Below are 103,202 nucleotides of genomic sequence, written 5' to 3'. Positions count from 1 at the left end.
TTGGCCGGTAGCAGCGGTGCGACACGTTCCCACGCAGCATCCGTTAACTCATGGCGACGAACCATGTACCCATCGAGCCACGCCCGAGCTCACCGCGCTGCCCGAATCGGCGAATCAGGCGGCTAAACACTCCTTCTGATCCACAAAACACTGCCTAGGGCCTGGACGGACTGTGGTCCCGCTCGGGCTCAGGAGCGGCCGCCTCCGCTCAGTTGGACGAGGTCGTTGCCGCCGACGACGAATCGCACCTTGACGTCCGGGGAGTGGGTCGTGCCCTCGATCGCACCGGCGACTCCGCGCACCTCCAGCGGCCCGGTGCCGCCGTCGATGACGATGTCGGCGCCGAACACCCTGATGAGGACGCCTGTGTCCTCCGGCACGTCGAGGACCAGGTCGATGCGGCTCCTCTGCAGGAAATAGCGCAGGGCGGACGACGAGGTGACGCGCAGGACATCGCCCTCGACAGTGGCCCGGGCGCCCAGCGTGGCGACATCACCGAGTGCCGTGACTTTCACCGTGTCGGTGTCGATGGCGTTGATCCTGATGTTGCCGCCCACGATACGAATCTCGACCCGCTTGATCTGCCCGGGCCGGGTCGAGCGGAATACCTCCACCGTGCCATCGGACGACATCGTGGTCTCCTCGTGGGTCCCGGGATGCGCGCTCTGGATGGTCCCATGATGAACCACATCAGCGCACATGTCCCGGTCCGAACCCCGAACAGGCTCCAGGGCGTTCTCAGCCCAGGAAGCGGCGGACGTCGGCGATCTCCTCCGCCAGGGCCTCCGGCGGCAGGGAGCCGAAGGGTCTCACGGTCGCCTGCGCGCCCCTGCGCTCCCAGACGCCCACGGCCACGCCGCCGGCCAGCACCACGGGCCGCAGGATCCCGCCGCCGGGGAACACCTCGCGGGCGTGCGCGGCCGGCACGACGGGGTCCCGGCTCCTCCAGCCGAGCAGGAACTCGTCGAAGGCGGGCACCAGCCGTACCGGGGCCGCCTCCGTCGCTGCCGGTCCCGCCTCCGGGGCCGCGCTCAGACGCCACGCCGTACGGGCCTCTCCCAGGGCGAGCCCGGACCAGGCGGCCAGGTCCTCCGGCTCGGACGGCCGGTGCGCGCGGCGGTAGCGGCGCGCCAGCTCGGCCAGCGCCCGCTCCCGGTCCGGCTCGGGCCTGACCGGAGCGCCGAGCCAGTCCCCGGCGTGGACGTACGTGGGCTTGCCGCCCCGGGGCGGCGCGAGGACGGCCAGCCCGTGGAAGGCGGCCAGCGCGACCAGATGGACGACGCCCTGCCCCCGTGCCCGGCCCGCCAGCCGCTCCTCCAGCTCCGCCTTGGTGAGCGGGCCCTGGCCGGCCAGGGCCCGCACGATCAGGGGCAGCAGGTCGTCGCCGGTGACGCCCTCCTGGCGCAGGCGGCGCAGGGTGCCGGTGTCGCGCCGGGTGAGGGCGTGCAGCCACGGCAGGTCCTCGGCGTGGACGAAGTGCAGGGTGCCGCGCGGCCCCCAGGTCCGCACGATCTCGCCCGCCTGCCACGCCGCCTCGACGTCCGCGACGCGGAGGGTGGCCGACCGGGCGCGGAAGGCCAGGTACGCGGAGGTGACGTCCTGGGCCTGCACGGCCGGCAGCCGCCGCACCACGTCACCGGCCCCCAGGCCCGGCGGCCGGTGCAGCAGCTGCGCCTCGGCGCTCCTCACGCCCGCGCACATGACGTCACGGCCCGCTCCTTTCGCGCACGGCCGAGGCCCGCCCGCCCCGTGGCGGTCCGAGAATGTCGGCCGGAAGCCTTACCTTAGAGCGCGTGCCCGATCAGCCCCTGACCCTCGACGCCGCCCTCTCCGACGAGGCGGTCCTGTCGACCTACCGCCGCATGTTCGCGGCCCTGGCCCGTGACAGCGGGGCCGTGGTGGACGACCCGGCCCTGGTCGACATCGCGGAGACGTTGTTCGCCGCGTTCGCCGAGGCGGGCGAGGAGTGGCTGACGCACGAGCAGATGCGCTTCGCCTGCCGGGCCTATCCGGGTGACCAGTTCGACAACCGGCTGCGGGTGCTCAAGGGGCTCGGGGCCATCCGCGAGGTGTTCCCCAAGCCCAACCAGCTTCGCTACCGGGCGTCGTTCACCAGCGTGGTGGGGCTGATGTTCATCAGGCGGATGATGGACGACGGCGGCCAGTCCGAGATGCACCGGCTGCTCGCCCTCGAGGACCTCAACGTCGCCGACCCGCGCACCACCATGGACGAGGCGCGGCAGAGCGCGGCCAACCTCGCCCGCGCGTTCCGGCTGTGGGCGCTGGAGCTGATCACCCTCACCACCGGCACGATCGAGGAGCTGCGCGAGCAGGCACCCAAGCTGTGGGGCACCGAGGAGATCGCCCGCCGCGCCCAGAGCCTGCACGGCACGATCCTGACCCGCTGGCCGGAGCTCGACCGGGTCTGCACCGACCTGCGGGCCGCGATCTACGCCTACAGCGACGCCTCACGCCGGGCGGCCGGCCGCCTGGCCGACTCGGCGGGCACGACCCGCAACCTGACGCTGCTGCCGACGGAGGCGTGGCGGACGTTCACGCAGACGGCCTCGAAGGAGCGGCTGGCGGCGGTGCTCGACGGGTTCGTGTTCGACGCGCCGGCGCCGTGGCACGACCCGGCGGCGATCGCGCGGGCCGTGGACGAGGCCCCGCGCCCCGCCCCGGCGCAGCCCACTCCCCCGCGCTCGGCCCTGCCGGACCCGGGGCCGCAGGACTCGCTCGACTCCTCGCCCGGGGCCGCCGTGGAGCGCCTGACGGCGCTGGCGGAGTCGCTGCTCGGCCCGTCGTCCCAGGTGGCGCTGGCCGACGTGCTCGGCGCCGACTGGCCGTCCGCCCGCCGCCTGCTCGCCGACCTGACCACGATCGACCTGCGGCCGGAGCTGCCATACCGGCTGACCTGGTCGGACGAGCTCACGATCGACCCGGACCACGAACCGGCCTGGCTCTCGCACGGCTGCCTGGAGCGCACCTCATGACGCGATTTCCGAGGCGCGCGCCGGCCGACGGCGCCGCCGCCCATCTGCTGGCCCGCGCCGGCGGCCCCCTTCCGCTCGGCCCGGGGGCGGCCGCGCCGCCGGGCATGCTCCGGCTGACCCGGCCGGACTCCACCGGCCAGGCGCTGCCAGTGTGGCCGGACGGCGTCACCCCGGCGCTGCTGGAGGAGCACCAGGTGGCGCCGGTGGCGGTGGAGCGCTCCGGCGAGACCCGCCGTGTCCTGGCGGCCTGCCTCAAGTGCTGCTGGACCGACCAGTCCGTCGACCCGTGGCCCGGCGATCCCGCGCCGGTGGAGCTGGTGCTGGCCACCTACCGGGCGCTGATCGGGCGCACGGACGACCTCATGCGCAACTGGGCGGTGGGCGCGCTGCGCCGGCTGCACGACTCGGCGTGGGTGGTCATGGCCGACGGGCTGGTCACCCTGGGCCCGAGGTGCGCGCTGTGGCCGGTGTCGTCGCTGGCGCAGCTCAAGGAGCTCGTACGACGGATCCCGGAGCCGGAGCGGCAGGAGCTGACGGTGGTCGCGGACGCCGACATCGTCGCCGCGGCCCGCGCGACACCGGCCGCCGCGACACCGGCCGCCGCGCCGCCGGACCTCGCGGCACCGGTCACCACGACGGGCCCGGGTCCGAGCGCGCACGCCGAGACCGGCGGCGGCGTGGCGGCGGGTGACGCGGCCGAGGGCGGGCGGGCCGGAGCACAGGCCGCATCCCCTACGGCGGAGACGGCGGCGTCCTCGGCGGTGGAGGCGACCGCATCCCCTGCGGCGGAGGCGGCGGTGTCCTCGGCCGCAGGGGCGCCGATCGTGTCGCCGGGCGTCGGGGGGCGGGTCGAGGGCGGGGAGGCGGAGTTCGACGACCTCCTCGGCGCCTACGACGAGCGGCGGCGCGCCGAGTTGGTGGCCGCGTTCATGGTGGTGGAGTACGCGGCCGAACCCGTGCAGGAGGCGCGGTTCGCCGCCCTGCGCGACCCTGCGCTGCGGCACACGCTCGGCGAGATGCTCGCCCGGCGCGGCCGCACTCTCATCCAGCACCGCGAGCGCTGGATCTCCGGTTACGCCGACGAGACCGCCGCCCGGGCCTTCCGGGATCTCCGCGACCCTGGCGCGACCCCCTCTCTCGACGGCTCCGCCGCGGCGCGAAGCGTCGTCCTCCCCGGCGACCCGGCCGAGGAGACCCCCGACGCGCGGCCGGACACCGCCGCGCATCCCGAGGCCGCCGCACAACCCGAGGCCGCCGCGGGCGGCGAGGGCTCGACCGGGTCGTCACCCGTCGGTGGCGGCCCGGGCGGGAGCGCGTCGGGCGGCGGCGCAGCCGGGGGCGGCCCGGTCACTCCGTCGGGCAGGAGCCGGGGCCCGCGGGACCCGGTGCGGCTGGGTGAGGCGGAGCGGGCGGTGCTGACGTTGGTGCTCGTGCACTCCGTGGCGATCCCCCGGGCGGAGGGGGTGCTGCCGGAGGACACGTGGCTCTCTCCCCATGCCACACCCGTCGAGGAGCTGCGGCGTCACACCCAGGTGCCGATCGGTGAGCTGGAGGGGGCGCTGCGGGTGCTGCGGCACGCCGGGCTGGTCGCCCAGGTGAAGGCGGGCGAGGAGGCGGGCGGGTACGTGCCCGGGTCGCAGTTCCACCGGCTCACCCCGGCGGCGCGACGGCGGTTGCAGGAGGAGCTGATCCTGGCGGCCGGGCCGCACACACCGCTGGCGACGGCCGTACGTGCTCGAAGATCCGCCGGGTAGGGCCGCCCGGCCGTGAATGGGCCGGTGGAAGGCGGGACCGCCCGGTCCTGAAGGGACGGGTGGAGAGGTGTGGAGCTGTCCGGCGGCGGGCCGAGGCAGTGCATGGCGTGACGGCGTAGGAAGGGTGGCGGGAGTTCGAGTGTCGCAGATGGAGAACGTGGTCGGGGACCGGGTGCTGATCGCCGTGCAGGCGGTCAACATCTCACGGCTCTCGACCCATCCGGTGCCGACCGTCCCGGGCACGCTCATCGTCGTCGCCGGCGCGGGGCCGAAGGACTCCAACGGAGCGGGCAAGTCGTCGTTCATCGCGTCGATCACGGCGTTGCTGGGCGACGAGCAGTGGCGGTTCGCCTCGGGCGCCAAGGCGGTGTCGGAGCTGCTGTTCAACGCGGAGCTGGCCAGCGGGGCGGGCGGACGGCAGTGGGCGAGCGCCGACCACGGCTACATCGTGGGAGTGTTCGGCCCGCCGGAGGTGCGTGCGGGTGACTTCTCCCGTGTCCTGCCGCCTGGGGCCGGTGGGGGCGACGGTGGCGAGGACACCGGCGGCGGGGGTGGCGGGAGCACCGGCCTCAGCGGCGGGGGCGACGGTGGCGGCCTCAGCGGCGGTGGCGAAGGTGGCGGCCTCAGCGGCGGTGGCGAAGGTGGCGGGGGCGGAGGTGGCGGCCGCTCCAGCGGCGAGGGCGCCGGCGAGGACGGTGGCGGGGCGCTGGAGAGCGGGGAGTTGTTCGCCGTGCCCGACACCTCCGGCGGGGCCATGACCGTGTGGCTCCGCGTGAACCAGGAGGCGCCGCACCTGGAGATCCGCTGGCGTGACGGCGTCCACCTGGCGTCCGCGGCGTCCGAGGCCGAGCGGGTGGCCAGGGCCGACGAGATCTGGGCGTCCCTGCCCCGGTCCGCGGGGCGGCGTGACGTGGTGGCGCGTGACCTGACCAAGGTCCTGTACGGGGACCGGGTCCGCTGCGTGTCGTTCCTGTCGACGTCCGTGCGCAGCAAGGTGGCCACCAACCTGCTCTCCCAGCCGCTCAACGAGATCTCCCCGGAGCGGGTGTTCGAGGCGATCGCGGCGCTGACCGGGCTGGACGCCGAGCTGGAGCAGGAGCGCGAGGCACGCCGTGACGAGCACGCCAAGCGGGTGCGGGCCGCGCAGGCCGCCGAGCGGCTGGCGGAGTTCGAGGCGGAGTCGAAGGCGCTGCTGACCACGTTCGACCGCCGCGACCAGGCCCGGGTACGCCTGGCGGAGGCGCTGCGGTGCTGGCGCGGCAGGCAGGCGCGCAAGCTGGCCGACGCGGCGACCAAGGACGAGGCGCTGGCCGCGGAGCTCGAACGCCATCGCGCGGCCGGTGCGGCGGCGGCCGAGGCGATCGCCCTGGTCAAGGCCGAGATCGCCACCCTGAAGGACGACACGCTGGACCGGGGTGCCACCGAGGCGCGCAGGGAGCTGGCGGCGCTCCAGGCACGGGCCGCGAAGCTGGAGGCCGACCGGGCCGTGGCGGAGAACTCCGCCGACGAGCTGCGCGGCCGGATCCCGGAGCTGGAGGAGGCACGCCGGTTCGCCGACGGCCGTGACGTGCCGGCGGCGGAGCGGGAGCTGCGGGATGCGCGGCTGCGCCTGAACGAGGCGCTGAAGGCGCTCGGCGTCGCCGACCGGGAGGTGGCCTCCGCGCAGGCGGCCCTGGACGACGCCGAGGGCGGCCCCGCCGCCGTGCAGCTCAACGCGCTGGCCGCGGCCGGCCTGCACGCCACCGGCCTGCTGGACGCCCTGGACGTGGCCGAGCAGGCCCGCGACGAGTCCCGCGGCCCGGGGCTGGACCTGGGGGGGCTGCGCGGGTGGCCGCACGAGCACGCGGTGATCGTCGACGCCGGGCGGCTGGAGGAGGCGGCTCAGGCGCTGCGCGACCTGCCCGGCTCGGTGCTGGTGAGCGCCGCCGGGGTCAGCGTCGTCGGGGCGTTCGACGGGGTGGCGACCGGGCGCGAGGCGCGCATCAAGGCCGCCGAGCAGCGCCTGAACCGGGCCCGCGACACGCAGGAGACCGCGGCTCAGGTCGTGCACGACGAGGAGGAGGCCGTCGCCGAGGCGCAGCGGCGGCTCGACGGCGCGAAGGCCGGGCTGCGGCTCGCCGAGGTGGAGACGCGGTTGGCCGAGCGGCGGGCCCGGCTGGCCGAGCTGGCCGGCGCGCTGGAGGAGGTCGTCCCGGCGGTGGCCGAGGCGGAGCGGCAGGCGGCCGGGCTCGACTTCCGGGCCCGTACGCGGGACATGGAGATCGAGCGCCTGGAGGGCCGGCGGCAGCGGCACGAGGCCGAGCGCGCCCAGGCGCGGGAGCAGGAGACCCGCGTCGGCGGCGAGCGGGAGGCGCTGAAGCTGGCCGCGATGGCCGCCGACTGGGGCGGCACGGTGGAGACGGCACGCGAGTGGCTGCGGGCGCTGCCGGAGGAGGAGCGGCCGCGCGCCGCCGAGGAGTGGTGGCGGATCGCCGAGCGGCACTTCGACCAGGCGTTGCGCGACACGTTCCCGGAGGAGGACGCGGAGATCCCCGAGGAGCTGCGGTTCCTGCTGTCGGAGCGCGGCGGCAGCACGGCGCGCGAGCAGGCGACGTTCGCGGCGGTGTGCGGGGCGCTGGCGTCGTACCTGCGCGGTCAGGAGGAGTACGAGAAGCACCAGCGGCGGCAGATCGAGGCCCAGGTCGTGTCGAGGCAGCGCGACCTGGCGGCCGCCGACAAGGGCGCGGAGGAGGCCGCCCAGTCCACGGCGGTCCACCGGGCGGCGCTCAGCGCGGCGATCAAGGCGCGGCTCACCCGGGTGGCGGAGGAGTTCGAGAAGCTCGACACCTCGTACGGCGGCTACGGCGCGACGCTGGAGTTCCCGGTGCCGCCGGCGCCCGCCGACCCGGAGCAGCGCTGGCAGTGGCGGGTGACGCCGAAGTGGCGGCGGGGCGAGGGCCAGGGGTTCGTGCCGTACAACAGGCGGGCCAACACGGCGCTCATGGACGAGAAGGCGGTCAAGCTGGTGTGCGCGGCGGCGATCGCGTCGTCCGGCGGCGGCCACCTGTGCCTGGTGCTGGACGAGCTGGGCCGCAACCTGGGCAAGGAGCACCGGCGGGAGGCGGTGGCGCTGTTCCGGCGGATCGGCGAGACGTACGGGATCACGGTGATCGGGGCGCTGCAGGACGACATGGAGCCCTACGCGATCGACGCCTGCGGCCAGTACGTCAAGCTGCGGCGCTCGTCGGACGCCATGCCGTACAACGAGCCGCCGGTGATCGTGGGGCACGACCAGCACGCCGAGCGGGTGCGGGCGCTGGCGGCGTACGTGGCCAGAACGCCCGCCCCGGTGTGACCCTCCGCTGCTCGCCGCGGGTGGGTCCTGGCGCGTGCCCGGGTCAGGCGGCGCGGGCCGCCGCCAGGACCGCCGTGGTGATGCGGGCCAGATCGTCGTCGGAGGTGACGTACGGGGGCATCGTGTAGACGAGGTCGCGGAACGGCCGCAGCCACACGCCGTGCCGCACGGCCTCGCGGGTGGCCGCCGCCACGTCCACCGGGTGGTCGAGCTGCACCACGCCGATGGCGCCGAGCACGCGCACGTCGGCCACTCCGGGCAGCCCGGCGGCCGGGGCCAGGCCTTCGCGCAGGCCGCGCTCCACGCGCCGCACCTGGGCCCGCCAGTCGCCGCCGAGCAGCAGCGACAGCGACGCGTTCGCCGCCGCGGCGGCCAGCGGATTGCCCATGAACGTGGGCCCGTGCGCCAGCACCGGCACCTCCCCCCGCGAGATGCCGTCCGCCACCCGCTCGGTGCACAGGGTCGCCGCCATGCTCAGGTACCCGCCGGTCAGCGCCTTGCCGAGGCACATGACGTCCGGCGACACCCCGGCGTGATCGGCGGCGAACAGCTCGCCGGTGCGTCCGAACCCGGTCGCGATCTCGTCGAAGACGAGCAGGACGTCGTGCGCGCGCGTCAGCTCCCGCAGGTCCCGCAGGTAGGCGGGCGGGTGGAAGCGCATGCCGCCCGCGTTCTGCGCGACGGGCTCGACGATCACGGCCGCGATCTCGTCCGCGTGCCGGCCGAGCACCTGCGCGAGATGGTCGGTGTACGCGGGGTCGTAGGAGGAGGGCGGCGCGTCGGCGAACACCTGGCTCGGCAGGCTGCCGCCCCACAGCCCGTGCATCCCGCCCTCCGGGTCACACACCGACATGGGGTGCCAGGTGTCGCCGTGGTAGCCGCCCCGCCACGTCATCAGCCGCCGCTTGCCGGGCCTGCCCGCGGAGCGCCAGTACTGCAGGCACATCTTGATGGCCACCTCCACCGACACCGACCCCGAGTCCGACAGGAACACGTGGCGCAGCGGCTCCGGCGTGATCTCCACCAGGGTGGCGGCGAGGCGGACGGCCGGCTCGTGGGTGAGGCCGCCGAACATGACGTGCGCCATCCGGCCGAGCTGGTCGCGGATCGCGGCGTCGATCACCGGATGGGCGTAGCCGTGGATGGCCGCCCACCACGACGACATGCCGTCGACCAGCTCGCGCACCCCGCCGACCGGCTCGGCCAGGCGCAGCCGTACGCCCGACGCCGACTCGACGAGCAGCGGGGGGACCGTGCCGGGCATGGCGGCGTACGGGTGCCAGACGTGCTGACGGTCGAGCTCCAGCAGCTCGCTCGGGCCGGGCATGGGCGCTCCTGTCAGGTGGTGGCCGGGTGGTCGGGGGCGCGTTCGGGGGGCGGGCCGGTGTACGAGGCGCGCAGGCGCAGCAGGGAGCCCCTCTCGTACTCCTCCATGGCGTGCGCCAGCCAGCCGGCCGTCCTGGCCACCGCGAAGATCGCCTCTCCGGCGCCCGGCACCATCCCGGCGACGGCGGTGAGGGCGGCCAGGGCGAAGTCGACGTTCCGCTCGGGGAGGCGGCGCCTGCGGACCTCGTCGAGCACGGCCTGCGTGGCGGCGAGCCGCTCGTGGCCGGGCGCGGCCTCCCGGACGAGGGTGAGCAGGAGGTCGCCGCGGGCGTCGCCGTTCTTGTAGACGCTGTGGCCGAAGCCCGGTATGCGCTCGCCGCGCCGTACCCGGTCGGCGATCACGCGCGCCGCCCGCTCCGGCTCGGTCACCTCGCCCAGCAGGCGTTCGGCGCCGTACGAGGCGCCGCCGTGCAGCGGGCCGCCGAGCACGCCGAGGCCGGTGAGCACCACGGCGTACGGGTCGGCGCGGGCGGAGGCGGCGACCCGGGCGGCGAGCGTGGAGGCGGCCAGCTCGTGGTCGGCGAGGAGGACGAGCGCGGCGTCCAGGGCGGCCAGCAGGGCGGGCGTGGCGGGGCGCGGGCACAGCCGCGCCCACAACCGCTCGGCCAGCCGCCCCTCCCCCGGCCCGCCGCCCGTGCCGCCGGTCGACGGATCGGCGGCCGACGGGTCCGCAGCCGGCGAGTCCGCAGCCGGCGAGTCCGCGGCCGGTGGGCCCAGGGCCGGTGGGTCCGCGGCCGGTGGGCCCAGGGCCGGTGGGTCCGCGGCCGGTGGGTCCGCGGCCGGTGGGTCCGCGGCCGGTGGCAGGGCGTCGACGAGGCCCGCGATGAGGCGGCGGCCGGTGGCGGCCACCGAGACGGGGTCGAGCTGGTGGCGCAGCGAGTCGGACGCCCCCAGCACGGTGGTGATCACCTGGAGCCGGTCGAGCGGCGACAGGTCGGCGGGCAGGCCCCGCTGCGCCTGCACGGTGGCGCGCAACGCCTCGGGCTCGCTCTCCCAGGCGGCCTCGGGCCGGCCGGACGGGTCGCCGCTCCAGAGCCACTCGGCGACCGCCTCGAAGCCTGCCGTCCGGGCCAGCACGAGCGCGTCGCGCCCCCGGTAGTAGGGCCGGTCGAGGCCGAGGGCCGTGACGCCCGACTCGACGACCAGCTCCGGCGGCTGCCCGCGCGGCCGCCCGCGCCGCGCCAGCCGCTCGATCTCGCCGGCCTCGAACAGGCTCCTGCGGTCGTCGCCGTGCCGCCGCGTCAGCAGGCCGCGGCTGACGTACGCGTAGAGCGTCGCCGGCTTCACGCCGAGCCGCTCGGCCGCCGTGGCGGCGTCGATCCACTCCACGTCCGGCCTCCGCCCTTCACCTCTATGTTGACGAAAATCAATATTGATACACATTGAACGTCCATGTCAACGTGAGGACATGCCCCAGATTCACTTCCTCGACGTGACGAACCGGGACGGCGTGCAGACCGCGCGCACCGGCCTGTCCAAGTTCGGCAAGACCATGGTCAACTTCTATCTGGCCAAGCTCGGCGTGGCGCAGTCCGAGATCGGGTTCCCGTTCCTTTTCCACGAGGTCCCCTACGTCAGAGCGCAGGTGGCCCTGGCCGAGGCCGGCGCGTTCGGCGACCTGCGGCTGTCCGGCTGGTGCCGGGGCGTGGCGGCGGACGTGGAGCGCGCGGCACCCCTGGGCCTGCGCCACTACAACCTGTCGATCTCGACCTCCGACTACATGATCCAGAACAAGTTCCGGGGCCGGCTCGACCGTGACGCGATCGTCCGGGAGATGACCGCCGCCGTCCGGGCCGCCAAGGACGCGGGCGCCGAGACGGTCGGCGTGAACGCGGAGGACGGGTCGCGCACGGACGCCGGGTTCCTGACGGAGTTCGCGCTGGCGGCCAAGGAGGCGGGCGCCGACCGGGTCCGGTACTGCGACACGATCGGCGGCGACACGCCCGGCCGCATCCGGGAGCGGTTCGCCGGGCTGGCCTCGGCCACCGGCATGCCGGTCGAGACGCACTGCCACAACGACCTCGGGATGGCCGTGGCGAACTCCGTCTCCGGAGCTCTGGGCGACCTGGAGGCCGGGCAGGACGCGTGGGTCAACACCTGCGTCAACGGCGTCGGGGAGCGCTCGGGCAACGCCGACCTGCTGTCCACGATCCTGGCCTTCCGGCACGGGTTCGGGCTGGAGGCGAAGGACGCGGAGATCGGCGACCCGATCGACCTGTCGTGGGCACGCCGGTTCGGGCTGTGGGCGGCGTACGCGCTGGGCCAGCCGCTGCCGTACAACCAGGTGGGGGTGGGCCGGAACGCGTTCGCGCACGAGAGCGGCATCCACGCGGACGGCGCGCTGAAGGACCACGGCAACTACGAGCTGTACGACGAGGCGACGCTCGGGCCGTTCCCGGAGGACTGGCACGCCCGGGCCGGGCGGGTGGTGCTGACCGGCGAGTACGGCGGCAAGGCGGGGTTCCGGCACGTCATGGAGGGGCTGGGCGCCGAGGTGGGCGACGAGGACCTGACGTTCCGGCTGGTGCAGCTCTGCAACGCGATGACCGGCCGCCCGCTCACCGACGACGAGCTGCGGCTGATCGCCGCCCACCCGCGAGAGCTGTCGCTGCTGTTCCCCGGCTACGAGGCCGCCTGACCCGGGCCCCCGTTCCCCGTTCGCCGTAACCCGGCCGCCTGAGCCGGGCCCCCGTTCCCCGTGACGCGGCCACCCGAGACGGCCGTCCGGCGTGCGCCGGCGGCCGAACCGGCCGGATGGTGCCGCCGACGCCGCCGCACCCCCCGCCCTCCACGGCCGCCCGGTGGACCGGCGCCTCGCCGACATCAACGCCCCCTCTCCCCTTCCGGCTCTTGACGGGCTCTCCCTTCCAGTGAGAACGTTACCAACGCATTGTTGAGAACGTTCTCAAATTCTTGAGAAGCGAACGGAGAGACCGTGACCGACCAGCTGCCGCTCAAGCCCATCGAGTCCGACCTGACGGAGAAGGCGCGCCAGACCATCAGCCAGCGTCCCCAGCTGGAGGAGCTCGTCGCGGAGGCCATCGGCAAGGGCCTGCGCAACGTGTTCTTCGTGGGCGCGGGCGGGTCGCTCATCGCCGCCTACCCCGGCCACTACCTGCTGGAGCGCGAGGACACCGTCCCCGTCTACAAGCTCCAGAGCGACGAGCTGAACACCGGGCGCACCAAGCGGCTCGGCGAGGGCTCGCTGGTCTTCCTCGCCTCCTACACGGGCAAGACCAAGGAGACCGTGGCCGCCGCCCAGTACGCCCGCAGCACAGGCGCCACCGTGGCCGTGATCAGCAAGGAGGGCGGTCCGCTGGCCGAGGCGGCCAACGTCGCCTTCACCGGTCAGAGCGACCTGTTCCTGCAGCTCGCCGCGTACGCCGTCATGCGGCAGAGCGGCGTCGAGCGTGACTGGGCGCTGCTCGACCAGGCTCTGGAGGCGTTGCCCGAGGCGCTGCTGTCGGCCGCCCAGGAGCACGAGGACCGGGCCCGTACCGTCGCCGAGACGCTCAAGGACGAGCCCATCACCTACGTCCTCGGCTCCGGCCCCAGCTACAACTGGGCGTACGGGCTGGCCATGTGCTTCCTGCAGGAGATGCAGTGGAAGCACGCGGCGGCCTTCAACTCGGGCGAGTTCTTCCAGGGCGCGTTCGAGGTCGTCAACGACGACGTGGCGGTCATCAACCTGCTCGGCGAGGACGCGTCGCGGCCCATGGCCGAGCGGGCCAAGCGCTTCCTCGACACGTACGCGAGCAAGAAGACCTTCCACATCGACACGAAGAGCCTGACGCTGCCGGGCATCCCGGCGGAGCTGCGCGGCGAGGTGTCGCCGCTGGCGCTCGCCGTGCTGATGGACCGGGTGGCCCGTCACTACGAGGCCGTGCGCGGCCACGACCTGGACAAGCGCAACTACATGTTCAAGGTCGACTACTGATCCCGTACACGGAGACGACGACCCCCCGCCGGCGCTCCGGCGGGGGGCCCGTCATGGAAGGAGACCGTTTGCCCGTCGAGCTGGTGATCTTCGACTGTGACGGCGTGCTGGTCGACAGCGAGCGCATCTCGGTCCGTGTCGGCACGGCGGCGCTGCGCCGGCTGGGGTGGGACATCGACGAGCGCGAGTACGCCGCCAGGTTCGTGGGGTGCAGCGACGAGCACTGGTGGCGAGAGGTGGGCGCGAACGTCCCGCCGGGCTGGCGGGAGCGGCTGGCGGAGGAGCACGACACGGCCATGGAGGCCGGGCTGACGCCGGTGCCGGGCATGCCCGAGGCGCTGGAGGGCCTGACCGTGCCCGCGTGCGTCGCCTCCAACGGCGGGCACGCCAAGATCGCGCGTAGCCTGCGGCTGACCGGCCTGGCCGCGCGCTTCGCCGGCCGCGTCTTCAGCGCCGAGGACGTCGCCCGGGGCAAGCCGGCCCCCGACCTGTTCCTGCACGCCGCCGCCACCATGGGGACGCCGCCGGAGCGGTGCGTGGTGGTGGAGGACAGCCCCTTCGGGGTGCGGGCCGCGCGGGCGGCGGGCATGCGCTGCCTGGCGTTCACGGGAGGGCTCACGCCTCCGGAGCGCCTGTCCGGGCTGGGCGCCACGGGCCTGTTCGACGACCCCGCCGCCCTGCCGGGCCTCGTCGCCGCCCTCGACCGACAGCCGCCGCCACGCTTCTGACCTGCGCCGATCCCCCCATCAGGGGTGCGCCTGTGACGGTCGCCATGGGTCAGGTCACGACCGGGGACACTTATCGACTCCGGCGCCGACCTGGAGGACGCCCTCATCAGGCTCACCTCGCAGCGGAGCTGACACCGCAGTCCCGCCCATCTCCCCCAAGATCCCCTTACGTCCGGAAGGCAGAGTGCGTGATGTTCAGCTGCTTCCAGGGACACGAACGGCCTTTTTCGAGGAACTGCGACAGCGGGCATGAAAAGGCCGATCCGTCTCCCTGCTTTCGGGCCGCTAAATACCTGTCTCCGCCCGGGCGAGGATTTCGGTCACGCCATTGACCTGGGAAGTAGCCGTAATTCGGTAGTTATCCCACCAGGGCGATGCCGGTCTCCGTGTGTGCCGATGCGGTATTCAGAGCGTCGCCGGATTCCCGCGTGACGATTCGCGGAAGTGCCGGTGACACAATGGCGAGCTTACGGCGACATGATCACACCCATGAAGCGCATCCCCCTCCTCCTCCTCGCGATCGCGCTGTCGACGCTGATCGCCACGCCCGCTCAGGCCGCCGGGCTCCACCCGGTCGTCGTCCGGCCCTACGCCGACCTCACCGAGGGTGTCACCGTCGCGCCGGACGGGACCGTCTACGTCGGACTGCTGTCCAAGGGCGAAATCCGGAAGGTCGACGCCACGGGCGCCGACAGCCTGCTGGCCGCCCTGCCCATCGGCGAAGGCCGGCTGAACGGCCTGGCCACCGACCGGCGCGGCACCGTCTACGCCCTGCTCAACTCCGGCCAGGCGGCCACCAACGGCGTCTGGCGGATCACCCCGGACGGCGACGCCAAGCTCCACGCCGCGCTGCCGGTCGGCTTCGCCAACGCCCTCGCCTTCGGGCCCGACGGCGCTCTCTACGTCACCGACTCCGCACACGGCGTGATCTACCGCGTGGCCGGCGGCAATGCCGCGGTCTGGGTGAAGTCGCCGCTGCTCGCCCCCGGCGCCGACGGCGTGGGAGCGAACGGCGTCGCCTGGCGCTCCGGCGCCTTCTACGTCGCCGTCTCCGACCAGGCGCAGATCGTCCGCGTCCCGTACGGCAGAAGCGGTGCGGCCGGCGTGCCGACCGTCCACGTCAAGGACGCCAAGCTGGCCGGCGCCGACGGCGTGGCCTTCGACGTGCGAGGGCAGCTCTACGTCCCGAGCTTCACGGGCAACACCCTCAACATCGTCCGCGCCGACGGCGACGTGGAGGTCCTTGCCGACAAGCTGGACAGCCCGGCCAGCCTGGCCTTCGACGGCAGGACGCTCTACTTCGCCGACATCGGCGGCAACGGCGCGCCCAGCCTGATGAAGACCCGGACCAAGCTCCCCGGCCGGCCGCTGTTGCGCGGCTGATCCCGGCCTCGTCCCGCCTCGACCGAGAAGCCCCGGCCGTCGCGCCAGGGTCAGCTCCGCCGTGCCCAGGCTCGCGCGAGCGCCGCAACGGCCTGGTCGGCCACCGGCGGCGGCGGGGCGAAGCTGAGGCGCAGGTGATCGCGATGGCGGCCGTCCACCGAGAACAGGGAGCCGGGCGCGACCGCCACCCCCTCCTCGCGGGCCAGCGCCGCGAACCTGTCGCCGTCGGCGCCCGGCAGCCGCACCCACACCGACAGCCCCCCGGCGGGCCGGGTCCACGACCAGTCGGGCAGCCGGTCGGCCAGGGCGGCGGTGAAGCGGTCGCGGCGGCGTGCCAGCTCGGCCAGCCACGGGCCGACGGGGTTGTGCTCCAGCAGTTCGGCGGCCAGCCGCTGCGCCACGGCGCTGGTGGCCAGGTCGGAGTCCAGCTTGACTTCGGTGATCCGGGCCAGCAGCGCCTCGGGCGCCGTCAGCCAGCCGATCCGCAGTCCGCCCCACAGCACCTTGGAGAGCGAGCCCACCGTCACCGTGCCGTGCGGGTGCACCAGGGACAGCGGCTCGGGCGGCGCGGCGCCGTCGTGGACGAGACGGGCCAGGGCGCGATCCTCGACCAGCGGCACTGCGGCGGCCCTGGCCAGCTCGGCGACATGCCGCAGGTCGGGCACGGCTCCGGTCGGGTTGCCGACGCATGCCACGTAGACGGCGGCCGGGCGATGGCGGGCGAAGGCGGCCTCGGTGGCTCCGGGGTCGGTGAGGTCCACCGCGACGGCGTGCGCCCCGGTCCTGCGGAACGCCGCGAGCGCCCCGACGTACGTGGGGTCGCCGACGAGTACGCGCTCCCCCGCCCGCAGCAGCGTGCGCGCGGCCAGGTCGATGCCCTGCTGCGCCCCTCCGGTGATCAGCACGGACCCGTCCGCCGCCGCGGCGTCGCCGGAGCCGAGCAGGGCGCGCAGGCGTGGGTCGCCCATGGCGTCGTAGCCGTGGCCGCTCGGGCTGCGCAGCAGCGTGGCCGGATCGAGCGGCGGCATCGCCAGGTGGGAGGCGTCGGGCACGACGGAGGTCGACAGGTCCGCGGGCAGGACGGCATCGGTGAGCAGCCCCGCCATGGACCGCGTCCGGGTGACGTAGGTGCCACTGCCGTGGCGGCGCTCGCACAGCCCCTCCTCGCACAGGGCGTTGTAGGCGGTCGCCACCGTGCCCCGGCTCATGCCGACGGCCTGCGCCAGCTCCCGCTCCGACGGCAGCCGGTCGCCGGGTGCGAGGGCGCCGGTCTGGGCGAGGTCGGCCAGCGCACCCGCCAGCCGGCGGCTCGGCGGCCCCTGGTGCAGCCGGATCCGGTCGAGGACCAGCGTGACGAGTGCTTCCATGTGGCACATACTAGCTTGCCACTTCGCCAAGCAGTGGCGTACCGTGCTGATCCACTTGAGGAGGTGGCGTCCATGGAGACCGGCCGCATCTGGATGGACGGGACGCTCGTCCCGTGGGGCGAGGCCCGGGTCCACGTGCTCTCGCACGCGCTGCACTACGGCACGGGCGTGCTGGAGGGGACGCGGGCGTTCGACACCGGTGCGGGGCCGGCCGTCTTCCGGCTGCGCGAGCACCTCGAACGGCTCCACCGCAGCGCCCGGATCGTGGGGATGCGGGTGCCGTACGAGGTGGAGGAGCTGGAGGCGGCCACGCTGGAGACCGTCGCCGCCAACGGCCACCGCGCCTGCTACATCCGCCACCTCGTGCACCGCGGCTACGGCGAGCTGGGCCTGGCCGCGCGCGCCAACCCGGTCGTGGTGTCGATCGCGACGTGGGAGTGGGAGGCGCCGGCCGCCGGCCTACGGTTGATGACCAGTTCGTGGCGGCGCAACGACCAGGCGGCCGTGCCGACGGCCGCCAAGGCGACGGGCCCCTACCTCAACTCGGTGCTGGCCAAGGCCGAGGCGGTCGAGGCCGGCTACGACGAGGCGGTGCTGCTGAACGCCGCAGGCCAGGTCAGTGAGTGCACCGCCGCCAACCTGTTCGTGGTCCGCGACGGGCGGGTCAGCACCCCGCAGTCGAGCGCGGGGGCACTGGAGGGCATCACGCAGGACACCGTCGAACGCCTGGCCGCCGACCTCGGGATGCCGGTGACAAGGCACGACGTGATGCGTTCCGACCTCTACGGCGCCGATGAGGTCTTCCTGTGCGGCACCGCCGCCGGGGTGGTGCCGGTGCGCTCGGTCGACGGGCGCGAGCTGGCCGCGCCCGGACCGGTGACGAGCGCGCTGGCTGCCGCCTACGCGGAGGCCGTGCATGGCCGCGCCCCCCGCTACCGGCACTGGCTGACCCCGGTCCGACCGCGCCTGGCGGCCGACCTGCTCCCCTGAGCCGGGGCGGCCGCGGCGATGCCCAGGCGACGGTCAAGAGGGCGTGCGTAACGGCGGCCGACCCCGTGCGGGTTCAGCGGCCGTCTTCCTGGAGGCCCTCGGTCCCACTTGTCGCCCGCGATCCAGGAACTCAGCGCCTGCAGTGGGGCGGAAGCCGTCGAGATCGCCGAGGAGAAAGGACGGGCCGGGCCGAGTCGTCAGGCGGGCGTGGAGGCGAGCCAGGCGACGGTGTCGCGGAGCCCGGCCCACGCCTGCTCGCTGTCGGGCCCGCCGTCGTGCGGCGCGCGGAACCAGCCGGCGAAGGCGGCCACGTCGTCGAGCGCCCACCGCAGCCGGTAGCCGTCCAGGAGGGACCGGTCGGGACGGTGACCGGTCGCCTCGGCGTAGCGGTCGAGGTCCGCCGGGGCCTCGGCGACGTGCCACAGGTCGCGCTCGGGCGGCGCGAGCCCCACGGTGTCCCAGTCGATGAGCATGCTCCGGTCACGCAGGGTGAGCACGTTGCCGGGATGGGGCTCGCCATGGGTCACGACGTGCCGGTGCCCGTCCAGCTCCCCGGTCAGCCGGTCCAGCTCGGCGAGCCGGGCGCGCAGCACGCCCGCGTGGGCGGACAGCAGCGCACGCGCGCGTTCCCCGAACGGGCCGCCACGCCGGCGGGCCGCCCGGTCGTCCGGCGCGTCGCTCAGGGCGTCGTCCAGGGCCTGTTCCAGGCCGGCGCGCTGGGGCAGGGCCGCCGGTGCGACGGGGAGCGAGGCCGGGGGCTCCGCCTGGTGGAGGCGGGCGAGCAGGTCGATGACGCGGTGCCGCGCGCCGGGCGTGAGGGACTGGCCGAAGTGACCCGGCGCGCCGGGGACGAACGGGAGGACGCCGACGGCGTGACGGGCCCCGAGCCGCCGCACGGTCCCGCCGCCCTCGGCGGCTCGCACGGGCGCCACGACGAAGTCGAGCCCGCCGTGTTCGCGCAGGTGAACGGCAGTGTCCATGGCTCTCGTCAGCCCACGGTACGCGGCGTCAGGCCCGGTACCGAGATACTCCTTGGCCGCCAGATCCGCCACGGTGACGAACCATTTCCGCCCGGCGGGAGGGCCCTGGGCCGGGGGGACGGTGGCGATCCAGTGGTAGTCGCCGAAGCCCACAGGCGCATACTCCAGGGACACGGACGACCCAATCCCCCACGCCGCCAGGGCATGCCGCACGTCCTCGTCGCCGACGCCCTCCGGCCGCTCCCTCACGCCCCCAAGGCTAACCAGCCGCCCGAGCCACCGTCATCCCGTTAACTCCGCGCAACCAGGATGCCCCGGCGACGGCCAAGAAGGCGCGCGTAACGGCGGCCGGCCCCGTGCGGGTTCAGCGGGCGTCTCCCTGGAGGCCCCCAGCCACGTACGGCGACCGGCGCCGACCAGGCGGAGCCGTACCGGAAAGTCCCAAAAACTACCGGGAAGACGCGGACTCCCGCTCGATGAAACGGGTCGGCAGCCTCCGGTGGGTGAAGCGTTTGTCGCTGCCCTGGACGCGGTCGAGCAGCAGCCGCCCCGCCTCCGCCCCCAGCTCGTAGATCGGCTGCGCCACCACGCTCAGCGGCGGCGAGATCGCCTCGGCCCAGTCCGCGTCGTCGAAGGCCACCAGCGACACGTCCACCGGGCAGCGCAGCCCGAGCCCTCGCAGCGCCTGGAGCACCCCCAGCGCCAGGAGGCTGTCCAGGGCGAGGATCGCCGTCGGCGGGTCCGGCAGCGCAAGCAGGCGCCGGGTGGCGGCGGCCGCGTCCTCCCGCCGGAAGCCCTCGGCGCTCACCAGCTCCGGCCGGGGCTCGACCCCCGCCTCCACCAGCGCGTCGCGGTAGCCGGCGGCGCGCGCGCCGACCGTGGTGGCCGCCAGCCGCTCCACCCCCCGCAGGCCGGGACGGGACAGCTTGGCACGGAGCTTCTCATCGCCGCCGGTCAGTAATGCGACCGACCGGTGCCCGAGCTTGAGCAGCCGCTCGGTGGCGTCCTTGGCGGCGGCCCGGTTGTCGATGCCGACCGTGTCGGCATCGAGACCGGGCACCCGCCGGTCGAGCAGCACGATCGGGATGCCGGCGTCCACGACGGCCTGCAGGGCGTCGCGGTCGGCGACGTCCGTCGGGGCCACGACGAGGCCGTCCACGCGGCGCTCGGCGAGCACGCTCAGCGCCTTGCGTTCGAGCACGAGGTCCTCGTCGGTGTTGACGAGCAGCACCTCCCAGCCGCGCTCGTGGGCGGCGTCGGCGATGCCGCGCAGGGCACGCGAGAAGAACGGGTTCTCGATGTCGGGCACGAGCACGCCGAGCGTGTGGGTCAGCCCCGTGATCATGCTGCGGGCCAGGCTGTTGGGCCGGTAGCCGAGGCGTTCGGCGGCGGCCAGGACGGCCTCGCGGCTCTTCCGGCTCACCGAGCCGTAGCCGCCCAGAGCCCGGCCGGCCGTCGCGGTGGAGACGCCCGCCTCCTTGGCGACGATCTCGATCGACGGCATGGCCCGCCGGACGCTGCCGCTCATGCGCACCCCCGGTGCTGCTTGGTCGTGTCCTGGACATCATCCCTCCGCGAGGAGCGCGAAAGAGGTGATCAACGGGCCACGGTAGCGGATTCGGCGGCAACCCTTGACATGGGTCCCACAGATTGAGAACGTTCTCACCCAAGTGAGTGAGAACCTTCCCAGTCACAGGAGCCCGTGTGAACCCACGCCTGGTTGCCGTCGGCGACAACGTCGTCGACTGCTACCCCGACCTCGGCGTCATGTATCCCGGCGGGAACGCCGTCAACGTCGCCGTCCACGCCCGGAGGCTCGGCGCCGACTCAGGCTACCTGGGCGTCGTGGGCACCGACGCGGCGGGCCGGGTGGTCAGCGCCGCGCTCGCCGGCGAGGGTGTGGACCTGTCCCTGCTGCGCACCGCCGAGGGGCCGAACGCCTCCGCGACCGTCCGCCTGGTCGCCGGGGAGCGCAAGTTCACCGGCGGGCAGGACGGGGTCTCCCGGTTCCGCCTCTCCCCCGCCGACCTCGAACGGCTGGCCGAGGCCGACCTCGTCCACACCGGCGAGTGCTCCTTACTGGAGGACCAGCTTCCGGAGCTGGCCACGGCCGCGCGGCGGCTGTCGTTCGACTTCTCCGAGCGCCCCCGGGAGTACATCGAGACCCACGCCCGCCACGCCGGCATCGCGATCCTGTCGTCCCCGTCCGGCTCGCGCGACGAGGCGCTCGCGCTGGCCCGCCGGGTACGGGACCTCGGCCCCTCACTCGTCGCGGTGACGCTCGGCTCCCACGGAGCCGTGCTCGTCAGCGGCGACGAGACGGCCTGGGCCCCCGCCGAGCCGGTGGACGTGGTCGACACCCTGGGAGCCGGCGACGCGTTCATCGCCCGCCTGCTCGTCGGCGCCGTCCGCGGCGAGAACCTGCCGGACCTCGCCGCGGCCGCCACCGCCTACGCCTCCCACGCCTGCGCCTCGTACGGGGCATTCGGGCACGAGGCCCCCCTCGACGCCACCCTCGCCACCCCCCAGGCCCCGGAGCCGGAGACGCTCCCCAACCCCTCCGGGGCCGAGCCGCCCCGGAACGCCTCCGGGGCCGAGGCAACGATGCCCAAGAGCAAGGAGTCAGCATGAACAAGCACCGCTGGAGCGCGCTCTCGCTGGTCACCGTCCTCGTCGCCGCGGCCGGCTGCGGCGGCGGCGGGTCCGACGCGGCGCCCGGCAAGGCCGACCTGGCCGCGCCCAAGGAGAAGTCGGGCACGCTGACGATGGTGACCAAGTTCGCCTCCCCGGAGTACGCCCCGTACTTCGAGAAGGTGGTGGCCGCCTACGAGCAGGCCAACCCGAAAGTGGACATCAAGCTGGAGCAGGTCGGCGACCAGGCCTACAAGGACAAGATCCGCGTGCTGAGCGCGTCGCGCGACCTGCCCGACATCTACTTCTCGTGGGCGGGCGACTTCACCAACAAGTTCGTCCGTGCCGGTCTGGCGGCCGACCTGACGAGCGTCCTCGGCCCCGGCACCCCGTGGGGCTCGACGTTCGCCCCGGCGGCGCTCAAGGCGTTCGAGTACAGCGGCAAGAACTACGGCATGCCGATCGACCTCGACGGCAAGTACCTCGCCTACAACAAGACGGTCTTCGACAAGGCGGGCGTCGCCGTTCCGAAATCGTTCGAGGAGCTGCTGACCACCTGCGACAAGCTGAAGGCGGCCGGCGTGCAGCCGATCGCGTTCGGCAACCAGTACGGCTGGGCGGCCATCCACTACATCACCCAGCTCAACGCCTACGACGTGCCGGCCCGGACGCTGACCGCCGACTACAACCCCGCCGGCGGCGCGTTCACCGACCCCGGCTACGTCACGGCGCTCAAGCAGTTCGCCGACCTGGTGGGCCGGTGCGGCACCAAGGACGCCAACGGGCTGTCGCACGAGACCGCGCAGGCGCAGTTCCTGTCCGGCAAGGCGGGCATGCACTACCTGGAGTCGGTCGAGTTCGAGGCGGTCGAGAAGGTCAAGCCGCCGCTCGAGTGGAGCTTCTTCCGGCTGCCCGCGCCGTCCGGCGCCACCGGCGACGCCTCGGCGCTCACGGGCGCGCCCGACGGGTTCCTGGTCAACGCCAGGAGCAAGAACGCGGGGCTGGCGGTGGACTTCCTGACGTTCATGTCAAGCCAGGAGAACGCGGCGGCGATGACCAAGGAGATCGGCTGGCTCAGCCCGGTGAAGGGCTCGGCGGCCGCGGCCAACGCCAACAAGCAGCTCACCGACGCCCTGGCCGACATGGACAAGGCCGGAAATTTCGCGATCTGGCTGGACACGATCACCCACGCTGAGGTCGCCAGCGCGTACCTGTCCGGCGTCGAGGGCATGCTGTCCGGCTCCCGGACCCCCGAGCAGGTCATGACCGGCGTCCGCGAGGCGGCCGCGAAGGCGAAGAAGGAAGTCGGTTGATGCCATGGGCGCCTTGCTGACCCGCTGGCGCGCCTGGGTATGGGTGCTGCCCGCCGTCGCCCTGCTGCTGGTGTTCGTCTACTACCCGATCGTGGACAACCTGCGGCTGAGCTTCTTCTCCTGGAACGCCTTCTCCCCCGAGCCCCGGTTCGTGGGTCTGGACAACTACCGCGAGACGTTCACCGACCCGGTGTTCTGGCGGGCGTTGCTCAACAACATCGCCTACGCCGTCGTCTCCCTGGTCTTCCAGGCCGGCCTGTCGCTGGTGCTCGCGGCGCTGCTGGAGGAGCTCGTCGGCAAGCGGCTGCGCGGGCTGCTGCGCACGCTGTACTTCATCCCGGCCGCCATGTCGATCACCGTCGCGGGCGTCCTGTTCTCCTTCCTCTACAACCCCAGGTACGGGCTGGTGAACGAGGCGCTGCGGGCCGTGGGCCTCGGCCACCTGGCCCGGGCCTGGCTCGGCGAGGAGTCGTCGGCCATCTGGAGCGTCATCGGGATGAGCCAGTGGCAGGGGGTCGGCTACACCGCCGTGCTGTTCGTGGTGGCCATGCAGCGCATCCCGCGCGAGTACTACGAGGCCGCCAAGGTCGACGGCAGCGGGGCGGTCCGCACGTTCTTCTCGATCACGCTGCCGATGGTCCGGGAGATGACGACGCTGATCGTCATCCTCACGGTCTCCGGGGCGTTCCTCGTCTTCAACGAGGTCATGGTGATGACGGCCGGCGGCCCGGACAACTCCAGCCAGGTGCTCGGCACGTGGCTGTACCGCAAGGCCTTCTTCGAGGACGACATGGGCTACGCCGCGTCCGTGGCCACGGTGATCTTCGTCATCACGTTCGCCATCGCGGCCGCGCAGCTGGCCGTGTCCCGACGCCGGAGGTATGACACGTGATCGCGCTGAACTCCGCGCTCGACGGCCGGGCCGCCGCCCGGCACCGGCCCCGCGCCAGCGTGGGCTTCCGGACCGTGGTGGGGCGGGTGCTGGGATGGACCCTGCTCGGGGCGTTCGCCGTGGCTGTGCTGTACCCGGTGCTGTGGATGGTGCTCAGCGGGTTCAAGGACAACCAGGAGATCTTCAACCAGCCGTGGGGGCTGCCCGGCGAGCTGCGCTGGAGCAACTACGCCCGTGCCTGGGACACGGGTGTGGTCCGCTACTTCACCAACAGCGTCATCGTCACCTCGGCGTCGATCGTGGCCACCACGCTGATCAGCGCCTGGGCGGCGTACGGGCTGTGCCGGCTCAAGCTGCCGTTCGGCAACGCCGTGGCGCTGCTCGTGCTGGGCGGGCTGCTGCTGTCGCCGACGGTGGCGCTCATCCCGCTGTTCCGGCTGCTGACCGCGATCGGGCTGTTCGACACGTACTGGGCGCTGATCGTGCTCTACACGGCCTTCCGCATCCCGTTCACGATCTTCCTGATCCGGGCGTACATGATCGAGCTGCCGCGCTCCGTGGACGAGGCGGCCACGATCGACGGGGCGTCGAAGGCGCAGATCTTCTGGCGGGTCGTCCTGCCGATGTCGCGGCCGATCCTGGTGTCGGCGGCGCTGCTGCAGGCGCTGTTCGCGTGGAACGAGTTCGCGTTCGCGCTGGTGTTCGTCAGTGACGAGTCGCTGAAGACGCTGCCGGTGGGCCTGGTGTCGATGCAGAGCCGGCTCCTGACGGACTGGCCGGTGGTGCTGGCCGGTCTCACCATGGCGGCGCTGCCCACGATCGTGCTGTTCCTGGTGGGGCAGCGCCAGTTCCTGCGCGGGCTGACGGAGGGCGTCGGCAAGTAGGCGCGGCTCCGGCGCCGGGGCCGCGCCCGTCTCCTCGGACCGACCCGCACGGGCCGACCAGCGATCTTCACGGGCGGATCGCTCGGGCGTACCACAGGAGCGGCTTCAGACGCCCCGTCGACTCGACGCGGAACCCGGCGTCCGGGATCAGGGCGGCGAGCAGCTCCGGCATCGGCTGCCGCATGGCGGGTCCGGCCAGGACGTCCGCCACCCGGGCGCCCAGCGGGTTGGCCGGGGGACGGAACTCCGCGACGAGCAGGCGCCCGCCGGGCCGCACGACCCGGAACATCTCCCGCATCGCGTCGGCGCGCGCGGCGACGGGCATGTGGTGGACCGCCAGGCTGCAGACGACGAGGTCGAAGGACCCGTCGGAGAACGGCAGGGCCTGCCCCTCTCCGGTCTGGTAGACGCAGTTGGCCGGGGCGCGCCGCCGGGCGTGGTCGATCATCGCCGGGGCCGGGTCCAGCCCGGTCACCCGCCCCTCCGGCCCGGCCAGCGGCGACAGCACCCGCGTGAGGTAGCCGGTGCCGCAGCCGACGTCGAGGACCCGCTCCCCCGGCCGGACCCCGGCCAGCGCGGCGATCTGGGTGAAGACGAGCAGGCGCCGCCCGGCGAAGCCGATCTCGGCCATGACCTCGTAGGCGCGTGGGTGGTCGATGGTGCCGCCGCCGTCCTCGTGGTCGTGGCGATGCCGCACGAGATCCTGCAGTTTCATGGCTCTCCCCTGTTCCCGAACGATGTGTTCGTTTATAAATGCTCTGTTCACTAGGAGGGCCGGGTCAACGAGCAGATGGGGCTCGGTGTCCCGTACGGAACAGGAGCGGTGAGGTGTCCGGAAACCACGGCGAGGCCCGACGGAACAGCGGCCCCCGCCGGGACGGGGTCGATCGGCGCGTGCGGCGTTCCCGGCGGGCCGTGCGCGAGGCGCTGATCGAGCTGATCCTGGAGAAGGGGTACGAGGCGGTGACGGTGACCGACATCATCGACCGCGCCGACGTCGGCCGCACGACGTTCTACGCGCACTTCACCGACAAGCAGGCGGTGCTGTTCAGCGACCTGGATGATCTGCGGGACCTGCTGCGGCCGGCCCCGGGGTCGAGGCCGGAAACGCCCTTCGCCTTCAGCCTGCCGCTGTTCGAGCACGTGTACGAGCAGCGGCGGCTGGTCAGAGCGCTGCTGGGGCGGCGTGGCGGGTCTGCCGTGAGTGCGCGCGGCGAGCGGATCCTGGGCGACGTGGTGCGGGCGGAGCTGGCCGCGGCGCTGCCGCCGGGGCACGTGCCCCCGGTCTCGCTGGAGCTGGCGGTGACCTGTGTGGTGGGCGCGTTCATGGCGCTGATCCGGGGCTGGGCGGACGGCGAGCTCACCGCGACGCCGGCCGACATGGACGCCGCCTTCCGCGCCGTGGTGATGCCGGGAGTCTCGGCGATGCTGGCGAGCGCCGCCGGCGACGCCTGACCCGCCTGTCGATGGCGGATGCGGTAGCCTATGTTTACGTAAACATCGGTCTGCAGGAGTAGCAGTGACAGCTCATCAGGCACCCCGCTGGCTTCGCTGGCCCTCGGACACCTCCCGCGGACGCCTCGCCTTCGGCGCGGACTACAACCCGGAGCAGTGGCCCCCGGACGTGTGGCAGGACGACGTCCGGGCGATGCGCCGGGCCGGGGTGAACATCGTGTCGCTGGCGATCTTCTCCTGGGCCCGCCTCCAGCCACGCGCGGACCGGTGGGCCTTCGACTGGCTGGACCAGGTGATGGACCTGCTCCACGCGAACGGCATCGCCGTGGACCTGGCGACCGCGACCGCGTCCCCGCCGCCGTGGCTGACCACCGCGCACCCCGAGATCCTCCCCGTCGACCACGACGGCCGCACCCTGTGGCCCGGAGCGCGCCAGCACTGGCGCCCGACGTCACCGGTCTTCCGCGAGCACGCCCTGCGCCTGGTCCGGGCCATGGCCGAGCGGTACGGCGGCCACCCGGCCCTGGCCGCGTGGCACGTGAACAACGAGCTGGGCTGCCACAACGTCTACGACTTCTCCGACGACGCCGCCGCGGCCTTCCGTACCTGGCTGCGCAAGAGGTACGGCACGATCGAGAGGCTCAACCGGGCCTGGGCGACGACGTTCTGGTCGCAGGAGTACGGCGCGTGGGAGGAGATTCTGCCGCCGCGCCTGGCCGCGTCCTACCCCAACCCGACCCAGCAGCTCGACTTCAAGCGGTTCTCCTCGGACGCGCTGAAGGACTACCTGCGGGCGGAGCGGAGCGTGCTGACCGAGCTCACCCCCGAGATCCCGGTCACCACCAACTTCATGGTCATGGGCGAGACCAAGGGGATGGACTTCGCCGACTGGGCGCGCGAGATCGACTTCGTCTCCAACGACCACTACCTGCTGACCGGCCCGCAGGCCCAGGACGAGCTGTCGTTCTCGGCCAACCTGACCGGCATGCTGGCCGGGGGCGAGCCCTGGTTCCTGATGGAGCACTCCACCAGCGCGGTGAACTGGCAGCCGGTCAACCTGGCCAAGAGGCCCGGCGGCATGGCCCGGGACTCGCTGACCCACGTCGCGTACGGGGCGGACGCCGTGTGCTTCTTCCAGTGGCGGCAGTCGGCGGGCGGAGCCGAGAAGTACCACTCGGCGATGATCCCGCACGCCGGCACCGACAGCGAGGTGTTCCGGTCGGTCGTGGACCTCGGCGCGACCCTGGAGGCGCTCGCCCCCGTCGCGGGGACGCGGCGTCGCCGGGCCGCGGCGGCGATCGTGTTCGACTGGGACTCGTGGTGGGCGAGCGAGCTGGACTCCCATCCCACCTCCCGCCTGCGGTACCGGCAGGAGGCGCTGGACTGGTTCTCGGCGTTCGCGGCGGCGGGCGTGCGGGTGGACGTGATCGGCTCCGCCGACGACTTCTCGCACTACGACCTGCTCGTCGCCCCGGTCCTGTACGTGGTGCCGCGGGCGCTCGCCGACCGCCTCGCCGCGTACGTGACCGACGGCGGCCATCTCGTCACCACGTACTTCTCCGGCATCGTCGACGAGAACGACCACGTGTGGCTCGGCGGTCATCCCGGCGCGCTGCGCGATCTGCTCGGCATCCGGATCGAGGAGTTCGGCCCGCTGCTCGACGGTGACCGGGCCGACCTCGACCTCGGCGTGTCCGGCACCCTGTGGAGCGACCGGATCGACGTCACCGGGAGCGACGTCAAGGTCGTCGCCTCCTACACGTCCGGCGACCAGGCGGGCCGGCCCGCGATCACCACGCGCCCCGTCGGCACCGGCTCGGCGTCCTACGTCTCGACCAGGCTCGGACCCGAGGGGCTTCGGCCGGTGCTGTCCCTGCTCCTGGCCACGAGCGGGGTGCGTTCCGAGCTTCCCGCCGCCGTCGCCGGAGCGGTGGAGCTGGCCGTGCGGACCGGTGACGACGCCGACCACTGGTTCCTCATCAACCGCACCGACGAGAGCGTCGTCGTGGACGGCGTGGCGGGCGAGGTGCTCCGGGGGCCGTGCCTGGCCGCCGGCCTGACCCTGGGCCCCCGCCAGGTGTGCGTCCTACGCCGCCCGCACGGGTCCTGACGGGGACATGACCGGGCGGGTGGGGGTGTCCCGCGACCGGCCTCGACGGTTCTCGTGCGGTTACCGGACCGTGAAGCCCTGCTCCTGGCCGTACTTCACGGAGGCGTCCTGCCACGCCTTCAGGCCGTCCTGCAGCGTGGTGCCGCTGATGTACGCCTTGCCGACGGTGTCGTTGAAGACGCTGTTGGCGTAGACCTGGTAGGGCAGGTAGGACCAGCCGGGGACGACCTGGCTCGCCGACTCGGCGAGAACCTGGTTGATCTGCTGGTCGCCGAAGTACGCGAACTTCTTGTCGCGGAAGGCCGGGGACTCCAGCTGCGCCTTGGTGGCCGGGAACGCGCCGCCGTCCACGCGGGCCTGCGCACCCTCGTCGACACTGGCGTACTTGGCGAAGGCGTAGGCCAGCTTCTTGCCGGCGGCGGCCTCCGGGACGGCCAGCGAGCTGCCGCCGTTCTCCGAGGTGGCCTTGCCGCCGCTCTCCCACTGCGGCATGGGCGCGACCCGCCACTTGCCGGCCCCGGCCTTGACACCGGTCTCGAGGTTGGCGGGCATCCAGGCGCCGATCACGAGCGTGGCGATGCTGCCGTCACCGAGGCCCTTGTACCAGGCGTCGCTCCACGAGCTGACCGGCGCGACGAGCTTGCCGCTGACGAGCTGCTGCCAGGCCGAGGTGAACTTCTGCGTACCGGTGTCGGCGAAGTTGACGCTCACCTTGGTCCCGTCGACCTGGTAGGGCTTGCCGCCGGCCTGCCAGATCATGCTGGTGGTGAAGCCGGCGTCGCCGGTGTCGTTGGTGATGTACGCCTTCGGGTCGGCGTCGTGCAGCTTCTTGGCCGCCGCGATGTACTCGTCCCAGGTCGCCGGCACTTCGATCTTGTGCTTGTCGAAGACGTCCTTGTTGTAGAACAGGGCCATCGGGCCGGAGTCCATGGGCAGGCCGTAGATCCCGCTGCCGGAGTGGACGGCGCCCCACGGGCCGGGGGTGAAGGTGCCGTCGAGCTTGTCCGCGCCGAAGGCCGTCAGATCGGCGACCGCCTTGCCGAGCGCGAACTGCGGCAGGGCGTAGTACTCGATCTGGGCGACGTCGGGGACGCCGGAGCCGGCCTTGACCGCGTTCTGCAGGGCGGTGTACTGGTCGTTGCCGGTGCCGGCGTTGACCAGGTTGACCTTGACCTTCGGGTACTTGGTCTGGAAGTCGGCGACCACCTTCTTCAGGGTGGGCTCCCACGCCCAGACCGTGATGCTGCCGCCGGCGTCCAGCGCCGCCTGGAGGTCGTCGGTGGACGCGCCCTGGGTGGCGGCGGCCCCGGAGCCGCCGTCACCGGAGGAGCCACAGGCGGTGGCGAGCAGCGACACCGACAGCGCGGCGCCCAGCAGGAGGGCATGGCGGCGGGTTATCGTCATGGATGGCCCTTTCATGGGGTGTGCCTGGAGACGGTCGGGCGTGGCGTCGGTCATCCCTTGACGCTTCCGGCCGACAGCCCCGACTGCCAGTACCGCTGGAGCAGCAGGAACGCCGCGATCAGCGGGACGATGGTGAGCAGTGATCCGGTGATCACGAGGTTGAAGATGGCCTCACCGCCCGCGGTGGACGCCTGGCGGTTCCAGCTGTTGAGGCCGAGCGTCAGCGGATACCAGTCCGGGTCCTTGAGCATGATCAGCGGCAGGAAGTAGTTGTTCCAGGTCGCGACGACGGTGAACAGCAGGACCGTGACGATCCCGGGCGCCAGCAGCGGCAGGCTGATGCGGAAGAACGTCTGGAACTCCCGGGCCCCGTCCACGCGCGCCGATTCGAGGATCTCGTCGGGGACGGCGTCGGAGGCGAACGTCCACATGAGGTAGAGGCCGAACGGCGAGACGAGCGACGGGATGATGATCGCCCAGGGGGTGTCGGTCAGGCCGAGGCCGGAGAACATGAGGAAGGTGGGGACGGCCAGCGCGGTCCCGGGGACCGCGACCGCCCCGATGACGATCGCGAAGACGGCCTTCTTGCCGGGGAAGTCGAACTTCGCCAGCCCGTACCCGGCGATCGTCGCCAGCAGCGTCGCGCCGCCCGCGCCGACGACGACGTAGAGCAGGGTGTTGAGCAGCCAGCGGGTGAAGATGCCGCCGCCGTAGGTGAAGGTGTCGCCGATGTTGGCGAACAGGGCGAAGTCGCCGTCGAACCACAGGCCGAACGTGCCGAGCAGCCCTTCCTGCGTCTTGGTCGCGTTGATCACGAGCCAGGCCAGCGGGAGCAGCGTGTAGAGGAGCATGATCGCGGTCAGCGCGGTCAGCGTGGCGCTGCGCCGCCTCCGCGGTGACCTGCGCCGGATCACCAGAGGACCGGAGGAGGTCCGCGCGCGGCGGGGAGCGTGGGTGGTGGCTGTCATGGTCAGGCCCCCTTCCGCATGCCGCGGAGCTGGACGACGTAGGCGACGACCATGGTGATCACGCCCATGACGATGGCGACGGTCGCCGAGTAGTTGAACTGCTGGCCCCTGAAGGACAGCGAGTAGGCGTAGTAGTTCGGTGTGAAGTAGGTCGTGATGGCGTTCGGGGCCAGGTCCTTGAGGACGCTGGGCTCGGTGAAGAGCTGGAAGCTGCCGATGATCGAGAAGATGGTCGAGATCAGCAGCGCTCCGCGCAGGGCGGGGAGCTTGATCGACCAGACGATGCGGAGCTGGCCGGCGCCGTCCATCTCCGCCGCCTCGTACAGGGACGGATTGACCACGCGGAGGGCGGAGTACAGGATCAGCATGTTGTAGCCGACGAACTCCCAGGTCACGATGTTGCCGATCGAGGCGAGGATCAGGTCGGCCGACAGGGGGTCCGGCAGCGACAGCCCGAGCGTCTCGTTCAGGTTGCCGATGAGGCCGAACTGGGTGCCGTACATGAAGCCCCACATCAGCGCCGCGACCACCGAGGGCACCGCGTAGGGCAGGAACACCGAGATGCGGAAGAAGCTCGTCCCGTACAACCGGCCGCTGTCGATCGCCAGAGCCACCAGCAGCGCCAGGAACAACATGATCGGGACCTGGACGACCAGGAAGATCGCCACCCTGCCGAAGGCGGACCAGAACTGCGGGTCACCCAGCGCCTTGAGGTAGTTGCCGGCGCCGACGAAGGTGGTCCCGCCGATCAACTGGGTGCGGAACAGGCTCAGGTAGACGGAGTAGGCGATCGGCGCCAGGAAGACGAGCGCGAACACCACCATGAACGGCCCGACGAACCGCCATCCCGTCCACGCTCGCCGCCCCCGGGGCGCCGCCCTCCAGCCGGCCGGCGCGCCCGCCTGCGGTGTTGCGACCACCGGTCCACTCCTCCCTGCCGGGACACCCGACTCTCAGCGTGACGTTCACGTGAACATACGGCCGGCGAGGGAGCCCCCGACCTGCTGACCCAGGGTGAGGAGGGGTGATCGACAAGTGATGTTTACGTAAACGTCCGTGCGGTATCGTGGCACCCGCCACACGGGTCGTCAAGGTTTCCCCCACGTTGACGGCCGTCCCGGCCCTGCAGAGGTCGGACGGCGGCGGAAGGGCGGCAGGGAGGAAGCAATGGACCGGGGCGGTCGGGAACAGAGGGACGCGATGCCGGGCGCGGCGTCCGGTGCGGCGTCCGGTGCGGTGCCCAGCGGCGGCGCGCGACGCGGCGGGTCGAACATCCCCGGCGGGCGCCGCAAGCAGCGCGTCTCCATGGCCGACGTCGCCAAGCTCGCGGGTGTCTCGTCGCAGACCGTGTCGCGGGTCTCGAACGGCCATCCCGGCGTGATCGACTCGACCCGCGAGCAGGTGCTCGCGGCCATGCGCGAGCTGGGCTACCGGCCCAACAGCGCCGCCCGCGCGCTGCGGTACGGCCAGTTCAACACCATCGGCGTCATCCTCTTCAGCCTGGCCTCGACCGGCAACAGCCGCACGGTGGAGGCGATCGCCACCCACGCCGCGGCCGAGGGCTACGCCATCACGCTCATCCCCATCGACGTGCCCACCCAGGACAACGTGCTGGGAGCCTTCACCCGGATGGGCGAGCTGGCCGTGGACGCGGTCGTCGTCATCATCGAGATCCACCTGCTCGACTCCGGCACCGTGACCCTGCCGCCCGGAGTGCACATCGTGGTCGTGGACTCCGACGCCGGCGACCGCTACAGCGTCGTCGACACCGACCAGGCCGAAGGGGCGCGACGGGCCGTCCACCACCTGCTCGACCTGGGACATCACACCGTCTGGCACGTGACCGGGCCGCAGACCTCCTACGCCGCCCAGAGCCGCGCCCGCGCCTGGCGCACCACGCTGGAGAAGGCCGGCCGGCCGGTGCCGCCGCCCCTGCACGGCGACTGGTCGGCCGAGTCCGGCTTCGCCGCCGGTCTCGCGCTCGCCGACGAGCCCGGCTGCACGGCGGTGTTCGCCGCCAACGACCAGATGGCCCTCGGGCTGCTGCGCGCCTTCCACGAGCACGGCCGGGCGGTCCCCGGCGACATCAGCGTGGTCGGCTTCGACGACATCCCGGACGCCGAGTTCTTCGTCCCGCCCCTGACCACCGTTCACCAGGACTTCGCCGAGGTGGGCCGGAGGTGCGTGCAGCGGGCCCTGGTCCAGATCCGCGAAGGCCGCCCCTCGCCCCCCGGCACCGACCTCGTCCCGACCAGCCTGGTGGTCCGGCGCAGCACGGCCGCACCACGCTCGTCGGCCCCTTGATCGCCCGCCCGGCGCCGGGCGACGGTCAGCCGGGGATCGCGTTCACGAGGCGCCGGCGATCAGTGCGGCATCCCCGGTGAAACAGGTGATGTGAGTGCTCCGGAGAGCCAGTCGGCGGCGGTCGCCAGCCAGTCGGGGCGGACGTTGCCGAGCAGGTGGTCGCCGAGCGGGAGGTGCAGATACTGCCCGCGTGGTGCCAGGCGGGCCAGCGGCTCGCCGTTGGTCACGCCGGGGATGACGTCCTGGCCGCCGTCCACCACCAGCATGGGGCAGGCGATCTGCGGCGCGAGGGCCGACAGGTCCACCTGCCCGGCGAAGCGGCGGCCCTCTGGCCCGCCGTCGGCCCTCTGAACGAGGAGCTCCCGTACGGGGGGCGGCAAGGCGTCCCAGTGCAGCCGGAAGGGACCGCTGACGGTGACGGCGGCCGCGACGCGGGGCTCCCGTGCGGCGCTCTCGGCGACGTAGTAGCCGCCGAGGCTGAGCCCGACGAGTCCCACCCTGTCCGTGCCGAGCGCGTCGACGACCCGGCCGATCACGTGGTGGTAGTCGGCGCGGACCGTGGTGGTGGCGGTGAGCACGCCCTGTCCCGGCCCGTCCATGGCGAACACGGCCATGCCCCGGCGCAGCAGGGCGTCGACCACGTCGTGGAACTCCTCCTTGCCGGAGTCCAGTCCCGGAACCACCACCGCGGTGGCCGGGGCGCCGGCCGGGCCGCGCAGCCAGCCGGCGAAGCCCGGGCCCTCGATCCGGCGCGCGCCCGGCTCCAGCAGGTCGAGGGCGCGGCCCATGGCGGTGTCCGCCTCGGCGGCCGCGACCGCCCGCTCACGGTTCGGCCCCAGGGTGGCGAAGTGGAACCAGCGCGCCGCCACCCGCAGGTGCTCGCCCGCCGAGATCGCCGTGGCCGCCTGCCCGGCGCGCGCCAGATGCCCACGCGCGGCGCGCATGAAGGCCGCACCCCAGTCCTCCAGGTCCGCGAGCTCGCCGGTGACGCGCAGGTACTCGTGCGGGTCGAGCCCCGCTCCGGTGGCGCGCGACAGGTTGGCGGCGGCGAATTCCGCGACGCTCATCGTGACGCCCCGATCGTCGGCACGGCCTTCGCCGGATACGGCGTTCCGGCAGGTCGATCACGACCTGGGCGGTCCGGCTCCAGCCGGCGGTACGGCGACAACGCCTCAGCCTTGATCAGCACTTCGGACGAGGAGGGCGCGGGCCGGGCGTCCCGGACGAGCTCCACCGGCCGCGCCGCGTCCCCCGTAGGGATCCATCTACGCATGCGGCCATGAAACCGGCAGCCGGGTCGCGTGATCCAACAACGGAAGCGGCAGACCGACAACCACGGGTTGTCACCCGTGGTGAGGGGTGCGGCTCACCGGGGCCGGACAGCGTTTCCGGCCCCCGCCCGGCAGGCGTCGGGCCCGTGCGGGGTGATCAACCGGTGCCGACCGTCGAGAGGGTCGAGCCGGTGCGGGTCTTGGCCACCTTGAGCTGGGCCGGGATGCGGCTGCGCAGCTCCGGGACATGGCTGATGATGCCGACCGCGCGGCCGCCGTCGCGCAGCCCGTCGAGGATGTCGAGCACCCCGTCCAGCGTGTCCTCGTCCAGCGTGCCGAACCCCTCGTCCACGAACAGCGTGCCGATCTCCGCCCCGCCCGCCTCGGCCGTGACCACGTCGGCCAGGCCGAGCGCCAGCGCGAGCGAGGTGATGAAGCTCTCGCCGCCGGACAGCGTCGCCGGGTCGCGGTCCACGCCGGTCCACCCGTCGCACACCCGCAGCCCCAGCCCGCCGCCGGAGCGCCCCCGGGCGCCGGCCGTCTTGCGCAGGTCGTGCTGGAGCAGGTAGCGACCGGCCGACATGTGGTCGAGGCGCTCGTTGGCGGCGTCGACCACCTGCCGGAGCCGCTCCCCCAGCACGAACGACGACAGGCTCATGCTCCACTGGTTGTCGCTCGACGTGCCGCTGGCCAGGGCGGCCAGGCGCTCGGCGAGGCGGTGCCGCTCGGCGGCGGGCCGCCACCGGTCAAGGCCCTCCTCCAGCTCGGCGAGCAGCTCCCGCAGCCGCCGCTCCCTGGCCTCGGCCCGGTCGCGCGCCGAGGCGAGGACGGTGTGGGCGCGCTCGGCCTCGTCGCGCTCCGCCTCCAGCGCCTCCAGGTCGGGAACGGGCTCGGCCGCCGCCGCCACCAGCTCCGGGTCCTCCAGGGTGGCCGTGACCGCCGCGTACTCGTCGTCCAGCCGCCGCAGCGCCTCGGCCCTGCTCTCCTGCTCCGCGGGGGACCGCACGGCCCCGGCCGCCTCGGCGGCGTCGCCGAACCCGGCCTCCACCGCCGCCCGCTCCGCCGCCCGCACCGCCTCGGCCCGCTCGCGCTCGGCGGTGACGGCCCGCTGGGTCGCCTCCAGCGCCTCGTGGAGCAGCTCGGCCTCGTCGTTCAGCCGGGACAGGCGGGCGGTGAGTGTCTCGTCGGCGCCGCGCGCGCTGTCGAGCCGCGCGGTCAGCCGCGTCGCGTCCCCGCTGAGCTCCTCCTGCCGGGTACGGCCCGCGGCCAGCCGCGCGGTGACGCGGCGGACCCGCTCCTCCAGCTCCACCCGCTCCCGCGCGAGCCTTGCCGCCTCGGCCGCGAGTGCGCTCTCCCGCGCCCCCGACCCCCGCAGCCGCCGCACCACCTGCTCGGCCTCGGCCAGCGCGTCGGGCCCCATCTCGGGCGGGAACCCGTCGAGCGGCTCTCCACCGACGCTGTCCGTCTGTCGGTCGTCGGCGGCCGTCTGTCGGCCGGTGGGGTCGCGTGTTTCGTCCGCCGCCGGTCGCTTCTCGGCTTCGCGCTGAAGGGAGGCGAGGAGGGGCAGGTCGCTCTGGAGGAGGCGGCCGGCGAGGCGGGCGCGTTCGGCGCGGAGGCGGGTGCGGTGGGCGCGGCGGGCCGCGAGGGACTCGCCGACCTCCCGGGACCGCTCCCTGACCTGGTCGCGCTCCACCTCGATCCGCTCGTACGCGGCAAGCAGGGCCGGCTCCTGGGCGGCGATCTCCTCCAGGCGGGCCAGCTCCCGCTCCGCCTCCCGCACCGCGGATTCGGCGGCGTCGAGGTCCAGCCCGAGGGTGGCCTCCACCGCGTCGGCGTGGCGGGACCGGAGGGTGGCCAGCGCGCGTTCGGCCGCCTCACGCTCGGCGAGGGCCCTCTCGTGGGCGCTCTCGGCGGCACGCTCGTCGTCCGGTGACGGAGCGCTCGGGGCGGGTGAGGCGGGGGCGGGATGGTGGTCGGAACCGCACACGGCGCACGGGCGGCCCTCGGTCAGGTCGCGGGCCAGCTCGGCCGCCATGCCGTCGATGCGGGCCTGGCGGATGTCGAGCCAGCGTTCGCGCAGGCTCTGGGCCTCGTCCACCAGGGCCTCGCACGTGGCGGAGGCCGTCACCAGCTCGGCCGCCAGCCCGTCGCGGCGCCGGACCGTGTCAAGGGACGTCCTCGCCGCGTCGAGCGCCGCGCCGACCGCCGGGATCACCGCCGCCTCCGCGCGCATCGCGGCCAGCTGGTCGTGGGCCTGCGCGAGCCGTTCGGGCAGCTCCGCCTCGGCGGCGGCCACCTCGGCCCCCTGCCGCTCCAGCCGGGCGATCTCGTCGCGGAGCCGGGTGAGCTCGCGGTCGACGCCGATGAGCTCGGTGGCGCAGGCGTGCACGGCCTCGGCGGCCGGGATGCGGGCCGCGTCCAGGCGCGCGTCGGCGAGCCTCCGCTCGGCCTCCTCGACCAGGGCGGGCAGCGTGGCGAGACGGGCGGTGGCGGCCTCCTCCTCGGCGACGAGCCGGGTCAGCTCGGACTCGACGCGGACCAGGTCGCGGCGCACCACGAGCAGCCTGGCCTCCTCGGTGAGGAGCTCCGACAGGCGCGCGATCTCCGCCTGCCGCTCCCGCTCCAGCCCGGCCAGCCGCTCCGGCTCCACCATGCCGGGCGCGTTCGACCGTCCGGGGTGCGGGTCCTGGGGCGGCTCGGTGGTGTACGGGCTCGCGCCGCCTGCCCGCCCGTCCCGGCCGCCGGGGATCACGCCGGAGGGGCGCGGGTCGGAGGCCCGGAGGAGGGGGTGGGCGCGGGTCAGGGCATCGGCGGCGAGGGTGCGGGCTTTCGTCGCCGCCTCGGCGCGCTGGCCGGCGGCCGCGATGAGCGGCAGCACGCGGTCCGCGCGCAGAGCGTCGTCCAGGAGCGCCTGGAGCTCGGCCCGCTGGTCGGCGCGCTCGTCGAGGGTGCGGCGCATCGTCAGCGCCTCGGCGTGGCGGCGCTGGCGGGCGGCCAGGGCGGTGGCCTGCTCGTGGCGGACACGGGCCCGTCTGAGCGCCCGCTCCGCCTCGGTGTGGTCGGCGTTCGTACGGGACACGACGGCGCGGGCGGCGTCGAGCAGGGCGCCCGCCCAGCGCAGCGGGTCGGTCTCCGGGGTGGGGGCGTCCTCGGCGGGCCGCGCCGCCTCCCCGGCCGTCGCGGAAGCGGCGGCACTCACGGAGGCGCCGGTGCTCGCGGACCCGGCGGCGCTCGCGGACCCGGCGGCGCTCGCGGAGCCGGCGGTGCTCGCGGAGCCGGCGGCGCTCGCGGAAGCGTCGGTGCTCTCCGGTGGCGTGGTGGGCTCGAAGAGCGGGAGCGGCGTCTGGACGGAGCCGGCCTCCTCCGGGACCGGGCCCGCCTCCTCCCCGGGAACGGCCGCCGTGAGGGTCGCCGGCAGGTCCGGGCCGGCGGCCTCCTGGAGGCGCTGGATGGCGTAGTCCACCTGCTGCCGCAGCTCGCCCTGCTCCCGCCACGTCCGCTTGCGGTGCTCCGCCAGCCACGACTCCGTCTGCGTGAACACCTTGACCGTGAACAGCCGCTCCAGCAGCCGGCGCCGGTCGTCGCCGTCGGCGCGCAGGAAGCGGGCGAAGTCGCCCTGCGGGAGCATGGCGACCTGGCAGAACTGGTCGGCGTTCATGCCGAGCAGCCCGCCGATGAGGTCGCCCGCCTCGTCGGAGCGGGTGGTGAGCCCCTGCCAGCCGGCGGGCGTGCGCTCCTCCACCACCACCTTGGCCTTCTCCTCGGTGAAGCCCGTGCCGCGCAGCTTGGGGCGCTGCCAGACGGGTGAGCGGCGCACGCGCAGCAGGCGGCCCCGGATGGTCACCTCCAGCGTGACCGACGGGCCCGTGCCGGGCGGGGCGTGGTCGCAGCGCAGCGCGCGGGCGCTGTTGCGCTGGCCGGGCACCTGGCCGTACAGGGCGAAGCAGAGCGCGTCGAGGATCGTCGTCTTGCCCGCGCCCGTGGGGCCGTGCACGAGGAACAGGCCCGCCTCGGTGAGCGCGTCGAAGTCGACCGTCTCCGAGCCGGGGAACGAGCCGAAGGCGGTGAGGGAGAGCAGGTGCGGTCGCATCTACGCCATCGTCTCCTTCACCCGTGACGCCTCGATCGCCTGTCTCAGCAGCTCCTCCTCGTCGGTGCCGGCGGGCTCGCCGCGTACCTCGCGGACGAAGTCGAGCGCCACCTCGGCCTCGGGCCGGCCGCTGAGCCGCGCGGGCGCGGCGGCCGGCACGGCGCCGACCGGGTCGAAGGAGAGGGCGAGGGTGTGCGGGAAGCGGGCCCGCAGCCGGTCCATGGCGGACTTGGGGCGCACCGGGTCGGTGAGCGTGATCTGCAGCCAGTGGTCCTCGTGGCCGGAGTACGCGGGGGAGGTGAGCAGGTCGTCGATGAGGCCGCGCAGGCGGGCGACCGGCCGGGGCACCGGCGCGGGCGCGAACTCGACGGACTCCGCCGCCCCGGAGGCCCCGATCGTCACCAGCCAGGATCCCTTCACGTGGGCGGCCTCGCTGAAGGAGTAGGCCAGCGGCGAGCCGGAGTAGCGGACGGTCTCGGACATGCGCTGGCGGCCGTGCAGGTGGCCGAGCGCGACGTAGCTCATCCCGTCGAACGCCGTGAGCGGCACGTGCGCGATCCCGCCGACGCTGATGTCGCGCTCGCTGTCGCTCGCCTCCCCGCCGGTGACGAACGCGTGGGCGAGGACGACCGAGGCGCGGCGGCGGGCCGCGTCGGCGCGGACGCGGGTCATCGCGTACGACAGCGCCGCCGTGTGGCTGCGCTCGTCGAGCTCCCACGGGGCACGCACCAGCTCGGGCTCCAGGTAGGGGATGCCGTAGAAGGCCACGTCGTCCACGAGCACCGGCTCCCAGGCGCGGGACGGGTCGGTGCGGACGTGGACGCCGGAGGCGTCGAACAGCGAGGCGCCGAACCCGAGGCGGCGCGCCGAGTCGTGGTTGCCGCTGATGAGGATCACCCGCGCCCCGGCCGCCACCAGGCGGCCCAGCGCCTCGTTGCACAGGGAGACCGCGTCGACGGGCGGCAGCGCCCGGTCGTAGACGTCGCCCGACACCGCCACCACGTCGACCCGCTCGGCGCGCACGGTCTCGACCAGGTGGTCGACGAACGCCGCCTGGCCGGCCAGCAGGCTCTCCCGGTGGAAGGAGCGTCCGAGGTGCCAGTCGGAGGTGTGCAGGATCCGCATGTCGCAGGAAGCTAACAGCTCTCACCGACAAATGCGGCCTCATGCGCCACAGGACTCGGGAGTAGGCTGGAAGATCAGCGGGCAAACCAACGCACATGGGGAGGCCGATGGGCGCGGGCCGTGGCACGTTGAGCGTGGCCGCCGGTCTGGTGCTGGTGGCTCTGGCCTGCGTCGGTTATGTGCTCCCGCCCGCCTTCGACTTCCCGCCGCTCGAGGCCGACCAGGCGTTCCGGTCGATCCCGGCGCAGCCGCGCGAGGAGCTGCGGCCGGTGGCGCAGAGCACCCGGTTCGCCGTGGAGGACGTGTCGGTGCCGGCGGAGGGCCAGCGGCTGGAGGGCACCGTGCGGGCGCCGCTGACGCCGGGCCGTCATCCGGCGATGGTGTTCGTGTCGGGGTCGGGCAACGGGTCGCGGACGGAGTTCGCGCCGCAGGCGGATTTCCTGGCCCGGACGGGCGTGGTGACGCTCGCCTACGACAAGCGGACGGTCGGCTACAACTTCCGGGACCGCGACTTCGGGCTGCTCGCCGACGACACGCTGCGGATGGTGGAGCTGCTGGCCAAGCGGCCGGACGTGGACCCGTCGCGGATCGGGCTGTGGGGCGTCAGCGAGGGCGGCTGGGTGGTGCCGATCGCGGCGGCGAAGAGCCCGTCGGTGGGGTTCGTGGTGCTGGTGTCCTCGCCGAACGTCTCCCCGCTGCGCCAGGTGGCCTGGGCGCTGAACGAGCAGCTCCTGCGGCTGCGGGCGCCGATCGGGGTGCGCGACCTGCTGACGCGGGCCATGGGCGGCGTGGGTTTCGACTTCCTGCGCTACGACGCGATGCCGGCGCTGCGCCAGGTCAGGCAGCCGGTGCTGGCCTTCTACGGCACGGAGGACCCGTCCATCCCGTTCGTGGAGTCGACGCGGGCGCTGACCACGGCGCTGACGGGCTCGGGCAACGACCGCTACACGATCCGGTTCATGGCCCACGGCGACCATGCCATGCGGATCAACGGCGGCCCGTTCACGCCCGGTTACCTGGACACCCTCGCCAACTGGATCAGCGGCCTGCCCGGCACGGCGGTGCCGCCGGTGCACCTGGCGGGCGCGACGCCGGTCCAGCTGTTCGAGGCGGCCGACGTGCCGGCCGCGCCGTGGTACGCGGGCGGCGCGATGCTGGGGCTGACGCTGTGCCTGACCGCCGTCGGCTACGTGGCCGGCCCGGTCGCCGTCATGCTCGTACGGCTGCGCGGCGGCCCGGTGGCGCTGGGCGAGACGGACGCCAGGCTGTGGCCGCCGATCAGGCGCCGGCTGACCCGGATGGCGTGGACGGGGCTGGGGCTGCTGGCGTCGGTGCTGCTGTTCATCACGGTGCTGGTGCTGTTCGCCGTGAACCAGGCGGGGGCGTGGCCTGCGGTGCTGGCCGGCTGGCTGATCGTGCGGGTGCTGGCGGCGCTGATGCTCGCGCAGGAGGTGACCGCCGTCGCGGCGGTCGTGTCGGCGCTGCGCGAGGGGATGCGGCCGAACCGCTGGCAGCACGTCGCGATGGCGGGCGTGCTGGGCGGCACGGGCCTGCTGCTGGTGGCCGCGGCCTACTACGGCTTGTTCGCCTTTCCCTGGTGACCTTCTGACGCGGCCGGGACGAACGCGTCCATCCAGCGGTCGATCTCGGCGAACACCCGCCTGCGCACCGGCTCGGCCGACAGCACGAGGTCGTGCACCCCGTCGGGCACGCGCACGCACGTGACGTGCGGGCCCACGCAGGTGGCCCAGCGGGCGATGTGCCGGGGATCGAGCACGATGTCGGCCGACCTGGCCTCGGGGACGAAGTCGCGTACCCGCAGCCCCCGGGTCGAGGCCAGCACGAGCACGGGGACGTCCACCGAGAGGCCGGCGTGCAGGCGGCGCTGCGCGCGCCGGATCGCGGCGAGCCACATGGCGTGCACGGAGAACCCGCCGTGCGGTTTCAGCTCCAGGTCGTAGTCCCACTCGCCGCCCTCGGAGCGGTGCAGGGTGCGGCCGTACACGGTGCTGGGCGGCAGCGGCAGCGCCCTCCTGCTGTACGACAGCGGCGTCTTGAGCAGGTCGGCGGCCACGCGGAGCGGGGTGGGCACGTTGAGGTCGAAGAAGGGGCTGTTGAGCACGAGCCCCTGGACGAGGCCCCGGCCGCGGACCCGGTCGGCCCACAGGGACGCGACGAGCCCGCCGGTGGAGTGGGCGTTGAGGGTCACCTCGTCGTGGTCGCGGCGGATGAGGCGGACGGCCTCGTCGATCTCGGGGAAGTACTCGGTGATGCTCCTGACCAGGCCCCTGGTCTGGTGGGGCAGCAGGGACCTGCCGTACTTGCGCAGGTCGAGAGCGTAGAAGTCGATGCCGCGCTCGACGTAGTGCTCGGCCAGGTGGTCCTGGAAGAAGTAGTCGGTGAACCCGTGCAGGTACAGCACCGCCCGGCGGGAGCCCGTGCTCCGTGACACCAGGGTGGCGACGACCTCGCCCTCGAAGTCCGGCTTCATCGGCAGAACGGTGATCTCGTACATGGAAGACACGATATGGTTTCGCCCCCTTCGTAGGCATCCTGGACGGACCCTCCGCTCATGGCAAAGATGGCGGCGCACGGCCCGGCGGAGCGCTTCAATGGCCCGCGGGGCGCTTTCATGAGACGGCCGCGCGCGACGGGCCCGGCCGGCGTGAGGTCGTGCCTGACGGCGAATCGGTTAGTGATGTTCACTCCGGCATAACGAGATATTTCGCATACGACGCGTAGGCTGCCGCCTCGAATCGGCCTACGGTGTGGTTCACGGGGAACGGGGATGGCGTGGGGCAGGCAAAGAAACCGGTGAGCGCCTGGGGCGTCCTCGGCTGGCTCGCGCTGTCGGCGCTGGCCCCCGGATCGGCGCATCTGCGCACCGGCCGGCGCAGGACCGGGCTCGCCCTGCTCAGCCTCTACGTCGCCGGGCTGCTGGCGCTCCTGGCGGTGGCGCTGACCACCGACAATCTCCTGGGCACGCTGGCCGCCGAGGACTCCTGGCTCATGTCGATCACGATCGGCGCGGCGGTGCTGGGCGCGGCCTGGTTCTTCCTCATGGTTCACTCCTTCGTGGTGCTGCGGCCGGGCGCGCTCCCCCAGGCGGGCCAGGTCCTCACGGGCACGCTCGCGGGGCTGCTGGCGGTCGCCTCGGTGCTGCCCTTCGGGCTGGTCGCGCAGTACGTCTGGACCTCGAAGGAGACCCTCAACGGCATCTTCGACGCGCCCGAGACCTCCGAACCTCTGGCGCAGGAGTCGTCGCGCCCGCAGGACCCGTGGGCGGGCCGCGAGCGGGTCAACATCCTGCTGCTCGGCGGCGACGCCGACGACAACCGGATCGGCGTGCGCACCGACAGCATGAACGTGGCCAGCGTCGACGTGAAGACGGGCAACACCGTGCTCGTCAGCCTGCCCCGCAACCTGGAGGACGTCCGGTTCCGGCCGGGCACGCCGATGGCGGCGCGCTTCCCCGCCGGGTTCCGGCTGCCGCCCGACCCCGGCGGCGGCCGCAGCGACCTGCTGAACAGCGTGTGGGAGTACGCCGACGCGCACCCGGAGATCTTCGGCGGCAAGCAGCATCAGGGCCCCCGGGTGCTGATGGACACGATCGGCTACACCCTCGGGCTCAAGGTCGACTGGTACGCCCTGGTGAACATGTGGGGCTTCGCCCGGCTGATCGACGCGATCGGCGGCGTCCGCATCCACGTCGAGCAGGACGTGGTGTTCGGCAAGTACAACGAGGGCCTGGTCAAGGCCGGCACGCGGCGGCTGAAGGGCGCCGACGCCATGTGGTACGCCCGCTCGCGCACCTACAGCGACGACTTCACCCGGATGCGCCGCCAGCGCTGCGTGATCGGGGCACTGCTGGAGCAGGCCGACCCGGGGACCGTGCTGACCCGGTTCAACCGGATCGCGCTGGCCACCAAGGAGCTGATCCGCACCGACATCCCGCGGCCGATGCTCAGGCACCTGGTGCCGCTGGCCCTGCGGGTCAAGGAGGCCAAGGTGACCAGCGTGCAGTTCGTGCCGCCGCTGATCAACACCGGCTACCCCGACTGGGAGAAGATCCGGCAGGTCACCCGGGAGGCGATCCAGGAGTCCGCCCGGAGCGCCCCGGCCGAGGCGGCCGAGGCCACCGAGGCGGCCTCCCCGACTCCCGTCGCGGCGACGGGGACGCCGCAGACCCCGCTCGCCACCGAGACGCCCCAGGCGCGCAGGACCCCCAAGGCCGGTCCGAGCGCCAAGGCGTCCGACGCCCCGGCCAGGGCGCTCACCGAGGGCTGCGGAGCGGCGTGACGATCTGTCCCACCGGGACTCCGCCGCCCAGCACGTCCACCCGCTCGAACTCCTCGGCCCCCGACACGTCCACCCCCATGCGCCGCAGGACGGCCAGCGCGACGGCCGTGGTGGCGCGCGGGCTGCCGTCGATGACCTTCACGGCCACCGCGTGCCCGGAGCTCGGCGCCACGACGAGCACGCCCTCCGCGCCGCCCTTGACCAGGGCTCCGGGCAGGGCGCGCATCAGCTCGGTGTTCTGGTGGCCGGTGCCGCCGACGTACTCGGGATGCTGCCGCATGGCGTCGGCGACCTGACGCGGGCCGCTGCCGGGGTCGGCCGTCACCATGGCCCGCACGGCGCGGGCGAGGCCGGTCAGCGACAGCCCGAACAGCGGCGCGCCGCAGCCGTCGACGGCCACGTGCGCGGCCTTCTCCCCGGCCAGCTCCTCGGTGAGGGAGCGGACCCGCTGCTGGAGGGGGTGGTCGGCGGACAGGTAGGACGGCACGTCCCAGTCGTTGGCGACGCAGGCGGCGAGCATGGCGGCGTGCTTGCCGGAGCAGTTCATGCGCTCGCGGGACGGGCCGAGCCCCTGCCTGACGAGCGCGTGCGCGGTGGCCTGGTCCTCGGGCCAGGACGGCGGGCAGGCCAGGGCGTCGAAGCCGAGCCCGTAGTCGGCCAGGATCTCGCCGGTCATCCGTACGTGGAAGTCCTCGCCCGTGTGGCTGCCGGCGGCGATGGCCAGGCGCGGGCCGGCCAGCGCGGCGCCCGCGGTCAGGCAGGCCAGCGCCTGGAACGGCTTGGCGGACGAGCGGGGCAGGACGGGCGCGTCGACGGGGCCGAGCGCGACCTCGGCGCGGCCGGACGGGTCCAGGCCGACGGCGCTGCCGTAGTGGACGCTCTCGGTGAAGCCGGATCGGACGACTTCCGCCAGGACGGCGAGACCAGGCACTGCTGCCTCAGGCACGGGCGATTCTCCTTCGCGGGACGGCGCGCTGGCGGGCCTCCAGCGCGCGGGCGAGCTTGGACAGCGACATGTTGACCACCAGGTAGACGAGCGCGACCACGATGTAGGTCTGGATGAGCAGCCCGTTGAAGTTGGCCAGCACCTTGGCGCTGTAGAGCAGCTCGGTGTAGCTGACGACGAAGCCGAGGGAGGTGTCCTTGAGCAGGCCGACGGACTGGCTGACGATGGAGGGCAGCACCCGCCGGGCCGCCTGGGGCAGCACGATGAGGCGCATGGTGCGCCCGGGGGTCAGCCCGACGGCCAGCCCGGCCTCGCTCTGGCCGCGCTCGACGGACAGGATGCCGGCGCGGAAGATCTCCGCGAACGACGCCGCGTGGGACACGCTCAGCGGCACGACCAGCTTCCAGAACAGCGGCAGGTCCAGGCCGTAGCGGGGCAGCGCGAACAGCACCACGTACACGAGCAGCAGGGCCGGGACGGTCCTGACCACCTCGACGTAGCCGGCGGCGGGCACCCGGGCCCACGACCGGTGCGACAGCCGGCCGAGCGCCAGCACGAGGCCGAACGCCATGGCCAGGGCCGCCGACACGACGGCGGCCAGCGCGGTCGAGCCGAGGCCGTTGAGCATGTACCGCCACATGGGCCAGGTCGTGTACGGCTGCCAGCGGGCGGCGTCGAGCTGGCCGTTGGCGGCGAACTGCCGGACGGCGAGCACGGCGAGCGCCACGGCGGCCAGGGCGCCGAGGACGGTCGCGATCCGCATGCGCCGCCGCGCCCGCGGGCCGGGCTCGTCGAACAGGACGGTGGTGGAGGTGTTCACCGCAGGATCACCAGCCGCTTCTCCAGCCTTCCGGTGAGGAGGCCCGCGCAGGCGGCGAGCACCGCGTACGCCAGGCCGGCGCCGACGAAGATGGGGATGGGCTGCGCCTCGACGAGGTTCACCCGGTTGGCTGCGGCGGTCAGGTCGATGACGCCGACCGCGCCGGCCAGGGCGGTGTTCATGGTCAGGGCGATGAAGATGTTGCCGAGCGGCTGCACGACCGTGCGCAGCGCCTGCGGCAGGATCACGTGCCGCAGCGACTGGGTGAACGTCAGCCCGATCGCGCGGGCCGCCTCGCCCTGCCCCTTGGACACCGCGTTGACGCCCGAGCGCAGCGCCTCGCCGATGTAGGCCGCCTCGTACACGGCGATGACCACGATGGCCGTCACGAGCAGGTCGGCCTGGATGCCGATCTCCGGCAGGCCGAAGACCGCGAGGACGAGCAGCACCAGCAGCGGCAGGTTCTGGAACGTCTCGACGTAGGCGGTGCCGATGGCGCGCAGCACGCGCACGGGGCTCACGCGCAGGGCGGTGACGATCACGCCCAGCACCGCCGCGCCGATGAACGACGCGGCGGTGAGCTGGAGTGTCACGACCAGGCCCTGCCAGAGCTCGGGCAGGTGATCGAGGATGACGGACATCAGGACCCCGGCACGGACCCGATCTTGGGCGCCTGGGGGGCGTCGCCGGTGACGACGGTGCCGATGGAGTTCTTCCAGATGCCCTGCCAGACGCCGTTCGACTGGATCTTGCCGAGCCAGTCGTTGACGAACTTCTTCATCTGGTCGTCGCCGTGCTTGAGCCCGATGCCGTACGGGTCGACGGTGAAGGGCTTGGTGACGATCTGGATGGAGGGGTCCTTCTTGGCGTCGGCGATCAGCAGCGTCTCGTCCTGGACGTAGGCGACGCCGCGGTCCTGCTTGAGCGCCTGCACGCACTCCGGGTCGCTGCCGAAGGTGATGATCTCGGCCTGCGGCGCGAGCTTCTTGATCGCGGGGATGGCCGGGGTGTTGGCGCCCGCGAGCACCTTCTTGCCGTTCAGGTCCTCCGGCTTGGTGATGCCGGACGTGCCCTTCTTCACGGCGATCGTCAGGCCCGAGGTGTAGTACGGGCCGGCGAACGCGACCTGCTTCGCGCGCTCCTCGGTGATCGTGTACGTCTGGAAGACGACGTCCACGGTGCCGTTGGCGAGCAGCGCCTCCCGGGTCTCCGAGGCCGAGTTGACGATCTTCACCTTCGGCTCGCCGAGGATGTACTTGGCCAGCGCCTTGCCCAGGTCGGCGTCGAAGCCCTCGACCTGTCCCGTGCCGGGATTCTGCTGGGACAGGAGCGGGGCGTCGAGCGAGCCGCCGACGAGGAGCTCGCCGCGCTGCTTGATCTTCTCCATGGTCGAGCCGGGCAGGATGTCGGCCGCCTCGGCGACGGGCGCGTTGGCCAGCACGTCGGTCGCGGTCTTCGACTCGCCGGGCACGGCTGGCACGGCGGGGCTGCTCGTCTCGCCGCAGGCCGCCAGGCCTAACACAGATGCGGCGACGACTGCGAGCATCTTCTTCATGAGCGTCCACTTCCTTCGATGTCGAAGATAAAGGGGACCGTAATGGTGGATTTCGGAGGAAGTCAATACGTTGCTGGCCTAAGTAGATCGATGGTATGCATCTCCCATGAAGCAGCGGCTGCCCGTGCAGGGGGCACAGGGGGACCTGTTACGGCTCGTCGCCACCGGCGGCGCCGAGTCGCGCGCCGACCTGGCCCGCCTGTCGGGGCTGGCCGCGTCGAGCGTGTCGCTGCGCGTCGAGGAGCTCATCGAGGCCGGACTGCTGGTCGAGGAGGGCTCCGGCACCTCGCGCGGCGGCCGGAGACCGCGCCGCCTGTGCCTGTCGCCGACGGCCGGCGTGCTCGCGGTCGCCGACCTCGGCGCCCACCACGCCCGGCTCGGGCTGCTCGACCTCAGCGGCGCGCCGCTGGTCGTCGAGGAGGTCCCGTGCGAGATCGCCGAGGGCCCCGAGGCGACGCTCGACCTGCTGTCGGACGCCTTCGACCGGCTGCTGGCCGAGCGCGTGCCGCCGTCGGTGCCGCTGCGCGGCGTCGGCACCGGGGTGCCGGGCCCCGTCGACCCCGCGACGTTACGCGTGGTGACGCCGTCGCGCATGCCCGGCTGGAACGACTTCCCCGTCGCCGACCACCTGCGCGCCCGCTACGACCTGCCCGTCCTGGTGGAGAACGACGCCAACCTCATGGCCGCCGGCGAGGCCCGCTCCTGGCCCGGCTGCGACAACCTCATGGTGCTCAAGGTGGGCACCGGCATCGGCTGCGGCGTGATCGTCAACGGCCGCCTGCACCGCGGCCGGGGCGCGGCGGGCGACATCAGCCACGTGCGGGTCAGCTCCGACTCGTCGGTGATCTGCGCCTGCGGCCACCCCGACTGCCTGGAGGCGTACGCCAGCGGCGCCGCCCTCAGCGCGGCGCTGGCCGACGCGGGCGTCGAGGTGAAGCACACCTCCGGCATCGTCGACCTGGTCAACGACGCCGTGCCCGAGGCCACCAGCATGGTGCGCAACGCGGGCCGCCGCATCGGCGAGGTCCTCACCGTGCTCGTGAACTTCTTCAACCCGGACGTGGTGGTCGTCGGCGGCAGCCTCTCGGCGGCCGAGCCGCTCATCACCTCGATCCGGGCCGCGGTGTACGAGCGGTGCCTGCCGCTGGCCACGCGCGACCTGGAGATCGCGCCGGCGCGGGCCGGGCGGGACGCCGCGCTGCTGGGCGCCGGGTCCCTGCTGCTGGACGCCGCCGTGGCCTCCTAGATCGCGAGTTTGTGGAAGGTCGCCCGCCAGCGGCGGCGGCCGGGCTCGCGCAGGTCCTCGATCTCGCCGACCGCCAGGCCGCCGGTCGCGAACGCGGTGATCTCCGCCCGGGTCAGCGGCCACGGGGGCGGGAACACCGGGTCGCCCTCGTCGCGGCCCGAGGCGATCACCAGCAGCGTGCCGCCGGGCCGTACGAAGGAGGCGACCCGCGCGATGGCCTGCTCGTGCAGCGGCTCGGGCAGCGCCTGCACGGTCATGACCTCCACGACCAGGTCGAACGCGCCGCGCCACTCGGCGGGCGGGTCGAGCAGGTCGGCGGCGCGGAAGGCGACGGCCGTGCCGGGGAAGCGCTCGCGGGCCAGGCGCACCGCAGACTCGCTGACGTCGAACGCCGTGGTGTCGTAGCCGAGCCCGGTCAGGTGCTCGGCGTCGTCGCCCAGCCCGGCGCCCACGACCAGCGCCCTGGGCGCGGGGTCGCCGCTCTCGGGCTTCCGCCCGTCCGTCCAGCCGACGAGCAGCGGGTGCGGGCCGCCGGAGTCCCACGGGACGACGGCCTCCCCGGCGGCGGACCCGGCGTACAGGCGCTCGAACCAGCCGGTGGCGTCGCCCCCGGCCAGCGACTCGGCGGCCAGCCGGCGCGCGTCCTCGTCGGGGTCCTTGGCCGACATGTCACCTCCCGCGATCTCCGCGGCCAGTTCTACCACGTCCACCACGTCACCCCCGGGGCCGGTCAGCACGCGCTGGCGCCAGTGGTCGGCGTGGGTGTACCCCTGGCGGCGCAGGCCGTCCTGGAGGACGGGGAGCAGGACGCAGACGGCGCGGGACGGGTGGGGGCACACGGTCTTGACGTGCCACCAGTCCAGCTCCCTGGCCCTTCCCTCCTGGGCGAGCCGTACGAGGTCGGTGACCGTGTGGGAGTCGCCGAGCAGGGCGCGGGCGGCGGCGCGGAGCCGGTCGAGCTGGTCCTCGTGGTAGAAGAGCCATTGGTCGTCGGTGATGTCGGCCAGCGAGTGCGCTGTGGGGCGCAGGCCGCGTTCGTTCAGGTAGTGGCGCATCAGGACCCGGCCGAGTCGGCGATCCGTCTCCTCGGGCACCTCGGTCAGCGCCGGCTCGGCGACGGGATCCACGGCCCGGCCCGGCTTCCAGCCGATCTCCTCCACCAGCCTCAGCTCGTGCTCGTCGAGCTCCTCGACCGTGTACGCGTCGCATCCCGGGGCGATCTTCGTCAGCAGGTCGTCCTCGGTGAGCAGCCGCTGGAAGGAGCGGTAGACGTCGGTGAAGAAGGTGGGGGTGGGGGTGCGGAGGACGTAACGCTGGAGGTGCCAGACGAAGGCCTGACCGATCAGGTTCTCCCGCCGTATCGCGCGCTCCAGGACCTCGGCGCCGCCGACCAGCTCCGCGGTGGACTTCCAGAGGTCGTGGCGCATCCTGTAGGCGTGGGAGCGCAGCCAGGGCCGCCACGGTGACGGCTCGCCCCGCGCCGCGCTCCCGACGTCGTCGGAGTTGAGGGCCAGCAGGCGGATCGCGTGCCTCGGCACCGTGCGGGACAGAAGGAGCTCCCGCGTGAGGATCACCCGCAGTTCCTCCCTGGTCAGACCCAGGAGCAACGGCACACCCAGCATGACCTCGCCCCGGAGGCGGCCGCGCCACACCATCACCTTCGCCCAGGCGTTCAGCCGCACCACCGGGAACGGCCTGTCCCAGCCCGCCAGCTCCGCGGCCTCCGCCACCAGGACACGCAGCCCGGCCGGGTCATCCATCGGCAGGCGCGGGTTGCGCCAGCGATACCGCGTCGGCCGGTAGTGGACGGCGAACGCCAGCACCAGGGCACCGACCACCACGAACATGGCCACCTCGGCGGCCACGGGCAGGCCGAACCCGTCGAGCTGGAAGAAGCCCCATGTCGCCCCCGCGCTCACCGCCGCCGTCAGGGCGACGCCCAGCGCGTACCTGGACCAGGACGCCGACGGGTAGGACGGCCGTCCCCACATCAGCCACAACGACTGGACCCGCCACCACGTGAGCCCCGGAACGTCCTCCACGCCCACCCCTCCCTCGCCACCCGTCGGCGATCAAGGTAGGGCGGGCGGGTCACGGCGGGGTCACGCCAGGAAGTGGTCCTTCGACAGGCGGCGGACGCGGGGCTCGTCGATGGTGTGGCCGAGGCCCGGCTGGGTGAGCGGGACCGCGACGACGCCCCCGTTGGCCCCGACGATGGGCGTGACGATCTGGTTGCTGCGCGGCGGCTGGGTGACGTCGCACGGCAGCGTGCAGCCCGGCAGGCTGGCCAGCGCGACCGTGGCGGCCCGCGCCAGGCCGGCGCCCTGGCCGCCCGCGCACTGGATGTCCCAGCCGGCCGCCGCGGCGCGGTCGTGCGCGCGCCGGGCCTCGGTGAGGGACGGGAACGCCGTGGGCCGCAGCAGCAGCACGCGGGCCGCGCGCAGCGTGAGGAAGTCGTCCAGCTCGGCCGACGAGCGGACCTCCACGGCGACCGACGCGGCCACCTGGTCCTGCAGCGAGGCGTGGGCGTTGACGTCGCCCACCGCGAACGGCCGCTCGATGACCTCGATGCCGTAGGAGTCGAGCGCGACGAGCTGGCCTTCCTCGGTGTAGGCTCCCGCGCCGTCGACGGCGAGCGTCAGCGCAGGGTACGCCTGCCGTACCGCCCGGACCGGCTCGACGTCCCAGCCGGGGCGGATGTCCAGCGTGACGTGCCCGTACCCGGCGCAGACCTGCTGGTTGACGCGGGCGACGAGGTTCTCGACCGAAGTGTCGGGCGACAGCCGGACGGTGGCCATCAGCGAGGTACGGGTGCCGCCCACCGCGTGGGCGAGCGGGACGCCGCGCATCCGGGTCCACAGGTCCCAGCAGGCCATGTCCACCGCCGGGTCGCTGCCGGGCAGGGCGTCGGGGTGCTCCCAGTCGACGCCGATCAGCAGGGCGCCGAGCGTCTCCTCCAGCCGGGAGAACGTCTTCCCTCCCGGGGCGAGGGCCTCCCCCCACCCGGTCATGCCGGCGTAGTCGGTGAGCTTGACGAGCAGGCTCTCGGACCGCCTGCCGACCGGCAGAACGATCCGGAAGACCTCCAGCTCCCGCACTCGCGGCATGTGCCCCCCTTTATGACGCGGTCCCCTCCATAGTGCCTGCCTTCGCGGACTGGGCAAAACGGGGAGCCACCACGACCGCCAGGACGGCGAGGGTGAAGGTGAACGCCAGACCCACGAGGTACGACTCGCCGGTGGCGGTGAACAGCGCTCCGGCGCCGGCCACGGCCACGACGGTGAAGACGGATTCGCCGACGCCCACGGCGGCGGTGTTGCCGCCCTCCTCGCCCGGCCGGGACATCTCCAGCACCATGACCGAGACCGTCGGGTGCAGCATGCCGATGCCGAGGCCGGAGATCGCCATGGCGACGTGGGCCACGGCGAGCGGCGCGGCATCGACGAGCACAAGGGACACGAGCGCGATGCCGACGGCGATGAGGGCCGCGCCGCCGCGGACCGCGGCCACGTTGCCGATGACGCCGCGGCCCTTGATCCAGGAGCCGGTGGACCAGCCGAGGGCGCCGATCGTGAGCACGATGCCGGCGCCGGTCGGGGACACGCCGCGTTCGCTGCTCAGCATGAGGGGGATGAGCACCTGGGTCGCCATGAGGGCGCCGTAGGCGAGGCCGCGCAGCACGGGGGCGCTGGGCAGGCCGCGGGCGGCGCGCAGGGAGCCAGGCAGCAGGAGCCTGGGCAGACTGACGGCGAGCAGGACGACGCCGGCCGCGACGAGGGGCAGCCCGGCCAGTTCGAGCGCGCTGCCGTACTGGATGAGGGCGGCGGCGACGGCCGTCAGCGTGGCCCACACGAGCTTGCCGCCGAGGCGCGGGGCGGGAGCGGCCGGCTCGGTCGCGGACCGGCCGCCGTCCGCCGGTGCGGCGTCCGCCGGTGCGCCGAGGCGGCGGCCCGCGATGCCGCGCCACAGCAGCAGCGCGGCGGGGACCACGATCAGCGACACACCGATGAAGATCCACCGCCAGTCGGCGTTCTCCACGACGAGCCCCGCGATCGCGGGCCCCACCATGGACGGCACCACCCACGCGGCCGAGAACAGCGAGAACACCTTCGGGTGCATCGCCGGCGGGTAGACCCGCGCCACGAGCACGTACAGCGACACCTGGACCAGTCCGGCCCCGAGTCCCTGCACGAACCGGCCGGCGACCAGCACCTCCATCGTCGGCGCCAGCCCGGCGATCAGCAGGCCGGCCACGAAGCTGACCACTCCGGCCGTCAGCGGCGCGACGGGGCCGCGCAGGTCGCTCCACCGCCCGCCGAGCACGGTCGCGATCACGCTGGCCGCCAGGGTGGCGCTGAACGCCAGGTTGTACAGGGACATGCCGCCCAGCTCGCGCGCCACGACGGGCATGGCCGTGGCCACCGCCATCGCCTCGAACGCCACCAGCATGATCAGGGCCACCAGGCCGACGCTGACCGCCCGGTAGCTGGGGGACACCACGCCGGCGGGGGCCGGAGCTTCAAGAGTCGTTGTCATATCCGGAACGTTAGGGTTCCGGACGCCGGGGCACATCGGGCGCGGGTCCTAGGCAATTGGGCCTAAGGACGTACGACGGCTCTCCCGGGACCTCCGGCCACCGGAGCGGGCGGCGGGGCGCAGGCGGGGCGGGTGCGGGCGGCGTACGAGCGGGCGGACAGGAGCAGACCGTAACCCAGGCCGGCGAACGCGAGCCCGCCGAACAGGATCATCCAGGTCAGCCCCGCGCGGGTGAACCCGTCCGGTGACGCGGCCGAGGGCAGCACGCCGAGGGCGCGCAGCGACGCGTACACCACCAGCAGCGAGCCGTACGCCGCCAGCCCCGTCCCGACCGCCCAGGCCGGGACGAGCGGCAGCGTCCGCGGCACCCGCTGCCCGGCCACCAGCGGCGTCCACCGGGGGAAGACCGTTCCCCAGCGGTGCAGCAGGCCGAGCGTCAGCACGACGGCGAGCAGCGCGGCGAGCACGGTGACGTCGACGCCCACCGAAGCGAGCGCCCGGGCCGCGCCGGACGCGCCCGCGTTCGCGGCGTGCCACCTCTCGGCCGTGACGCCGAGCGCGTCCCCGCCCAGGGTCCAGATCGTCTTCACCCCGGCCCACGGCAGGACGCCGCACAGCAGCAGGGCGGCCGCCGTCCGGGTGCGGCGGGTCGCGGTGGACGGGCCGGGGTGGGTGAGAGGGCCGCCGCCGGCGTGAGGATGGGCCCGGCCGCAGCGGGCGCACCTGCCCCGCAGGCGGCGCAGACCGGTCGTCAGGCCGTGCGCCAGGACGGCGGCGCCGGCGGCGTCGAGCAGCACGCAGGCCAGGCCGGTGGCGCTCTCCACGCCCGCACCGGACAGCAGCGTGACCAGGTGCACCGGCAGGCTGAGCGCCCCGGCGGCGAACACGGGCAGCGCCGCCGCGAGTACGGCCGTCGCCGCCACCCTGGCGCGGTGGCGGAGCGGGCGGGTCACGGCCGCGCAGGCGACGGCGGCCACGAGGGCGAACGCGGCGAGCAGGAACTGCGCGGCCGGCGGGTAGGCGACCTCGGGGGTCAGCGGCACGGTCGTGCCGGTGACCGCCCAGGCGCTCTGGACCGCCGCGTACAGGAGGCCCCACGCCACGGCGGCGCGGGGCACGGGGGCCGGGGGTCGGGGTGTCACGGAGGCTCCTCGGGGACGGGTGCGGCGGCGTCCACGATCACACACGCGTACGTCCCGGCCCGCGTCACCTCGCGAGGGGAGCCCGCTCCCCCACCCGGGGGAGATCACCGCGGCATGCGCGCCGCCAGCCCGTCGAAGATCAGATCCAGCCCGTACCGGAAGCGCGTCTCGCCGTCGTCCTCCACCAGCGCCTTCGCGTGCTCGCTCAGGTGCGGGTACCGCTCCGGCGGCAGCGACCCGAAGTACTCCTCGATGTGCGACACGTACGTGTGGAAGAACTCCTCCAGGCTCGACGCCCCCACCGCCTTCATCCGGGAGAAGTGCAGCGACCCCTCGAAGGCGTCCGCGCAGACGTAGAGGACGATCCGGTCGAAGGCCAGCGAGGCGTCGCGCGGCGACATGCCGGCGTCGATGAGCAGCCCGAACATGTACTCGGCGACCCGCATCGCGTTCGGCCCGGTGGGGACGCCGGCCAGCGCCGCCCGGGCCACGTCGGCGTGGGCGAGGATGACGCGGTGCATCTCCAGCGCGCACCGGCGCAGCAGGGGCTGCCAGCGGGCGGGGTCGTACTCCGGCAGCACGACCTCGCCGAGCACCCGGTCGTAGATCAGCTCCAGCAGCTCCTCCTTGGCCGCCACGTGCGCGTACAGCGAGGCGGGGCCGGTGCCGAGCTCCTGCGCCACCCGCCGCATGCTGAGCGCGTCGAGCCCCTCCGAGTCGAGGATGCGCAGCCCGGTCTCCACGATCAGCTCCCGGCTGAGCTGGAGTCTCGGCTGCGGCTGCTTGCGGGCCTTGCGCCAGGGCGGCACAGGGACGTCGGGGCCGTCATCGTCGCTGTTCCGGCTTCGCATGACGAACACTGTACTTGACACGAACACTGTTCGCCCATAGAACAGTGCTCGTTGACGAACGGTGTTCGTAGATCCGAACGGTGTTAGAAGGAGTCCCCCCATGACCGTCACCACCTCGGAGGCCACCACCGGCTTCCAGCCGCACCGCTGGCGCTGGCCCGCCCTCGCCGTCATCCTGGCCGCCGAGGTCATGGACATGCTCGACGCCCTCATCACCACCATCGCCGCCCCCACCATCCGCCAGGACCTCGGCGGCGAGGAGAGCCTCGTGCAGTGGCTCGGCGCCGCCTACACGCTGGCCATGGCCATCGGCCTGATCACCGGCGGGCGGCTCGGGGACTTGGTGGGCCGCAGGAGGATGTTCCTGATCGGCGCCGCCGGGTTCACGGTCATGTCGCTGATGTGCGGCCTGTCGACGAGTCCCGAGCTGCTCATCGCGGGCCGGGCGTTGCAGGGCCTGTTCGGGGCGGTGATGCTGCCGCAGGGGCTCGGCATGATCAAGGAGATGTTCCCGCCGGAGGAGCTGGGCAAGGCGTTCGGCGCGTTCGGGCCCGTGATGACGATCTCGTCGGTGGGCGGGCCCATCCTGGGCGGATGGCTGGTCGACGCGGACCTGTTCGGCGCGGGCTGGCGCATGATCTTCCTGATCAACCTGCCTCTCGGGCTGGCCGCGGTGGTGGCCGGGATGAGGTACCTGCCGGAGATCCGGCTCACCAGCGCCACCAGGCTGGACCTCGTGGGCGTGCTGCTCGTGTCCGTGGCCGCGTTCCTGCTGATCTACCCGCTCATCCAGGGCCCCGAGCTGGACTGGCCGGCCTGGACCTTCGTCTCGATGGCGGGCTCCGCCGTGATGTTCGCCGTCTTCGGCGTGTTCGAGTCGCGCCGGGCCAGGAGCGGCAAGGACCCGCTGGTCACGCCGAGCCTGTTCCGCAAGCGGGCCTTCAGCGGCGGGCTGGCCGCCGGGCTGGCGTTCTTCTCCGGGATCATGGGCTTCGCCCTCGTCCTGACCCTCTTCACCCAGGTCGGCCTCCACTACGGCCCGCTCAAGGCCGGGCTCACCGCCCTGCCGCAGGCGCTCGGCGCGGTGGCCGGCTTCGGCCTGGCCATGTCGGGGCTGCAGGAGCGGCTCGGCCGGGGCCTGCTGCAGATCGGCGCCGTCGTCATGGCCGCCGGAGCCGCCGTGCTGGCCGTGACCGTGCACCTCACCGGCCTGGACCTCTCGCCGTGGCAGCTCGCCCCCGGCCTCGCCGTCGCCGGCGTCGGGATGGGCATGGTCATGGCGCCGTTCTTCGACATCGTGCTCGCCGGCGTGGACAACCACGAGTCCGGCTCCGCCTCGGGCACGCTGACGGCCGTGCAGCAGCTCGGGGGCGCGCTCGGCACCGCCGTCCTGGGCACGTTCTTCTTCCACCTGCTCAAGAGCCAGTGGGGCTTCGGGCCGGCGATGGAGGCCACGGTGTGGGCCGAGGTGGGCCTGCTCGGGCTCACGCTGGCGCTGTCGTTCCTCCTCCCGCGCCGCGCCCTCCCCGGCGGGCCGGGCCACTGACGCCCGCCCGTCCGGGGACAGGGCCCTTCCCGGCGCCTGCTGGTTTCGACATCAGGCTCAGGACGTGTGGCTCTCCACCCAGTGGCCCAGGTCACGGCCCTCCAGCGCGGCCGCCATCAGCTCGGGGAACGCGTCGGGCGTGCACGCGAAGGCGGGCACACCCAGCGCCGCGAGGGCGGCGGCGCTGTCGTGGTCGTACGACGGCGCCCCCTCGTCCGACAGCGCCAGCAGGACGACCACCTGCACGCCGGCCTGGCTCATCGCGGCGACCCGGCGCAGCATCTCGTCCCGGGCACCGCCCTCGTACAGGTCGCTGACCAGCACGAAGATCGAGCCGGCCGGCCGGGTGATGAGCCCCTGGGCGTACGCCACGGCCCGGTTGATGTCGGTGCCGCCGCCGAGCTGCGTGCCGAACAGCAGCTCCACCGGGTCGTCCAGCCGGTCCGTCAGATCGACCACGGCGGTGTCGAACACGACCAGCGACGTCCGCAGTGACCGCATCGACGCCAGCACCGCCCCGAACACGCTCGCGTACACCACCGAGGCCGCCATCGAGCCGCTCTGGTCGACGCAGAGCACCACCTCACGCCGCACCGCCCGCTGCCGCCGGGCGTGTCCCACCAGCCGCGACGGCACGACTGTGCGGTGCTCGGGCAGGTAGTGGGAGAGGTTCGCTCGGATCGTCCGGTCCCAGTCGATGTCGGCGGCCCGGCGCGGCCGGTAGGTCCGGGCGGAGCGGTCGAGCGCGCCGGTGACGGCCGCCTTGGTCTTCCGGGCCAGCCTGCGTTCGAGCTCTCCCACCACCTTGCGGACCACGGCGCGGGCCGACTCGCGCGCCCGGTCGGGCATGATCCGGTTCAGCGCGAGGAGTGTGCCGACCAGGTGCACGTCGGGCTCGACGGCCTCCAGCATCTCGGGTTCGAGGAGGAGCCGGGTGAGGTCCAGCCGCTCGATGGCGTCCCTCTGCATCACCTGGACCACCGTGGAGGGGAAGTACGTCCGGATGTCGCCCAGCCAGCGGGCGACACGCGGCGCGGAGGCGCCGAGGCCGCCGTCGCGCTCGTACACGGCGGCCAGCGCGGTGTCCATCGCCGCGTCGGCCCCCTCCAGCGCCACGCCGGTGCCGTCAGCTCCCCCACCACCCAGAACCATGCGCCACCTGCGCATCCGCTCATCCATGCCCGCTCCCGCTCCCGACACGACTTCCTCCGGTACCGCCGCCTCCAGCTCCTCCGGTGCCGCCTCCTCCAGTGCCGCCTCCTCCGGTGCCGTCTCTGCCGAGATCGGTGCCGTCTCTGCCGAGATCGGTGCCGCCTCTGTCGAGGTCGCCTCGTCCGGCGACGCTTCGCCCGATGATCGCCAGCACGGTGGCGACCGCAGGCGCCGCCCGCCGCTCGTCCACGTCCCGCTCCGTCCGCCGCTCATGCCGCCCGGCGGACCGGACCCGCTCCCCGATCGCCCGTCTCTCCGGTACGGCGAAGCCACCGAACGTGCGGCGCAGCAACGGCAGCACGCCGGTGAACTGGTCGCCGGACAGCCCGGTCAGCCACCCGTCCACGAGCTCCAGCAGCCGGGCGTCGTGCACCAGCAGCAGCCCACCACCCGCCAGGAACCCCTCGACCCACGCGGCCGCCCTGGCCGGCGGGTGCCCGCTCGACATCGCCCTGGACATCCGCTCGGCGGCGTCGTCCAGCTCACCGGCGTCGAGCAGGATACGGGTGAGCCGGCCCTCGATCAGCCCGTGCAGGCCGGGCCGCTCGCTCAGACTCCGCAACGTCCGCAACCAGCGCCCCCGCACACCTGGCGCCCCTGCGTCACCGCTGCCGCCACCCGAGGCCGCGCCGCCCGGTGGTGCGGCCGGGGCTTCGAGGAGGGCGACCACCGCATGCACCGCGTCGATGTGGCCGAGCAGCGCGGCCGCCGCCTCGTCGTCCAGTCCCGTCACCGCCGCCGGCAGCCCGACGCGTACCCGGTCCAGCATCGACCGGACGATGACCGCCAGCCCCTCGGCCGGAGTGCCCCGCACGTCGCCGTAGCGGTGCGCGCGGGCCATCGCCGGCAGGGCCGCCATCAGGCGGGTGACGTCGGTGTCGAGAGCGGCCCTGGCGGAGAGGGCGGCCAGCACCTCCGGCAGCGCGTCCGGCAACTCGGCCAGCAGGCACCGCTCCACCAGATCCGCCAGATCGGCCAACGACACCGCCACCCCGGAACCGGCCCCGGAACCGGAGCCGGAGCCGGAGCCGGAGCCCGGTCGTGAGCCGGACCCAGGTCCCGAGCCACCCCCGGACGCCGACCCGCCCCCCGCAGACGCGCCCCCCGGAGACGCGCCGCCGCCCGAAGCCAGGTCACGGGCACGCTGTGTGGCCGCCTCCGCCACCGTGACACCGAGCGCGGCGCTCTCGATCAGCGTGACGTCGAACTCGGGCCGCCACCGCAGTCTCCACGTCTCCTTGAACGTCCCCTTCCCCCGCGACTCCCCCGGCGTGCCCCAGCCGACGCCGAGCAGCCGCAGCCGGTGCAGCAGGTGGCTGCGTTCGAGGTCGAGGGGCTTGCGCAGGTCGAGGGTCACGTCCCGGTCGATCGCCTCGGGCTTGAACCGCAGCCGCCGCTGCTGGTCACGCAGGTCGCGCTGAAGGGGCACCATGGGCGTGCGGTCGGTGACATGGCCGAGGCGGTCCCCCACGACCATGCGCCGCTGGATCAGCTCGACGGCCGGCTCGTCGCCCTCGCACAACACGGCCCGGACGGCCTCGGTGACCTCGCCGAGTCCGGCCAGGGGGCGTCCGCGCAGCGTGGCGAGGCCGTGGGCGAGCCGCGTCGCCTCGATGACGTGCGCGGACGACACCGGAAGGCCCTCGTCACGGAGCACCCCGGCCGCCGCGGCCAGCCACCGCTCGACGGGCCGGTCGGGCGCGGCGAACAGGTGGTCGTACCAGCCCGGCGACCCGATGCCCGCGCCGTAGCCGCTCCACCAGGCCAGCCGCCCGTACGTCCACGGCACCCACGTCAGCTCGACCTTCGCCTTGGGCAGGCCACGCAGCAGCGCGTCGTCGGCCTTCACCGGCGGCAGCGGCCCGGTCAGGGCCGGGACGTGCCAGGCGCCGCAGACGACGGCGATCCGCTGGTGCCCTTCCTTGAGCGCGGCCCGGAGGATCCTGCGCATGTACGCCTCGCGGCGGGCTTCCCGCTGGTCGGGGACGTGCCCCTCGCGGACGGCGGCCATCGCCTCGGCGATCGCCTCGAACGGGGTGTCGCCGCGATGCTCGACGACGTCCTCCCACCAGCGCTCCGGATCGTCGTACCCGGCGGCGAGGGCGAGCGTCGCGATGGGATCCACCCGCAGCTCCACGGGCGTGGCGCCGGCGTCCCCCGGCACGTCCGCGACCTCACCGCCACCCGCCCCCGCGCCGGCACCGGAACCCCCGCCCGCGCCAGGGACCGGACCTGCGTCATGGGCCGGCCCTGTGCCGGGAGCCAAACCTGGGCCAGGGGCCGAACCTGGGCCAGGGGCCGGACCGACGCCGACGGCCGGGACCGTGCCGGGAGCCGGGCCGACGAGCGAGTGCGCGGCCGGGAGGTCGCAGAAGCGTACGGGAACGCCGTGTGCCGTGCCGTACAGGATGGCCTGCCACTCGGGCGAGAACCGCGCGAACGGCCAGAACGCCGCGCTCGACGGCGCGCCCGGGACATGCGCCAGCAACGCCACCGGCGGCTCCAGCTCCGGGGCCAGGGCCACGAGCGGGTCGGCCTCCGGCGGCCCCTCGACGAGGATCACGTCGGGCCGCAGCCGCCGCAGCTTCTCTCGCACGGCCTTCGCCGACCCGGGCCCGTGGTGGCGCACCCCCAGGACCGAGACAGTCATCGCATCTCCTCGAACGTGGAGCCCCCGCGCCGTCGGACGCGGGAGCGGCGGTCAGGAGACGTCACGGCAGGCACGGTAGAAGTCCTGCCAGCCCGGCCGCTCGCGGACGACCGTCTCCAGGTACTCGCGCCACACCACCCGGTCCGACACCGGCTCCTGCACCACGGCCCCCACCATCCCCGCCGCCACGTCGGCCGGCCGCAGCACCCCGTCGCCGAAGTGCGCGGCCAGCGCGATGCCGCTGGTGAGCACCGAGATGGCCTCGGCCGTGGACAGGGTTGCACTGGGCGACTTGACCCTGGTGCGGCCGTCCTCGGTGACACCCGCACGCAGCTCCCTGAACACCGTCACCACGCGCCGGATCTCCTCCAGCCCCGTCGAGGTGCCCGGCAGCTCCAGTGACCTGCCGAGCTGGTCGACCCGCCGCGAGACGATGTCGACCTCCTCCTCGGCGGTGGCCGGGACGGGCAGCACGACCGTGTTGAAGCGGCGGCGCAACGCGCTGGACAGGTCGTCGACGCCCTTGTCGCGGTCGTTGGCGGTGGCGATGAGGTTGAACCCGCGCCTTGCCTGCACCTCGCGCCCCAGCTCGGGGATGGGCAACGTCTTCTCCGACAGCGCGGTGATGAGGGCGTCCTGCACGTCGGACGGCATGCGGGTGAGCTCCTCGACCCGGACCACGCGGCCCTCGGCCATGGCCCGCATCACCGGCGACGGGGTCAGCGCCTCGATCGACGGGCCCTCGGCCAGCAGCCTCGCGTAGTTCCAGCCGTAACGAACGGCCTCCTCGGCGGTGCCGGCCGTGCCCTGGACGAGCAGCGTGGAGTCGCCGCTGACGGCGGCGGCCAGGTGCTCCGACAGCCAGGTCTTGGCCGTGCCGGGCACGCCGAGCAGCAGCAGCGCGCGGTCGGTGGCGAGCGTGGCGACGGCCACCTCCACGATGCGGCGGGCTCCCACGTACTTGGGCGTGATGCGGTCGCCGTCGCCGAGGACGTAGGTGGTGACCGCCCACGGAGACAGCTTCCAGCCGGGCGGGCGGGGCCGGTCGTCCTCCTTGGCGAGCAGGTGCAGCTCCTCGGCGTACTGGTCCTCCGCGTGAGGGCGCAGAACGCCTGCGTCGTTCGGCACGCCCGCGTCGCCGCCCGTGCGGGCTCCGCTCACCGGGCTGAGGTCGTTCACGAAAGCTCCTCCATCATGTCGGCGCGGAACCGCAGCATGGCGGCCACCTGCTGCACCGCCGGCTCGGTCGAGTAACGCGCGGCCAGCTCGGCCAGCGCGGGCGCGACCCGCTCGCCGGCCAGCTTGACGAGCTCGCCGAGGTTCCAGGGCTGGGTGCCGGCCACCTTGACGATCTTCGCGAGTACGGCCGTGGCCAGCTCCTCGCGCCAGTCCGGCGACACGCCGCCCAACACCATGATCAACTGGCTGTCCAGATCATGCTCGCGGACGAACGCGGCGGCGAGCACCTGCTGCTCGCCGGGCGGCAGCACGGTCAGCAGGTCGGCGATCGGGTCCCAGGCGAACATCGCCCGCGCCCACGCCGGATCATGCTGCAGCAGGGCGGCCCGGACCCAGGCGGTCTTCACCTCGGCGTCCCAGTCGGGGATCCGCAGGGCCAGCAGCGGCGCCGGATCGGGACCCCAGATCTCCAGCGGCGCGCGGGCGATGACCTGCTGCAACCACCAGGCCCGCTCACCGATGCCCCGGGGCGGCTTGACCTTGACGCCGTCGCGCTCCATCGCCCGGTCGCACTCCTTCGGAGGCTCCACGCGCATCACGCCTCCGGCGATGGTGAAGCAGGCACGGGCCCGCCCGGCCATCCGCCGGGACAGCGCGGAGCCGGGCAGCCGGGCCAGCAGGTTCGCGGCCTGCTGGCGGACCTCGCGGCGCCGGTCGTCGAGCACCCGTTCAAGGAACGGCTCGTCCCCGATGGACAGCTCCTCGGCCAGCACGGTCACGAACTCCGCCCGGTCGTCCGGCGTCTCGCTCTCCCACGTGCTCTCCAGCAGCCGCCGCGCGGCCCCGGGATCGTCCGCCCTGAGCCGCCGCACGTACGCGCGGCGGTCGGCGGGGCTTCCCAGCTCCCACGTCTCGCCGGTCGGCTCCTCCAACAGGTAGGCCCAGGCCGGGTTGAGCCCGGCCAGCCACCGGCCGCGCCGCCCGGCGAGCACGCCGAGGTGCGCGCGGATGGAGCGGTCGCGGCGGCCGCGTTCGAGCAGCTCCGGCAGCACGTACGGGGGCACCCGGCGTCCGGTCGCCGCCGCGGCGGCCAGCCACTCGGGCAGCAGCCGCTCGTACTCGCCCCCGAGAATCCGCACCAGCCGCCCGGCCGCCACCCCGCCGACGGCCGCCTGCTCCTCCCGCGGCGCCACGCGCCCGTCCCCGGATACCTCCTGCCGAGGGGGGAGGTGATCCGCGCCGGTGCCAGGGGTGGTCTCGTCCGAGGGGACGAGATCGGGGCCCGCGCCCGAGGTCTGCTCGCTCGCGAGGGCGAGGCGGCGCCCGGCGCGCCGCCGGGCGACCTCCACGGCGGCGTCCGCCAGCAGATCCCCCTGGTACGGCCTGCGGTGGGTGCCCACCAGGGCCGTGGAGGCGAGGTCGTCCCAGCTCACAGGATCACCACCGTCCCGTCGTCAGCCCAGGTCGTCAGGGGGCGCAGCCCGTACGGGGTCCACTCGGCGGCGACCGTGACGGGGTGGCCTCCGGAGACGGCCATCAGCCGCCACGGGTCGTACGCGCTCCGGTGCAACGGGAATCCGCCGAGACGGGTACGCCCGGGAACGACCCCGGCCAGGACGAGGGGCCAGGAGTCGGTCCAGGGGTCGGCGGCGAGGGCGGTGGCCACCTCGTCCATCGCCTCCTCCGGCGTCACCCCGGGCGGCGCGCCCATGAGCGCCGCGGGCCCTGTCGTGGCGGGCACGGTCGCCGTCGCCCGCATGGTCGTCGCAGGCGCGGGCGGTGCGGGCGCGGCCGGTGCGGGCGGTGCAGGCGGGGGTGCGGGCAGAGGTGCAGGTGCCGGTGGGGGTGCAGGTGCAGGTGCGGCGTGCCGGGTGGTCAGGAGGGCACGGAGCGGGGCGGCGCCCGGGTAGAAGACCAGGTCGGCGTGCACGGTGGTGCCCGTGACCAGCGAGGCGTCCAGGGCGTGGCCCTGCGGGGCGAACGACAACACCAGCGCGGGCCGGCCCGTGGCGCGGCCCCGCAGCCACAGCCGGCGGGACGTCAGCCGTTCCTGCACCTCGTCGCGCTGCCCCAGGACGTCCCAGCTGTCCCGAACGGTCGGGCCGGCCAGCACCTCCTCGCGCGTCATCTGGAACCCGACCCGCGACAGCACCGTCTGCACCAGCGGGGCCGGCAGGTGGGCGCGGCGGCGGTAGGCCACGGCCAGCAGATCGATCAGGGCGTACTCCTCCAGCAGCCGCTCCGGCCAGTCGTCCGCCGCGCGGGCCGCCCGCAGGCGGGACACGGTGCCCGCCATCCCCGGCGCCTGAGCGTCCACGAGCCGCTTGGCCAGGTCGTCCCAGTCGCCGTCGCCGGCCGCGGCCAGGCCCTGGCGGATCTGGTCGGCCAGCCAGCGCTCCAGCTCGGCGAGCCCGGCGGTGACGCGGGCATGCCGGGCGGACTCCGCCGTGCCACGCCCGCCTCCCCGGCCCGCGGCAGCCTCCACCCCTCGCAGCGTCTCCCCCGGTCCCGCGGCCTCCCCCGATCCACCCGCCTCCCCCGGTCCCGCGGCCTCCCCCCGTCCCACCGCCTCCTCCGGTCCCGCCACCGAACCTGGTCCCGCCACCGGCGCGACGTCCGGGGTGGGGCGAGTGGCGCGGTCGGCGAGCCAGTCGGCGGCCCACCCCGGCGCGGCTCCGGCGGCGGGCACCTCGCCGGCCGCCCAGAGCAGCAGCAGCCCGAGCGCGTGCTTGCACGGGAACTTCCGGCTCGGACAGCCGCACCGGTAGGCGGGCTCCGCGAGGTCGACACACGTCCGGTACGGCTTCGCCCCGCTCCCCGCGCACTCGCCGAACACCACGGCGGCACCGTCCGTGACGACCCCGAGGAGCGGCCACGCGGCAGCCTTCGCCACACCCTGGGCGGCCTTGCGGGACGGCGCGTCGGGGGCGAGGGCGAGCACCTGGTCGCGGCTCCACCGTTCGATCACCTAGGGCACACTAGCCACTCGGACCGACATTTCCAGCCCCGCCTGACAACGCCGTCAGGAGCGAGATCATAGACTCGCCCCGTGGAGCTGACGATCTATCCCGACGGCCCGTCGACCGAGGTGGCGGACGAGGCGGAGGCCCTGGCCAGCGGGCTGTCCGGGCAGCTCGTCCTGGACGGCACCCGGTTCCTGCGCCGCGACGTCCACGGGTCCCCCGTCCGGTTCGAGGAGCGCCCTCCCATCGCCAGCGCGCTCGACCTGCTGCCCCACCCCGAGGGCGGCTGGTTCCGCGAGACCTGGCGCTCGCCGGTGTCGTTCCGGCCGGACGGCTATCCCGGCCCGCGCGCCAGCGCCACGGGCATCTACTTCCTGCTCCACCCCGGCGAGCAGTCGGTCCCGCACCGCGTACGGTCCGACGAGGTGTGGCTGTGGCACCGGGGCGGGCCGCTCACGCTCACCGTCGGCGACGAGACGGTCGTGCTCGGCCCGCTGGTGGAGGAGGGACAGGTGCCGCAGGCCGTGGTCCCGGGAGGCGCCTGGCAGGCGGCGCGCCCCGCCGGCGACGAGGCCGTGCTGGTGAGCTGCGTGGTCTCGCCGGGCTTCGACTTCCAGGACTTCACGACCGACTGAACGAGGAAACGGGTGCTTTGTCGGGACTTGACCCGCCCTCTACTCCCACCGGACCGTAGCCGTCCCCCGCGCGGGAAGGCCATCCGTCATGGGGCGACTCCCCACGTACCGGCCGATGCTCGCCCAGCTCGGCCGCCTGCCGCCACCCGCGCAGCACGACCTGTGGTCGGCGGAGATGAAGTGGGACGGCGTGCGCGGCCTGGCGTACGTCGAGGCGGGGGCGCTGCGCCTCATGTCGCGCAACGGGCGCGATGTCACGCCGGCCTATCCGGAGCTGTACCCCATGGCCGGGGCGGTGGGCGGCCGCGACGTGGTGCTCGACGGCGAGATCGTGGCGTTCGACGACAGCGGCCTGCCCAGCTTCGGCGCGCTGGCGGCGCGGATGCACCAGCGGCGGCCCATGAGGATCGCCGAGCTGGTCAGGACCGTCCCCGTCACGTACATGATCTTCGATGTGCTGCACGTCGACGACCGCAGCGCCATCCGCCTGCCGTACGACGAGCGCCGGGAGCTGCTGGAGGGTCTGGTGCGGCCGGGGTTCCGGTGGCAGACGCCGGTGGCGTTCCTCGGCGACCCGCGGGCGGCGCTGGACGCCAGTCACCGCCTCGGCCTGGAGGGCGTGGTCGTCAAGCGGCGCGACTCGCCGTACCGTCCGGGCGGGCGGGGCCCGGAGTGGACGAAGGTGAAGAACTTCTCCCATCTGGAAGTGGTCATCGGCGGGTGGAAGCCGGGCGCGGGGCGGCGTGCCGGCGGGATCGGGTCGCTGCTGCTCGGCGCGTACGACCCGGGCGGGCGGCTGATGTACGTGGGGCACGTCGGGACCGGGTTCACCGACGCCATGCTGGTCGCGCTGCGTGAGGACCTGACGCCGCTGGAGCGGCCCTCGTCACCGTTCGGGCAGCCGGTGCCGCGCGAGTACGCCCGCGACGCCCGCTGGGTGGAGCCGCGGCTGGTCGGCGAGGTGCGGTACGCGGACGTGACCGGCGACGGGCGGCTGCGTCACCCCTCGTGGCGCGGCCTGCGCCCGGACCGCTCGCCGGAGGAGGTGCGGACGGACGGCCTCGCCGCCGCGCGGGAGCGGGGCGCCGCGAGCTGATCCCGGGGAGCGACGAGGAGGAGCGTTCAGGTGGAGGGCGCGGCGGGGGCCCGGTAGGCCAGGGTCTGGCTGTAGACGACGTTGGTCGTGGTGCTCCCGAACTGTGCGAGCTCGTCCACGATGCGCTCCAGGTGGCCCATGGAGACGGCCGCCACCTTGAGCGTGTAGCAGTCGTCCCCGGTGGTGCGCAGGCATTCGAGGATCTCCCGGCGCTCGCCGAGCAGCCGGTGCAGCGGCTCGTGCCGGTTGCCCGGGTACTTGAGCCGGACCATCGCCAGCACCGCGAAGCCCACCTTGGCCAGGTCGATCTCGGCCCGGTAGCCCGTGATGACGCCCGCCGCCTCCAGCCGCCGTACCCGCTCGGTGGTGGCCGAGGCGCTGAGGTTGACGCGCCGGGCCAGCTCGGTCAGAGGGACGCGGCCGTCCCGCTGGAGCTCGGCGATGATCGCCCAGTCGGTGGGATCGACATTCTCTGCCATGGGTCCAAACTACCGGGAGATCCACGGCCGTCCAGCCCTCATAGCGTGAGGATTGCCTTCCGGATCGGCTGTGAGGGTGGATAGCGTTGGACGGGTGCGGATAGGTGTGAATGTTCCGAATTTCGGCCCCGGGACCGACCCCGGCACGCTGCGCCGGTGGGCGCGGACCGTCGAGGGCCTTGGCTTCGACCTGCTGATGGTCTCCGACCACGTCGTGGTGACGCCCGACGTGGCCGAGCAGTACCCGGCGCCGTTCTACGAGCCGTTCACCACGTTGTCGTGGCTGGCCGGCGTCACGGACCGGATCGGGCTGGGCACGACCGTGCTCATCGTCCCGTACCGTCATCCGCTGCTGGTGGCCCGCATGGCCGCCAACCTGCAGCAGCTCAGCGGCGGACGGCTGGTGCTGGGCGTGGGCGTCGGGTGGGCCCGGCAGGAGTTCGAGGCGCTGGGCGTGCCGTTCGAGCGGCGCGGCGCGCTGACCGAGGAGCACCTGCTGGCCATGCGCGCCGCGTGGGAGAACGAGGACGACTACCGCGCGGGACGCATCCCGCTGTGGGTGGGCGGCAACAGCGACGCCGGCATCCGCCGGGCCGCGCGGCTGGGCGACGCCTGGCACCCGCTGCGGCGCACGGTGCCGTGGATGCGGGAGGCGGCGGACCGGCTGGCCGCCGCGGCCGAGGAGCTGGGACGTCCCGTGCCGGCCATGGTCCCGCGCATCGTGCTGCGGCTGACCGACGCCCCGGTCACGGGCCCGGACCGGCTCGCCGGCGAGGGCACGCTCGACCAGGTCCTCGGCGACCTGGAGGAGCTGCGGCTGCTCGGCGTGGAGACGGTGGTGCTGGACCCGTTCGGCGAGGACCCGGCGGAGACGCTGTACCCCGAGGCGGCCTGGCGGGCGCTCGCCGCCGTGGCCGCCGCTCGTAAGATCAATCCCGATGTACGGACGGAGTCCCCATGACACACGACGACGAACGGTTCCTGCTGCGGGCCATCGAGCTGGCCGCCGAGGCCCGTGAGGGCGGCGACCCGCCGTTCGGCTCGCTGCTGGTGGGCCCGGACGGCGATGTGCTGGTCGAGGAGCGCAACTCGACGGTGACGGGCGGCGACATCACCGCCCATCCCGAGCTGAAGCTGGCGCGCTGGGCGGCCCGCGAGCTGACGCCCGAGGCGGCGGCGGCCACCACGATGTACACGAGCTGCCAGCCGTGCGGCATGTGCACGGGCGCGATCGAGCGCTCGTTCCTCGGCCGCGTCGTGTTCGCGCTGTCCACCGAGCAGCTCACCGGTCTGAAGCCGCCGGCCACGGCCGCCGGTCCCCGCCTGGAGGGACCCGCGCTCTACGAGAAGGCGCAGGTCCCGGTGCAGGGCTACTACGTCTGAGGCGTCACGACACCCGGGCCGGCAGGCGGGACTCCAGCCAGGGGCGCAGGATCGGCAGGACGGCACCCGGCTGCATGGCGCCGGTGTGGTCGAGGCCGTCCAGCACCCGCACCTCCCACCCGAGCGACTCCATCTCGTCCCGCCGTCCGGTGAACGGGCCGGCGATGTCCACGATGACGCCGCCCCACCGCTCGTCGTACTGGATCACGTCGGCGGAGCCGGCGAAGCACAGCCGGGGGCAGGTGACCCGCGACTGCACGGCCAGGTCGTCGAACCCGCGCAGTTCCTCGTACAGGGTGACGAACTGCTGCGTCTGGCCGGGCGTCATCGTCACCTTCACCTTGGACCAGTCGCCCGGCTCCCCGGGCTCACCGTCCGGCTCCTCGGGGGCCGGGTCGGTCGCCATCGTGTGGGTGGCGGTGGTGACGGCCAGCATCGCCGCGTACGGGCCGCCGATCGGCGGGTAGCCGCCCATGACGAGCGCGGACAGCCGGTCGGTGCGGACGGCGAGCTGGAGACCGCTGAGCGCGAGCCAGGAGTAGCCGTAGTACGCGAACCGGTCGGCCCCGGCGGCGTCGGCCACGGCCAGCACGTCGGCGGCCACGTTGGCGGGGGTGAGCGTGTCCGGCTTGGGCTGGGCCAGGACATGGCCCTCGTAGTCGAACGCGACGACCGTGAAGCGGTCCGCCAGCCCGTCGATGAGGGTGCGGCCCAGCGCGGGGTCCGCGCCCCACTTGCGCATCTCCTCCGCCTGCGGGCCCTCGACGGGACGGGGGTTCACGGGCAGGAGCACGGCGGGGCCGTCGCCCTCGATCTCGACGTCGATCTCGGCTCCGTCGTGGAGCGTCACCCGGGTGGTCATCCGGTTCACCTCTGATTCCTTATGGCATAAAGAGTTACCCGACAGAGGATAGCTTATGGCGTAAGGAGAAGGATGAGCCGGCGGGAAGGTACCTAACTCCCGGCCTGCTCCCGGTCCTTGCCGGCCGTGTGCCCGCGCTGGAACGTCGCGTACAGCCACCACAGCGACGGCACCAGCAGCACCGCCCCGACGGCCAGGGCGCCGAGGCTGGCCGCCAGCACCGTCCCGGTGGCCGCCGCCTCCCGCAGCGTCACGCCCGGCAGCAGCACCGGGTACTGCCCCACGCCCCACCCCCACAGCAGCCCCACCACGGCCAGCGCGCCGGTGATCCGTACCGCCAGATAGCGGCGCAGCCACAGCAGCGGCAGCGACGCCACCCCGGCCACCACCGACAGCACCAGGAACGGCAGCGCCCGGCCGGAGGTCAGCTCGGCGAACAGGCGCGGCGCGTCGGCGTGCAGCACCAGCAGCCCCGCTGCCGACAGCACGCCCACGACCAGGCCGGTCACCAGGGCCCGGCGCCGGAACTCCTCCGCCAGGTCCTTCTGCCCGGTGCGCTCGGCGTCGCGGGTCAGGTAGCACGCGGCCAGGTACGCGGCAGTGCCGACGGCCAGCGCGCCCGCCACCAGCGACGTCGGGTTCGCCCAGCTCGTCACCAGGTCGCCCTGGGCGATGCCCGGGGGCACCCGGCCGGAGGCGATGGCGCCCGCCACCGTTCCCAGGAAGAACGGCGTGACGACGGACGAGAACGCGAACGTCGCCCCGAACAGCCGCTGCTGCCACAGCTCCGTGGACGCCTTGCGGAAGGCGAAGGCCGCGCCCCGGGCGATGATGCCGAGCGCCGCGAGCGTCAACGGGATGTACAGGGTGGAGGCGACGGCCGCGAACACCGACGGGACGCCCGTCCACATCAGCACGAGCACGAAGATCAGCCAGACGTGGTTGGCCTCCCAGACGGGACCGATGGAGTGCTCCACCAGCTCCCGGCTGCGGCGGCCCGTGGCGGCCCCGCCGGCCAGCAGGTCCCACACGCCGCCGCCGAAGTCGGCTCCGGCGAACAGCACGTACGCCGTCAGCCCGATCCACAGCACCGCGAGCATGATCTCCGGCAGTGGCATGGTCAGACGACCTTGTAGCCGGAGACGTCGGGCTCCTGCGGCGCGACGGGCACCGGCACGTCACGCGCCAGCCGCCGCAGCACGTACACGGTGGCGACGGTCAGCACCACGTACACCGCCGTGACCAGGACGAAGCCGTACACCAGGCCGGGCGCCGGGTTCACGGCGTCGGCGGTGCGCAGCACGCGGAAGACGATCCAGGGCTGCCGCCCCACCTCGGTGACGACCCAGCCGGCCTCCAGCGCCAGCACCGCCGCCACCCCCGACAGCGCCGCGGCGCGCGCGAACCACACCGTGCGCGGCGGCTCACGCCGCCTCCACCAGGACATGGCCAGCCACGCGGCGAGCAGCAGCAGCGCCATGCCCATGCCCACCATGATCTGGAACGCCCAGTGGACGATGTTGACGGGCGGCCGGTCGCCGGGCGGGACCACGTTCAGGCCCTGGATGGCGGCGCCGGGATTCCAGTGGGCGAGCAGCGACAGCCCGTACGGGATCTCCAGGGCGTACCTGAGCTCGCCGTCGACGGCGATCCCGCCCAGGTGCAGCGGCACACCGCGCCCCGACGCGAAGACGCCCTCCATGGCGGCCAGCTTGACGGGCTGGTTGTCGGCCACGAAGTGCGCCGCCCAGTCGCCCACACCGATCTGGAACGGCGTGACGATCCCCGCCACGGTCAGCGGCAGCAGCAGGCCGACCCGGTGGTAGCGGTCATGCCGTCCGCGCAGCATGGCCACGGCGTACACGCTCGCCATGCCGTACCCGGCGACCATGAACGCGGCCAGGATCATGTGCACGGTCTGCGGCGGCGTCGCCGGGTTGAACATCGCCGCCCACGGGTTCACCGCCACCACCCGGCCGTCGCGCAGGAGGAATCCGGTCGGCTGCTGCATCCAGGCGTTCGCGGTGACGACGAAGAACGCGCTGGCCACACCCGCGATGACGATCGGCACGCCGGACAGCATGTGCGCGACGGGCGGCATCCGGTCCCAGGCGTACAGGTAGATGCCCAGGAAGATCGCCTCGATGAAGAACGCGATGCCCTCCAGCGAGAACGGCAGCCCGATGACCTCGCCGTACGTTCCCATCATCCCCGGCCACAGCAGGCCCATCTCGAACGACAGGATGGTGCCGGAGACGGCGCCCACGGCGAACAGCACGCCCATGGCCCGCGCCCACCGCCGGGCCAGCAGCCGGTAGTGGACGTCACCGGTGCGGTGCCCCCGCCACTCGGCCAGCAGGGTGATCGCCGGCATGCCCACGCCGAAGCAGGCGAGGATGATGTGCCAGCCCAGGGAGAGCGCCATCTGCATCCGCGCGGCCCCCAGATCGGCCGTGCTCGCGGCGGTCTGCTTCAGGGCCGTCCCGGCGGCATCGCTCACGGTGGCGAGAAGGGGAGCGACCATGTGTCATCTCCTGCTGGGAAGGGACCGGCCCCGGACACCCTGATCCCTATCCCGCCAGCGACCTGCGACACCGTCATGCTGCGGTTTTTGCCGTCCCCCCGCGCCCCGCTGACGGAGCGAGCCCCGTCAGCCGGGGCGGCGGAGGGTGCGGCGCACGGCCAGGCCGCCGAAGGCCACCGACGCAGTTGCCGAACGAGGAGTCGACCCCCGCCCGGAACACCGAGAAATTTCGCTGATATTGCGCCATAGCCGTATTTCGGTCCTTACCATAATCGGCGGCGGTGATCACCGGTGAGAGTCTCCGGTGCCGACACCGCAGGGAGTCCCACGTGCGAAAGATCGCAGTCACCACTGCCACCACCCTGGCCGTCCTCGTTCCGCTCGCCGGAGCGGCCGCCGCCCCGGCCGCCGCCGAGCCCGCGGCCGACCGGTCCAAGGTCGTCGTCATCGGCCACCGCGGCGCGGCGGGTCACCGCCCCGAGCACACGCAGGGCGGATACGAGCTGGCCGTGGCCATGGGCGCCGACTGGATCGAGCCCGACCTGGTGCCGACCAAGGACCACGTCCTGGTCGTCAGGCACGAGAACGAGATCTCCGGCACCACCGACGTGTCGCTGCGCCCCGAGTTCGCCGCGCGCAGGACCACCAAGGTCGTCGACGGGCGCGACGTGACCGGGTGGTTCACCGAGGACTTCACGCTGGCCGAGCTGAAGACGCTGCGCGCGGTCGAGCGGCTGCCCGCGATCCGCCAGCGCAACACCGTCTACAACGGCTACTACCCGGTGCTGACGTTCCAGGAGGTGCTCGACCTGGCCAAGCGGCTCTCCCGCCAGTACGGCCGGCAGGTCGGCGTCTTCCCCGAGACCAAGCATCCGACGTACTTCAGGTCGATCGGGCTGCCGCTGGAGGAGCCGCTGATCGAGACCGTCAAGCGCAACGGGCTCGACCGGCCGAACAGCCCGGTGGTGGTGCAGTCGTTCGAGCCGTCCAGCCTGAAGCGGGTGGCCAAGGAGCTGCGCGTGCCGCTGTGGCAGGCGCTCGGCACCACGGGCCGGCCGTACGACCTGACGGCGGCCGGGGACCCGACGACGTACGCGGACATGATGAAGCCCGAGGGGCTGGCGAAGATCGCCCAGTACGCCCGGTGGATCGGGCCGGACAAGTCGTCGGCGATCCCGGTCAACCCGGATGGCGGATGGGGCACCCCGACGACGCTGGTGTCGGACGCGCACAAGGCGGGGCTCAAGATCGGCGTGTACACGTTCCGCAGCGAGAACCAGTACCTGCCCCTGCAACTGCGCCGCGGTCAGGCGCCGACCGACCACGGCGACGCGCTGGCGGAGTACCGCGCCCACCTGGACCTGGGCGTGGATGCCTTCGTCACCGACTACCCCGACGCCGCCGTCCTGGCGAAGTCCGAGCGCGGCAAGCCGAACAAGCTCGTGCAGCCGCAGCAGTTCGACAACGGCCTGCCGGACGAGGGCCGGGAGTAGCCGGCCAGGGGCCGCCTTCCCCGTGGAGGCGGCCTCCTCGCGCGGCGTCCTGGCGGGTCACCGGCCCGTGATGAAGGCGAGCAGGTCGTCGTTGAGCTGGTCCCGGTGGCTGACGAACAGGCCGTGGCCGGCGGTGGGGTACTCGTGGTAGACGGCACCGGGGATGAGCTTGGCGGTGCGGCGGCCGGTGACGTCGATCGGGGCGGAGAAGTCCGCGGCGCCGTGGACGACCAGCGTCGGGACGTTGATCTCCGGCAGGGTGGCCCGGTGGTCGAAGTTGACCACGTTCCGCTGGCTCTCGCGCACCGCCCACGGCGAGACCTCCAGGCACTGACGCATGGTGAACTCGACCTGCGCCGGGGAGACGTCGTTGCCCAGGTGGGTGGCGAAGAACGCCTGAGCCTGGCGGGCCAGCCACTTGGGCCGGTCGGCGTCGAGCGAGGCGATCGACGCGTCCAGGATGGCGCCGGGGATTCCCTCGGGGTGGTCGTCGGTCTGCCGCATGAACGGCAGCATGGCGGAGACGAGGGCGATCCGCGCGATCCGCTCGTCGCCGTGCCGGTGCAGGTACCGGGCGATCTCGGCGCCGCCCATCGAGTGGCCCACCAAGGTCACTTCGCGCAGGTCGAGACGCTCGATCAGCACGGCGAGATCGTCGGCCGCCGTGTCCAAGTCGTAACCGGTGCTGGGCCGGTCGGAGCGACCGTGCCCGCGCCGGTCCAGGGCGATGCAGCGGTAGCCGCGCTCCACGAAGTACGGGATCTGGTACTCCCACATGTCGGAGCAGAGCATCGCACTGGCGACGAACACGATCGGCCGGCCCTGGCCGTAGTCCTCGTACGCCAGCCTGGTCCCGTCATTCGTCTCGAAGAACATCTCATTGCCCCCAATGTCTGGCGTGGGTGGTTCTGCGCTGCTGATGGGTAAAGTCTCGCGGGGCGGAGGTAGCACTGCCAATTACGTCCCAGGTAAGCGACCTTGGTGGATTTTCGAACCGGGCCCGCGAACGCGGACCCGCGGGGGTCCGCCTTGGGTTTTCTGCGGCGGGATGATTGTCTGGCCGTAGGAACTTTGAGGAGGGCACCGGTGACCCGTCAGATCGTCTCCGTCGTGGGTGGCAAGGACGCCGCCAGCGCGAGCACGTACCAGTCGACCAACCCCGCGCGCACCGGCGAGGTCGTGGCGAGCGTCGGGATGGCCGACGCCGACACGTTCGCCGCCGCCTGCCGGACCGCCAAGGAGGCGCAGCGCGAGTGGGCCAAGGTGCCCGCGCCGGTGCGCGGGCGGGTGATCGCGTCCATCGGGCGGCTGGTCGAGGCCAACGCCGAGAGCCTGGCCCGGCTGGTCACCGAGGAGATCGGCAAGCCGTACGCCGAGGCGCTGGGCGAGGTGCGGGAGATCGTCGACACGTGCGACTTCTTCCTCGGCGAGGGCCGCCGGCTGTACGGGCAGACCGTGCCGTCGGAGATGCCGGACAAGAACCTGTTCACCTTCCGCAACCCGGTGGGCGTGGCGGCGGTGATCACCGCGGGCAACTTCCCGGTCGCCGTGCCGTCCTGGTACCTGGTGCCGGCCCTGCTGTGCGGCAACGCCGTGGTGTGGAAGCCGGCCGAGTACGCGGCCGCGTCCGGGCATGCCCTGTACCGGCTGTTCGCCGCGTCCGGCCTGCCCGACGGGGTGCTCAACGTGGTGTTCGCCGACGGCGCCGAGACGTTCGGCGGGCTGGAGCGGGCGCTGGAGGAGGGGACGGTGCAGAAGGTCGGGTTCACCGGCTCCAGCGAGGTCGGGCGGAAGGTGGGCGAGCTCACCGGGCGCCACCTGCAGTCGGCGTGCCTGGAGCTGGGCGGCAAGAACCCGATGGTGATCATGCCGGACGCCGAGCTGGATCTCGCGGTCGAGGGCGCCCTGTTCTCCGGGTTCGGCACGGCCGGCCAGCGCTGCACCAGCCTCGGCACGGTGATCGTGCACGAGAGCGTCCACGACGAGTTCGTGGAGCGGTTCGCCGCGGCGGTGCGGGAGGCCAGGATCGGCGAGCCGGACCAGGACGTGCTGGCGGGCCCGCTCCTCGACCAGAAGTTCGCCGACCGGTACGAGGAGTACCTGACCTGGATCCAGCCCCACCATCGGGTCGTCACCGGCGAGACCGGACGGATCACCGCGGACAGCGCGCGTCAGGACTTCACCGGCAAGGGCGGGCTGTACTACCACCCGGTCGTGGTCGACGGGGTGCGGCCGGAGGACCGGCTGTTCCTGGAGGAGACGTTCGGCCCGATCGTCGGCGTGACGACGTTCCGGACCCTGGACGAGGCGATCGAGCTGGCGAACCTGCCCGGTTACGGCCTGTCCAGCTCCATCTACACGACCGACGCCCGGCACGCGTTCCGCTTCCGCGAGGGCGTCTCGGCGGGCATGGTCAGCGTCAACAACTCCACGTCCGGGGCGGAGGCGCACCTGCCGTTCGGCGGCAACGGCAAGTCCGGCAACGGCAGCCGCCAGTCGGGCATGTGGGTGCTGGAGCAGTTCACCCGCTGGCAGGCGATGAACTGGGACCACTCGGGCCGCCTGCAGAAGGCCCAGATGGACGTCGCCGACATCACCCCCGACCTGGACTTCCGCCTCTAGACCGCCGGCGGAGGACCCTCCCGTAAGAAAAAGCCGGGAAGAAAGCCACTCCGCCGCGGGCGTCGGCCTGCGCGGCGGAGTGGCTCCGTGTCACGATGGGCGGTGCCCCGATTACCGTACGGCGTCGAGAGGCGACGGTACGCAGTCGGACAACGCGGGAACGCGGGCCCCATCGGGGGTGCCCGCGTTCCCTGAGATCAGCGTCGTGTCACCGGTCAGACGAGGCCGGCCTTCTCCAGCGCCGCGCAGCAGGTGTTCACCAGCAGGCGGGTGACCACGTACGGGTCGATGTTGGCGTTGGGGCGACGGTCCTCGATGTAGCCCTTCTTGTCCACCTCGACCTGCCACGGGATGCGCACGGAGGCGCCGCGGTTGGACACGCCGTAGCTGTACTTGTTCCACGGGGCGGTCTCGTGGTGGCCGGTCAGGCGCAGCTCGATGTCGGCGCCGTACTGGGAGACGTGCTCCATCGGCTTGTCGCCCTCGCCGAGCGACTCGCACGCGACGATGATCGCGTCGTAGTTCTCGCGCATCGCCTTGGTGGAGAAGTTGGTGTGCGCGCCGGCGCCGTTCCAGTCGCCGCGGGCGGGCTTGGCGTCGAGGGTGGCCTCCACGCCGAACTCCTCGGCCGTCCGGTAGAGCAGGTAACGGGCGACCCACAGGTGGTCGGCGACCTCGACGGGGCCCGCCGGGCCGACCTGGAACTCCCACTGGCCGGGCATGACCTCGGCGTTGATGCCGGAGATCGCGAGGCCGGCGGCCAGGCAGCGGTCGAGGTGCAGCTCGACGATCTCGCGGCCGAACACGGCCTCGGCGCCGACGCCGCAGTAGTAGTGGCCCTGCGGGGCGGGGAAGCCACCCTCGGGGAAGCCGAGCGGGCGGCTGCCCTTGAAGAAGGTGTACTCCTGCTCGATGCCGAACCAGGACTCCTGGCCGGCGTACTGCTCGGCGATGGGACGCAGCAGGGCGCGGGTGTTGCTCTTGTGCGGGGTGCCGTCGATCTCCTCGACCTCGCACAGCACGAGGATGTGGTCACCGCCGCGGATCGGGTCCGGGTAGGTGGACACCGGGCGCAGCACCCGGTCGGAGGAGTGACCCACGGCCTGGTTGGTGCTGGAGCCGTCGAATCCCCACACGGGCGGCTCGGCGCCATCGGCAAGGATCTTCGTCTTCGAGCGCAGCAGGGCGGTGGGCTCGGTGCCGTCGATCCAGATGTACTCAGCCTTGTAGCTCACGAACGGTCCTTTCGGGGTTTCTCTCAGCCGCGCCGAGTCTTGCGGACGGCCGTTTCCCGCTTTTTGCCCGAATGTGAACGTCGTGTTAAGTGACACCGATCCGCATCGCCACTTGTGAGGGCATGCGGACGTGCCGGGCAGGAGGTCTCCCGCCCGGCCCGGCGCTTCAGTTGCGCGGGTCCCTCCCGTTCACGCCGTCGTAGCCGAGCAGGCGCATGGCGGTGTCCGGGTCCATGGCGGCGGCCAGGAGCTGCGCTCGGGCGTGCGCGTGGTCGCGCTCGCGCTCGGCCTTGACCTGGGCCGCCCGCATGCCGCGGACCGCCACGAGCGCGAGGCCGATGCCGACGATCACGGCCACCACGACGACGAACACGATGAGCAGCAACCCCGGCGAGGCGACCCCCGTCCCCTTGCCGCCGCCGGTGGGCGGCGCCATGCCTGTCAGGGCGAGCCCGACGAGCAGGACGAGCGTCACCAGCGCGAGCAGGCTCGTGACCAGCACCCAGCCCCGGCCGCGCGGCCCGCGCTGCGGCGTGGGAACGGGGCCGGCCAGGGACGCGGGGGCCGCCGGAGGATCGCCGGCCGGCACCGGAGCCGACAGCGGGGTGGCCACGGGGGCGGCGGCCGGCGCGGGCTCCGGCGCCCACGGCACGAACTCCGGCCGCCCGTCCGCCGAGATCGCGGCGGCCGCAGCGGAAGCAGGAGGCGCAGAGGAAGCAGGGGGCACTGTCTGGATGACGGGTGTCCCCGAGGGGGCGTTCTGCAGGATCTGACCCGTGACCACCTCCCCGGCGCCCGTCGGCTCCGCGACCCCCGGCAGGTCCCGGTCGATGCGGCTGTGCTCCTTGTGCGCCCGTGCCGCCTCCAGGTGGTACTCCTCCAGCTCCTGGTACAGCTCGTCCGAGGCGTAGACCGTGCCGTTGATGATCGGCCCGGGGCGCCGCTCGACGATGGCCACCACGTCGTCGCCGTTGAGGGTCTTGTGGGTCTCCAGGGCGTGCGCCACGCACAGCACGTCGCGCCGGTGCTCCTCCAGCAGCCGCTCGGTCCGCTCCAGCAGCCGTACGAGGTTGAACTCGATGCGCTCCCCCAGCACGTCGGGCGTCAGCTCGGGCCTGCCCCTGGGGGGCTCCTGGTCGGCGATGCCGGTGGGACCGCCGTCGCGCCGCGGCATGGCCTTGCCGCCCATGATCTCCAGCTCCTGGAGGGCGGGCAGCGAGGTGACCCCGGAGCCCATGCCCCAGTGGGACTCCATGAGCGCGGTGAGGTAGGTCGCCGAGTGCAGGTCGCCGGACACGCCGGAGGAGTTGTCCTGGCCGAAGAACATCCGCTCGCCGGCCAGGGAGGCCAGGGAGACCATGATGTCGGCCTCGTACTCGGACTTCCACCGGGTGAACTGGTCCTCCGGCTTGATGGAGGCCACCATGCCGAGGTAGTCGGCGCCCTTCTCGATGGTGGCGATGTCGATCTCCAGGTGGAAGCGGGTGACGTAGGCGACGACGGCGTGGCAGGCCTCGTGGACCGCGACCGCGTGCCGTTCCCGCTCGATGTACTCGACGTCCTCGGGCGGGCCGAGCTGCTTGAGTCGCTTGGCGCGCAGCACGTCGGACCAGGTGATGACCTCGCGCTCGTCACGGATGGCGGTGATGAGCGACTCGTTGACCAGGTCCTTGATGGTGGCGCCGGTGGCGTACGGGGTGATGGTGGCGAGCTTGTCGATCTGCTCGGGGGTCAGCTCGTGCTCGACCTTGTCGAAGTAGCCCTGGTAGGTGCGCAGCCGCCCCGCCTTGGACGGGTAGCCCACCTTGTAGATGCGGTCGATGCGGCCGGGGCGCAGCAGCGCCTCGTCGAGCGCGTCGGGCCGGTTGGTGGCCATCATGACGAGGATGCGGTACTTGGGCGGCGGCTTGGGCCGCATGCCGAGCAGTCGGCGGACGAGGCGGTTGAAGAAGCCGCGCGGCTTCTTGAGCCCGGACAGCTCGGTGAGCAGCGCCTGGAGGGTGCCGGGGTCGCCGCTGTTCAGGCCGCCGCCCATGACGAAGCGGTTGCGGGCGCCGGGCTCGTCGGGCTCGCGGCCGCGGCGGAAGGCCAGGACGGAGCGGGTCTCCTCGGACAGGTAGCCGAGGCCGTGGCAGTCCGCCGCGCCGGAGAACGCCGACCAGCCGCCGCCCTGGCCGGGCGGTCCCTGCACGGCGAGCCGGCCGCGTTTGCCGAGCGAGTCGGCCTCGTCGAAGACGACGATCACGCCGCCGTACCGCAGGGCGAGCTTGCGCAGCTTGCGGAACAGCGTCTTGACCTTGAGGATGCCGATGCCCATGAACATGTTGGTGAACGCGCCGGGGTCCACGAACACGTACGGCTTGCCGGTCTCCCCCGCGACCGCCTCGGCCATGAGCGTCTTGCCGGTCCCGGGCGGCCCCCACAGCAGCAGGCCGCTGGGGACGTACCCGCCGCGCTCCTCGATCTCGCCGGGCCGTTCGAGGAAGACGATGTTCTCGCGGACGCGCTCGACGACGTGGTCCTGGCCCCACACGTCGGCGAAGCGGGTCTTGATGTCGTCGGGGAAGTACGTCTCGACGCCGCCGCGCGACAGGAACCAGAACATGCCGACGAACTGGATGATGACCACGAAGAACAGGAAGACGATCTGGAGCAGGAACGGCAGCGCCTGGAACACCAGCGCGGGGGCCCGGAACAGCGCGAGGAACGGGCTGGTCTCCAGGACGGCGCCGAGCACCAGCGCCACCAGCACGACCCAGAACACGATCTTGACAGCCCGGGAGATCCGGTACCGCGTCCAGTCGTCGAAACGGGTGAGCGCCCACCGCTCGAACCCGCCGAACACGCGGCGGCTCCAGAACCCGTGGTAGCGGGGCGAGCGCTCGCTGACGAGGAAGTGGAGCTGGCGCAGCGCCTCGGCGCCGAGCAGCCAGAAGATCCACTGATGCTCGTAGGCGATGGCCCGCATGGCCTCCGGGAAGGTGACGATGCCCTCGTAGTCGGCCATGGTCTTCCAGGACAGGACGAGGAAGGCCGCGCCCAGCCCGATGAGGAACTTGCTGCGGTCCCAGAACGGCATCCTCTTCCTGGTGACCGAGTCGGGGTCGGCCGGCCCGCTGCCGGGCGCGCGCAGCCCTTCGTGGTGCGTGGTGGTGGTCAACTGTGCCCCCTCATCCGGGCAGCCGGAGCAGTCTGAACGAGTCGGCGATCCTGTCGAACTCCGCGGCACGGGCCTGGAAGCAGATCGCCTGGCAGCCGATGAGCATGACGGAGACGGTGTCGCCCTGCTCGTCGAGGATGGCGGTGTGGTCGAAGGTCTGGACGTCCGCCCCGATCCGGTAGTTGAAGCGCACCCTGACGCCCCTGGCGCCCCGGTCGAAGGTGAGCACCTGGTCGCTGATCTGCTCGAACCCGGTGAACAGCGGCTGCCTGCCGGAGGCCGTGGCCTGCGCCTCGTACAGCTCGCGCACCCGGGCGGTCACCGGCAGGACGAAGTCGCGGAGCCGGTCTAGGGAGACCCCGTCGCGCTGCTCGTCGGTGAGCTGGTGGACGGTGGCGTAGACGAAGGGCTCGGTGGAGCCGAGCAGGTGGGTGACGTCCGGTTCGGTCGACTGGTCGAAGGCGACGGACCAGACGCGCCGGGACCGCTCCGCCTCGGCCTGGGAGCCGGGCTGCGTCCCGCTCAGGTAGAGGTCGATCTGGTGGGCGTCGAGCTGGGCGAACGAGGCGGGCACCTTGAAGTAGGTGGTGCCGTCACGGTCGCGCACGTAGGTGTAGTCGGGCTGCCCGCACGCGGACAGCATGAGGGCCGCGGCCATGAGCGCGACCCGGGCCCGTGCCGTTCTCACCGGGGGTTACCTCCGCTTGGCGGACCAACGCCGTTGTTGTGCCCGTTTTCAGGCGTGGTGAGCCGGATGTACGGTGAGAAATCTTGACCAGATCTTGGCCGGACCTTGGCTTCGGTCGTTACAGATCAGACAGAGCCGTGGTCAGGGCCACTCCCCAACGGTCACTGCCGTACAACGTTCGTGCAACCCCCCATTGGTTCCTCTCAGGAAGTGACGAAAGATATGAGGATCCCTCCGACTGGGGAGCGCACTCATGAAAGAACCGGTGATCGAGACCGTGGACTCCTACGGCATGACGGCCGAGCGTCAGTTCAGCGACCTGTGGTCGCGTGACGTGCTGTCGGTCAGGGACCGCCGCCTGCTGCTCCTCGGCCTGCTGGTCGGCCAGGGAATCGACGACCAGGCGGAGGTCCAGCTGGACGCCGCCCTGCGCACGAACCTGCTGTCGGAGGACGAGCTGCGCGAAGTCGTGGTCTTCATCACCCACTACGCGGGGTGGTCACGAGGGACCAGGCTGAACACCCAGGTGGAGGAGCTGATCGCCCGGGTGCGGGAGGAGGACCCGGGCCCCGCCTGAGCGCCGGCCGGCGCGGGGTTCGCCTCTCGCGTGGATGTCTGCTCAGTTCAGGGCGCTGACGTCCATCGCCAGCGACGTCGGCTCGCCGGCGTTGATGCCGACGAGGTCCTGGGGGCAGGCGGAGACCACGAACACGCAGTCCATGGCCGCCTCGAACGTGATGGCGTCCCCCGGACGGCTGAGGGCGGGCAGCCAGCTCAGCCGTCCGTCCTCGCCGACCGGGATCCGCATGAACACGTTGACCGGCTGCGGCGTGAAGGGGACGGACAACCCCATCGCGGCGACCGCGCGATGCAGGTTGTCCGCGCACGAAGGGTGGGAGGCCGTCGCGCCCAGTCCGGCGTACCGGGCCGGATCACAGGCCGCGATCAACATGTCGTGCCGGCCCGGAGAGGTGTCGGAGACGAGCGTGAGTATCGGTCGCCGCCGGTCGGTGACGAACGGCTCGCCCACCGCCGGGAACAACCGTTTCGTGGCGGCGCGCGTATGGGCGGCGCTAAGGTGCTCGGTCACGTCCTCGGCGGCGAAGGCGAACACGTCGCCGACCTGGCCGCCTTCCAGATCGACCACGCTCACGCGCTGCCCGGCGGCCAGCCGCGCCGCACGCGCTTCCCGCGCGGGGACGACCGTGCGCCCCGCGGCTGTCATGGCTTCCATGCCTCAAGGCAACCATCGGACAGCCCCGCGGGACCATGGACGTTCATCCAGCGTTCGATCCTGAAGCTGGCAGAACACACATCGCCGGCGAGGGACGTACGCTGTACGTGCGTCCATAGAATGAGCCATGACCACGTTGCCGCTGTCCAGGGCGCGCATCGTCGCGGCCGCGATCGACCTGATCGAGCGGGAGGGCGCCGACGCGGTGTCCATGCGGCGCATCGCGGCCGAGCTGGGCGTCGGCGTGATGTCCCTCTACAACCACGTGCCGACCAAGGACGCACTGCTCGACGGCGTGGCCGAGGCCGTGCTCAGCGAGATCCAGTTCACCGACGACCCGGACGCCGACTGGACCGACCGGGTCCGGATGCAGGCGCGCGCCTTCCGGCAGATCGCGCACCACTACCCGCGCTGCACCATGCTCGTGGTCAGCCGCCAGCTCCACTCCGCCGCCGGGCTGCTGCCGGTCGAGCGTGCCCTGGCCACGCTGCGCAGCGCCGGGTTCGACGGCCCGGACGCGGTGCGGGTGCTGCGGCTGTTCATCGCCTTCGTCGTGGGCTCGCTGCTGCGCGAGGTGGGGGTGACGCCGACGTTCGCGCCCACCGACCACCGGCACCTGGCCGGCGCGGAGGCCGCCGACCCGGCCCTGTTCCCGGAGGTGAGCGCCCTCGCGCCGCTGCTCGGCGCCTGCGACCACGAGGCCGAGTTCGCGTTCGGCGTGGAGCTGCTCATCCAGGCGATCACCGTGCATCCGGCACGCAGGGAGGGCACCCGCTGACACCGGGCGCCCTCCGCTCGGGCAGCCGTTCCTTCCCCAGAACGGCTGCCGTCAGTACCAGTTGTGCGATCGGAAGTGGCCCCAGGCGCCGCACGGCCGGCCGTACCTGCCCTTGATGTAGGCGAGGCCCCAGCGGATCTGCGTCTCCGGGTTCGAGCGCCAGTCGGCGCCCGCTCCACTCATCTTGCCCCCGGGCAGGGCCTGCGGGATGCCGTAGGCGCCGGAGGAGCTGTTGTATGCGCGGTGATTCCAGTTGCTCTCCCTTGTCCAGAGACTGTCCAGGCACTGGAACTCCTGGTACGACCAGGACCTGCGGACCACCTGGTCGAGCGCGATCACCTTGTTCCTGCGCTGGGGCCTCAGGTCGGCGGCCTGCCGGCCGTTCAGCAGCCGGGTGGCGAGCCCGGACTTGACCGAGGGCGTCCAGGTGCGGAGCCGGATGACCGGGGCGTGCCATGAGCCCTGGTGGACGACCGGCGTCGCGGCCCTCCGCTGGAGGGCCCGTGTGTCAGCCCTCCGCTGGACGGCCCGTGTGTCGGCCCTCCGCTGGACGGCCCGCGTGTCGGCCCTCCACTGGTGGGCCTGTGCGTGCGAGCCGGCTCCGGTGGCCGGCTCGGTGGCGCCCGGTGCGGCAACGGCGGGCGTCGCCGTGGTGCCGAGTGCGACGGCGGTTGCCGTCACGGTCAGAGCGCTGTGAAGGGCGCGTTTGCTGTCCAATGCGATCCTTGCTGTCGGGTCGCGTGCGGACGGGCGCGCCGGTCGCCCGGACACCCTGCCGCTCCGCGTCCGTGGCTCGGACGAGGAGGGCCCGCGCGGCCTCTCCGGGTTCCTGTGACCGCCCGATCGTGCTGGGCGGCCCGGAGGGCTCCGCGACGTTCCTCTAGCGGGTTTCTATTACGCTCCGTAATCAGCGGTCACGCACAGCGACACGCGATGGACAGGTGTTTGCGTGATCCTTCACGACTCGTCGCCGTCTCGCTGGGCCTCCGTGACGCGTCCCGGCGGCCGGCTTGCGCCACCTTTACGGGAAACGGGGACGTCCGCGAGGCTCGCTCAGTACCAGCCGTGCGACTCGGAGTGCGCCCACGCGCCGCAGGGCGAGCCGTACCGCTGCTTGATGTAGGACAGGCCCCACCTGATCTGCGTCTTGGGGTTCGTGCGCCAGTCGCTGCCCTTGGCGGCCATCTTGCTGCCGGGCAGCGCCTGGGGGATGCCGTAGGCGCCGGAGGAGCTGTTCTGGGCGCGGTGGTTCCAGCCGCTCTCCTTGCGCCAGAGCTTGACGAGGCACTTGAACTGGCCGTTCTTCGTCCAGCCGCGCTTGGCGGCCAGGGTCTTGGCGATGGCCTTGTTCTTCGCGCCGGCCGCCTGGGCGGTCTGCGCCTGCGCGGCCGTGGCCCCGCCACCGGCCACGAGGGCGGCCGAGAGGAGCAGGACACTGGCACGACGAAGCATGGACATGGATGGGGGTCCCTTTCGAGCGGGGGTCGGGGAAGCGACACCATGCCGGAAAAGCACCCTTTATCGCTAGTTATCCATCTCTGCGTAGATCGGTAGCAAAGAGCGTAATATGTCCGTATTCAGGGCTTTTGTAGCGAAATGTGAACTGCGTCACACTTTTGGGCGATCACGTTTGGAGATCCACCACGCGTGCCTTCGCGCCGATCCCGAGGAGGGCTCTATAGGGTCAGATCATGACTCTTCGCGACATTCCGCTCCGCACCCTCGCGGGCGACCCCACGACGCTCGGCGAGCTCGCCGGCGGCCAGACCCTCCTGATCGTGAACGTCGCCTCCAAGTGCGGCCTGACCCCCCAGTACGCGGGCCTCGTCGAGCTCCACCAGCGCTACGGGCCGCGCGGCTTCAGCGTCGTGGGCATGCCCTGCAACCAGTTCATGGGCCAGGAGCCGGGCTCGGCCGAGGAGATCCAGGAGTTCTGCGCGACGACGTACGGGGTGGACTTCCCGCTGCTGGAGAAGGCCGACGTCAACGGCCCGGACCGCCACCCGCTCTACGCCACGCTCACGCAGACCCCGGACGCGGCCGGCGAGGCCGGTGACGTGCAGTGGAACTTCGAGAAGTTCCTGGTCACCCGGGACGGCGAGGTCGCGGCCCGCTTCCGCCCCGGCACCCCTCCGGAGGACCCGGCGATCGTGGCCGCCATCGAAAAGTCCCTGTAAAGCCGTCCCCAAGGAACGGACCACAACCCCAAACCAGCCCCAAAACCCCACATCCGGAGGAACGCAAGGCGCGCGGGCCCCAGGGCAACGCCCTAGGAGGGGCGCGCCACGCGCGTGTCGCTTCAGGGAGCGCCGATCGGGGCCCCGCCCCGAACCCCGCCCGCGCGCACACGAGCGTCAGGCGTGACGAGCTTCGTGGGCGCGCCCGACGCGAAGGAGCATCGGCCCCGGGCGACGTGCCGAGCCGTGAACGCACCGGCCCCTAACAGTCGTCGCCCAGCAGGTGCTCGCTGGCCCAGGCCGAGATCTGGCCGAGCGCCGGCATCAGGGCGACGCCGCGGTCGGTCAGCGCGTAGGAGACGGCGACCGGCGGCCCCTCCTCCACCCGGCGCGTGATCAGGCCCGCGGCGGCCAGGTCGGCGAGGCGGTCGGACAGCACCGAGTCGGAGATTCCGCCGATGGCGCGCGAGAGGTCGCGGAAGCCCACCGGGCCCTGGCTCAGGGTGCCGAGGATGACGGCGTTCCAGCGCTTCCCCAGGAACACGAACGCGCGGGCCAGCGCGGCGTCGCCGCGGACGCATGCCTCCGACGTCACGTCGTGGCTCTGGTTGGGGGTCACCGCCATGATTCCACGCTAGCGCACGCGCACGGTCCGCGGACGGCCGCGAATCCACCGTCCGCGCGGGATCGGAACAGTGCTCCGCACCACCCACTCGCATCCGTAAGCGCTAGCGTGTAGCTTGTCACTTCGGAAATAGAAGTGACTCTCTTTCCGCTATCACATGACGCCGCTCACACACCACAGGCTGGAGTCGCCATGACCGACAACACCTCCACCGCCCGCCCGTCCGTCGTCGTCCTCGGCGGCGGGTACGGGGGCGTCACCGTCGCCAAGACGCTCGACGATGTGGCCGATGTCACGCTCGTCGACCCCACCGAGGGGTTCGTGCACAACGTCGCCGCCCTGCGCTCGCTGGTCCAGCCCGACTGGGTGGACCAGATCTACCTCCCGTACGACCGGCTGCTCGCCCACGGCCGGTTCGTGCGCGACCGTGCCGTACGGGTGGACGGGCGCCGGGTCGAGCTTCAGTCCGGAACCGTCCTCGAACCCGACTACCTGGTCCTCGCCACCGGCTCCTCCTACCCGTTCCCCGCCAAGAACGACGAGCCCGGCCTCCTCGCCGCCAAGGAGCGTCACCGGACGGCCCACGACGAGCTGACCGGCGCGGCGCGCGTCCTGATCGTGGGCGCGGGGCCGGTCGGGCTGGAGCTGGCCGGCGAGATCAAGGCGTTCCACCCCGGCAAGCACGTCACCGTGACCGACATCGCCGACGACGTCCTGGCCGGCCCGTTCACGCAGGAGCTGCGCGACGAGCTGCGCCGCCAGCTTCAGGAGCTGGGCGTCGAGCTGCGGCTGGGCGTCAAGCTTCGGGAGCTGCCGGACACGCCGCCCGCCACGCGGGGCGCCGTCCGCGTCACGACGACCGACGGCGAGGAGATCACCGCCGACCTCTGGTACCGCGCGTTCGGCGTCCGGCTGCACACCGAGTACCTCGACGGCGGGTCGCTCGCGGACCTGCGCGACGAGCGGGGTTACGTCCGCGTCGACCCCCGGATGCGCGTGGAGGGCGAGACGCACGTCTTCGCCGTCGGCGACATCGCGAACGCCGACCGCGACATGGCGGCCATGGCCGGCCGGCAGGCGGAGGTGGCGGCCGGCAACATCCGCGCGCTGATCACGGGCGAGGGCGAGCAGCAGGAGTACACCCCGCTCGGGCCACTCATCGCGGTCACGCTCGGGCCGGAGGGCGGAGCGGGCTCCTTCGGCGAGGGCGTCGTCGGCCCGGAGACGGTCGCCCAGGCCAAGGGGCGGGAGATGTTCGTCGGCCGATGGGCCGAGATGTTCGCCCAGGAGGACGGCCGGTAACCGGCGGGGCTCAGCAGCCGGCGTGGAGCTCAGTAGCCGGCGGGGCTCAGTAGCCGGACGGGCGGACGAGGCCGGTCTCGTACGCGAAGACGGCGGCCTGGGTGCGGTCGCGCAGGCCCAGCTTGACCAGGATCCGGCCCACATGGGTCTTCACGGTCTGCTCCGCCACCACCAGGCGCCCGGCGATCTCCGCGTTCGACAGCCCCTGCGCGATCAGGGACAGGACCTCGGTCTCGCGCTCCGTCAGGTCGCCGAGCCGCTCCTTGAGCGGAGCGCGCGGAGCCCCGGCCATGCGGGAGAACTCCGAGATGAGCCGCTTGGTGATGTTCGGGGCCAGCAGGGCGTCGCCCGCCGCCACGACCCGCACCGCGTGCGCCAGCTCGGCGGCCGAGGCGTCCTTCAGCAGGAAGCCGGACGCGCCGGCGCGCAGCGCCTCGTACACGTACTCGTCGAGGTCGAAGGTGGTCAGGACGAGGACCTTGGCGGTGGCGCCGGCGGTCCGGGTGATCCGCCGGGTCGCCTCGATGCCGCCGAGCTCCGGCATGCGGATGTCCATCAGGACGACGTCCGGGGACAGCTCGGCGGTCATGCGGACGGCGTCGAGGCCGTTCACGGCCTGGCCGACGACCTCGATGCCGGGCTCGGCGTCGAGCAGGACCGTGAAGCCCTGCCGGACCATCACCTGGTCGTCGGCGATCACCACGCGGATGGACTGCGTCATGCGACGTCCTCACCGAAGGCGACAGCGGGAGCCGGGGCGACGGGGAGGACGGCGGTCACCTCGAAGCCGCCGTCCGGGGCCGGGCCGGTGGCCAGCTCGCCGCCCAGCATGGCCGTGCGCTCCCGCATGCCCAGCAGCCCGTGCCCGGGACCGCCCGGCGGCGGCACGGGGCGGTCCGGCGCGGTGTTGGCGACCCGGATCACCAGGGCGGCGGGCAGGTACCGGATCTCCACCCGCGTGTCGGCCCCGGGCGCGTGGCGCAGCACGTTGCTGAGCGCCTCCTGGACGATCCGGAACGCCGACAGCTCCACCCCCGGCGACAGCGGGCGCGGCTCGCCGGTGGTCTCGGCGGTCACCGTCAGCCCGGCGCCGCGCACGTTGGCGACCAGCTCGTCCAGCCGGTCGAGGGCGGGCTGCGGGCTGTCACGCGATCCGTCGGCCTGGGCGTCCTCCGAGCGCAGCACGCCCAGGATCCGCCGCAGCTCCGTCAGCGCCTCCACGGCGTTCTGGCGGATGCCCGCCAGGTTGTCGGTCAGCTCGCCGGGCGGGTTCTCCACCAGGTGCGGCGCCACCTGCGCCTGGATGGAGATCACCGACATGTGGTGGGCGACGACGTCGTGCAGCTCACGGGCGATCCGGCTGCGCGTCTCCAGCACGGCGCGGCGGGCGCGCTCCTCGGCGGTGATCACTTCTTGCTCGATCAGGCGGCTGCGGGCCACGCGACGGCCGCGCAACGCGGCGCCCATCATGGTCGCGATCACCAGGACGGGCACGCCGGCCGGGGCGTCGCCGAGGCTGTCCGGCGCGTTGATCAGCAGGACGCAGGACGTCCCCACCAGGATGGTGATCGTCACTGTCTCGGCCGCCACCCGGGGCCGCATCCGCAGGGCGACCAGGAACAACACCCCCGCCTGCAGGCCGACCGCGGGCGCGGTCCAGGACCAGACGAGCGGCAGCCACTCGGCCGCCACCCGACCCACGTCCGGTGTCACCGGCCCGGGTAACCGCGCGGAGGGCGCCCATCGGTACGGCAGGCCGCCGACGGCCGCCGAACTCGTGGGCCACGAGCCGGCGACGGTGACGGCCAGCGACGCCCACCACGCCATGAGCGGCCGGAACATCGCCACGACCAGCACCACGGCGTGCACCAGGGCGAGCCCCTGGAAGGCCGGGTAGTCGGGGTAGCCGCGGCCGGCCAGCCCCAGGGTGACCGCGTACAGGACCACGAGCACGTGCGGCAGCCGGGCCAGCGGGCGCGGCCCGGCCATGCGCGGCAGCGGGTCCGGCCCGAGGGCCAGGAGGTCCGCCCGGAGGTCCGCGAACAGCGCGCGCGGCCCACGCCCCCGCCCCTTCACCCCCATGCGCCCCTTCCCGGTCATCGTGTCCACCCTAGACATGCCGCGTCCCGCCGCCGGAACGGGTCCCCGCCCGCTCATACGCGTGGAAGGCCGCCCAGCAGCCCAGCAGGGCCAGCGCGAAGGCGGGCAGCCAGAGCAGGCGGGCGAGCACCCATCCGGCGCCCGAGGGCAGCGTGTGCAGGCCGGGCAGGGGCACGCCGGCGAGCAGGCCGAGCGCCGTGACCGCCATCATCGCGGTCTGGTGCCAGAGGAACAGGGTCATGGCCGACAGGTTCACCAGCGCCACCGGCGCCCAGGCGGCGGGCCGTCGCAGCGCCCGCCGCAGCGGGTCGTACAGCAGCCGGGCCGCACCGCACTGGGCCAGGCCGAAGGCGACGGCCGCCAGAGTGGGCGGGGAGAGGTTGGAGACGGGGGCGCCGGGCACCCCGACCATGGCGGCGGGGTAGCCCGCCCACAGCACGAGCCCGGCCGCGACCAGCCCGGCTCCGGCCAGCAGGCCCCATGCGGCCGACCGGGCGCGCGGGCCGTCCCAGACGCGGGCCGCGCCCAGGCAGTACGGCACCAGCCAGCCCGCCGGGACGTTGACCCAGCCGGCCCAGGCGGGGCCGTCCAGGCCGTACCGGACGAGGTCGGCCAGCGCGACGACGGCGAGCGGCCACAGCGGGTTCAGCCGGGCGACCAGCGGGGTGGCCGCCGTCAGAGCGGCGTAGACCAGCAGGAACCACAGCGGTGACAGCACCAGCCTGACCAGCGCGTACACGGTCTGCTGGCCGGCGCCCGAGGCGAGCATCACCACCGCCGCCAGGCTCCAGACCGCCGTCACGGCCGCGACCGGCCGGAACAGCCGGGCCAGCCGGCCGCGGACCCACGGCCCGTATCCCACCCCCCGGGCCCGCGCGGAGGCGTGGCTGAGCGCCGCGGCCCGGCCGCCCACCCAGAAGAACACCGCCAGCGTCTGCAGCGTCCAGGAGACGGGGGTCAGCCCGGGCAGGTACGTGAGCGGGCTCGCGCTGCGCAGCGTGCCGCTGTCCACCACGAGGGCGGTGACGAGCCAGTGGCCCAGGACGACCCCGGCGATCGCCAGCGCGCGCAACCCGTCCAGCGCCCTGTCACGCCCCGGCGGGGTCGCGGCCTCGATCCGCCCGGCCAGGTCACGCCCGGCCACGTCACGCCCGGCCACCCCCTGCGCGGTCATGTGCCACGTCCCGTCAGAGCCGGAGGCCGGCCGGACACGATGGCGGCGAGGTTGGCCAGGCTGAGCGACCCCGCCTTCAGGTAGTCGCTGTGCCCGCCGTCGCCCGCGGCGAAGACCCGGGCGCCGAACCCCGGCCCGACGGGGTCGGCGCCGAGCCCCAGCGTGGCGAACGGGAGCCTGATCCGCACGTTGGGGATCGCGGCGACCCAGTCGCCGGTGGCCCGGCCGGCCCAGACGGTGGCGCGCGTGCGCAGTCCCGCGGCGGTGTCGACGCCCACGCCGGCGCTGGCGTACAGGACGATGCCGGCCACCTCCAGGCCCGGCGCGGCCCGCCCGCACACCACCGATCCGTAGGAGTGGCACAGCAGGGAGATCCTGGCGTGCGGTTCGAGCGCGCGCAGCGTCCGCACGAACGCGCGCAGGGCGGGCGCGGCCTCGTCGGCGCGGCCGGTGGTCAGCACCTCGGTGCTCACCGTGCTCGGCGTCCGGTACCCCACCCACGCGACGACCGCCGCCCCCTCACCGAGCGCCTCGCGCAGCCGGGTCGCGCCGGCCCGCAGCCGGTCGTACATGTCCAGGTTGGTGTCGGAGCCGGGCACCAGCACCGCGATCCTGTCCGCACGGGACAGGTCGCCGAAGACCTCCACGGTGCGTCCGCCGTCGCGCCCGTCGAAGGACAGGAAGCTCCGGTCCGGGCCGCCCATCTCGCGCAGCCGGCCGGCGCGGCGGACGTCGCCGTGGCCGGCCGCGGTCCGCTCGGCCGCGCGGATGTCCTCGCGGGTGGCGGCGTACCGCTGCGCGAGGGCGGCGGGCGTCACGGCGCGTAACGGGGGCAGGGCGGCGGGGGCGGGCGCCGGTACGGCGCCGGGGCGGGCCGCACCCGACACGGGCACGGCCACCGACCCGGCGACGAACGCGGCGAGCAGGGCGCGGCGCAGGCGCAGGCGCATGCCGCGCGGCGGGGATGCCATGGCTGTCGGTCCTTCCATGCCGGAGATCACTCGTGTTTCCGGCACCGACGCTAGGGATCACGCCCCGTGGTCGTCCTCACCCCGGGGAGCCCACTTCGGCGTAGCTCTCAGGTATGACCCGGGCCGCCGGCGTGTAGCGGTTATATGGCCGATTTGTAGAGCCCGGGCTGATCGTCTACAGGCAGAGGGGCGGCGTTTGCCCCTCGTACCGCACGAAAAGGGAGACACCCATGGTGAAGACCGCTCGCCGCTACGCCAAGTACGCCGTCAGCGCCCTGTCGACCGCCGTGTTCATCCTCAACGGCTGACGTCGTCCCGCGTCCCCCGGGCTCTCCGGGCCCGGGGGACGCACCGCGTCATCAGCGAGAAGCAGGGAGAGGCATGTTCGGCACAGCGGTGCGGCAACTGGGCTACGCGTGGTCGATGATGTCGGGCCGCAGGTTCCGGATCCGGGACGTACGCGCCCTGGTGGACGACACGCGGGCGACCATGGAGGCGTTCGGCTCGCCGGGCGAGGGCTCGGACGACATGCTGGCGGCCACCGACCCCGAGATCCAGGAGGACCTCACCAAGCGGCGCATGCGCCGGACGATCAAGCACGCCATGGCGGAGGTCCCCTACTACCGCCGCCTGCGCGACCCCGACGACATCCCGCCGACGCCCAAGCTCGCCCTGAGGGGCATGCCCTCCGCGTTCGTCTCCGACCTGGCCCGCCCGGCCGTGCTCGCCCACACCACCGGGACGACGGGCAGCCCCACGCTCGTCTGGTTCTCCGCGTACGAGATCGAGCTGATGTCCTCCATCTCCGCGCTCGGCCTCATGCTCGCCGGCGGCCTGCGCTCCGATCATCTGTGGGCCAACGCCATCAGCTCCCGTTCCATCGCCCAGATCCTCGTCGAGCGGGCGGTGCCGATGACGGGCGCGGGCTTCGTCCACCTGGGCATGGTCGATCCACGCGCCACTCTCGACCGGCTGGCCACGCCGCTGCACGTGCCCGGCAAGCAGCCGTTGATCACGCACCTCAACCTGACCGCCTCCTACCTCGGCGCCCTGGTCCAGGAGGCCGAGCGCGGCGGCTGGAGCCCGCGCGACTTCGGGCTGGCCGAGGTGTACTCCGGCGGCGAGGTGCTGACCGACGCGCTGCGCGTGCGTGCCGAGCAGGCCCTGGGCGCCAAGGTCTTCGACGGTTACTCCATGACCGAGGTCGCGCCCGTCGCCGGGCGGGTGTGCGACGATGGGCATCTGCACCTTCCGCCCGACCAGGGCCTCGTCGAGGTGCTCGACCCGGTCACCATGGAGCCCGCCGGCCCGGACGCGCTCGGAGTGCTGGTCATCACCCCGTACTCCACCTTCCGCGACACGACGCTGCTGCTCCGCTACGTCACCGGCGACATGGTCAGGACGTTGCCCGAGCCGCCCACGTGCGCGATGGCGGCGATCCCGGCGACCTCCCGCCTCCTGGGGCGCTCCGTCGACGGCGAGGTGACCACCCGTGACGTGCTGGACCTGCTGCAGGCCGAGCCCGCGCTGCCGCTGCCGACGAGGTTCGCGATCGAGGACGGCATCCTGCACGTGGTGTCGGGCAAGGACGACCCGGCGCTGCTCGGCCGGCTGGAGGAGCGGGCCGGGGCGTTGGCGATCAGGGGCATCAGGCTGGTCGAGACCCCCGACGAGCTGCCCGCCCCCTGCCAGGTCCGGGCCGACCTGATCGAGCACAGCTTCGAGCACGCCGCTCCCCTTCCGATCGGAGTCCGATGACCGCGCACGTCGTGGGCCTGCACGCGCTCATCGCCCTGGCCATCGTGCTGGCGGGGCTCTTCCTGACCCGGTACGCGATCCCGCGCCCGCCGGTCGGCCGGTTCGTCGGGGCGGACATCGCGGTCATGGTCGTGGCGCTGGTGGCGATGCCGTTCGCGTACCTGCACATCCCCGTGGGGATCGTGGTGACCGTGTTCGGCGTGGTGGTCTTCACCTTCGCGCAGCTCACCCTCGCCCCCGTGATCGGCGGCAGAGCGGCCGCGATCTCCGCGGGGCTGCTGTGCTGCGGCGACGTGGCGGCGTACTTCGCCGGCTGGACGCAGGCCGTGCTGGTGCTGAACGACGTCGCGGTGATCCTGCTCGTCGTGGGCGCGGTCAACCTCTGGGTCCAGACGGCCATCACCCCGGCCCAGGTGGCGGCCCTGGCGGCCGCGCTGACCTGCTACGACACGCTGGCCACCGGGCTCAGCTCGCTCACGCTCGACTTCGTGGCGCGGCTGGACGGACTGCCGTTCGCGCCCGTGCTGGCCACCCGTTACGGCGCCGACCCGTCGATCGCCGGGCTGGGCGACTGTCTCATGCTGGCGTTGTGGCCGCTGGTGGCCTTCAGGTGGTACGGCAGGCGCGCCGGATGGACGGCGGCCGGGATCGACGCCGTGCTGCTGGCCGTGATGGTCGCGGCCTTCCTGTCCGGCAGCGGCGCGGTGCCGCTGCTGAGCATCCTCGGGCCGCTCATCGTCGCGCAGTGGCTCTTCTGGCGCCGGCGTCCCGCTGCGGCGCCGTCGCGGCCGCAGGTGGAGCAGGCGCTCGGCGGCACGATCCCCGGCGGGGTGTGGGTGGCGCTGGCCGACGGCCAGGTCGTCGGCGAAGGGCCGACCCCGGGCCGGGCCAGGCAGGCGGCACGCCTGTCGGGAGCGGAGGCCGTACCGGTGATCAGGTATCAGCCGGCCAGGTAGGCCTCCACCCGCGCGCGCTCCGGTCCGCTCTCGAACAACTCGATCGACTCGCGCCACGCCGCGGCCGCGCGCTCGCGCTCCCCCAGCTCGGCGTGCGCGCGCCCGAGCTCCCTGAGCACGCGGGCCCGCCACACCGGCGGCCCGTCGGTCCCGAGCCGCTCGCGGACGGTGCCCAGCAGGCCGAGCGCCTCCCCGGCGCGGCCCTGCCGCAGCCGCACCTCGCCGAGCGCGTACGTGGCCAGGGCCTCCCCCAGCTCGTCGCCGCACTCGCGGAAGAGCGACCGGGCCCGGCCGAGCGCGTCCACGGCCTCCTCGAACCCGCCGAGCGCGCCCACCGCCTCACCGAGCCTGCGCAGCACCTTGCTCACCGCGACACGGTCCCCGATGGCCTCGCTGAGCACCAGGCTCTCCCGGTAGCACCGCACCGCCTCGGCCACGTCACCACGCATGTAGCGGACCGTGCCCAGGGCCCGCAGCAGGTCGCCGCGCACGCGGGGGTCGTCGCCCGCCTTGGCCAGCCGCTCCTGACAGAGCCGCATCGCCTCGCCGTACCGGCCGAGCTCCATGTGGATCCAGATGGGCCAGATCGCGGCGTAGTCGACCCCACCACTGTCGCCCAGCTCCTCCATCATGGCGATGGCGCGGTTCGCGGCGTCCAGCCCCTGCTCCCAGAGCCCGGCCCCGTGGTGGCACGCGGCCAGGTTGATCAGCGCGTACGCGGCCCCGTGCGCGTCGCCGATCCGCTGGAAGTCCCGTAACAGCCGGCCGAAGTGCGCGCTCGCGTTCCCGTAGGCCCCTCGCGACAGCGGCACCCCGGCCAGGAGCAGCTCCGCCCGCAGCGCGATCCGCTCACCGGGAGCCGCGGCGATCACGAGCCGCTGCAGCCGCTCCACGTCGTCGAGGAACCCTTCGAGGTTCAGATACGCGGACAGGTGGTGCGCCAGCTCGGCCGCCTCCTCCGCCATCCCCAGGTCGAGGGCCACCTGCACGCTGTGGATGAGCGTCCTGCGCTCGGCGGCCAGCCACGCGACGCCCACCCCCCCGGTCGCCTCGGCCTCCGGGTACGGCGGCGCGGTCGGTATGGGCAGCTCGCGGGTGGCCGCCCTGATCCGGCGCAGGCACTCCGTCACGTGCCTGGCCAGCGCCGCCCGCTGCTCCTCCGGGGCGTCCTCGGCCTGGGCGCGTTCGCCGGCGTAGACCCGCAGCAGATCGTGCAGCCGGTAGCGCGGCTGGCCGGCCCCGTCGACCTCGCCGGCGTCCAGCAGCCCGCTGATCACCAGGGTCTCCAGCGCCGCGTCCGCCTCGAGGGCCGGCCCGCCGTGCAGCGCCGCCGCCGACCACTCGGCGATGCTCTCCAGGTCGGCCAGCCCGAGCAGCCTGAACGCCCGCCGCGCCGGCTCGGGCAGGGCCGCGTAGCTCTCCGAGAACGTGCCGCGCACGTCCAGCCCGCCCACGATCAGCTCGTCGAGCCGCCGGTCCTCCAGCCGGCTGGCGAACTCGCGCACCGGCCAGGAAGGACGGATGGCCAGCCGGGCGCCCGCCACCCTGATCGCCAGCGGTAACATCCCGCAGGCCCGCAGGAGGGCCCCTGTCGCCTCCGGCGCAGCCCCGAACCGGACCCCGCCCGCCACCCGCTCCAGCAGCAGGCGGGCGTCGTCCTCGCCGGGCAGCTCCAGCGGCAGCCGGGTGACTCCCTCCAGCGCGGGCATCCGCGACCTGGACGTCAGCAGGACGCAGCAGCGCGCCGTGCCCGGCAGCAGGTGGCGCACCTGTGTCGCGTCCTGGGCGTCGTCGAGCACCATGAGCACGGCCAGGTCGGCCAGGCGCTGCCTGAGCAGCCTGGCCCGTTCCTCCAGCGGCCCGGGGATCAGCGTGCCGTCCACGCCCAGCGATCTGAGCAGCTCGCCCACCAGGTCGCCGGGGCTGCGGGGCCCGGCCGCGTCGCGGCCCAGCCGCAGGAAGACCTGGCCGTCGGGGTAGTCGGCGCGCAGGAGGTGCGCCGCGTGCACGGTCAGCGTGGTCTTGCCCACCCCCGGCAGACCCGACACGACCACGATGGGCGGCGACATGCGGTCCGGCCGCGCCCGCGCGGCGGCCAGCAGCACGTCCAGTTCGGCCTGCCGGCCCACGAAGTCGCGGGTGCCGGCGGGAAGCTGGCACAGCGGCGCCCGGAAGGCGGGGGCGCTCCGCGCGGGGGCCGGCACGGGGTCGCCGGCGAGCAGGGCGGCGTGCAGGCCGGCCAGCTCGCGGCCCGGCTCGATGCCGAGCTCCGCGCGGAGCACCGCGCGGGCCTGGCGGAAGGCGTCCAGCGCCTCGCTGCGCCGCCCGCTCTTCTGCAGGGCCAGCATGAGCTGCGCCCACAGCCGCTCACGCAGCGGGTGGGCGGCGACCAGCGTCCGCAGCTCGGCCACCAGGTCTTCCTCGCCGAGCTCCAGCCGTACGTCCATCCAGTCGGACCTGGCCTCGACGAGCTGCTCCTCCAGCTCGGCGATCCTGGGCGCCATCGCCATGCCGAGCCGGGCGTCCTCCGCGGGGCTGCCCCGCCACAGGGACACAGCCGCCGCGTAGGCCCGCGCCGCCGTCTCGCGCTCGCCCGCCTGCCGCGCGCGCCGCGCCCGCCGTACGGCGTCCTCGAACGCGAGCAGGTCCAGCTGGTCGGGCGTCACCTCGCAGATGTACCCGGATGACTCCCTGCGCAGGTCCAGCGAGCTGCCCCGCAGGGCGCGGCGCAGCTGGGAGACGTACGTCTGGAGGTTGGCCACGGCCGAGGACGGCGGGGCGTCCCAGACGGCGGCGACCAGGCGCTCGGTGGAGAGGGCGACGTTGGGATGGAGGAGCAGGGCGCTGAGCACGGCACGCTGCTTGGCGTTCAGCCGAAGAGGCCCTTCCGCGCCGCGCACGCGCAGGGATCCCAGAATCGCGAAATCCACCGTGACATCTCCCCGAGACCGTCCGGAACCCAGGAGCGAGTACATCCCTTGCCGATCAGTATGGCAACCACGGGGCCCCTGGGGCGCAGGAGGCGCGGTGAGAGGTCAGCGGCGGGGGCCGCAGCTTCCGCGGACGATGAGCTCCGTGGGCAGGACGATCGCGCGGGGGCGGCGGCCCGAGGTGCGCAGCACCAGCTCGGCGGCGCGGTAGCCGATGTCGCGTCCCGGCTGGGCGATCACCGTGAGCGGCGGCGAGCACAGCTCCGCCCACGGCACGTCGTCGTACATCACGAGCGACACGTCCCGCGGCACCCGCAGGTCCAGCTCGCGGGCGGCCAGGACGGCCGCCTCCCCCAGCATGTTGCCGCCCGCCAGCACGGCCGTCAGGTCGGGACGGCTCTGGAACAGGCCCGAGGCGGCGGCGTAGGCGGAGTCGCGGCTGCCGGTGGCGAACACGACCAGCTCCTCGTCCACCGGCGGGCCGACGGCTTCGCGGAACGCGGCGACCCGCCGGTCGTGGCCGGGGCCGCCGAGGAAGGCGATGCGCCGGTGGCCGAGGCCGCGCAGGTAGCGGACCGCCGTGCGGATGCCGGTCCGGTCGTCGGCCAGGACGGCGGGCACTTCGGCGGGACGGGGCGGCGGGGGCGGCGGGACGCCGTCGAGCAGCATGAGATCGGCCGCTCCCCCCGGCAGCCCCCCGCCGGTCAGGCCGTCGGCGGCCCGCTCGGCGGGGAGCCGGTCGGCGAAGACCACGGTCATGCCGGCCCGCGCCACCGGTCCCCAGGTGTCGGCGCCGCCCGACGGCACGGCGATCATCCGGTCCACGCCCTGCTCCAGCAGCATGCCGACCAGCTCGGCCTCCTGCTCGGGGTCGTCGCCGGTGGAGCCGAGCACCACGGGCTCGCCCGCGGACCGGGCGCAGGCGAGCACGCCCTCGGCGAGCTGCCCGAAGAAGGTGTCGGTCAGGTCGGGGACGAGCAGGCCGATGCCGCCGGTGCGGCGCCGGCGCAGGTTGCGGCCGAGCGCGCTCGGCCGGTAGTCGAGCTGGGCCGCGACGGCCAGCACCCGCTCCCTGGTGTCCGGGCTGGCCGAGCCCCCCGACAGCACCCGGGACACCGTGGCCACGCCCACGCCCGCCGCCTCGGCGACGTCCTTGATGGTCGCCCGCTTCGCCTCCATGGAAACGATTCCATCATGGTTTCCATCCGACCGGAACCCCGCAGAATCCGTAGAAGCTGGTCACCCCGTAACCCTTGACACTCCTGCCCCTTTCGGGTGAGATGCATGAAAACGTATCCATGTGAGTGGACACCCCGCACATCACCTAGGCCGCCGCCCTGGACCCCGAAGGAATGGCATGGCATCCATCGTTCTGACCAATGTCGACAAGATCTACGCCGGTGGCGTGAAGGCCGTGAACGGGCTCAACCTTGAGATCAAGGATGGCGAGTTCATGGTGCTGGTAGGCCCCTCCGGTTGTGGCAAGTCGACCGCACTGCGGATGATCGCCGGCCTGGAGGACATCAGCGGCGGCGAGATCGCCATCGGCGACAAGGTGGTCAACCACCTTCCGCCGAAGGACCGCGACATCGCCATGGTCTTCCAGAACTACGCCCTCTACCCGCACATGACGGTCGAGGAGAACCTCGCCTTCGGCCTCAAGCTCCGCAAGATGCCCAAGCCCGAGATCCAGAAGCGGGTGAACGAGGCCGCCAAGATGCTGGGCCTCGAGACGTACCTCAAGCGCAAGCCGGCCGCCCTGTCCGGTGGTCAGCGCCAGCGTGTCGCGATGGGCCGCGCGATCGTCCGCGAGCCGCAGGCGTTCCTCATGGACGAGCCGCTGTCCAACCTGGACGCCAAGCTCCGCGTGTCCATGCGCGCCTCCCTCAACACGCTGCACGAGCGCCTCGGCGTCACGACCGTGTACGTCACCCACGACCAGGTCGAGGCCATGACGCTGGGCGACCGCGTCTGCGTCCTGCGCGACGGCCTGCTCCAGCAGGTGGACACCCCGCAGAACCTGTTCGACAAGCCGGTCAACCTGTTCGTCGCCGGCTTCATGGGCTCCCCGTCGATGAACTTCGCCACCGCCGAGCTGGTGCGCGACGACAACGGCGCCGCCGTGACGTTCGCCGACATCAGGCTGTCGATCCCCGACTCGACGTTCACCGACAAGCCGGGCCTCGACAAGTTCATCGGCAAGAAGATCATCCTGGGTATCCGCCCCTCCGACTTCGAGGACGCCGCGTCCGCCGGCAGCCACGCCAACGGCTGGGCCACGCTGCCCGTCAAGGCCGAGGTCACGGAGGAGCTGGGCTCCGAGATCAACGTGCTGTTCCTCATCGACGCCCCGCCGGTCGAGCACAAGGACACCGTCGCCGCCGCCGACCAGGGCGACGACGACGAGGCCGCGCTGCCGCTGGTGGGCGACAAGTCGCTGTGGACCGCGCGCGTCAACGCCCGCAGCCACGTCCGCCCCGGCCAGAGCATCGACCTGGTCCTGGACACGCACAACCTGCACTTCTTCGACCCGACCAGCGGTCTGTCGATCGGCCACGAGCAGAACCGCGGCCTGTAGTCCCCATCAGTGGTCCCCGGGCCTGTGACGCCCGGGGCCAGTGATCTCCCAAGGTGTCGGTGACGAGCCACGCTCGTCACCGACTGGGCCCCCACCGCGACCCCCTCCCGCGGCGGGGGCCCGCCTTTTTCCCGGCCGGCCTGTTCTTCCCGGCCGGACCGTTCTTCCCGGCCGGACCGTTCTTCCCGGCCGGACCGTTCTTCCCGGCCGGACCGTGGGTCAGCGGCGGCCGAGGCGGGCGGAGACGGCGCCCGCCAGGCCGCGGGGCACGAACTTGCCGACGGCGACGATGGCCTTGTAGCGGGCGTCGGGCACCGAGACGCGCCTGCCCAGCGCGAGGTCCCGCATGGCGGCGCCGACCACGGCGTCGGCGTCGAGCCACAGGAAGCCCGGGATGCCGGACACGTCCATCGAGGCCCGCTCGTGGAACTCGGTCCGCACGAAGCCCGGGCACAACGCCATGATCCGGACCTTGGGCTCGTGCACCTCGACCGCGACGGACTCGCTGAAGTTCACCACCCACGCCTTGGAGGCGCTGTAGGTGCCGCGGGTGAAGAACGCGGCGACCGACGCCACGTTGATCACGCCTCCCCTGCCGCGCCGCCTCAGCCCGGGCAGGACGGCCAGCGTCAGCCGCAGCACGGCCTCGCAGTGGAGCTTGAGCATGCGCAGCTCGTCCTCGACCGGCACGTCGAGGAACGCCCCGGGGTGACCGAAGCCGGCGTTGTTGACGAGCAGGTCGACCTGCCGGCCGTCGTCCTCGCGCAGCCGGGCCTCCACCCGGGACAGCCCCTCCTCCGTGGCGAGGTCGGCGGGGAGCACCTCGACGCTCACGCCGTACCTGAGCTTGAGCCGGTCGGCGGCCTCGCCGAGTCGTTGCTCGTCGCGCGCCACGAGGACGAGGCCGAAGCCGTCGGCGGCCAGCCGCCGGGCGAAGGCGGCGCCGATGCCGGCGGTCGCGCCGGTGATCAGTGCGGTAGGCATGCCAGCACCCTAACCCGTGTCCCGCCCGGCACCGCCCGCCACCACGCCGCACCGGTCACTGCCCCGAGGAATGTCGCGTGAGGGCCGGCACGGTCCGCACCTGGTGTCAGCGGTCCGCTTCCGGCCGCCGGCTGACGCGCCTCCGCTGACGTGCCTCCGTGCCGGCGGCCGTCAGCTCCGGGTCCGGGCCGTGGGACGGACCGGGAGGGTCCAGGTGTCGCCGCGGTCCAGGTAGACGACCCGGTCGCCGTGGCCGGAGTGCTCCATGTGACTCCGGAAGTCCTCCAGGGACGAGCTGAAGACCGTGTAGTCGTCGTAGTGGACGGGCAGGACCCGCCCGGGACCGATCAGGTCCACCCAGTCCGCGCCCTGCCGCCCGTCCATGGTGACCATGACCGTGCCGAGCAGCTTGGTGCCGCCCAGGTGGACGATGCCCACGTCGAGGTCCGGGAAGCGCTTCGGGATCTGGTGCAGGCGGTGGTCCAGCAGGGTGTCCCCGCTGATGTGCAACCGCAGGTCGATGCGGCCCTCGCTGCGGAACTCCAGCACGCTGCCCATCACCGGCGGCAGCAGCGCCTCCACCGCGCCGTGCGCGTGCCGGGCGGGCACCGAGGTGATGGTGAGCGCCCCCGTCGCGTTCCGCAGCTGGTGCTCCTGCCAGGTCTTCAGGCCGACGGCCCGCTCGAAGCCCTGCCGCCGGAGCCGCCGCGCGGCGTGTCTCGTGGTGACGATGGTCGTGGCCTTGTCGAGGCCGTCGCGCGCCACGCGGTCCCAGTGGTCGCCGTGCAGGTGCGACAGGATCACCGCGTCGAGCGGCGGCAGGTCCTCCAGCTCCACGGCCGGATCGGTGAGGCGGCGCGAGGTGAGGCCGTAACCCAGGTGGGCCCGCTGCCCGCGGTGCAGGAAGTTCGGGTCCGTCAGCAGGGTGTAGCCGTTGTACCGGATGAGCGTGGTGGCGTTGCCGATGAACAGCACACTCCCGCTGTCCGCTCTCCGCATGATCCGCACCTCCGATGAGTCACTCCGCGACCGAGGCGCGACTCCTGCGCGGCCCGAAGTAACGCCAGAAGAAGTTGACGAGCACGCTGGCCCGGTTGCGCCCGCCGAGCAGGTACGCGACGTGCAGGAAGATCCAGGCGAGCCAGGCCGGCAGCCCGCGGAAGGTGAAGCCGTTGGACAGCTGCACGACGGCCTGGGCGCGACCGACGATCGCCATGATGCCGGGGTCCTTGTACCGGAACGGCACGGTGGCGCGGCCCCGCGCCGCGGCGAGGATCTGCCTGCCGGCGTGCTCGCCCATCTGGATGCTCGGCTGGGCGAGCTGCGGCAGCGGCTCCGGCGGCAGCGCGAGGTCGCCGACGACGTAGACCTCGGGGTGCTCGCCGAGGTTCAGCGTCTCGGTGACGGTGACCCGGCCGCCCTTGCCCTGGGGCAGGCCGCAGTCGGCGACCTCCTTGGGGGCGGTCACGCCCAGCGCCCAGACGGTCACGTCGCTGTGCAGGCGCGTGCCGTCGGCCAGGACGACCGCGTCCGGCTCGACGGAGGCGACGGTCGCCCCGAGCCGCAGCCGCACCCCGCGCTTGCGCAGCGCCCGCGCGGCGGCGTCCCGCAGGCTCGGCTTGTACGGAGCCAGCACGTAGTCGAACCGCTCGACCAGGGTGACGCTGGTCTGGTCGGGCCTGATCTCCGGATGGGTGAGCGGGATCGTCCGCGCTCGCAGCTCGGCCATGGTTCCCGAGATCTCCACCCCGGTGGCCCCGCCGCCCACGACCACCACGTGGGTGCTCGGGCGCTTGCCCATGGCGGTCTCCTCCAGGCAGCGCTGGAGCCGCGAACGCAGCGTCTCGGCGTCGCGCACCGAGTACATGGGCAGCGCGTTCTTCTCGGCGCCCTCGATGCCGAGCCAGTTGGTGGTGACCCCGGTGCCGAGGACCAGGTAGTCGTAGTCGAGGACGGCGCCGTCGGTGAGCTCGACCTGCTTCTGGTCGAGGAGCAGCTTGCCGAGCCCGGCCGCGTGCACGCGCACGCGCGGGTACTTCGCCGCGAAGGCCCGCAGCGGGTAGGTGACGTCGCCGGCGGCCATGGCGGCGGTCGCCACCTGGTACAGCAGCGGCTGGAAGGTGGTGTAGGGGTGGTGGTCGACGAGCGTGACCCGCGCTCCCCCTCGGGCGAGCTCGCGGGTGGCGCTGAGCCCCGCGAAGCCCCCGCCCACCACCACGACGTGCGGCCTGGCCGGCCTCTCATGCCGCTTCTGCCGCGTACCTTCCACCATCACAGGCGCCCCTTCCGGCGTGTCGTCCCACGCAGTGCATATGGCACAAAGGGGACTCCCTAAACCTCGCTTCCGGTCACGCGGCGGGTTCCAGGGGTTCGCGCGGGTAGTGCAGATCGAAGGCGGGACGCTCCGATCGGATCGGCGGCATGAAGGTGAAGTTGTGCCGCGGCGGCGGGCACGAGGTGGCCCATTCGAGCGAGTTGCCGAAGCCCCACGGGTCGTCCACGGTCACGCGCGGCGCGCGGCGCGCGGTCATCCAGACGTTGTAGAGGAACGGCAGCGTGGACAGCCCCAGCAGGAACGCGCCCAGCGAGGAGATCTCGTTCAGCGTGGTGAAGCCGTCGGCCGGGCTGTAGTCGGCGTAGCGGCGCGGGAAACCGGCCACCCCGAGCCAGTGCTGGATGAGGAACGTGGTGTGGAAGCCGACGAACAGCATCCAGAAGTGCACCTTGCCGAGCCGGTCGTTCAGCATGCGGCCGGTCATCTTGGGCCACCAGAAGTAGAAGCCCGCGAACATCGCGAACACCACGGTGCCGAACACCACGTAGTGGAAGTGCGCGACCACGAAGTAGGTGTCACTGATGTGGAAGTCCAGCGGCGGCGAGGCCAGGATGACGCCGGTCAGCCCGCCGAGCAGGAACGTGACGAGGAAGCCGATCACGAACATCATCGGCGTCGCGAAGCTCAGGTGCCCCCGCCACATGGTGCCGATCCAGTTGAAGAACTTCACGCCGGTCGGCACGGCGATGAGGAAGGTCATGAACGAGAAGAACGGCAGCAGCACCTGGCCGGTGGGGAACATGTGGTGCGCCCACACGGTCATCGACAGGCCCGCGATGGCGATCGTCGCGCCGATCAGGCCCACGTAGCCGAACAGCGGCTTGCGGCTGAAGACGGGGATGACCTCGGTGACGATGCCGAAGAACGGCAGCGCGATGA

The 103,202-nt window shown here is 73.2% G+C and carries 82 protein-coding genes and 1 pseudogene (1 of these 83 running past the window's edge); 32 read left to right on the top strand and 51 right to left on the bottom strand.

Features of this window, described 5'->3' with window-relative positions:
- Positions 1-188 precede the first annotated feature (188 nt).
- Both ACIBG4_RS08245 and ACIBG4_RS08240 read right to left on the bottom strand, forming a co-directional pair.
- Positions 189-632, bottom strand: coding sequence for a hypothetical protein (locus ACIBG4_RS08245; RefSeq protein ID WP_397201230.1), 444 nt, complete (start codon positions 630-632; stop codon positions 189-191).
- A gap of 106 nt (positions 633-738) precedes the next feature.
- Entirely contained in the window at positions 739-1,701 is a 963-nt protein-coding gene (locus ACIBG4_RS08240; RefSeq protein WP_397201229.1) for a winged helix DNA-binding domain-containing protein, read from the bottom strand.
- 92 nt (positions 1,702-1,793) lie between these two features.
- On the opposite strand from ACIBG4_RS08240, the gene ACIBG4_RS08235 reads away from it, so the two are divergent.
- The 3 genes from ACIBG4_RS08235 (at position 1,794) to ACIBG4_RS08225 (ending at position 8,081) form a co-directional block, all read left to right on the top strand.
- Positions 1,794-2,993, top strand: coding sequence for a hypothetical protein (locus tag ACIBG4_RS08235; protein WP_310717416.1), 1,200 nt, complete (start codon positions 1,794-1,796; stop codon positions 2,991-2,993).
- Positions 2,990-4,747 (top strand): hypothetical protein, encoded by a 1,758-nt coding sequence (locus ACIBG4_RS08230; RefSeq protein WP_397201228.1) that lies wholly within the window; start codon positions 2,990-2,992, stop codon positions 4,745-4,747. Before ACIBG4_RS08235 ends, ACIBG4_RS08230 begins: the two co-directional genes overlap by 4 nt.
- Positions 4,748-4,895: 148 nt before the next feature.
- Positions 4,896-8,081: a chromosome partitioning protein ParA gene (locus tag ACIBG4_RS08225; RefSeq protein WP_397201227.1), complete on the top strand. Its 3,186-nt coding sequence runs from the start codon at positions 4,896-4,898 to the stop codon at positions 8,079-8,081.
- A gap of 43 nt (positions 8,082-8,124) precedes the next feature.
- On the opposite strand, the gene ACIBG4_RS08220 is transcribed toward ACIBG4_RS08225, so the two are convergent.
- Together ACIBG4_RS08220 and ACIBG4_RS08215 are read right to left on the bottom strand one after the other, a co-directional pair.
- Positions 8,125-9,408: an adenosylmethionine--8-amino-7-oxononanoate transaminase gene (locus ACIBG4_RS08220; protein WP_397201226.1), complete on the bottom strand. Its 1,284-nt coding sequence runs from the start codon at positions 9,406-9,408 to the stop codon at positions 8,125-8,127.
- 11 nt (positions 9,409-9,419) lie between these two features.
- Positions 9,420-10,796, bottom strand: coding sequence for a citrate/2-methylcitrate synthase (locus ACIBG4_RS08215; protein ID WP_397201225.1), 1,377 nt, complete (start codon positions 10,794-10,796; stop codon positions 9,420-9,422).
- Positions 10,797-10,875: 79 nt separating this feature from the next.
- Here ACIBG4_RS08215 and ACIBG4_RS08210 point away from each other — a divergent pair, with 79 nt between their 5' ends.
- The 4 genes from ACIBG4_RS08210 (at position 10,876) to ACIBG4_RS08195 (ending at position 15,515) form a co-directional block, all read left to right on the top strand.
- The gene (locus ACIBG4_RS08210; RefSeq protein WP_397201224.1) at positions 10,876-12,105 is read left to right on the top strand and encodes a LeuA family protein; all 1,230 of its coding nucleotides are present in this window, start codon (positions 10,876-10,878) and stop codon (positions 12,103-12,105) included.
- Positions 12,106-12,402: 297 nt separating this feature from the next.
- On the top strand, positions 12,403-13,404 hold the full coding sequence (locus tag ACIBG4_RS08205) for an SIS domain-containing protein (protein ID WP_397201223.1): 1,002 nt from the start codon (positions 12,403-12,405) through the stop codon (positions 13,402-13,404).
- A 68-nt stretch (positions 13,405-13,472) separates the two neighbouring features.
- Positions 13,473-14,132, top strand: coding sequence for an HAD family hydrolase (locus tag ACIBG4_RS08200; RefSeq protein WP_397201222.1), 660 nt, complete (start codon positions 13,473-13,475; stop codon positions 14,130-14,132).
- 489 nt (positions 14,133-14,621) lie between these two features.
- Entirely contained in the window at positions 14,622-15,515 is an 894-nt protein-coding gene (locus tag ACIBG4_RS08195; protein WP_397201221.1) for an SMP-30/gluconolactonase/LRE family protein, read from the top strand.
- A 50-nt stretch (positions 15,516-15,565) separates the two neighbouring features.
- Here ACIBG4_RS08195 and ACIBG4_RS08190 read toward each other — a convergent pair whose 3' ends face one another.
- Entirely contained in the window at positions 15,566-16,882 is a 1,317-nt protein-coding gene (locus ACIBG4_RS08190) for a PLP-dependent aminotransferase family protein (RefSeq protein WP_397201220.1), read from the bottom strand.
- Between the two features lie 72 nt (positions 16,883-16,954).
- Here ACIBG4_RS08190 and ACIBG4_RS08185 point away from each other — a divergent pair, with 72 nt between their 5' ends.
- On the top strand, positions 16,955-17,872 hold the full coding sequence (locus ACIBG4_RS08185; protein WP_397201219.1) for a branched-chain amino acid transaminase: 918 nt from the start codon (positions 16,955-16,957) through the stop codon (positions 17,870-17,872).
- A 197-nt stretch (positions 17,873-18,069) separates the two neighbouring features.
- Here ACIBG4_RS08185 and ACIBG4_RS08180 read toward each other — a convergent pair whose 3' ends face one another.
- Both ACIBG4_RS08180 and ACIBG4_RS08175 read right to left on the bottom strand, forming a co-directional pair.
- Positions 18,070-19,101 carry a hypothetical protein gene (locus tag ACIBG4_RS08180; protein WP_397201218.1) on the bottom strand — a complete coding sequence of 344 codons (1,032 nt, stop codon included), beginning with the start codon at positions 19,099-19,101 and terminating at the stop codon, positions 18,070-18,072.
- A 199-nt stretch (positions 19,102-19,300) separates the two neighbouring features.
- On the bottom strand, positions 19,301-20,380 hold the full coding sequence (locus ACIBG4_RS08175) for a LacI family DNA-binding transcriptional regulator (RefSeq protein ID WP_397201216.1): 1,080 nt from the start codon (positions 20,378-20,380) through the stop codon (positions 19,301-19,303).
- A gap of 176 nt (positions 20,381-20,556) precedes the next feature.
- Here ACIBG4_RS08175 and ACIBG4_RS08170 point away from each other — a divergent pair, with 176 nt between their 5' ends.
- Genes ACIBG4_RS08170 through ACIBG4_RS08155 form a run of 4 tightly spaced genes read left to right on the top strand, consistent with a single transcriptional unit; the run spans position 20,557 to position 24,572 of the window.
- Positions 20,557-21,483 carry a PfkB family carbohydrate kinase gene (locus ACIBG4_RS08170; protein WP_397201215.1) on the top strand — a complete coding sequence of 309 codons (927 nt, stop codon included), beginning with the start codon at positions 20,557-20,559 and terminating at the stop codon, positions 21,481-21,483.
- Positions 21,480-22,796, top strand: a complete 1,317-nt coding sequence (locus ACIBG4_RS08165; RefSeq protein ID WP_397201214.1) for an ABC transporter substrate-binding protein — start codon at positions 21,480-21,482, stop codon at positions 22,794-22,796. The genes ACIBG4_RS08170 and ACIBG4_RS08165 overlap by 4 nt, the downstream gene beginning before the upstream one ends.
- Before the next feature lie 4 nt (positions 22,797-22,800).
- Complete coding sequence (locus tag ACIBG4_RS08160) at positions 22,801-23,688, top strand: sugar ABC transporter permease (protein ID WP_310716139.1); 888 nt, start codon at positions 22,801-22,803, stop codon at positions 23,686-23,688.
- Entirely contained in the window at positions 23,685-24,572 is an 888-nt protein-coding gene (locus ACIBG4_RS08155; protein WP_310716141.1) for a carbohydrate ABC transporter permease, read from the top strand. Before ACIBG4_RS08160 ends, ACIBG4_RS08155 begins: the two co-directional genes overlap by 4 nt.
- Positions 24,573-24,639: 67 nt before the next feature.
- Here ACIBG4_RS08155 and ACIBG4_RS08150 read toward each other — a convergent pair whose 3' ends face one another.
- A complete protein-coding gene (locus tag ACIBG4_RS08150) occupies positions 24,640-25,287 on the bottom strand; it encodes a class I SAM-dependent methyltransferase (RefSeq protein ID WP_397201213.1) in 648 nt (215 codons plus the stop codon).
- A 179-nt stretch (positions 25,288-25,466) separates the two neighbouring features.
- Here ACIBG4_RS08150 and ACIBG4_RS08145 point away from each other — a divergent pair, with 179 nt between their 5' ends.
- Together ACIBG4_RS08145 and ACIBG4_RS08140 are read left to right on the top strand one after the other, a co-directional pair.
- Positions 25,467-26,027: a TetR/AcrR family transcriptional regulator gene (locus tag ACIBG4_RS08145; RefSeq protein WP_397201212.1), complete on the top strand. Its 561-nt coding sequence runs from the start codon at positions 25,467-25,469 to the stop codon at positions 26,025-26,027.
- Between the two features lie 64 nt (positions 26,028-26,091).
- Positions 26,092-28,137 (top strand): beta-galactosidase, encoded by a 2,046-nt coding sequence (locus tag ACIBG4_RS08140; RefSeq protein ID WP_397201211.1) that lies wholly within the window; start codon positions 26,092-26,094, stop codon positions 28,135-28,137.
- 60 nt (positions 28,138-28,197) lie between these two features.
- On the opposite strand, the gene ACIBG4_RS08135 is transcribed toward ACIBG4_RS08140, so the two are convergent.
- From ACIBG4_RS08135 to ACIBG4_RS08125, 3 genes are read right to left on the bottom strand one after another with little or no spacing between them, the layout of a single operon-like run.
- Positions 28,198-29,541 carry an ABC transporter substrate-binding protein gene (locus ACIBG4_RS08135; RefSeq protein WP_397201209.1) on the bottom strand — a complete coding sequence of 448 codons (1,344 nt, stop codon included), beginning with the start codon at positions 29,539-29,541 and terminating at the stop codon, positions 28,198-28,200.
- 50 nt (positions 29,542-29,591) lie between these two features.
- The gene (locus ACIBG4_RS08130) at positions 29,592-30,509 is read right to left on the bottom strand and encodes a carbohydrate ABC transporter permease (protein WP_355451563.1); all 918 of its coding nucleotides are present in this window, start codon (positions 30,507-30,509) and stop codon (positions 29,592-29,594) included.
- 2 nt (positions 30,510-30,511) lie between these two features.
- On the bottom strand, positions 30,512-31,429 hold the full coding sequence (locus ACIBG4_RS08125) for a sugar ABC transporter permease (protein WP_310716149.1): 918 nt from the start codon (positions 31,427-31,429) through the stop codon (positions 30,512-30,514).
- Positions 31,430-31,676: 247 nt separating this feature from the next.
- Here ACIBG4_RS08125 and ACIBG4_RS08120 point away from each other — a divergent pair, with 247 nt between their 5' ends.
- A complete protein-coding gene (locus tag ACIBG4_RS08120) occupies positions 31,677-32,813 on the top strand; it encodes a LacI family DNA-binding transcriptional regulator (protein WP_397201208.1) in 1,137 nt (378 codons plus the stop codon).
- Positions 32,814-32,872: 59 nt separating this feature from the next.
- Here ACIBG4_RS08120 and ACIBG4_RS08115 read toward each other — a convergent pair whose 3' ends face one another.
- The 3 genes from ACIBG4_RS08115 to ACIBG4_RS08105 form a co-directional block, all read right to left on the bottom strand.
- A complete protein-coding gene (locus ACIBG4_RS08115) occupies positions 32,873-33,880 on the bottom strand; it encodes an alpha/beta hydrolase family protein (protein WP_397201207.1) in 1,008 nt (335 codons plus the stop codon).
- Positions 33,881-34,241: 361 nt separating this feature from the next.
- On the bottom strand, positions 34,242-38,174 hold the full coding sequence (locus tag ACIBG4_RS08110; RefSeq protein ID WP_397201206.1) for an AAA family ATPase: 3,933 nt from the start codon (positions 38,172-38,174) through the stop codon (positions 34,242-34,244).
- The gene (locus ACIBG4_RS08105) at positions 38,175-39,299 is read right to left on the bottom strand and encodes an exonuclease SbcCD subunit D (protein ID WP_397201205.1); all 1,125 of its coding nucleotides are present in this window, start codon (positions 39,297-39,299) and stop codon (positions 38,175-38,177) included.
- A 107-nt stretch (positions 39,300-39,406) separates the two neighbouring features.
- Between ACIBG4_RS08105 and ACIBG4_RS08100 the strand changes: the two genes are divergently transcribed.
- Positions 39,407-40,900 carry an alpha/beta hydrolase family protein gene (locus ACIBG4_RS08100; protein ID WP_397201204.1) on the top strand — a complete coding sequence of 498 codons (1,494 nt, stop codon included), beginning with the start codon at positions 39,407-39,409 and terminating at the stop codon, positions 40,898-40,900.
- Here ACIBG4_RS08100 and ACIBG4_RS08095 read toward each other — a convergent pair.
- Positions 40,873-41,814, bottom strand: coding sequence for an alpha/beta hydrolase (locus tag ACIBG4_RS08095; RefSeq protein WP_397201203.1), 942 nt, complete (start codon positions 41,812-41,814; stop codon positions 40,873-40,875). The genes ACIBG4_RS08100 and ACIBG4_RS08095 overlap by 28 nt on opposite strands.
- A gap of 299 nt (positions 41,815-42,113) precedes the next feature.
- Here ACIBG4_RS08095 and ACIBG4_RS08090 point away from each other — a divergent pair, with 299 nt between their 5' ends.
- Positions 42,114-43,598: an LCP family protein gene (locus ACIBG4_RS08090; protein WP_397201202.1), complete on the top strand. Its 1,485-nt coding sequence runs from the start codon at positions 42,114-42,116 to the stop codon at positions 43,596-43,598.
- On the opposite strand, the gene ACIBG4_RS08085 is transcribed toward ACIBG4_RS08090, so the two are convergent.
- The 4 genes from ACIBG4_RS08085 to ACIBG4_RS08070 are packed head-to-tail and all read right to left on the bottom strand — an operon-like array spanning position 43,573 to position 46,919.
- Positions 43,573-44,544: an asparaginase gene (locus ACIBG4_RS08085; protein ID WP_397201201.1), complete on the bottom strand. Its 972-nt coding sequence runs from the start codon at positions 44,542-44,544 to the stop codon at positions 43,573-43,575. The two genes, ACIBG4_RS08090 and ACIBG4_RS08085, sit on opposite strands and share 26 nt — an antisense overlap.
- A complete protein-coding gene (locus tag ACIBG4_RS08080) occupies positions 44,537-45,364 on the bottom strand; it encodes an amino acid ABC transporter permease (RefSeq protein ID WP_397201200.1) in 828 nt (275 codons plus the stop codon). The genes ACIBG4_RS08085 and ACIBG4_RS08080 overlap by 8 nt, the downstream gene beginning before the upstream one ends.
- A complete protein-coding gene (locus ACIBG4_RS08075; RefSeq protein ID WP_310716168.1) occupies positions 45,361-46,005 on the bottom strand; it encodes an amino acid ABC transporter permease in 645 nt (214 codons plus the stop codon). The genes ACIBG4_RS08080 and ACIBG4_RS08075 overlap by 4 nt, the downstream gene beginning before the upstream one ends.
- Positions 46,005-46,919 carry a glutamate ABC transporter substrate-binding protein gene (locus ACIBG4_RS08070; protein ID WP_310716170.1) on the bottom strand — a complete coding sequence of 305 codons (915 nt, stop codon included), beginning with the start codon at positions 46,917-46,919 and terminating at the stop codon, positions 46,005-46,007. The genes ACIBG4_RS08075 and ACIBG4_RS08070 overlap by 1 nt, the downstream gene beginning before the upstream one ends.
- Positions 46,920-47,025: 106 nt before the next feature.
- Here ACIBG4_RS08070 and ACIBG4_RS08065 point away from each other — a divergent pair, with 106 nt between their 5' ends.
- Positions 47,026-48,165: an ROK family transcriptional regulator gene (locus tag ACIBG4_RS08065; RefSeq protein WP_397201199.1), complete on the top strand. Its 1,140-nt coding sequence runs from the start codon at positions 47,026-47,028 to the stop codon at positions 48,163-48,165.
- Here the strand turns inward: ACIBG4_RS08065 and ACIBG4_RS08060 are convergent.
- The 5 genes from ACIBG4_RS08060 to ACIBG4_RS08040 all read right to left on the bottom strand — a co-directional run bounded on the left by ACIBG4_RS08060 (position 48,162) and on the right by ACIBG4_RS08040 (position 54,694).
- The gene (locus tag ACIBG4_RS08060; RefSeq protein ID WP_397201198.1) at positions 48,162-50,207 is read right to left on the bottom strand and encodes a methyltransferase domain-containing protein; all 2,046 of its coding nucleotides are present in this window, start codon (positions 50,205-50,207) and stop codon (positions 48,162-48,164) included. The two genes, ACIBG4_RS08065 and ACIBG4_RS08060, sit on opposite strands and share 4 nt — an antisense overlap.
- 60 nt (positions 50,208-50,267) lie before the next feature.
- Positions 50,268-51,272 carry an enolase C-terminal domain-like protein gene (locus tag ACIBG4_RS08055; protein ID WP_310716176.1) on the bottom strand — a complete coding sequence of 335 codons (1,005 nt, stop codon included), beginning with the start codon at positions 51,270-51,272 and terminating at the stop codon, positions 50,268-50,270.
- Positions 51,273-51,282: 10 nt separating this feature from the next.
- Entirely contained in the window at positions 51,283-52,701 is a 1,419-nt protein-coding gene (locus ACIBG4_RS08050) for an MFS transporter (protein WP_397201197.1), read from the bottom strand.
- 62 nt (positions 52,702-52,763) lie between these two features.
- Positions 52,764-53,843, bottom strand: coding sequence for a hypothetical protein (locus ACIBG4_RS08045; protein WP_397201196.1), 1,080 nt, complete (start codon positions 53,841-53,843; stop codon positions 52,764-52,766).
- Positions 53,844-53,947: 104 nt separating this feature from the next.
- Positions 53,948-54,694, bottom strand: coding sequence for a TetR/AcrR family transcriptional regulator C-terminal domain-containing protein (locus ACIBG4_RS08040; RefSeq protein ID WP_397201195.1), 747 nt, complete (start codon positions 54,692-54,694; stop codon positions 53,948-53,950).
- Between the two features lie 100 nt (positions 54,695-54,794).
- On the opposite strand from ACIBG4_RS08040, the gene ACIBG4_RS08035 reads away from it, so the two are divergent.
- On the top strand, positions 54,795-56,240 hold the full coding sequence (locus ACIBG4_RS08035; RefSeq protein WP_397201194.1) for a DHA2 family efflux MFS transporter permease subunit: 1,446 nt from the start codon (positions 54,795-54,797) through the stop codon (positions 56,238-56,240).
- 57 nt (positions 56,241-56,297) lie between these two features.
- Here ACIBG4_RS08035 and ACIBG4_RS08030 read toward each other — a convergent pair whose 3' ends face one another.
- The 5 genes from ACIBG4_RS08030 to ACIBG4_RS08010 are packed head-to-tail and all read right to left on the bottom strand — an operon-like array spanning position 56,298 to position 64,249.
- Positions 56,298-57,419 carry a VWA domain-containing protein gene (locus ACIBG4_RS08030; RefSeq protein ID WP_310716189.1) on the bottom strand — a complete coding sequence of 374 codons (1,122 nt, stop codon included), beginning with the start codon at positions 57,417-57,419 and terminating at the stop codon, positions 56,298-56,300.
- The gene (locus tag ACIBG4_RS08025; RefSeq protein WP_397201193.1) at positions 57,412-60,102 is read right to left on the bottom strand and encodes a DUF5682 family protein; all 2,691 of its coding nucleotides are present in this window, start codon (positions 60,100-60,102) and stop codon (positions 57,412-57,414) included. The genes ACIBG4_RS08030 and ACIBG4_RS08025 overlap by 8 nt, the downstream gene beginning before the upstream one ends.
- Before the next feature lie 51 nt (positions 60,103-60,153).
- Positions 60,154-61,230, bottom strand: a complete 1,077-nt coding sequence (locus ACIBG4_RS08020) for an AAA family ATPase (RefSeq protein WP_397201247.1) — start codon at positions 61,228-61,230, stop codon at positions 60,154-60,156.
- 47 nt (positions 61,231-61,277) lie between these two features.
- A complete protein-coding gene (locus ACIBG4_RS08015; RefSeq protein ID WP_397201192.1) occupies positions 61,278-62,714 on the bottom strand; it encodes a DUF5691 domain-containing protein in 1,437 nt (478 codons plus the stop codon).
- Positions 62,711-64,249: an SWIM zinc finger family protein gene (locus ACIBG4_RS08010; protein WP_397201191.1), complete on the bottom strand. Its 1,539-nt coding sequence runs from the start codon at positions 64,247-64,249 to the stop codon at positions 62,711-62,713. Before ACIBG4_RS08010 ends, ACIBG4_RS08015 begins: the two co-directional genes overlap by 4 nt.
- Before the next feature lie 81 nt (positions 64,250-64,330).
- On the opposite strand from ACIBG4_RS08010, the gene ACIBG4_RS08005 reads away from it, so the two are divergent.
- Complete coding sequence (locus ACIBG4_RS08005; protein WP_397201189.1) at positions 64,331-64,879, top strand: cupin domain-containing protein; 549 nt, start codon at positions 64,331-64,333, stop codon at positions 64,877-64,879.
- An 88-nt stretch (positions 64,880-64,967) separates the two neighbouring features.
- Entirely contained in the window at positions 64,968-65,975 is a 1,008-nt protein-coding gene (gene ligD, locus ACIBG4_RS08000) for a non-homologous end-joining DNA ligase (protein ID WP_397201188.1), read from the top strand.
- Between the two features lie 26 nt (positions 65,976-66,001).
- Here ligD and ACIBG4_RS07995 read toward each other — a convergent pair whose 3' ends face one another.
- The gene (locus tag ACIBG4_RS07995) at positions 66,002-66,454 is read right to left on the bottom strand and encodes an Lrp/AsnC family transcriptional regulator (RefSeq protein ID WP_397201187.1); all 453 of its coding nucleotides are present in this window, start codon (positions 66,452-66,454) and stop codon (positions 66,002-66,004) included.
- 106 nt (positions 66,455-66,560) lie between these two features.
- Here ACIBG4_RS07995 and ACIBG4_RS07990 point away from each other — a divergent pair, with 106 nt between their 5' ends.
- Positions 66,561-67,415 (top strand): LLM class flavin-dependent oxidoreductase, encoded by an 855-nt coding sequence (locus ACIBG4_RS07990; protein ID WP_397201186.1) that lies wholly within the window; start codon positions 66,561-66,563, stop codon positions 67,413-67,415.
- The gene (locus ACIBG4_RS07985; protein WP_310716203.1) at positions 67,412-67,837 is read left to right on the top strand and encodes a nucleoside deaminase; all 426 of its coding nucleotides are present in this window, start codon (positions 67,412-67,414) and stop codon (positions 67,835-67,837) included. The genes ACIBG4_RS07990 and ACIBG4_RS07985 overlap by 4 nt, the downstream gene beginning before the upstream one ends.
- A 4-nt stretch (positions 67,838-67,841) precedes the next feature.
- Here ACIBG4_RS07985 and ACIBG4_RS07980 read toward each other — a convergent pair whose 3' ends face one another.
- The 3 genes from ACIBG4_RS07980 to ACIBG4_RS07970 form a co-directional block, all read right to left on the bottom strand.
- On the bottom strand, positions 67,842-68,699 hold the full coding sequence (locus ACIBG4_RS07980; protein WP_397201185.1) for an alpha/beta fold hydrolase: 858 nt from the start codon (positions 68,697-68,699) through the stop codon (positions 67,842-67,844).
- Between the two features lie 92 nt (positions 68,700-68,791).
- Positions 68,792-69,817 (bottom strand): cytochrome d ubiquinol oxidase subunit II, encoded by a 1,026-nt coding sequence (locus tag ACIBG4_RS07975; protein ID WP_397201184.1) that lies wholly within the window; start codon positions 69,815-69,817, stop codon positions 68,792-68,794.
- A 2-nt stretch (positions 69,818-69,819) separates the two neighbouring features.
- Positions 69,820-71,223: a cytochrome ubiquinol oxidase subunit I gene (locus tag ACIBG4_RS07970; RefSeq protein ID WP_397201183.1), complete on the bottom strand. Its 1,404-nt coding sequence runs from the start codon at positions 71,221-71,223 to the stop codon at positions 69,820-69,822.
- Positions 71,224-71,552: 329 nt separating this feature from the next.
- On the opposite strand from ACIBG4_RS07970, the gene ACIBG4_RS07965 reads away from it, so the two are divergent.
- Positions 71,553-72,716 carry a glycerophosphodiester phosphodiesterase gene (locus ACIBG4_RS07965; RefSeq protein WP_397201182.1) on the top strand — a complete coding sequence of 388 codons (1,164 nt, stop codon included), beginning with the start codon at positions 71,553-71,555 and terminating at the stop codon, positions 72,714-72,716.
- Between the two features lie 57 nt (positions 72,717-72,773).
- On the opposite strand, the gene ACIBG4_RS07960 is transcribed toward ACIBG4_RS07965, so the two are convergent.
- A complete protein-coding gene (locus ACIBG4_RS07960) occupies positions 72,774-73,592 on the bottom strand; it encodes an alpha/beta fold hydrolase (protein WP_397201181.1) in 819 nt (272 codons plus the stop codon).
- 210 nt (positions 73,593-73,802) lie between these two features.
- Between ACIBG4_RS07960 and ACIBG4_RS07955 the strand changes: the two genes are divergently transcribed.
- The gene (locus tag ACIBG4_RS07955; RefSeq protein ID WP_397201180.1) at positions 73,803-75,338 is read left to right on the top strand and encodes an aldehyde dehydrogenase family protein; all 1,536 of its coding nucleotides are present in this window, start codon (positions 73,803-73,805) and stop codon (positions 75,336-75,338) included.
- Positions 75,339-75,553: 215 nt separating this feature from the next.
- On the opposite strand, the gene glnII is transcribed toward ACIBG4_RS07955, so the two are convergent.
- From glnII to ACIBG4_RS07940, 3 genes are all read right to left on the bottom strand, one after another.
- Positions 75,554-76,573 carry a glutamine synthetase gene (gene glnII / locus ACIBG4_RS07950; RefSeq protein ID WP_310716216.1) on the bottom strand — a complete coding sequence of 340 codons (1,020 nt, stop codon included), beginning with the start codon at positions 76,571-76,573 and terminating at the stop codon, positions 75,554-75,556.
- Positions 76,574-76,739: 166 nt separating this feature from the next.
- Positions 76,740-79,733, bottom strand: coding sequence for an AAA family ATPase (locus tag ACIBG4_RS07945; protein WP_397201179.1), 2,994 nt, complete (start codon positions 79,731-79,733; stop codon positions 76,740-76,742).
- Positions 79,734-79,743: 10 nt separating this feature from the next.
- Positions 79,744-80,421, bottom strand: coding sequence for a hypothetical protein (locus tag ACIBG4_RS07940; RefSeq protein ID WP_310716220.1), 678 nt, complete (start codon positions 80,419-80,421; stop codon positions 79,744-79,746).
- 253 nt (positions 80,422-80,674) lie between these two features.
- Here ACIBG4_RS07940 and ACIBG4_RS07935 point away from each other — a divergent pair, with 253 nt between their 5' ends.
- Entirely contained in the window at positions 80,675-80,998 is a 324-nt protein-coding gene (locus ACIBG4_RS07935; protein WP_397201178.1) for a carboxymuconolactone decarboxylase family protein, read from the top strand.
- Between the two features lie 42 nt (positions 80,999-81,040).
- Here the strand turns inward: ACIBG4_RS07935 and ACIBG4_RS07930 are convergent, their stop codons facing one another.
- Positions 81,041-81,655, bottom strand: a complete 615-nt coding sequence (locus tag ACIBG4_RS07930) for an urea carboxylase-associated family protein (protein WP_355442163.1) — start codon at positions 81,653-81,655, stop codon at positions 81,041-81,043.
- A gap of 127 nt (positions 81,656-81,782) precedes the next feature.
- Here ACIBG4_RS07930 and ACIBG4_RS07925 point away from each other — a divergent pair, with 127 nt between their 5' ends.
- Positions 81,783-82,433, top strand: coding sequence for a TetR/AcrR family transcriptional regulator (locus ACIBG4_RS07925; RefSeq protein ID WP_397201177.1), 651 nt, complete (start codon positions 81,783-81,785; stop codon positions 82,431-82,433).
- 51 nt (positions 82,434-82,484) lie between these two features.
- Here the strand turns inward: ACIBG4_RS07925 and ACIBG4_RS07920 are convergent, their stop codons facing one another.
- Together ACIBG4_RS07920 and ACIBG4_RS07915 are read right to left on the bottom strand one after the other, a co-directional pair.
- On the bottom strand, positions 82,485-83,114 hold the full coding sequence (locus tag ACIBG4_RS07920; protein WP_397201176.1) for a lytic transglycosylase domain-containing protein: 630 nt from the start codon (positions 83,112-83,114) through the stop codon (positions 82,485-82,487).
- Between the two features lie 372 nt (positions 83,115-83,486).
- A pseudogene (locus tag ACIBG4_RS07915) lies at positions 83,487-83,720 on the bottom strand (transglycosylase SLT domain-containing protein); the annotation flags it as partial.
- A gap of 404 nt (positions 83,721-84,124) precedes the next feature.
- Here ACIBG4_RS07915 and ACIBG4_RS07910 point away from each other — a divergent pair.
- Positions 84,125-84,610 carry a glutathione peroxidase gene (locus ACIBG4_RS07910; RefSeq protein ID WP_310716230.1) on the top strand — a complete coding sequence of 162 codons (486 nt, stop codon included), beginning with the start codon at positions 84,125-84,127 and terminating at the stop codon, positions 84,608-84,610.
- A 262-nt stretch (positions 84,611-84,872) separates the two neighbouring features.
- On the opposite strand, the gene ACIBG4_RS07905 is transcribed toward ACIBG4_RS07910, so the two are convergent.
- A complete protein-coding gene (locus ACIBG4_RS07905) occupies positions 84,873-85,235 on the bottom strand; it encodes a helix-turn-helix domain-containing protein (protein ID WP_310716231.1) in 363 nt (120 codons plus the stop codon).
- Positions 85,236-85,427: 192 nt separating this feature from the next.
- On the opposite strand from ACIBG4_RS07905, the gene ACIBG4_RS07900 reads away from it, so the two are divergent.
- Positions 85,428-86,537 carry an NAD(P)/FAD-dependent oxidoreductase gene (locus ACIBG4_RS07900; protein ID WP_397201175.1) on the top strand — a complete coding sequence of 370 codons (1,110 nt, stop codon included), beginning with the start codon at positions 85,428-85,430 and terminating at the stop codon, positions 86,535-86,537.
- 46 nt (positions 86,538-86,583) lie between these two features.
- On the opposite strand, the gene ACIBG4_RS07895 is transcribed toward ACIBG4_RS07900, so the two are convergent.
- Genes ACIBG4_RS07895 through ACIBG4_RS07880 form a run of 4 tightly spaced genes read right to left on the bottom strand, consistent with a single transcriptional unit; the run spans position 86,584 to position 90,782 of the window.
- A complete protein-coding gene (locus tag ACIBG4_RS07895) occupies positions 86,584-87,258 on the bottom strand; it encodes a response regulator transcription factor (protein WP_310716235.1) in 675 nt (224 codons plus the stop codon).
- Positions 87,255-88,637 (bottom strand): sensor histidine kinase, encoded by a 1,383-nt coding sequence (locus ACIBG4_RS07890; RefSeq protein ID WP_397201174.1) that lies wholly within the window; start codon positions 88,635-88,637, stop codon positions 87,255-87,257. The genes ACIBG4_RS07895 and ACIBG4_RS07890 overlap by 4 nt, the downstream gene beginning before the upstream one ends.
- A 10-nt stretch (positions 88,638-88,647) precedes the next feature.
- Positions 88,648-89,811: an acyltransferase gene (locus ACIBG4_RS07885; RefSeq protein ID WP_397201173.1), complete on the bottom strand. Its 1,164-nt coding sequence runs from the start codon at positions 89,809-89,811 to the stop codon at positions 88,648-88,650.
- Positions 89,808-90,782, bottom strand: coding sequence for an alpha/beta hydrolase (locus ACIBG4_RS07880; protein WP_397201172.1), 975 nt, complete (start codon positions 90,780-90,782; stop codon positions 89,808-89,810). Before ACIBG4_RS07880 ends, ACIBG4_RS07885 begins: the two co-directional genes overlap by 4 nt.
- 381 nt (positions 90,783-91,163) lie before the next feature.
- Between ACIBG4_RS07880 and ACIBG4_RS07875 the strand changes: the two genes are divergently transcribed.
- Together ACIBG4_RS07875 and ACIBG4_RS07870 are read left to right on the top strand one after the other, a co-directional pair.
- The gene (locus tag ACIBG4_RS07875) at positions 91,164-92,540 is read left to right on the top strand and encodes a phenylacetate--CoA ligase family protein (RefSeq protein WP_397201171.1); all 1,377 of its coding nucleotides are present in this window, start codon (positions 91,164-91,166) and stop codon (positions 92,538-92,540) included.
- Positions 92,537-93,496 carry a hypothetical protein gene (locus ACIBG4_RS07870; protein ID WP_397201170.1) on the top strand — a complete coding sequence of 320 codons (960 nt, stop codon included), beginning with the start codon at positions 92,537-92,539 and terminating at the stop codon, positions 93,494-93,496. Before ACIBG4_RS07875 ends, ACIBG4_RS07870 begins: the two co-directional genes overlap by 4 nt.
- Here ACIBG4_RS07870 and ACIBG4_RS07865 read toward each other — a convergent pair.
- Together ACIBG4_RS07865 and ACIBG4_RS07860 are read right to left on the bottom strand one after the other, a co-directional pair.
- Complete coding sequence (locus ACIBG4_RS07865; protein ID WP_397201169.1) at positions 93,481-96,426, bottom strand: AfsR/SARP family transcriptional regulator; 2,946 nt, start codon at positions 96,424-96,426, stop codon at positions 93,481-93,483. The two genes, ACIBG4_RS07870 and ACIBG4_RS07865, sit on opposite strands and share 16 nt — an antisense overlap.
- 105 nt (positions 96,427-96,531) lie before the next feature.
- A complete protein-coding gene (locus ACIBG4_RS07860) occupies positions 96,532-97,605 on the bottom strand; it encodes a LacI family DNA-binding transcriptional regulator (protein WP_397201168.1) in 1,074 nt (357 codons plus the stop codon).
- Positions 97,606-97,783: 178 nt separating this feature from the next.
- Between ACIBG4_RS07860 and ACIBG4_RS07855 the strand changes: the two genes are divergently transcribed.
- Entirely contained in the window at positions 97,784-99,004 is a 1,221-nt protein-coding gene (locus ACIBG4_RS07855) for a sn-glycerol-3-phosphate ABC transporter ATP-binding protein UgpC (protein ID WP_310712792.1), read from the top strand.
- A 219-nt stretch (positions 99,005-99,223) separates the two neighbouring features.
- Here the strand turns inward: ACIBG4_RS07855 and ACIBG4_RS07850 are convergent, their stop codons facing one another.
- The 4 genes from ACIBG4_RS07850 to ctaD all read right to left on the bottom strand — a co-directional run.
- Positions 99,224-99,988 (bottom strand): SDR family oxidoreductase, encoded by a 765-nt coding sequence (locus ACIBG4_RS07850; protein ID WP_310712790.1) that lies wholly within the window; start codon positions 99,986-99,988, stop codon positions 99,224-99,226.
- A 171-nt stretch (positions 99,989-100,159) separates the two neighbouring features.
- Positions 100,160-100,987, bottom strand: a complete 828-nt coding sequence (locus ACIBG4_RS07845) for an MBL fold metallo-hydrolase (protein WP_397201167.1) — start codon at positions 100,985-100,987, stop codon at positions 100,160-100,162.
- Between the two features lie 19 nt (positions 100,988-101,006).
- Positions 101,007-102,260 (bottom strand): NAD(P)/FAD-dependent oxidoreductase, encoded by a 1,254-nt coding sequence (locus ACIBG4_RS07840; protein ID WP_397201166.1) that lies wholly within the window; start codon positions 102,258-102,260, stop codon positions 101,007-101,009.
- A gap of 76 nt (positions 102,261-102,336) precedes the next feature.
- On the bottom strand, positions 102,337-103,202 hold the 3' portion of the coding sequence (gene ctaD, locus ACIBG4_RS07835; RefSeq protein ID WP_397201246.1) for a cytochrome c oxidase subunit I. It continues 772 nt past the right edge of the window; the window shows 866 of its 1,638 coding nt (coding positions 773-1,638); its start codon lies off the right edge, out of view — the gene reads right to left on this strand; it ends in the stop codon at positions 102,337-102,339.

Origin of the sequence: Nonomuraea sp. NPDC050383 (genome assembly GCF_044459125.1) — a bacterium.
Lineage (GTDB): Bacteria > Actinomycetota > Actinomycetes > Streptosporangiales > Streptosporangiaceae > Nonomuraea.
This window is presented reverse-complemented; position numbering and strand designations above follow the sequence as displayed.

Excerpts from the sequence above, each read along its gene's own strand:
- ACIBG4_RS08245 (WP_397201230.1), bottom strand. The coding sequence starts at position 632 with ATGTCGTCCGATGGCACGGTGGAGGTATTCCGCTCGACCCGGCCCGGG.
- ACIBG4_RS08240 (WP_397201229.1), bottom strand. The coding sequence starts at position 1,701 with ATGTGCGCGGGCGTGAGGAGCGCCGAGGCGCAGCTGCTGCACCGGCCG.
- ACIBG4_RS08230 (WP_397201228.1), top strand. The coding sequence starts at position 2,990 with ATGACGCGATTTCCGAGGCGCGCGCCGGCCGACGGCGCCGCCGCCCAT.
- ACIBG4_RS08225 (WP_397201227.1), top strand. The coding sequence starts at position 4,896 with ATGGAGAACGTGGTCGGGGACCGGGTGCTGATCGCCGTGCAGGCGGTC.
- ACIBG4_RS08220 (WP_397201226.1), bottom strand. The coding sequence starts at position 9,408 with ATGCCCGGCCCGAGCGAGCTGCTGGAGCTCGACCGTCAGCACGTCTGG.
- ACIBG4_RS08210 (WP_397201224.1), top strand. The coding sequence starts at position 10,876 with ATGCCCCAGATTCACTTCCTCGACGTGACGAACCGGGACGGCGTGCAG.
- ACIBG4_RS08195 (WP_397201221.1), top strand. The coding sequence starts at position 14,622 with ATGAAGCGCATCCCCCTCCTCCTCCTCGCGATCGCGCTGTCGACGCTG.
- ACIBG4_RS08190 (WP_397201220.1), bottom strand. The coding sequence starts at position 16,882 with ATGGAAGCACTCGTCACGCTGGTCCTCGACCGGATCCGGCTGCACCAG.
- ACIBG4_RS08185 (WP_397201219.1), top strand. The coding sequence starts at position 16,955 with ATGGAGACCGGCCGCATCTGGATGGACGGGACGCTCGTCCCGTGGGGC.
- ACIBG4_RS08175 (WP_397201216.1), bottom strand. The coding sequence starts at position 20,380 with ATGAGCGGCAGCGTCCGGCGGGCCATGCCGTCGATCGAGATCGTCGCC.
- ACIBG4_RS08165 (WP_397201214.1), top strand. The coding sequence starts at position 21,480 with ATGAACAAGCACCGCTGGAGCGCGCTCTCGCTGGTCACCGTCCTCGTC.
- ACIBG4_RS08160 (WP_310716139.1), top strand. The coding sequence starts at position 22,801 with ATGGGCGCCTTGCTGACCCGCTGGCGCGCCTGGGTATGGGTGCTGCCC.
- ACIBG4_RS08150 (WP_397201213.1), bottom strand. The coding sequence starts at position 25,287 with ATGAAACTGCAGGATCTCGTGCGGCATCGCCACGACCACGAGGACGGC.
- ACIBG4_RS08135 (WP_397201209.1), bottom strand. The coding sequence starts at position 29,541 with ATGACGATAACCCGCCGCCATGCCCTCCTGCTGGGCGCCGCGCTGTCG.
- ACIBG4_RS08130 (WP_355451563.1), bottom strand. The coding sequence starts at position 30,509 with ATGACAGCCACCACCCACGCTCCCCGCCGCGCGCGGACCTCCTCCGGT.
- ACIBG4_RS08120 (WP_397201208.1), top strand. The coding sequence starts at position 31,677 with ATGGACCGGGGCGGTCGGGAACAGAGGGACGCGATGCCGGGCGCGGCG.
- ACIBG4_RS08115 (WP_397201207.1), bottom strand. The coding sequence starts at position 33,880 with ATGAGCGTCGCGGAATTCGCCGCCGCCAACCTGTCGCGCGCCACCGGA.
- ACIBG4_RS08110 (WP_397201206.1), bottom strand. The coding sequence starts at position 38,174 with ATGCGACCGCACCTGCTCTCCCTCACCGCCTTCGGCTCGTTCCCCGGC.
- ACIBG4_RS08105 (WP_397201205.1), bottom strand. The coding sequence starts at position 39,299 with ATGCGGATCCTGCACACCTCCGACTGGCACCTCGGACGCTCCTTCCAC.
- ACIBG4_RS08100 (WP_397201204.1), top strand. The coding sequence starts at position 39,407 with ATGGGCGCGGGCCGTGGCACGTTGAGCGTGGCCGCCGGTCTGGTGCTG.
- ACIBG4_RS08095 (WP_397201203.1), bottom strand. The coding sequence starts at position 41,814 with ATGTACGAGATCACCGTTCTGCCGATGAAGCCGGACTTCGAGGGCGAG.
- ACIBG4_RS08075 (WP_310716168.1), bottom strand. The coding sequence starts at position 46,005 with ATGTCCGTCATCCTCGATCACCTGCCCGAGCTCTGGCAGGGCCTGGTC.
- ACIBG4_RS08070 (WP_310716170.1), bottom strand. The coding sequence starts at position 46,919 with ATGAAGAAGATGCTCGCAGTCGTCGCCGCATCTGTGTTAGGCCTGGCG.
- ACIBG4_RS08065 (WP_397201199.1), top strand. The coding sequence starts at position 47,026 with ATGAAGCAGCGGCTGCCCGTGCAGGGGGCACAGGGGGACCTGTTACGG.
- ACIBG4_RS08055 (WP_310716176.1), bottom strand. The coding sequence starts at position 51,272 with ATGCCGCGAGTGCGGGAGCTGGAGGTCTTCCGGATCGTTCTGCCGGTC.
- ACIBG4_RS08050 (WP_397201197.1), bottom strand. The coding sequence starts at position 52,701 with ATGACAACGACTCTTGAAGCTCCGGCCCCCGCCGGCGTGGTGTCCCCC.
- ACIBG4_RS08040 (WP_397201195.1), bottom strand. The coding sequence starts at position 54,694 with ATGCGAAGCCGGAACAGCGACGATGACGGCCCCGACGTCCCTGTGCCG.
- ACIBG4_RS08035 (WP_397201194.1), top strand. The coding sequence starts at position 54,795 with ATGACCGTCACCACCTCGGAGGCCACCACCGGCTTCCAGCCGCACCGC.
- ACIBG4_RS08030 (WP_310716189.1), bottom strand. The coding sequence starts at position 57,419 with ATGGATGAGCGGATGCGCAGGTGGCGCATGGTTCTGGGTGGTGGGGGA.
- ACIBG4_RS08025 (WP_397201193.1), bottom strand. The coding sequence starts at position 60,102 with ATGACTGTCTCGGTCCTGGGGGTGCGCCACCACGGGCCCGGGTCGGCG.
- ligD (WP_397201188.1), top strand. The coding sequence starts at position 64,968 with ATGGGGCGACTCCCCACGTACCGGCCGATGCTCGCCCAGCTCGGCCGC.
- ACIBG4_RS07995 (WP_397201187.1), bottom strand. The coding sequence starts at position 66,454 with ATGGCAGAGAATGTCGATCCCACCGACTGGGCGATCATCGCCGAGCTC.
- ACIBG4_RS07985 (WP_310716203.1), top strand. The coding sequence starts at position 67,412 with ATGACACACGACGACGAACGGTTCCTGCTGCGGGCCATCGAGCTGGCC.
- ACIBG4_RS07980 (WP_397201185.1), bottom strand. The coding sequence starts at position 68,699 with ATGACCACCCGGGTGACGCTCCACGACGGAGCCGAGATCGACGTCGAG.
- ACIBG4_RS07975 (WP_397201184.1), bottom strand. The coding sequence starts at position 69,817 with ATGCCACTGCCGGAGATCATGCTCGCGGTGCTGTGGATCGGGCTGACG.
- ACIBG4_RS07970 (WP_397201183.1), bottom strand. The coding sequence starts at position 71,223 with ATGGTCGCTCCCCTTCTCGCCACCGTGAGCGATGCCGCCGGGACGGCC.
- ACIBG4_RS07960 (WP_397201181.1), bottom strand. The coding sequence starts at position 73,592 with ATGTTCTTCGAGACGAATGACGGGACCAGGCTGGCGTACGAGGACTAC.
- ACIBG4_RS07935 (WP_397201178.1), top strand. The coding sequence starts at position 80,675 with ATGAAAGAACCGGTGATCGAGACCGTGGACTCCTACGGCATGACGGCC.
- ACIBG4_RS07930 (WP_355442163.1), bottom strand. The coding sequence starts at position 81,655 with ATGGAAGCCATGACAGCCGCGGGGCGCACGGTCGTCCCCGCGCGGGAA.
- ACIBG4_RS07925 (WP_397201177.1), top strand. The coding sequence starts at position 81,783 with ATGACCACGTTGCCGCTGTCCAGGGCGCGCATCGTCGCGGCCGCGATC.
- ACIBG4_RS07910 (WP_310716230.1), top strand. The coding sequence starts at position 84,125 with ATGACTCTTCGCGACATTCCGCTCCGCACCCTCGCGGGCGACCCCACG.
- ACIBG4_RS07905 (WP_310716231.1), bottom strand. The coding sequence starts at position 85,235 with ATGGCGGTGACCCCCAACCAGAGCCACGACGTGACGTCGGAGGCATGC.
- ACIBG4_RS07900 (WP_397201175.1), top strand. The coding sequence starts at position 85,428 with ATGACCGACAACACCTCCACCGCCCGCCCGTCCGTCGTCGTCCTCGGC.
- ACIBG4_RS07895 (WP_310716235.1), bottom strand. The coding sequence starts at position 87,258 with ATGACGCAGTCCATCCGCGTGGTGATCGCCGACGACCAGGTGATGGTC.
- ACIBG4_RS07890 (WP_397201174.1), bottom strand. The coding sequence starts at position 88,637 with ATGACCGGGAAGGGGCGCATGGGGGTGAAGGGGCGGGGGCGTGGGCCG.
- ACIBG4_RS07885 (WP_397201173.1), bottom strand. The coding sequence starts at position 89,811 with ATGACCGCGCAGGGGGTGGCCGGGCGTGACGTGGCCGGGCGTGACCTG.
- ACIBG4_RS07880 (WP_397201172.1), bottom strand. The coding sequence starts at position 90,782 with ATGGCATCCCCGCCGCGCGGCATGCGCCTGCGCCTGCGCCGCGCCCTG.
- ACIBG4_RS07875 (WP_397201171.1), top strand. The coding sequence starts at position 91,164 with ATGTTCGGCACAGCGGTGCGGCAACTGGGCTACGCGTGGTCGATGATG.
- ACIBG4_RS07870 (WP_397201170.1), top strand. The coding sequence starts at position 92,537 with ATGACCGCGCACGTCGTGGGCCTGCACGCGCTCATCGCCCTGGCCATC.
- ACIBG4_RS07860 (WP_397201168.1), bottom strand. The coding sequence starts at position 97,605 with ATGGAGGCGAAGCGGGCGACCATCAAGGACGTCGCCGAGGCGGCGGGC.
- ACIBG4_RS07855 (WP_310712792.1), top strand. The coding sequence starts at position 97,784 with ATGGCATCCATCGTTCTGACCAATGTCGACAAGATCTACGCCGGTGGC.
- ACIBG4_RS07850 (WP_310712790.1), bottom strand. The coding sequence starts at position 99,988 with ATGCCTACCGCACTGATCACCGGCGCGACCGCCGGCATCGGCGCCGCC.
- ACIBG4_RS07845 (WP_397201167.1), bottom strand. The coding sequence starts at position 100,987 with ATGCGGAGAGCGGACAGCGGGAGTGTGCTGTTCATCGGCAACGCCACC.
- ACIBG4_RS07840 (WP_397201166.1), bottom strand. The coding sequence starts at position 102,260 with ATGGTGGAAGGTACGCGGCAGAAGCGGCATGAGAGGCCGGCCAGGCCG.